The sequence below is a fragment of the Pseudomonas marginalis genome (genome assembly GCF_008692035.1).
Lineage (GTDB): Bacteria > Pseudomonadota > Gammaproteobacteria > Pseudomonadales > Pseudomonadaceae > Aquipseudomonas > Aquipseudomonas marginalis.
Genome location: NZ_VTFG01000001.1, coordinates 919,483 through 1,033,060 on the forward strand (window position 1 = coordinate 919,483; position 113,578 = coordinate 1,033,060).

A 113,578-nucleotide genomic window follows, 5' to 3' on the forward strand; every position below is an offset into this window, starting at 1 on the left:
TTGACGCCCGAGGAGCGCGAAAGCGCAGAAGCCGGAACCTATGGGCATATCACGGATGGCGTTCCCGGTTTCCGCGTCACTCGCGGCATCATTCGCTATGAACCGCCATCTATTATCGAAAACGCCGAGCGTACCAATACAATGGTGCCCGTAACCGGTCTCGCCCATGAGATAAACCAAGCCTACACCTACGCAACCGGTACATCCGAGCATGGGTACACCCGCGAAGAGCCGGGGGAGGAAGGCCTTGTCGAGAACAACAAACGTCAAGTCATCGGTTTACCCTACGTTGAAGAACCTTCTCAGGACGGCACCCCTCCCTCGACATCAGCGCGTGTAACCAATCCGAAACACTTCACTGAGAACGCCCTGAATGCAGAAATGGGCAAACCCTTGAGGCAGTCCTACTTATGGACACCCAGCCCTCAAGGTCGCGGGAACTAATGCAGCGCCGGCAGGCCAGGCATTGATTCGATAAGCGGTAATCCCCATGGCGAGGCAGCTGCTGGCCTCGCCATGTTAAAAACCTGATTTGGCCCCCCCGTACCTAAAGCTCTTCCTCGCCAAGCCGATAGCCCTACGAAGCTCCAAAACAGCCGCGTCGATAATAAACGCTTCGTAAGGACGACCCCCATGCCCCCACTGCGCTCCATCCAAGCTCGCTATACCCTGTTCCTGGTGCTGTTCGTCCTGGTGTTGTTCGTGTTGACGGTCGTCGGCATCGGCCAACTGGTCGCGCCCACGCTGCGCCATACCGAGGAACAGGTGGTGCTCAACCGCATCAGTGAGGTGGCCGAGCAGATCCAGGGCGAACTCAACAAGGTTCAGTCCCAGCAACGCACCATCACCCAGACCATTCCCCTGCTCGACAGCGATGCCATCGACAAGGTCCTGCCCGGCCTGGTCGACCAATATGGTGAGCTGAAGGTCTTCGGCGGCGGTATCTGGCCGCTGCCCAACCAGCGCACGCCGGGGCGCAACAAGCACAGCACCTTCTGGCACCGCGATGCCTCGGGCAAGCTGGCAGTGAACACCTTCTGGAACAGCGATCCTGCCCCCAACTATTACGACCAGAGCTGGTACAAGGGCGGACTCGCGTCGCCACGTGGCCAATGTGCCTGGGCCGCGGCCTACAAGGACGACGCCAGCCAGGAGCCGCGCACCAACTGCGCCATGGCGATCCAGCGTGACGGCGCGGCGTACGGCGTGGCCACCATCGACGTGACCCTGGGTTTCTTCAACGAACTGGTAGCCAGCAAGGAAAAGGACATCGGCGGGCAAATGCTGATCGTCGAAGGCGATGGCAAGATCATCAGCAACAGCACGCGCCTGAGCAGCCCGGTGGTGTTGAAGAACATCAGTGAACTGACCGGGACCTCGGCCTTTGCCGCCCAGGTCAGCAAGGCCCTGGCCCATCGCGACCAGGCCTTGCAGCGCAACGAGTTCGACAACCAGGGCGTGGCCAGTACCTTCTACATGCGCCCCATCGAAGGCACGCCGTGGTTCCTCGCCACCGCCCTGCCCACCTCGCTGATCACCGCCCAGCGCGATGACGTACTCGGCAGCCTGGCCCTGTTGCAGATCCCCATGGTGTTGCTGCTGGTGCTGCTGGCGGTGTATGCGATCCGCCAATTGGTGCAGCGCATGAAAATCCTGAAGACCAACATCGACGCACTGTCCACCGGCGATGCCGACCTGACGCGGCGCATCACCATCCGCGCCGAAGACGAACTGGGCGCCATCGGCCATTCGGTGAACCGCTTTATCGTCTACCTGCAAGACATGATCGGCGAAGTGACCCAGGCCACCGGTGCCATGTCAGCGGGCCTTGAGCAATTGCAGCAAACCTCGGCGCACACCAACAGCATCCTGGTGCGCCACGCCTCGGAGACCGACCAGACCGTTACCGCCATCACCGAGATGAGTTCCACCGCCGATACGGTGGCGCAGAACGCGGCGCAAACCGCTTCGTTCACCCAGCGCGCCAACGAACACGCCGACCGCTCCCGCGTGGTGGTGGGTGAAGCGTCCACCAGCGTCAGTGCGCTGATCGGCGAAGTCGCCAGTGCCACTCACACCGTGGAGAACATGCGCCAGGACGCCGCGCGCATCACCGAAACCCTCGGCGTGATCGGCGCGATTGCCGGCCAGACCAACCTGCTGGCCCTCAACGCCGCGATTGAAGCCGCGCGGGCCGGCGAGCAGGGTCGTGGTTTTGCGGTGGTGGCCGACGAAGTCCGCGCCCTGGCGGCGCGTACCCAGGCCAGCACTTCGCAGATCAATGAAATGCTCGCACGCCTGACCACCGGTGTCAGTTCGTCGGTGGCGGCCATGGAAAACACCCAGGCCAGCTGCCAGTCGGCGGCGGATGCCACGGCACGGGTGAACACCGGGCTCGACGAGATGGCCGGTTCGGTCAGCCATATCAATGACCTCAGCACCCAGATCGCCACCGCTGCCGAGCAGCAAAGCGCGGTGACCGAGGAGATCAACCGCAGCATGGTGCATATCCGACATATGGTCGAAGAGCTGGTGCAAAGCGGCCATGCCACGCAAACCAATACACAAAGCCTGCTGGACGCCAATGGCCGGGTGATTGCGTTGATGGGCCGGTTCAAGGTGCGCTGATAAATGGCTGAAACACTCCCGTGCAATGTGCGGGAGTGGGACTATTCTGACAGTTCACAGCCACACAGGAGGTGTGCCATGCGCGCTGTCGAGCAGTCGGTCCGCTTGGAACGGATCAGTCAGGAACGTTTTATCCAGGCCCCTATCGATGCCGTCTACGACTATGTGACCCAACCGGATCGCTGGCACGAATGGCACCCCACCTCCCTCGGTGCCGACACCGGCACCAGCGGCCCCCTCCCCGCCGGCGCACGTTTTACCGAAATGATCGACCTGCTCGGAGTACGCGTGCCCATGAGCTACCGCGTACAGATCGCCCGGCGTCCCGACGAGTTCAAGACAGTGTTCACCTCACTGGCCGTCGACGGTTCGATCCATTACTTTTTGCAGCCCTTTCGCGACGGCACCCTGTTCAAGCGCGTGCTGACCTATGAAACCGAATTGCAGTTGGCCAGCCTCCATGAACGCATGATCGAGCTGTCGGCGATTGCACTGGACCGGCTCAAGCAACGGATGGAAAACTCGCTCTCCGTATAATTTTGAAACATTAACCCGACGTCCCACGGATAAAAGCAGGGAGAATGCCCGGCTTACTGCCCGTATTGGACGAGACCCCAATGAAAACCCCATTGCGATTGGCCCTGCTTTCAGCGCTGTTCACCACCACCCTGGCCCAGGCCGCCGACCTGATCCCCATCGATGTGCACCGCGACGCCCATTGTGGCTGCTGCAAAAAGTGGATCAGCCACCTGGAAAGCAACGGCTTCAAGGTCAATGACCATGTCGAAGCCGACATGAGCGCGGTCAAGCAGCGGCTGGGCGTGGCCCCGCGCCTGGGCTCGTGCCATACCGCCGTGATCGACGGCAAGTTCGTCGAAGGCCATGTGCCCGCCGAGCAGGTACTGGCCTTGCGCAAGCGCGACGACCTGCAGGGTATCGCCGCACCGGGCATGCCCATGGGTTCGCCCGGCATGGAAATGGACGGCCATGCCGAGGCCTATCAAGTCATCGGCCTGACCCGCGACGGCCAGGATGTGGTGGTGGCGGACTACCCGGCGCACTGATCGGTGCCGATGGGTTACCTGGGGCTGTTTCTCGCCGCATTTGGCGCGGCGACGTTACTGCCCCTGCAATCGGAAGCGGTGCTGGTTGGCCTGTTGATCAGCGGGCATTACAGCCTGTGGCTGCTGCTGGGTATCGCCACCCTGGGCAACGTCCTCGGCTCGCTGGTCAATTGGTGGCTGGGGCGCTGGGTGGAGCACTTCAAGCAGCGTCGCTGGTTTCCGGTCAGCGACAAGCAGCTGGAAAAGGCCCGCCATCATTACCAGCGCTGGGGGCATTGGACGCTGCTGCTCAGTTGGCTGCCGGTCATTGGCGACCCGCTGACGTTGGTGGCCGGGGTGATGCGTGAACCGTTGTGGCGGTTCCTGCTGCTGGTGACTCTGGCCAAGGGCCTGCGATACGCGGTGCTCGCCGCCGTGACCTTGCAGTGGGTGTTAATCCCCCGTTAATCCCCCGCAAACAGCATCCGAGCACCCTGTTCGGAGCCCCGCCCATGCCTCTATCCCGTGCCTTTTGCATCGCCGGCCTGCTGACGGCCAGCATCGCCCCGGCGTTCGCCGCCAGCTATGGCCCTGAGCTGCAAGGCTTCCAATACCCCTATCCCCTCGAACATTTCCAATTCCAATCCCAAGGTAAATCCCTGCAAATGGGCTACATGGACGTGCCGGCCAAGGGGCAACCCAACGGTCGCAGCGTAGTGCTGATGCATGGCAAGAACTTTTGCGGCGCCACCTGGGAAAGCACGATCAAGGCCTTGAGCGACGCCGGTTACCGGGTGATTGCACCGGACCAGATCGGCTTCTGCAGTTCCAGCAAGCCCGACCACTACCAGTACAGCTTCCAGCAATTGGCCCTCAACACCCACCAACTGCTGGAAAAACTCGGCATTCAGAAGGCCACGCTGCTCGGCCATTCCACCGGCGGCATGCTCGCCACCCGTTATGCGCTGATGTACCCCGAGCAGACCGAGCAGCTCGGGCTGGTCAATCCCATCGGCCTGGAAGACTGGAAAGCCCTGGGCGTGCCCACGCTCAGCGTCGACCAATGGTATGCGCGGGAGCAGAAAGTCAGTGCCGAGGGGATTCGCAAGTACCAACTCAATACCTATTACGTCGGACGCTGGAAGCCGGAGTACGAGCGCTGGGTCGACATGTACGCCGGCCTGAGCAATGGCCCAGGGCATACGCTGGTCGCATGGAACTCGGCATTGATTTACGACATGATCTTCACCCAACCGGTGTACTACGAGTTCAAGCATCTGCAGATGCCTACCCTGTTGCTGATCGGGACCGCCGACACCACCGCCATTGGCAAAGACATTGCGCCGCCGGCGGTCAAGGCCAGGATCGGCAACTACGCGGTATTGGGCAAGCAAGTGGCCAAGCTGATTCCCCACGCCACACTGGTGGAGTTTCCAGGCCTGGGCCATGCGCCGCAGATGGAAGAGCCGGCGAAGTTTCACCAGGCGCTGTTGCAGGGCTTGAACGCCCTTTAATCCAACTTTTTTCGAGGCACGCGTGCATGTCGGTACAGATCGCAGTCATTGATGATTGGCAGAATGTCGCCCGTGGCGTGGTGGATTGGTCGCCGCTGGAGGCCGTGGGGCGGGTGCACTTCCTGCACGACTATCCGGCCGATACCGCCACGATGATTGAGCGTTTAAAGGCGTTCACGGTCATTTGCGTCATGCGTGAACGCTCGACCTTCGACCAAGCGCTGTTGCAGGGTTTGCCCAACCTCAAGTTGTTGGTGACCGGCGGCATGCGCAATGCCGCCATCGATATTGCCGCCGCCAAGGCCCTGGGCATCCAGGTGTGCGGCACCGACAGCTACAAGCAGGCGGCGCCGGAGCTGACCTGGGCGCTGATCATGGCGTCTACGCGCAATCTGCTGGCCGAAGCCAACTCATTGCGCGCGGGTGGCTGGCAGGTGGGCCTGGGTGGCGACCTGCACGGTAAGACCCTGGGAGTGCTCGGCCTGGGCAGTATTGGCCAGAGGGTCGCGCAGTTTGCCCAGGTGTTCGGCATGCGGGTGCTGGCCTGGAGTGAAAACCTCACGCCGGAGCGCGCCGTGCAGGCCGGGGCGACCTGGGTCAGCAAGCGCGAGCTGTTTGAGCAGGCCGACATTCTCACGATTCATTTGGTACTCAGCGACCGCAGCCGTGGCCTGGTCGACGCCGAGGCATTGAGTTGGATGAAGCCGACGGCCCGGTTGGTGAACACCGCGCGCGGGCCGATTGTGGATGAGCAGGCGCTGGTGCAGGCATTGACCACTGGTCGCCTGGCGGGCGCGGCGCTGGATGTGTACGCCGAAGAGCCGCTGCCGGTGGATCACCCGTTTCGCCACTTGCCCAACGTACTCGCCACGCCCCATGTGGGCTACGTGAGTGAGCAAAACTACCGGCAGTTCTACGAGCAGATGATTGAAGATATCCAGGCCTGGGCCAAGGGCGCGCCCATTCGGGTGCTTGGCTGACGCACCAATCAGGTGCGACCCGCACTAAGGGTGTGAGCTTAATCTTCGTGGTGAGCAGGCTTGCCCTGCGCTGGGGCGCGAAGCGGCCCTGAAAACCGGCAACGGGGTGGCAGGCCGCCAAATTGTTTGGGAGCGCTTCGCACTCCAGCGCAGGGCAAGCCTGCTCACTACAACCTCTCGCCGTCCTCAATTGCATATGGTTACAAGTTTTTTGTCCTACAAAATTCCCGCACAAACCCTACAGGCTCTGGAATCTGTCCTAGACTGATGACCGATGGGTCCCTTCCAAAACAAAAACCCCGCAAAAAATCTAAACTTTCGAACTCTGCCGTAGGTCCAGTTTTAAGGTAGGGCGAGTGCACGCGGTTCACACCCGATGCCCGTCCATCCAATCTATTTAAGCCGACCGTGCAACTGGCATAAGCCTTGCCAGCTTGTATAGCGCTTGTGCGCCTGGCCGCAGGATGCGGTCTTCGGAGCTAGTGGCAGCGGGCCATTAGCCAACCAACATTGGGAGAGAACTATGATCAGTGCCGCTGTAGATACTCAGGGAGAGCGTTTTAGTAAGGCGGCAGAGGGGCCAACGTCACTGGCCGACCTGCCCAACACTGTGCGGCCGATCGTGAGTAATAATCCCAATCGCAAGAAGGTATTGTTCGTCACCTCCGAGTTCGCCGACCTGGTGAAAACCGGTGGCCTGGGCGACGTGTCCGCGGCCCTGCCCCGCGCCATGGCCCACTTGCATGATGTGCGCGTCCTGATCCCCGGTTACCCGCAGGTGATGGAAAGCGACAACCCGATCCATATCATCGGTGAGCTGGGTGGCCACGCCGCGCTGCCGCCGTGCAAGATCGGGCGCATGGACCTCAAGGACGGCCTGGTCATCTATGTGCTGATCTGCCCCGAGCTCTACGAGCGCGAAGGCACGCCCTACGGCGCCAACAACGGCCGCGACTGGCCGGACAACCATATTCGCTTCGCCCGCCTGGGCCTGGCCGCCGCCGACATGGCCGCCAACCTGGCCCAGATCCACTGGTGCCCGGACCTGGTGCACGCCCATGACTGGCCCGCCGGCCTGGCCCCCGCCTATATGCACTGGCGTGGGTCACGTACACCCACACTGTTCACCATCCATAACCTCGCCTATCAAGGCGTGGTCAGCCTGGCCTCGACGCCGGAGCTGGGTATCCCGCCTCACGCCTTGCAGCAGGAAGGCATGGAGTTCTACGGCAAGATGTCGTTCCTCAAGGCGGGCATGGCGTATTCCAGCCACATCACCACCGTGAGTGCGACCTACGCCCAGGAAATCACCACCCCGGAATTCGGCTGCGGCCTCGACGGTTTCCTCGCCGCCAAGACCCAGCAGGGCCTGCTCAGTGGCATCCCCAACGGTATCGATGAAAGTTGGGAAACCTCCACCGACACGCACCTGACCCACAACTTCAATATCGGTGACTGGGAAGGCAAGGCCATCAACGCCGACCACGTGCGCGAGCTGTTCGGCCTGCATGACTCCACCGGCCCACTGTTCGCGGTGGTCTCGCGCCTGGTCTACCAGAAAGGCCTCGACCTCACCGAAGCGGTGGCGAGCTTTATCGTCGAGAACGGCGGGCAGATCGCCATTATCGGGCGCGGCGAGCCGGAAGAAGAACAGGCCATGCGTGAACTGGCGCTGCGCTTCCCGGGCCAGGTCGGTGTGCGCATCGGCTTCAACGAGACCGACGCGCGGCGCATGTTCGCCGGCAGCGACTTCCTGCTGATGCCATCGCGCTACGAACCCTGCGGCCTGAGCCAGATGTATGCCCAGCGCTTCGGCTCACTGCCCGTGGCTCGCAACACCGGCGGGCTGGCGGACACCATCGAGAATGGCGTCACCGGCTTCCTGTTCAATGAATCCACCGTAGAAAGCTACGAAGAAGCCCTGAGCCGCGCGTTCCGGGTCTTCGCCAATAAAGGCCTGCTCAACGCCATGCGCAGCCGCGCCATGACCCAACCCTTCAACTGGTGCCAGGCGGTGGAACCCTACGCCGAGCTGTATGAACAACTGGTGGCCAAGGCCTTGGGGAAATCGACTAAATAATCAAGGGAGGTCTTCATAGATGCCGTTACGGACTTTGGAAACCTGGCCCCACGGCGCAATCATGCTGGACGCGCAACACACGCGTTTTGCCTTGTGGGCGCCAGACGCGTTTTATGTCAGCGTTGAATTGGAAAACGGTAAATCCATCGCCATGCTGCCCCAGGCAGATGGCTGGTTCGAGACTGAAGTGAAATGCCCGGCGGGCACGCGCTATCGCTACAACATCGATGGGGAAATGGACGTTCCCGACCCCGCGTCCCGGGCCCAGGCCTCGGACGTGCATGGCTGGAGCCTGGTGGTCGACCCGCTCGCCTACACCTGGCGTCACGCCAACTGGCAAGGCCGCCCCTGGCACGAAGCCGTGATCTACGAAGTGCACGTCGGCGCGATGGGGGGCTACGCCGAAGTCGAAAAGCACCTGCCACGCCTGGCCGAGCTGGGCGTCACCGCGATTGAATTGATGCCACTGGCGCAATTTCCCGGTGAGCGCAATTGGGGGTATGACGGCGTACTGCCCTACGCACCGCAGTCTTCCTACGGCTCGCCCGAGCAACTCAAGCACCTGGTCGACAGCGCCCACGAACACGGCCTCGCCGTGATTCTCGACGTGGTCTACAACCACTTCGGCCCTGACGGCAATTACCTGGGCCAGTACGCCAAGGGCTTCTTCCAGGAAGACGTGCACACCCCATGGGGCGCCGGGATCGACTTCGAGCGCCGTGAGGTGCGGAATTTCTTCCTCGATAACGCGCTGATGTGGCTGCTTGAGTACCGCTTCGACGGCCTGCGCCTGGACGCGGTGCACGCCATCGACAACCCCGGTTTCCTCCAGGAACTCGCGCATCGGGTACGCCAGCAGGTGGATACCGGTCGGCAGGTGTGGCTGGTGCTGGAAAACGAGCTGAACCAGGCCAGCCTGCTCAAGGAGGATTTCGACGCGCAATGGAATGATGACTTCCATAACGTGCTGCACGTGTTGCTGACCGGCGAGACCGATGCCTATTACAGCGACTTTGCCCAGGATCCCACCACCAAACTCGCCCGTTGCCTGGGCGAAGGGTTTATCTACCAGGGCCACACCACCCGCCATGGCCACGAGCGCGGCGAACCGAGCGCTGACTTGCCGCCCACGGCCTTCGTCGCGTTCCTGCAGAACCACGACCAGATAGGCAACCGCGCCCTGGGCGAGCGCCTGCACCAGCTCTGCTCGCCCCAGGCGCTCAAGGCAGCAACCGCCCTGCTGCTGTTGTCGCCGATGATTCCGCTGATGTTCATGGGGGACGAGGCGAACGCGAGCGAGCCGTTCCTGTTTTTTACCGACCACCACGGTGAACTGGCTGAAGCGGTACGCGAAGGCCGACGCAATGAATTTGCCGACTTCGCCGCGTTCCATGACCCCGAGCGCCGTGAACGCATCCCGGATCCCAACGCACTGTCGACATTCGCGCAATCGGCCCCGGTGATCGCCGACACCCCACACGCCGAGCTCTACCGCCAACTGCTGGGCCTGCGCCATCGCCATATCGTGCCGCACCTGCCTGGCGCCGTGGCATTGGGCGCGCAGGTGCTGGCCTACGCCGCCGTCAGTGCGCGCTGGCGCCTGGGCAACGGCAGCCTGTTGCAGATCGACCTGAACCTGAGCGCCACGCCGCTGGATCACCCGGCCACCGCGCCGGTCCTGTTCGAAACGCCGGCCCTGCAAGGTGCGCAACTGCCGCCCTTCAGCGCCCGCGTCACCTTATCCCCTGTTGGAGAGCACCCTTGAGCGAAGCGAACCTGGAAATCCTCGCCAGCCGCGCGGGCCTGGCCGTCGATTGGATCGACGCAAACGGCCGCCCGCAACGAGTGACACCCGACGCCCTGCGCGCGGTTCTCAAAGGCCTGGGCCACCCGGCCGACAACGATGCCGACATCAACGCCAGCCTGCTTGAATTGGAGCGGGCGCAACAAGACAAGCACCTGCCGCCCCTGATGACCGTCGACAGCGGCGAAGGCCTCGACCTGGCGCGCTACTTCGAACCCGACACCCTGTGCCGGGTCAACCTCGAAGACGGCGAAAGCCTGGAACTGCGCCTCGACGGCGATGCCGTGCTGCCCGGGGTTATCGCCCTGGGCTACCACCAGGTGCAGATCGACAACCAGAGCTTTACCCTGGCGGTCGCGCCCACCCATTGCTACAGCGTGGCCGAAGCGGTGGACAACCGCCCCGCCCGCGCCTGGGGCCTGAGCGCCCAGCTGTATTCACTGCGCCGCCTGGGCGATGGCGGTTTCGGCGACACCCTGGCCCTGGAACACCTGGTCCGTTCCGCCGCCGAACGCGGCGCCGATGCCCTGGCGATCAGCCCGATGCACGCGATGTTCAGCGCCGATACCGAGCGCTACAGCCCGTACTCGCCGTCCAGCCGCCTGTTCCTCAACAGCCTGTATGCCTCGCCCGCCTGCATTCTCGGCGAACGTGAGGTGCGCAATGCGATTGAAGCCCTTGGCCTGGAAGAAGAGCTGCGCGCGCTGGAACAGCACAGCCTGATCGACTGGCCGGCCGCTGCGCGAGCCAAACAGCGGCTGTTGCGCGTTCTGTATGAAGACTTCCGTCACGGCCATCACCCGCAGCATGCCGACTTCCTGAGCTTTCGCCAGGCCGGTGGCGAGGCGCTGGAAAACCATTGTCGCTTCGAAGCCGTGCAGGCAGTGCGCGCCGCTGCAGGCGAGGACCTTGACTGGCGCCACTGGCCTGAAGAGTGGCGCTCGCCGCAAAGCCCTGCGCTGGTTGCGTTCGCCGAAGAGCACCACGCCGAGATCGGCTTCTACGCCTTTGGCCAATGGCTGATCGCCCGTTGCCTGGAGCGCGCCCAACAAGCCGCCAAAGGCAGCGGCATGGGCGTCGGCTTGATCGCTGACCTGGCCGTCGGTGCCGACGGCGGTGGCAGCCAGGCCTGGAGCCGCCAGGATGAGTTGCTGGCCGACCTGACCGTGGGCGCGCCACCCGACATCCTGAACCGTGCCGGCCAGGGCTGGGGCATTTCCGCGTTCTCGCCCGAAGGTCTCAAGCGCAACGGTTTCCGCGCGTTTATCGAGATGCTGCGGGCCAACTTCGCCCATGCCGGCGGCTTGCGCATCGACCATGTAATGGGCCTGCAACGCCTGTGGGTGATCCCCATGGACGCCTCGCCGCGTGAGGGCGCTTACCTGTATTACCCGGTGGACGACCTGTTGCGCCTGCTGGCGCTGGAATCCCACCGCCACCAGGCGATCGTGCTCGGTGAAGACCTCGGCACAGTGCCCGATGGGCTGCGCGAAAAACTCATCGCCCGCTCGATCCTCGGCATGCGCGTGCTGTTGTTCGAACAGGGCCACGATGGCCAGTTCAAGCCGATCCTCGACTGGCCGGACAACGCCCTGGCCACCACCAGCACCCACGACTTGCCGACCCTCAACGGTTGGTGGCACAGCCGCGATATCGACTGGAACGTCCAATTGGGCCTGATCGATGCGCCCACCGTGGAGCAATGGAGCGAGCACCGCCTGCGTGAACGCCAGGCGCTGCGCCAGGCCTTGAGCCAGGACCCGCAGAATTTCGTCGATGAGATCCGCAATGAAACCGACCATATGATCGACGCCAGCGTGCGCTACCTCGGCCACACCCGTGCGCCGCTGGTGCTGTTGCCGCTGGAAGATGCCCTGGGCCTGGAAGAACAGGCCAACCTGCCCGGCACCACCGACACCCACCCCAATTGGCGCCGCCGTCTGCCGGGCGAGGCCTCCAGCCTGCTCGACAACGCCGGTGCCGCGCGCCGCCTTGAACTGCTGGCCGTCGCGCGCAACCAAGCCTACGAGCGTGACCGATGAAAGCCCTGCCCCTGCGCGCTACCCAGCGCCTGCAATTCCACAAAGGTTTTACCCTGGACGATGCGGTGCCACTGGTGCCGTACTTCGCCCGGCTCGGCATCAGCCATCTATATGCCTCGCCACTGCTGAGTGCCCGCGCCGGCTCGATGCACGGCTACGATGTGGTCGACCCCACCAGCGTTAACCCCGAGCTGGGCGGCGATCCGGCCCTGCGTCGCCTGGTCGCGGCCCTGCGCGAGCACGATATGGGGCTGATCCTCGATATCGTCTCCAATCATATGGCCGTGGGCGGCGCTGACAACCCTTGGTGGCTGGACCTTTTGGAATGGGGCCGGCTGAGTCCCTACAGCGAATTCTTCGATATCCAGTGGCACTCCCCCGACCCGCTGCTCAAGGGCCAATTGCTCATGCCCTTTCTCGGCAGCGACTACGGCGAAGCCTTGCAGAGCGGCACGCTGACGCTGCATTTCGATGCCGCCCACGGCGCGTTTCATGTTGAGCATTACGAACATCGCTTCCCGATCTGCCCACGGGATTACGCGGCGATCCTCGGCACCGACGAGCTGCTCAAACCCCTGGCCGACCGCTTCAGCGCCCTGGCCTATCAGGATGACGCCTACGCCGAAGCCGCCTGGCTCAAGCAGGCATTGGCCGAGCGTGCCACCGAAGTCCTCGAGCTTATCGAACGCCGGCTGACCGAGTTCGACGGACGCACGCCCGAGGGCTTCAAGCGCCTGCACCAGTTGCTCGAGCAACAGGCCTACCGCCTGGCCAGCTGGCGCACGGCGGCGGACGATATCAACTGGCGGCGCTTCTTCGACGTCAACGAACTGGGCGGGCTGCGCGTGGAGCGCACCGCAGTGTTCGAAGCCACCCACGGCAAGATCTTCGAATTGATCAGCGAAGGCCTGGTGGATGGTCTGCGCATCGACCACATCGACGGCCTGGCCGACCCGCGCGGTTACTGCCGCAAGCTGCGCCGTCGGGTGGATACGCTGTCGCCCGAACGGCACTTGCCGATCTTCGTCGAAAAAATCCTCGGCGAGGGGGAAACCCTTCGCGAAGACTGGCAAGTGGACGGCACCACCGGCTACGAATTCATGAACCAACTGTCGCTGCTGCAACACCATCCCGAGGGCTTTGCGCCGCTGGCGGACTTATGGACGCGTCACAGCGAACGTCCCTCGGCGTTTATCGAAGAGGCGCGGCTGGCCCGCCAGCAAATCCTCAACGGCTCCCTGGGCGGCGACTTTGAAAGCGTGGCCCAGGCCCTGTTGCAAGTGGCCCGCGACGACGTGATGACCCGCGACCTGACCCTCGGCGCAATCCGCCGCGCGCTGCAGGAACTGATCGTGCACTTCCCGGTGTACCGCACCTATATCAGTGCTCGCGGTCGCAGCGCAGATGACGACAAGGTGTTCCAGCAGGCCATGGACGGCGCCCGCACGACCCTTGGCGAGGGCGACTGGCCGGTGCTCGAGCATCTGGAAAATTGGCTCGGCGGCCAACCCTGGCGCAATCGCCCGGTGGGCCGCGAGCGCAAGATGCTCAAGCATGCCTGTGTGCGCTTCCAGCAACTGACCTCGCCGGCAGCGGCCAAGGCCGTGGAAGACACCGCGTTCTACCGCTCGGCCGTGCTGCTGTCGCGCAACGATGTGGGCTTCAGTACCGAGCAGTTCAGCGCGCCGTTGGCCGAGTTTCATGCCATCAACCAACAGCGCTTGCAGGCCTTCCCCGACAACCTGCTGGCCACCGCTACCCATGACCATAAGCGCGGCGAAGATACCCGCGCGCGCCTGGCCGTGCTCAGCGAGTGTGCGCCGTGGTACGTCGAGCAGGTGGAGCATTGGCGTACCCTGGCGGCGCCGTTGCGCGACGACGCGGCCACACCGTCGGCCGGCGATGAACTGATCCTGTACCAGGTGTTGCTGGGCAGTTGGCCGCTGGACCAGGCCGAGGACTTCGAAGGCTATCACCAGCGCCTGTGGCAGTGGCAACAAAAAGCCCTGCGCGAAGCCAAGCTGCAGAGCAGCTGGAGTGCGCCCAATGAGGCCTATGAACAGGGTGTCGAGGCTTTTCTCACCCGCCTGCTGCTCACAGAGGAAGGTCGGCCGCTGCGTAGCGCGATCGGCAGCGCCGCTCAGGCCATCGCGCCTGCCGGCGCACTGAATGGGCTGGCGCAAACCTTGCTTCGCCTTACCGTGCCGGGTGTGCCGGACCTGTACCAGGGCGATGAGTTCTGGGACTTCAGCCTGGTGGACCCGGACAACCGTCGTCCGGTGGATTTCACCGCGCGGCAACAGGCACTCAATACCCCGCCGGACATCGGCGAACTGTTGTTCAACTGGCGTGACGGGCGTATCAAGCAAACCTTGATTGCCCAGGTACTGGCCTTGCGCAAGGCCCATCCGCAGGTGTTCCGCAGCGGCAGCTATACAGCGCTGGAAGTGGTCGGCCAACACGCCGGGCGGGTGGTCGCATTCTGCCGCGAACACCAGGGCAAACGCGTGCTGGTAGTGGTGCCACGCTGGTCCCATGAACTGCTTGAAAACGGTGTGCATCCCCAGATCAATGCGCAGGTTTGGGGCGATACACGGGTGAAATTACCGTTCGCCGCACCAACGCAAAACTGGAAGGGACTTTTTCATACAGGCGCAGTCACACCAGACAAGGAGCTGTTGATCAGCACTGCCCTGGGGGATTTCCCGGTCAATGTCTTTATCAATCCTGATGATCAAGAAAGCTGAAAATTTTCTGTGAGGAGCATTGTGATGAGTACTGAAGACAAACGCATACGCGAACTGGCGCATCAGATCTGGGAGTCTGAAGGCAAACCCCACGGGGAAGACGCGCGCCACTGGGAGATGGCGCGCAAGCTGGCCGAAGCCGAAGCGCTGACGCCGAGCAAACCCAAGCCCGCCGCCAAGCCCAAGACCGCCCCCAAGCCTGCGGCGAAAGCCAAGCCAGCCGCGAGCAAGCCGGCGCCGCCGGCGGCCAAGAAGCCCCCCGCGCCGAAAAAGCCCAAGGCTTAACGCGCACGGCGCCATCGACCTTTTGCCGGCGCGGTCGGCAAAAGGTGATTTCACTCTTCTTATCATCCGCTGAAAACTCGTCAGCACGGCCGCGTTCGGCCCGAAAAAACAGCCTTGCAGGAGCAACTCAATGAGCAAACCCCATAAGACCCCTTCGACGCCGGGCAGCGAGCCGTCGCGGATTCGTGAAGGTTTGCCCTTCCCCCTCGGCGCGACCTGGGATGGCCTGGGTGTCAACTTTGCGCTGTTCTCGGCCAACGCCGAGAAAGTCGAACTATGCCTGTTCGACGACACCGGCGAAGTGGAACTCGAGCGCATCGAATTGCCCGAATACACCGACGAAATTTTCCACGGTTACTTGCCCGACGCCCACCCTGGGCTGATCTACGGCTACCGCGTGTACGGGCCGTATGATCCGGCCAATGGTCATCGCTTCAACCACCACAAATTGCTGATCGACCCCTACGCCAAGCAACTGGTGGGCGAACTCAAATGGTCCGAAGCGCTGTTCGGCTACACCATCGGCCACCCGGACGACGACCTCAGTTTCGACGAGCGTGACAGTGCGCCCTTCGTGCCCAAGTGCAAGGTCATCGACCCGGCGCACACCTGGGGCAACGACCAGCCGGTGCGGGTGCCGTGGGACCGTACGATCATCTACGAAACCCACCTGCGCGGCATCAGCATGCGCCACCCTTCGGTGGGCGAAGACGTGCGCGGCACCTGTGCAGGGTTGATGGAAGATGATGTGCTCAAGCACATCCGCCAGTTGGGCATCTCGTCGGTGGAATTGCTGCCGGTGCACGCCTTCGTCAACGACCAGCACCTGCTGGAAAAAGGCATGACCAACTACTGGGGCTACAACAGCATTGCCTTCTTCGCCCCCGACCCGCGCTACCTGGCCAGCGGCAAGATCGCCGAGTTCAAGGAGATGGTCGCGCACCTGCACGAGCAGAAGCTGGAAGTGATCCTCGACGTGGTCTACAACCACACCGCCGAAGGTAACGAACGCGGCCCGACCCTGTCCATGCGCGGCATCGACAACGCCTCGTACTACCGGCTGATGCCCGATGACAAGCGCTTCTACATCAACGACTCCGGCACCGGCAACACCCTGGACCTGAGCCACCCGTGCGTACTGCAGATGGTCACCGACTCCCTGCGTTACTGGGCCAACGAGATGCACGTCGACGGCTTCCGCTTCGACCTGGCGACCATCCTCGGCCGCTACCGCGATGGCTTCGATGAACGCCACAGCTTCCTCGTGGCCTGCCGCCAGGACCCGGTGCTGCGCCAGCTCAAACTGATTGCCGAGCCCTGGGACTGCGGCCCCGGTGGCTACCAGGTGGGCAACTTCCCGCCCGGCTGGGTTGAATGGAACGACCGTTTCCGCGACACCGTTCGCGCGTTCTGGAAAGGCGATGACGGCCAACTGGCGGACTTCGCCGGGCGCATGACCGCCTCGGGCGAGATGTTCAACCACCGTGGCCGCCGCCCGTACAGTTCGGTGAACTTCATCACCGCCCATGACGGTTTCACCCTGCATGACCTGGTGTCGTACAACGACAAGCACAACGAAGCCAACGACGAAAACAACCAGGACGGCAGCAATAACAACCTGTCCTGGAACCACGGCGTCGAGGGCCCCACCGACGACCCGGAAATCAACGCACTGCGCCTGCGCCAGATGCGCAACTTCTTCGCCACGCTGCTGCTGGCCCAGGGCACGCCGATGCTGGTCGCCGGTGACGAGTTCGCGCGCACCCAGCACGGCAACAACAATGCCTACTGCCAGGACAGCGAGATCGGCTGGGTCAACTGGGACCTGGACGAGGACGGCAAGGCGTTGCTCAAGTTCGTCAAGCGCTTGATCAAGCTGCGCCTGGCCTACCCGATCCTGCGTCGTGGGCGCTTCCTGGTGGGCGACTACAACGAGGACATCGGCGTCAAGGACGTCACCTGGCTGTCGCCGGCTGGCGACGAGATGACCACCGAGCAGTGGGAAGACAGCCACGGCCGTTGCCTGGGCATGCTGATGGATGGCCGCGCCCAGGAAACCGGGATTCGCCGCGCCGGTGCCGACGCCACCTTGTTGCTGGTGGTGAACGCCCACCACGACGTGGTCAATTTCCGCCTGCCGCCGGTGCCGGAGGGTGAGTTCTGGACCTGCATGCTCGACACCAACGAGCCGGCGGTACGTGGCCAGGAACGCTTCGAGTTCGACCACGAGTACGGTGTGACCGGTCGCTCGCTGCTGCTGTTCGAACTGCAGCGTGACGACGAGGTGTGACATGGCACTGCATGGATTCCTTCAAGGCTTCCAGGGCTATGCGGACACGCAGGCCCTGGCCAAGGCCTTGAGGGCACTTCAGGAGGAAGGCCTCGATCAGTTGCCGCTGCCTGGCAGCGGCGACACCCTCGGGCGGTTCAGCCGCCTGGCGCAGGTGGCTGGCCATGACCTGCGCTTGTGCAAGCTGTTCGAAGGCCACACCGATGCGTTGGCGATCATTGCCGAGCTGCGCAGCCCGGCGCCGCCTTTGGGCAGTCTGTGGGGCATGTGGGCCGCAGAACCGCCGAATGCCAAGGTGCAGGTGCGCTGCGAGGGCCATCGCCTGCGTCTGGACGGGCGTAAAGCCTGGTGTTCCGGGGCGGCGGTGCTCAGCCATGGTTTGCTGACGGCGTGGGATGAACAAGGCGGCCAGCAATTGGTGGCGGTGCAGATGGACCAACCGGGCATCACGGTCACCCACGACGGTTGGAATGCCGTGGGCATGGCCGCCACCGGCAGCGTCGAGGTCGTCTTTGACGGCGCCCATGGCCTTGCCGTGGGCGGCCCCGGCGACTACCTCGCGCGCCCCGGGTTCTGGCAAGGCGGCATCGGTATCGCCGCCTGCTGGTACGGTGCCGCACAACGCCTGGCCGAAGTGTTGCGCGATCACTGCAGCAGGCGCTCGGAGCCCCACGCCCTCGCCCACCTGGGCGCGGTCGACAGCGCCTTGAACAGCGCGGCCTGTGTGCTGCGGGCCAGCGCTGAACAGATCGATCGCTACCCCAGGGCCAATGCCCGGCACCAGGCCCAGCAGGTGCGCGCGTGCATCGAGGACACCGTCGAGCAGGTCATGCGCCATGTGGGCAGAGCCGTGGGCGCGGGTCCGTACTGCAAGGATCCGCACTTCGCCCAGTTGATGGCGGACCTGCCGGTGTATGTCCGCCAGAGCCATGCCGAACGCGACCTGGCCGGCCTCGGCGAACTGGTCGCCGGCGAACCCACAGGGAGGTGGCAGTTATGAAACCCAACCCGATCGTCGGCCAGGGCACGCCCCTGCAGCGCTGGCAGGACTCGCCGCTGATGGCCGAACTGCCGCAGATCAGCGTCGAACAATTGGTGCCCGAGGGCCACCGCGCGGTGATCATCGCCCCGCACCCGGATGACGAAGTGCTGGGCTGTGGCGGCCTGTTGCAAGGCTTGGCCGAACTGGGCCGGCCCATTCAATTGATTTCGGTCACCGATGGCAGCGCCAGTCACCCCGGCTCCACCCACTGGTCGGTGGAGCGCTTGAGCGTGGTGCGCCCCCAGGAGTCGGCCCAGGCCCTGCATCGCCTGGGTGTGCCGTTGCACAGCCTGAAATGGTTGCGGGCCGGCTTCAGCGACAGCCAGGTCGCGGCGCGGGAAGAGCAGCTCAGCGCCTTTATCCAGCGCCACCTCAAACCCACGGATGTGGTGTTTACCACCTGGCGCGAAGACGGCCATTGCGACCACGAGGCCGTTGGCCGCGCGAGCGCCAAGGCAGCGCACGCGGTGGGTGCGGCCCTCTATGAGCTGCCGGTGTGGACCTGGCACTGGGCGTCTCCCGAGAACAGCCTGGTGCCCTGGCACCGTGCCCGCAAAATCCCCCTGAGCTGTGAAGCCGTCGCGCGCAAGCGCCACGCCATCCATGCGTTCGCCAGCCAGCTGGAGGGTGACCCGCAGATCGGCCTGCCGCCGGTGCTGGCGCCCTATGTGGTGGAACGTCTGCTACAACCTTTTGAAGTGGTATTCGTATGAGTGTGGCGACACCGTATTTCGATCAACTGTTTGCCGGTAACGACGACCCCTGGGCCTTTCGCCAACGCTGGTACGAGCGTCGCAAACGGGCGCTGACCCTGGCACTCCTGACCCGGCCGCGCTATGCCTCGGTGTTCGAACCCGGTTGCGCCAATGGCGAATTGAGCTTCGAGCTGGCTCCGCGCTGTGATCACCTGCTGTGTTGCGACACGGCCTCGGCCGCTGTCGCCCTGGCACGCAGCCGCTTGCTGGGCTTTGCCCATGCCCGAGTGGAGCAGAGCCGCCTGCCCGGGCAATGGCCGACCGGCGAATTCGATCTGATCGTCTTGAGCGAGCTGTGCTACTACCTCGACCGCGATGACCTGTGCCGCTTGATCGATCGCGCCCTCGGCAGCCTCACCGCCAGCGGCCAGGTGTTGGCCTGCCACTGGCGCCCGACGATCGACGGGTGCCCGCAGACCGCCGAACAGGTGCATGCCCTGCTCCATGAGCGGCTGGGGATGCCCCTGGTCGCCACCCACCACGAACCCGACTTTCTACTCGACCTGTGGAGCCGTGACGGCACTTCGGTTGCCACCCTTGAGGGCCTGCGATGATCGGTATTCTGATCCCGGTACATAACGAAGAGGCGCTGCTCGGCGAGTGTCTGGAGGCCGCATTGGTGGCTGCCCGTCATCCAGGCCTGCTGGGTGAAGCGGTGCAGATCCTGGTGCTGCTCGACAGTTGCAGCGACGCCAGTGCGGCGATTGCCGAGGGGTTCCCGGTGCAGCGCCTGGAGGTGCAGGCACGCAATGTGGGCCATGTGCGCGGGGTGGGTGCGCGACACCTGCTCAACCAGGGTGCGCGCTGGATCTCATGCACCGACGCCGACAGCCGCGTGGCCCCCGATTGGCTGGTGGCCCAGTTGGCACTGGGCGCCGACGCGGTGTGCGGCACCGTGACCGTCGACGCCTGGAGCGAAGGGTTCGACCCGGCGGCGCAGATCCGTTACCAGCAGGCGTACCACGCCCGTGACGGCCACCGGCATATCCATGGCGCCAACCTGGGCATCAGTGCCGGGGCCTATGTGCGGGCCGGAGGGTTCGAACCGCTGCCCTGTCACGAAGATGTGCAATTGGTGCGCGACCTCGAGCGCTGCGGGGCGTCCATCGCCTGGAGCCACGCCCCGCAAGTCATCACCAGCGCGCGCCTGGAGGCCCGTGCCCAGGGCGGGTTCGGCGATTATTTGAAGAGCCTGATGTGCGCGTCTTGAAAAAAACGACATTGCAAAATGTAAAAGCGACCAATCCTTGTCTATGCTGATGACGCCTTGCTGGTAATTCAGGGTTGGATTACCACGCGTGCACCACGGCGGAGTCTGTGGTGAATAAATAGAGTCGTCCCGTCAACGGGGCACGACCCAGCATCAATCGACAAGGACGTAACGCCCATGAAGCCTGCCTCCCTCAGTGAAGGCCGTCGCGGCCCCGCGCAAATCTGGAACAGCGCACCGCAGCTGGCGCAAATCCCGCCTATCTCTACCACCTCCCTGGTGCCCGCTGGCGCGCGCGTGGTGATCATCGCGCCCCATCCCGGCGACGAGGTGGTGGCCTGCGGTGGTCTACTGCAATTGCTCAGCACCCTGGAACACCCCCTGCAAATGATCTCCATCACGGACGGCAGTGCCAGCCACCCGGGGTCCCACGTGTGGCCAGCCAGCCGCCTGAGTGTGGTGCGGCCCCAGGAAAGCGCCGAGGCGCTGCGCCGCCTGGGCATGCCCTTGCACAGCCTGAAGTGGATTCGCGGCGGTTTCTGCGACAACGCCCTCGCCGCCCGCGAACCGCAACTGAGCCAATTTATCGCGCGCTACCTGCAACCGGGCGATGTGGTGTTTTCCACATGGCGCAACGACGGCAATGACGACCATGAGGCCGTCGGCCGTGCCAGCGCCAACGCCTGCAGGCTGGTGGGCGCGCAGCTCTATGAACTGCCGATCTGGGCCTGGCACTGCCCCGCCCGCGAGGGTGCGACGATCCCCTGGCAGCGGGCGCGCAAGGTACGCCTGGACACCTGGACCGTGGCGCGCAAACTCCACGCCGTCCATGCGTATGCCAGCCAGTTGGCGGGCGACCCGCAGATCGGCCTGGCGCCGATATTGGCCCAGGTGCTGCTGGAGCGTATGCGCGAGCCTTACGAGATTGTGTTTTCGTAAGACCGGCAGCTCGTCTATACCTGTCAACTCTGACAGTAGCGCCCTGCACGATGTATGGCTAGGGTGCAAACAGCGCTGCACCCGTTGAGGTGCAGTCGAGAAAGCCATGCCAACTCCTTGCATTGGCCGGTGTTTTCGAACAGGTAACCCGCACTCCCTGCTCCGTATCGCGTGTCACGTTGTCATGGTCTGGCCTGCACCGGCCTTTGCCGGTGCCGGGGCAACTTTCCCCTCGCACGAGGATGGATCATGCGCTCACGGACTCCGACCCTGTTGTACCTGATTGCCCTGGCGACACTGCCGAGCGCCTCTTACGGGGCGTGCACCATCAGCAACACCGCCGGCGACGACCTCTCTTCCTGCGACAGCGGCACGGCACCAGGCTTTACCGACAGTGCCGGCAATAACACCCTGAACCTCAGCGCCACGGGGCGGATTACCGGGAATGTCACCTATGGCGCCGGCAACGATCTGGTGGATGTGAACGGGCCCAGTGCCGGGATTGATGGCAACCTCAACCAGGGCGATGGCAGTAATATTTTCCGGCTCAACCTGGGCAACATCACCGGCAGCGTCAGCCAGGGCTCGGGCGCGGATGTGGCGCAGATCAGCGGCGGCCAGGCCGGCGCCGTCAGCCAGGGCGCAGGCGTCGACAGCTACGCCCAGAGCGGCGGCAGGATTGCGTCACTGGCCCAGGGCGATGGGCTGGACGACTTCAACATGAGCGGCGGCATCATCGACGGTGCTTTCGAGGATGGCGACCGGGCCAAGATGAGCGGCGGCCGCATTGGCCGAGTCGACATGAAACTCGACAACAACCTGTTCGATATGTCGGGTGGCAGCATCATCGCCAACCTGGTAACCGGCTTCGGCGACGACACCATCCTGATCTCGGGCACGGCCTTCGTCGGCGGCAATATCAGTGTCAGCGGGGGCAACGATCACGTGGCGGTGTCCGGTGGTGACGTCAACGGCCAGATACTCCTCAGCTTTGGCGACGATCACTTCGAATGGACCGGTGGCAACCTGCATTCGTTCGTACTGCTGGGCGCCGGTGACGACACGGCGGTGCTGCAAAACCTGGTCAATACCCAACTGGCCGCGGCGCAGTTGATCGACGCTGGCCTGGGTGTCGACACGCTCACACTGGACAATACCAAGGCAGGCGATCCGGGCCTGTTTTCCAACTGGGAGAGCATTCGGCTGGACAACCAGTCGCAGCTGATCCTGGGCGGAACGCTGAAACTGGGTGACAGCGACACCGGCACGGGCAGCCTGAGCATCGACGGGACCAGTGAACTGTTGATCGGCACCGGGGTGATCGACCCGTTTACGGCCGGCCAACGGGTGAACGTCACCAACAGCGGCACCCTCAACATGACCACCGGCAACACCCGCACCAGCGACACCTTGACCATCAATGGCAATTACACCGGCGACAATGGACGGCTTTTACTGCAAAGCGCCCTGGGCGCGGATGATTCCCCCAGCGACAAACTGATCATCAACCAGGGCACCCTCGCCGGTACCACCGCCATCAGCGTCACCAACCTCGGCGGCGCGGGCGCGGCCACCCTGCAGGACGGCATCCAGGTGGTGCAGGCCCTCAACGGCGCGTCTGGCAGTGGCAGCGCATTTACACTGGCGGGCCCGGTACCTGCCGGCGCGTTCGACTACTACCTGTTCAAAGGCGGTGTCACGGCCGGTACGGCGGAGAACTACTACCTGCGCTCGACGATCCCCGTGGTGCCGCCTGGCCCGGTGATTATCGTGCCGTTACCCACCCCGGTTCCCGGTGAACCACCGCTGCCGCCCAATCCCGGGACCGAACCGATCCCTATTTATCGTCCGGAAGTGCCGATCTACGCTGCGTTGTTTCCCGCCGCACAGCAACTCGTGCAGGGCATGCTCGGCACCTTTCACCAACGCATGGGCGACCAAAGCCAGCAGTTGCACACCGGCCCGTTCACTTCGGGCTGGGGGCGGACCTACGGCAACAGCACGCGCCAGAGCTTTACCGGGACGGTCAGCCCGTCGCTCGACAGTTCGGTGACCGGCTTCCAGGTGGGTACCGACCTGTACGCCAGCACCTACGACAATGGCCTGACCCAACGCAGCGGGTTCTTCGTCGGCCACAGCACCCTCAAAGGCAACATCAAGGGCTTCAACGGCGGCTGGCAGGACAAGGACGCCGGCAAGACCACCTTGCGCGGGGACAGCCTGGGGGTCTACTGGACGCTGATCGGCGCCAACCAGGCCTACCTCGACCTGGTATTGATGGGCACCCGCTTCGACGGCAATAACGAGTCGGATCGTGGCGTGAAGATGGACACCCGGGGGCACAATGTCACGGCGTCCGCCGAAGTCGGCTGGCCGTTTGCCGGGATGGGTAACTGGGTGGTTGAACCCCAGGCGCAACTGATCGTCGGCAAGACCAGACTGGATAAGCAAAACGACGGGATCTCCGACGTTTCCTATGACGCCGACACTAACGTCACCAGCCGCCTCGGGGTGCGCCTGCGCGGTGACTATCAGGTCCGCAGCATGCCGCTTCAACCCTACGTACGGGCGAATGTCTGGCACACCAGTGCCGGGCAGAACACCGTCACCTTCAACGGTGTGACAGCCATCGACACCGAGCAGAAGTCCACCACCCTGGACCTGAGCGCCGGCGCCACGCTGAAGGTGGCCACGGGCATCAGCCTGTACGGCGAGGTGGGCTACAACCGCAACCTGGACAGCAACACCTTCAACGGCCGCCAGGGCACGGTCGGCCTGAGAATGGAGTTCTAGGGAACCCGTGAATCACCTATGACCGGGATTGACCACACCGGCCGCCTTGAAGCGTGAAAACTGAAAGGCAATGCCCAGCCAGATAAACCAGGCCGGCATCACGTACAGCGCCAGGCGTGTATCCGGCCTCAACGCCAGCAGGCCGAGGACGAAGGCCATGAAGGCCAGGGAAAACCAGGCCATCGGCACACCGCCAGGCATCTTGTAGAGGGATCTGGCGTGCAGGTCCGGGCGTTTTTTGCGGTAGGCAATGTAGGACCCGAGGATGGTCGACCAGGTGAAAATCACCAGGATCGCCGACACCGTCGACACAATCGTGAAGGCGGTCATCACCTCCGGCACCACAAACAGCAACACCAGGCCCAGCAGCATCAGCAAGGTGGTGAAGGCCAGGCTGATAAACGGCACGCTGCTTTTCGACAAGCGTCCAAAGATACCCGGGGCGTCCCCCAGGTCAGCCAGGCCGAACAACATGCGGCTGGCGGAGAACACCCCGCTGTTGGCCGACGAGGCCGCCGAGGTCAGCACCACGAAATTGACGACCCCCGCCGCCGCTGGAAAGCCCGCCACCAGGAACAGTTCCACGAACGGGCTCTTGCTCGGCGACACCTGTTGCCACGAAGTGACCGCGATGATGCACGCCAGGGCCAACACGTAGAACAGGATGATGCGCAGCGGAATCGAGTTGATCGCCTTGGGCAAGGTCCTCTCCGGTGCTCGGGTTTCGGCGGCTGCGGTGCCGATCAGTTCGGTGCCGGCAAAGGAAAAGATCGCCATCTGGAAGCCGGCGAAAAAACCGAACAGGCCATTGGGAAACGCCGCCTGTTTGTCCAGCAAGTGGCTCACGGAGGCCGTGACCCCGGTGGGCGAGACAAACGAGCTGGCAATCAGCACCACGCTCACGCCGATCAGGGTCAGCACCGCGATGATCTTGATGATCGCGAACCAGAACTCCACTTCGCCGAACAGCCTGACCGTCAGCACGTTCAACGCGAACAGCGTCAACAGCATGCCCACCGCCGGCATCCATGCCGGCACATGCGGGAACCAGTACTGGAAAAACCCGCCGACCACCACCGCGTCCCCCACCACCGCCACGCTCCAGCTCAGCCAGTACGACCAGCCGAGAAAGAACGCCGCACGCGGGCCCAGGTACGCGCCGGCAAAGTCGGCGAAGCTCTTGAAGTTGAGGTTGGACAGCAGCAGCTCACCCATGGCGCGCATCACGAAGTACACGAACAGCCCGATGATCATGTAGATCAGGATGATCGAGGTGCCGGACAACGCGATGATCTTGCCGGAGCCCATGAACAGGCCGGTGCCGATCGCACCGCCCATGGCCATCAGCTGGATGTGGCGGTTGCTCAGGGTGCGTTGCAACGCAGGCTTTTCACACAGCCCGGACGTGGTTGTTTTCATCACAAAACCTCTTGTTATGTTTTTGAGTTTTGGCAGAAAAAAAATCGAGCGAGTGTTGTTATCAGGTCAGGCAGTCTTGCTTTCGAAGCCGTGCAGGACGTTGACGGCGTTGATGCCGATCTCGTCGACCATGTAGCCGCCTTCCATCACGAACAGCGTCGGCACGCCGACCCCGGCGATGATCTCGCCCATGCTGAGGAAGTCCTGGCTGTCGAGGAGGAAGTGGCTGATGGGGTCGTCCTTGAAGGTGTCGACGCCGAGGGAGATCACCAGCACCTCGGGGGCGAAGTGTTTGAGTTGCTGACAGGCGTGGTTCAGCGCGGTTTTGTAATGGTCCCACGTGGTGTTTTTCGGCAAGGGGTAGTTCAGGTTGAAGCCCTCCCCCGTACCTGCGCCGCGTTCGCTGTCGGCGCCGGAAAAGTACGGATAGGACACCGACGGGTCGCCGTGCAGGGAAATGAACAGCACATCCGCGCGGTCGTAGAAAATATTCTGCGTGCCGTTACCGTGGTGGAAATCCACATCCAGCACCGCCACGCGCCTGGCACCTTGGGTGATGGCCTGTTGCGCGGCAATCGCGGCATTGTTGAGGTAGCAATAACCGCCCATGTATTCGCGGGCCGCGTGGTGCCCCGGTGGGCGGCACAGGGCGAAGGCGCTGTGATGGCCTTCGTCGATCAGCGCCAGGCCGGTGAGCGCGATGTCCGCGCTGGTCTTGACCGCCTGCCAGGTGGTGGCGGTGATCGGCGAGCCGGCGTCCATGGCAAAGAAGCCCAGTTTGCCGTCGATAAAATCCGGCACCTGCTCATTGGCCAGGTCGCGTACCGGCCACACCAGCGGCAGCGCGTCATGGCGGCGGCCGATGGCGGTCCACTCGGCCCAGGCGGTTTCGAGGAAGCTGACGTAGCGCTCGCTGTGGGCGTTGACGTAGCAGGCGCGCTCGAAGCGGCGCGGCACGATGATATCGCCCAGCCCGACGTGTCGGACGCGGTCACGCACGGTGTCGGCGCGGCTGGGTTGTTCGAATGAGGGCTTGAGCACGCCGTCCTTGAGTTCGGTGCCGTGGTGCAAACGGTGGTCATCACTAAAAACAGTCAGCATTTGGATACATCCGCCAGAAAAAGACAGGGTCTATTTTGTTCTGGCTGCGCAGGGCTTTCTTTGCTTTTACTTCTTACACTGATAGCTTTATCGGGTGTTTTTACCCTGGTTACAGCCAAATATGAAAAATAAAACCAAACAGGTCGTTCTGGACGACACCGATCTCGCCATCCTCGCCCTGCTGCAGGAAGACGCGAGTATTTCCAACGCCCAACTGAGCGAGCGCCTGGCCCTGAGCCTTACCCCCTGCTGGCGTCGGCGCAAACGCCTGGAGGAAGAAGGCGTGATCAAGGACTACCAGGCCAACCTCGATCGCAAGCTGCTCGGCCTGGACATCATGGCGTTTGTGCATGTGCGTTTTGCGATCCACACCGACCACGCGCCGGATGCGTTCGAAGCAGTGGTGAAGGAGCTTCCTCAGGTGCTGGCGTGCCACAAGATCACCGGCGACGCGGATTACCTCTTGCAGGTGCTGGCGGAGGATCTGGACAGCTACAGCGAGTTTGTGGAAAGCGTGCTGCGACGGCAGCTGGGGATTGCGTCGATCCAGTCGAGCCTGGCGCTGCGCGAGGTGAAGGCGACGAGTCGGATGGCGATTCCGAAGCGCGATTGAACACGCAAAAAAAGCACTCGCCGACGGCAGGTAATGGCCAAAAGCCTGCCCTGCAGATGTGAAAAATTCGTTAACTAATTCTCCCCAAAGGCTTTTTCCGACAGGTTTAATCTGCCAAACTAATGCGAATAATTATCAACAGATTTATTATTCGCCAAGGACGGCACTTAGGGGAGAGTCCGTTCCATGTCTGTGCAACAACACGGCGGTAAAGGTTTTACACCCAGTCTGATTGCTTTGGCGGTGTGTCTCGCCACTTCGCACGCGGCCTTCGCCGCCGACGCTGAAACGCCGGCAACCACCTTGGAACTGGGTGCGACCCAGATCTCCGGCGAGCAGCAACTGGGCGAAACCACCGAGGGTACGCAGTCCTACACCACCGGCGCGATGAAAACCGCGACCAAACTGCCCCTCACCCTGCGTGAAACCCCGCAGGCCGTCACCGTCATCACACGCCAGCGCATGGATGACCAGGGGATGACCAGCATCAACGACGTGGTCAATGCCACGCCTGGGCTATTCCTCAATTATTCCAACGGCCCGGGCCGGCAGTCCTACACCTCACGCGGTTTCGACATCGACAACCTGATGTACGACGGCATTCCCAGCGGCTACAACGGCGTTTCCGTAGGCGCCCAGCCGAACCTGGCGATGTTCGACCGTGTCGAGGTCGTGCGTGGCGCCACCGGCCTGGTGACCGGTGCGGGCAACCCGTCGGCGGCCATCAACCTGGTCCGCAAGCGGCCGCTGGACGAACAGAAAGTCACCCTCACCGGCGCCGCCGGCAGCTGGGATGACTACCGTGGCGAGCTCGACGCCTCCAGCCCGCTCAATGACAGCGGCACCTGGCGCGGCCGGGTGGTCACCTCCTACCGCGACGCCAACAGCTTCATCGACAACGCCGAGTCCTATCACGGCCTGTTCTATGCCGTCACCGAGGCCGACCTGAGCGAAGACACCACCCTCACCCTCGGCTTCTCGAACCAGAAGGACAAGACCAACTACTTCTGGGGCTCGTCGATGATCGGCCAGGACGGCCATCACCTGGACCTGCCGCGCTCCTACAATCCCGGTACCGACTGGGAGAACAAGGATCAGGAAATCAACACGGTCTTCGCCGAACTGCGCCAGCGCCTGGCCAATGACTGGAAGCTTCAGGTCAACGCCAACTACGCTGAACAGAACGCGTTGTTTTCCGGCTCCTACCAGTCGCGCTGGGTCAACAACACCCTGGCGCGCACGGTCTACCAGGCCGCCTACGATGAAAACCAGGCCGGCGTCGACGCCTTTGCCAGCGGCCCGTTCCAGGCATTCGGGCGCACCCATGAACTGGTGGTGGGCGCCAGCCGACGCATCTACGACATGACCACCCACAACTACAGCCCCTACAACACCAACTGGCCCCTCACCGCAGGCAAACCGGACTTCGTCCACACCACCAACGATCGCGAGGTCACCACCCAGGACGGTGTCTACGTGACCACGCGCCTGAGCCTGGCGGACCCGTTGAAGCTGATCCTCGGCGGGCGCCTGGACTGGTATGACTACGATGCCCATGGCAGCAACGACGGCGACTATCACGTCACCCGCAACCTCACCCGCTACGCGGGGCTGATCTACGAGCTGGACGATCACCACTCGGTGTACGTCAGCTACAGCGACATCTTCACGCCGCAGAGCGCCAAGGACACCTCCGGCACTCCGGTCAAGCCGATTGTCGGCAAGAACTACGAGGTCGGCATCAAGGGCGAGTACCTGGGTGGCGCGCTGAATGCGAGCGTGGCGCTATTCCGTGTCGACCAGGAAAACCGCGCCACCCAGGTGACCGTGCAAAACTGCCCACAGACGGAGTGCTATGAGGCCTCCGGCGAGATTCGCAGCCAGGGGATCGACTTCGAACTGCAAGGCGCGCTGACCGAGAACTGGCAGGTCGGCGGTGGCTACACCTACGCGCGTACCCACACCATCAAGGATGAAGCCAACCCGCAGAAGGTCAACAAGCAGTACGACACGGACGTTCCGGAGCACCTGTTCAAGCTGACCACCCGCTACAACTTCCAGGGCCCGCTGGAGAAACTGCGCGTGGGCGGCAACATCTCCTGGCAAAGCCGCCTGTACAATGACGTCAAGCTGGCTGACGGCAGCACCTACCGCCTCCAACAGGGCGCCTACGCCGTCACCGACCTGATGGCCGGCTACAAGGTCAACGACCACCTCGACCTGCAGCTCAACGCCAACAACATCTTCGACCGCCGCTACTACTCCACCATCGCCAACTCCGTGAGCTATGGCGGCGACGCCTACGGCACCCCACGCAACATGATGCTGACGGCCAAGTACAGCTTCTGATCCACCTGGCGAACGGGGGTCCTAAATGTGGGAGCGAGCTTGCTCCCTCCCACATTGCACCCCGCTTGCCACCAGGAATGTGTTCTGCCCCCTCCGAACGCGTTCGCGCTTAAAGTCCCCTCCCCCGATGCCGATAAACTTTTTGGTTTCCCTGCACCCGCAAAGTGCCTGAATGCGGGCCTTAGTGGCACGCCGCATGCTTTGATCCTTGCCAGACCACATGGAGTAAGAGTGAATGCCCGCACGCGCACGTTTCCTGGAGCACTACCGCAAGGCCGACCGCATCATGCTGGCGTTGATCTGGCTGATGACGCTGTTCTCCGTCGGGCTCGCGTTCTGGCACGACACCCTGACCCAGGCAATTGTCGTGGGAGGAGGCACCAGCACGGTGCTCACCGCGCTCTACCGCGCCATCGGCGGCACGCGGGTGATGCGTTGTGCACTGGGCGCGGGCTTGATGGTCATGGCGGCGCTGCACATCAACCAGGCCCAGGGCGTGATCGAAGCGCACTTCGGGATTTTCGCGCTGCTGGCGGTACTGACGTTCTATCGAGACTGGCTGCCGATCCTGGTGGCCGCCCTGACGATTGCCGTGCACCACGTGGTGTTCCATGCGTTGCAGCATCAAGGCTTCCCGGTGTTCGTGATGGCGCATCACGGCGGTTGGACCATGGTATTTGTCCACGCCTTCTACGTCGTGATGGAAACCATCGCCCTGCTCTACCTCGCGGTAAACAGCCAGGCCGAGGCGGTGGAAAGCGAGGAAATGCTGGAAAAAATGCTCGCCGTCACCACCCAATTCACCGTGGACAGCGCCAAAGGTGAAGGTAAGGTGCACGTCTCTCTTGCCAAGCGCTTCGACCATTTCCTGCAACAAATCACCCACCTCATCGACGGCGTCGCCCGCGACTCCCACGGTCTCGGCCAACTCGGCCAGGAACTGGCCCACGCCAGCGGCACCCTGGAAAAAGGTGCTCGCCACCAACTGGCCGAAATCGCGCAAATGACCGACTCCATGCAGCGCATGGAAGACGCCATGGGCCACATTACGGTGCACGTCGAAGAAGCGGTTGAGCACGCGGGCGTCGCCAGCCAACAAATCCTGCGTGGCCAGGAAAGCGTCGGCCGCGCCCAACACGAAATCACCCAACTGGCCACACGCCTGGAAGGCACCAACCACACCGTGCAAGGCCTGGCGGTCCAGGCCGAACAAATCGGCTCGGTACTGGAAGTCATCAGCAGCATCGCCAACCAGACCAACCTCCTTGCCCTCAACGCCGCCATCGAAGCCGCCCGCGCCGGCGAACAAGGCCGCGGCTTCGCCGTCGTCGCCGACGAAGTGCGCAGCCTGGCGCAACGCACCGCCGTTTCCACCCAGGAAATCAAAACCATCATCGAGGGCCTGCAGCAAGGCAGCCGCCAGGCCGTGGAAGCCATGCACGACAGCCGCCAGGGCGTGGAACGGTGTGTGGAGGACAGTCAGCTGGCAGTGGAAATGCTGCGAGCGGTGGGCAATGACATTACCCAGATCGATGCGCTGAATGGGCGGATTGTCTCCACCACACGCGAACAGACCTCGGCGAATCAGGAGATTGTCGGGCGCTTGCAATCGGTGCAGAGCATTGCTCAAAACACCGCTGACGACGTGGAGATGTTGGCCAGGAGCAGCGAGCAGTTGCCGCCGATTGCGGTGCGGTTGGATGCGTTGGGGCGGCGGTTTCACCCGTGATAGTTTGGGGCTCGCCATCGGCCGGAAGCCATCACGGGTCTCGTCTTGACGGCCCGGGCCGCCCCTGGTCCTGAGCGTTCGCTTAGTCTTGCTTGACCAGCTCGACCCTGCGGTTTTCAGCTTTGCCTGCCTCGGTGGTGTTGTCGGCCACCGGGTCAGCCTCGCCAAACCCGGCCGCAGATAACCTCGCCGCGTCGATGCCCTTGGCGGTGATGGCGGCCTCGACGGCCTTGGCGCGGCCGTATGACAGTGTCTTGTTGTGCGCGGGGTCACCGGTGTGATCGGTGTAGCCGTTAATGGCCAGTTTCAACGATGTATTTTGCTTGAGTAACAACAACACTTGCTCGATCTGTGGCTGTGAACCCGGAAGGATGCGGGTCTGGTCAGTCGCAAAGTTGATGTGCAATGCCACCTTGCCGGTTTTATCTATCTGCGCTTTCAGTTCACTGGCCGGCAACAGGCTGGCCGTTATTTGCAGCGGTTTGGTTTCGGCAATCAGCAGGCCGCCGCCGAACGCGTAGCTGCACAAATGAATCCAGATATCGCGGTCGGCGCGATGGATAACAAACACCTGCGCGGCGTTATTCCAAATGTCCCCCAGGCCACTGTTGTATTTGAGCGCGAAGTCCCGCGGCCATTCTTTGATCTTCTGGCCGGGGTCTTCCGGAATCCTGCCATCGAAGATCTTGCTGCCGCCCAACGAGGACACGACGGACTCGAGGTTGCGCTGCAATTCCAGGTCGGAGAACGCCTTGCCCTGCGCGGCGTCGATATGGGCTGACCAGACCTTGCCTTCTACTACTGCCAGGCGATCACCGGTCCAGAAGGGTACCTGATCAAAGTCGGAGACATCGGGCGCGGTGGCGATGACATATCCGTCGGGAAGGGCGATGTAGGGAAAGGCGCCCAACGGCACGTTCGACACCTCAAGACTCGCGGCATCGAATACCTTGTTGTCTGCTCCGCTCTCGAATGACGAGGCTTGAATGCTCAGCCCCAGGGTGACGATTAAAACCAGGGTAGTCGCTGCTGTTTTTTTCACTAACGTCATGTTATTCCCGCAAATCCTTAGCACCCAGGGTGATGGTCGAGCGGATAAAGGGTGCTGCTGTAGTTGGCTGCTTATAAAACCGGGGCTATCGAGATAACTCAATAGCACAGCTGCCCTATTGCATCGCGCTTTGGCGCTGGATCACAGTTGTTCGCGCTCTAATAGGTCTTTTCTACGCTATTCGACGCTGCCGATCGTATTGAACAGGGATGCTTTTTTTGAAACCTATAACCACCAGAAAAATTGAAATGAACGCTGCGCTGGCGATGGCCTTGATCTCGCTGTTAACCACCAGCGCTACCTGGACCGAGGCAGCCGTTGGTGCAACGGCCTCCTCGGCACCGTGTACCAATGAAGCGGATTTCCAGGCCGGCACCGTTGTGGAGTCTGAAAGTCGCGACAACACCTCTGCAGTAACCAATCGTAGTAAAACCGAAACGCTGGGCCATGAAGACTTCGCCGGGGCCAACCCGGTGGCGTCATTACACACCACGTTCATAAGCAATTCGCCGGTGTATTTAACGACCACCTTTGCGCAAATCAAGGACGGCCAGTTGATTCGCTATGGTGATCGGCACGGTGCCGGGCCTTCGTTGACCACGACCCTTTACACCCCTCCTCCCACCACGCCGCTGGATTTACAACCCGGGCAGACAGTCGCCGTCAGTTACAAGAACCAGGTCGTCAGCGGCGGCACCACGCTTGAGTTTGAGGTATCAGAAAAGCTGACCTACCATGGCCGCGAGACGATCAAAACAGCACTCGGGACATTCGAGACCTGTCGCTTCACCAATGAAATTTCCACTGGATCAACGTCCGGTCAACAACCGACCCAGAAGGTCGTGGTGCAGAATTGGTTTGCTGCCGAAGGGCCCTACCGTGGGCAATCAATCAGGTCGACCAGTCTCTCCGGAACGAATGGTGGACAGGAGCGGCTCGTTGAAGTGGTCAAGATGCGATATGAGACGCGAGCCAACTAGGTAGCTTTATGCCCAGGCGCTGAGAAGGAGGATAGCACTGCCCTTCCTGGCAACGGGTTCAAGCACGCTGTTTGTGCCGCAGTTGCATCAAGCAAAATGTACTTAATTGCTTAATGGCCTTTAGTAACTAGTACAGGTGTACTAGTTCAGCTGTTCTATATCATAAGTTGCATGAGTCGGACATGATCAAAGCGTGTTTTCATTGATCTGGACGGGTTGTGCTTGCTGATATGAGTTGCCGAATTGTGGTGGCGGACGAACATCCACTTTATCGAGAGGGCATGACAGGATTACTGGAGTGCTTAATACCTGGAGCAAAAATAAAACAGGCAGGAAACCTGGAGGAAGTCTGGGCTCTCCTGAATCGCTGGCAACCTGTCGCCATGCTGTTTATCGAAGTATATTTGCCAGGGCTTTGCTCCTTGAAAGAGCTTGCAAAACTGTGCGAGGAAAGAGGCACTACTGCAGTCGTTGTTGTTTCGACAGTCGATGACAGCGTGGTCATTACCCGAGTGATGGAGGCCGGCGCCAATGGTTTTATTGGCAAGAACATTTCAGCCGAAGAGGTACGTAACGCCATCAACGATATTCGGAACGGCCAAGTAGTGGTCAAATACGAACCGGCCGAATCGCCATCATTTGAGAGTGATCACGCGATGGGCAAACTGACGTCGCGGCAGCGGGAAGTCTGGCATTTGATCGCACAAGGTAAAACCAACAAGGAAATTGCCGCTGAACTGGAAATCTCTCCCTATACCGTGCGTATTCACGTGTCTTCGCTGATACGTGCCTTGAACGTACCCAATAGAGCAGTAGCCGCCGCGCGTTTCGCGGGGCGCTACACCTGCTAGTCCCTTGATGGATCTACGGGTAACTCACACTTCATTGACTTGACCTGTTCAAGCAATACGTTACGCAGTTCCGGCGGTCGCACGGGTTTGGCCAGTACCGAGATATTGAATGCGTGCAGTGATTGACGGATGCGCTCGATTTCGTGCCCGGTGATGACCAATGCCGGTATCTCTTGACCCCGGAACTCGCGTATTGCCGCGATACATTCGGCCCCCGAGACCTTTGTGCCCAGGTCGAAGTCGGCAATTATGATGTCGCAATCGCTGGCCAGGGTATCCGCATCACTGTGGGTCTCGACGACGCAGCCCCATTTCTCCAGCAGGGCCTTGGTGGCCAGCAACACATTGGCGTCGTCTTCAATCAGGCATATCCGTAGTCCGTTCAGGCGCTCATGGGTGCTTTTCATCCGAGGCGCGATGACCTTGGGGGCGGCATGTTTCAATCCGCTGATTGCAACCTGGGTGCCGCGCCCGGGCGTGGAGCGAATATGTACATCGACATTGAGCAACTGGCTGATGCGCTTGACGATGGACAAGCCCAACCCCAGGCCCTCGACATCCTTGTCGCGTGCGTGGCGCACCCGGTAAAACTCTTTGAATACGTCCGGCAGATGTTCGGCGGCGATACCGCAGCCCTTATCGTAAACCACCACGGCCAAGCCCTTTGCCTGGCGTCTGACACCGATCAGCACGGGCTCTCCCGATGCGTACTTGATCGCATTGGACACCAGGTTCTGCACCATGGTGGTCAACAGCCCCGCATTGACATTCACCCAGTGCTCGCAAGGGCGCAGGCGCAGTTCAATCCCGGCCCAGCGCGCGGCCTCGGTGTTCTGTTTGACGACCTCCTGCAACAGCGCGCCCAGGTTCACCGGTTCCGCTCGCGGCTCCAGCTTTCCGTTGTCGAGGGTGTAGATATCCAGGATCGAACGGAACAGTTGAGAGACGGTATGCAGCGAGCGGTCGATGTTGTCTACCAGGCGCAGTTCTTCGCCGCCCAAATTCGCGTCACGCAGGCACGCGGTGAACAGGCCGATGGAGTGGATGGGCTGGCGCAGGTCGTGGCTGGCCTGGGCGAGAAAGCGTGATTTCTCCTGATTGGCGGCGATTGCCTCTTCCGATGCGATACGCGTGCGCTTGAGCAGAATGTGCGCATAGGCCGGTACTACGATGGTGGTCACGATCAGCATCAGGAACATGTAGGGCTGTGCGCGCCAGAAGGGGTTGAACAAGAAAATAACGATAAGGGTGGACAACGCGATCACGGTTGCCAGGGCCAGATAGTGTGAGCCGAAACGCATGCCATTACCCAGGGTTACCCAGAGCAGCGCGGCATAGATAGGCAATGCACCTTCGCCTCCCAGCACCATGGCGAAAGCGATACCGGTGTAGTCATGAAGCATGGAGAGCAAGCGCCGCCAAAAAAAGTGTCCTGGCCAGCGCTTGATCGCCATGCGCAGGAATATCGACACCACGATGAATGTCGAGATATACACGATGATGGGCGTGTAGGCTGCGGTATCGCTGGGGCGCAGCCCGCTCAGTACGATGATGTACAGCAGCGCACAGGCGCTGACGGTCAGGCGTAACGTGGCCTGATTGAGTTCGCTGTTCTTTTCCACGCGTTCAACCTCATGGACCATGGGGGATGCATCGCTGGATGCCGCCCCCTTGAGAACAATAAGGCGTAGGTTGGCGTGTTAAGGCATCAAACGACACAGCGTGTCGTATCAGAAGTGGAACGTGTCAGTAAAGCCTGTAGTAATCCACCACGTCATCCACGAAGTAGATTATCAACCTCGTTCCCTTGGTCTGGCTTTGAGCTTTTTTCGTGCCCGTCACACTGCCGACATCATTGGCGACACCCTGAGCCTTGGACACTTGCGACGAGGCGTCGTACATCTTCAGGCTTGTCTCGGTCGAGACATATTTGTGGGCCAGGGTCATGTACTTTTCCAGGCCCTCCTGGTTTTTATCATAGGTCCAGTTGGACCCATTGCTTCTGCTCGTTGAATCAAGTTCCTCTTCGGCTGGAGCGCCGAACAATTGCGTCACCTGAGTCTTTGTAGTTTTTCCCGGGATGATGGTTTTCTTCAGGTAAGCAACATCGTACTTTTGTGCTCCCGGATTTAAGGAATTCATCAAATCCCCAGTGTTAGCACAGCCTCCCAGGCCTGCGGTCAGTATGCACAGCGTGAATCCGATTCTAAGTAGTTTTCCATATTTCAAGCACATAGACTTACCTTGAGTTGTGATTAATACCATTCCATTTCGACCGGATGCACGGTGAAGTTGACACAACGTAGTGCAACTAATCGAGCCTTTGGATTCACAGGCGGGCAAACACACTGGAACACTTCAACGCTGAAGTTAAAGTGCATTCCGGTGTGCGCTCGGGCTCAAAGCCTTTAAGACTTTTTCGAGCGTGTACAGCTTATGAGGGCGCGTGAGCTGACGCCATAGTACAAGTGTGCTATAGGCGACCAACAGGGACTTGTCTAGCATAGCCAGATGGACATTAATGGCTTGAATCAATGTAATGAATTGCTCGCCAGTTGATGTAATGCCCGATTATTGAAGCCGCATGAATGGAGTCGAAATATGAAATCATGGATCACCGTCTTATCCATTCTGATGCTGTCCGGGTGTGCGGGTTCTCCCTTGAGTAATCTGGTCATGAACCAGCGTTATCAAACGACATCGGACATTACTGCTTCATGGGTAGGTGCATCCGAAGATGAGTTGGTGACGTCATGGGGGGCGCCGAAAAACAGCCATGGCCTCAGTGATGGCAACTCGAAAATCATCGGCTACGACTACGTATGGCTTACAAACGGCAGCCATTCGATGGAATGGGGTTATGTGCCTGATTACGCCCGTTGCGAACAGCGGTTCATGATTGAAAAGGGCGTGGTGACCCGCTGGTATTCATCTGGCGACTGTCCAAAAAGGCCTAAAGGCGCCAAGTTGATCCCCGGTAACACCCCCGTGCCCCAACCCACGCTCTAATGGTCACTGCACCGTCTTGATTCACGTATCGAGCTTGCCCGGCCACCCACTGGCACCGGGAAAGTTACTGAATTGAGCCGCCGCCGCCGCACGGGTGGGCACACCCAGGGATTTAAGCAGAGTGGAAACATGGATGCGTACGGTGAACGGGGAGATACCCAGTTGCTTGGCTATTTCCTTATTGGTCTTGCCCGCCGCAACCAGGCCGAGCACTTGCCGCTGGCGGGCGGTGAGTGAGGCAAGGCTTGGGTCCAGCAGGGGATTTTCGGGGTTGTACTTCACCACGACCTCCCCTTCCCGAATCGCCAGGATGGCTTCGGCAATGCCTGCCGGATCAACGTTTTTGCCGATAAAGCCATCAGCACCTTGGGCGATGACCTGGGAAATAATGTCCAGGTCATCGACCATCGACACCACAATGATCGAGGTGCGCTTGAACTCGTTGCGCAGCTGGCCTATGACCTGCATAGACGTGATACCGGGAAAGCGCAGGTCCAGAATCAACGAATCAACTTCTGCGCCCGCACGCGCCAGCGCCAGTACTTCATCCAGATTGCCCGCCTGCTCTATCATCGCTGTCGGCATAAGCCGTTCTATGGTTCTCAGCATACCTTCGCGAAACAGAGGATGGTCATCTGCCACTATGATTCTGTGCGTCATGTCAAGGTCCATCTCACCTCAGGTCCGGCGCATCGTAACGCAAACTGTAACGCCAGGTTTCAACTTTTAAGCGACTTCTTACCCTGGAGAATCGCAATGAACATGACGGAAAAGAACAGTGAACTGGACCAGGCCACGTTGCGGTTGACGGTCAGCACCTGTGCTTCGCTGTACATCTTTGTGGTGGCCCTCCTTCCTTCAAGTGACTTCGCCACCTATGTACCGATCATGTGGTACATGGCGTTTTTCATCAGCGTGGCAGTCCCCCTGCGCATGGCGATCAAGCGCTGGCCAGGGCACTTTTTCTGGCGCCGATTGTTCGCCATGGCCCATGACTATACCGGCATCGCTTTCGCCATGATCGTGGGTGGAGAAGGCGCGTTGCCGGTTTATGCCGCGTTGCTCTGGGTCACATTGGGCAATGGCATGCGCTTTGGCTCGCGCTACTTGACCGCCGCGACACTCATCGCGCTGAGCATGCTGGTCATGATCTTCATGCTTACCCCCTTCTGGCGCGCACAGCCCTACATGTTCCTGATGCTGATCGTGACCACCATCGTAGTGCCGGCCTATGCGCATATTCTGCTCAAGCGCACTCGCATAGCATCGGAAGAGGCAATCGCCGCCAATCAGGAGAAATCACGCTTTCTCGCCCAGGCCAGCCACGACCTGCGCCAGCCCATCCACTCCATCGGCCTGTTCACCGCGTGCCTGCGGGACGCGAATTTGGGCGGCGAAGAACTGCGCCTGGTAGACAACATCGACCGCTCGCTGCATACCGTCTCTCAACTGTTCCGTTCGATCCTGGATATCTACACCCTCGACAACGGAAAGCTGGAGCCGCAAGCGGAGCCGGTGAACCTGGGCGCGCTGCTGCGGGACGTCGTCAAACAGAACACCGAGGCCGCGCGCTGGGCCGGGGTTCAACTGCGCCTGCGCCCTTGCGAGCACTGGGTGAATGTCAATGCGGGGCTGTTGACCACCATGGTGCAGAACCTGGTGTCAAATACACTCAAATACGCGTCCGGCCAACCGGTCTTGATCGGTGTGCGTCCCAGAGGCAAGGGCTTGGCCATTGTTATCTACGACAAGGGACGCGGCATCGCCGCTGAACATCTGCCGGACGTATTCAAGGAGTTTTACCGGGTGCGCCACGCACGCGACAAGGATGTCGAGGGCCTGGGGTTGGGCTTGTCCATCGTCAAGCGCATCAGCCAGTTGCTCAATCTGGATATCCAGTTGGACTCCCGACTCGGCCAAGGCACCCGCGCCACTATCCAACGCCTGGAAAGCGTCGCGCCGGGCACCGAGACACAACGGCCAGCGCCCACGCAAAGCCGTCTACAGGGTCTGCGGGTATGCCTGGTGGAAGACGATTCCAACGTACTGATGGCGACCTCGGCCTTGCTGGAAAAATGGGGATGCGAGGTAGAAAGTCATAGCGATGGACTGAACGTGACCACGGAATGCGACATCATCATTGCCGACTTCGACCTGGGCCCTAGGATTTCAGGCGCCGAGTGTATCGCCGCGATTCGCGAACAGCGTGGCTGGGAAGTACCGGCCATGATCATGACCGGCCATGAAATCGAGCGTATCCGCAGCACATTGATCCACATGAATATCTCCATCCTGTCCAAGCCCGTGCGTCCGCCTGAATTGCGAACGACCCTGCTCGAACTGACCAAGCATTTCGCCAGGGAAATGAGTTAGCTGGAGGATGTCCATGCCCGGATATATCCGGGTGCGGCGGTGTGTGGAATGCACGCCTATCATTAGCGCGGCTTGCCATTCGCCTGTCGGTTTGCGGCGAGGTAATAGGTCACTTGTCGTATTGATGTCGCTGGCTCCCCGTTATCCAATGCGCCTGAGGAACGTGCTGCGCTGAATCAACGTTGTTTCAGCGCAGGCCGATCCTCCGCTGCCTTGATTCAGATACCGTTCAATTAAGCGTAAGGAGTGTCCCAGCCGAAAGACGGGCGGTTGGTTTTGACAACCGCGCCACCTTGACCGACTCGGGCCACACAGCGATCAAGTGATAGAGGGAGTTTTTATGAAAGACAATATGAAGAAAGTACGTTCGACCATCGCATTAGCATTGGCTCTCTCAGCAGGCCTTGCGTTCAGCGGTACGGCCAGCGCCTTTACTTTTGAACATGGATGGAGTTGCCAGAATAAGTGGTACCAAATGGGACTTATTGAACTGATTGCTTGCGGAGGTGGAGGCGACGGTTGATCTGCCTGGGCCTTTTTCAGGCATATGAAGGAGCGGCAGTTTATTAACGTTTCACACACACAAACAACGCATTGCCGGTCACGCCCGCCCAGGGCGTGATCCGTTCATAGTCATGCTCGAACACCTGCACCTCAAAGTACGGCTGTAACAGCCCCTGCAACTCCGTGAAACTCAGCGCCACCATGGTGTGCTCATCCTGCCAGGCCTGGGTCACACCCGCCGTGGTCTTCTCGATACTCAGGCGCAGCGCCTGCTGCTCCCCTTCTCCGCGGTAATGCCAGCCGGAGCCAAAGGTGAAATGACTGCCTTCAAACTCCACGCTATGGCGTACCAGCAAGCGGTTGTCGATATGCAGTTTGTCCACCGCGTTGAAGCAGAACACGCCCTTGTCGGCGAGTGCGTCGTGCACGCTGGCGAGGCAGGCGCGCAGTTGGGCCAGCCCGGGGTTGTAGTGGGTCGAGTACAGGAAACAGGTGATCAGGTCTTGCGGTTCGTCCACCTGGAAGCCGGCCATGTCCTGGCGGCTGAACCGTGCCTCGGGGCAACGCAGTTGGGCGAGGTCCAGCATCGGTTGGCTGATGTCCAGGCCGGTGCTGCGGTAGCCGAAGTCGAGGAAGTGCCGCACATGGGGCCCGGTGCCGCAGGCAAGGTCCAGATGGCGGCGCCCCTCATTGCCGAACAACTGGTGCAGGCGGCGCACGCTGTGGCTCTGCGCGCGGTAGTCGATGTCGGCGCACATTAGGTCGTAGTAGATGGACAGGTCGGTGTACAGCGCGTTGGAGGACATAAGTGGCCAGAGGGTTCGGCGGGAATTTCGCGCCGGCATGGTAACCCAGTCCTGGGTGTAAACCGCTACACTCGCCCCTCAACCATCCGCCAAGGAGGCAACCATGAGCGTTCGCGGTCAAGACCGACAGATCGACAATATCGAGTTCAACGTGGGCGACATCGCCCGCAGCAAAGCCTTCTACGGCGCGGTGTTCGGCTGGGCATTCGTCGACTACGGCCCCACCTACACCGAGTTCAGCGATGGCAGGCTGACCGGCGGGTTCACGACCGCAAAGCCCGTTCGACCGGGTGGCCCGCTGGTGATCCTGTACGCGGATGATCTCGAAGGCACGCAGCAGCGGCTCAAATCCGCAGGCGCCGTGATCAGCCGCGAGACCTTTTCGTTCCCCGGTGGCAGCAGGTTTCACTTCATTGACCCGGATGGTTATGAACTGGCGGTGTGGACCGCTCAGCCGTAGCTGGCCGCAACACCAGGCGTGGAAGCGCAGTCGCGCTCCCACAGGCCGGCGAGCGCCGCTATTGCAACGGCACATAAATATCGGTCTGCCATTGATCCTGCGGTGTCTCGGGGAAAATGCTCAGGTATTCGAAAAACAACGGCTGGTCCCGAAGCTCCTCGCCGCTGCCAGGCAGCCAGTCGCGGTAGATCGGATAGATCGACTCTGCGATGTGATCCGGCGAACCCACATGACGCACCACCACACAGCGCCCGCCGGGGATGACGCGTTCAGTGACGCCGAACTCATTCGCGGCCAGCGCCTGGTGAATCTCGCCGCAAATGGCAAACCGGAACTCGTCGGCCGGGGTCGTATCAGGATTGTCGAAGGGAATACCGAAGCTGCGACTTGAAGCCACCGGCGACTGCCCGCTGTGCATGCGCCACGCAATGAATGTCTGCACGCTTTCATTCACGCGCCCTGGGGCGCCGCGGTGCTCGAATGCGGCCACCTTGACCGCAGGAAACTCCACAATTCGTACCTGCATGATGATGCTCCTGGAAAAGTAAGGGACGCTGAATACCCCGCGCCAGAGCTGCCAATCCGGTCGTTTCCGGAATGCGCTCGGCGCCATGCCGAACGCTCGCCTGAACGCCCTGGCAAAGGCTTCAGGACTTTCGAAGCCGGCCCCCAGCGCCGCCTCCAGCACCGAATAATCAGCGCGGGAAGACAAGTCATGTGCCGCGCGGCGCAGGCGCATCAGTTGCACATAGCGCGCAACCGGCATGCCCACGAACGCGGTGAATTGCCGATGGAAGTGAAACACCGAAAAATGCGCCACCTCGCTCAGCGCCTTCACCGACAAGTCACCTTCAAGATTCGCGTCGATATAAGCGAGTACGGCGTCGAAGCGCTGTGTGTAGGCGGCGTTGCCTGGCAAGTCAGACACGGGTTGCAAGCTCCGGGATAGGCGTTGGACGATAGGATCGACTATACCGACAGCCTGCGCCTAGCCGTGCTTGCTGAGGTGGATGTGCCAGCACGGATTCACAAAGGAAGCCTGGCAATCACCTTGATCTCGAACTGGTACCCATACAGCCACGTAACCCCCACGCCAGTCAGCGTCGGGTGCGGCGCTTCGTCCCAGAACTCCGGCACCACCTTCCAGATCGTCTCGAACCTGGATTCGGGATCGACGATAAACACCGTCACATCGATCACATCGTCAAAGGTGCAGCCGGCAGCCCCCAGGATCGCATTCAGGTTGTTGAACGCCAGACGGACCTGATCCTCCAGATCGGGCTCGGGCGAGCCGTCTGCATGGCTGCCGACTTGGCGTGCTGTGGTTGCCCAGCTACATGTCGAAAGCCTTCGAGGACCGGGGCGAATTAGTGCCCTTGTTCAAGGACTGGCACCTTGATCCGATGCCGCTTTACGTGGCCTTTCCGCCGAACCGGCATATCAGCCTGAAGCTGCGCGTGTTTATCGAATGGGTGGCTGAGTTGCTGGCCGTGCATGCGCCTGTCAGTGGGCGACAGGATGGGTGCTGATGGACGCGTGTATGGGTTCGCTGATCGACCTGAACAACCAACCTCTACGGCCTTTCAAGGCTTCTCTTCAGTCGGCGCAGATGACTACTGACGATCACTTTATGGGCGAGCCCTACCGGTAACATGTAGATGCGTCCATAGAGGTTATGCGTGACGACCGATGATGTGATGGTGAGCACACGATCTGTTATCGAAAGGCAGATCATGACATCCAGATGCCTGTCACGCTCGGTAAGAACCAGGATATCGGAGGCGCTGTGCTCCACCAGAAAGAAATCCAGGTGTTCGCCTGCGTGTACCGTTTTTCGCGCAACGCCGGAGAACCCGCCGATTCGCCTCACACCGAATAACGAAGAAATTGCGTCCCTTATTCGGAAAGCCAGCCGCATGGCCAGTCCCGGCTCAGCCGTTGTGATGTTCCACGCGTCAAGCATGGTGATTTCAACGGGGAGCTGAACCGACCTAATGTGGTAGTAATCGAGCTCCGACAGTGCACGCAACGTGTGGGCTGGTGATGTGATAGGCAATTTTCATCCCGTCCAGTGGGCCAATTTTCATTCCCGATAACATCCGAGGCTGAGTGTTATGCGGCTATGTTACGTCAATGTACAGCCGCCATGAACGTCCCCTCCCTGTCCCTTCCCCTGTGTATCGCAAGTGGGCGAACATATCCCCGCCATAGTATGGTTGCGGCCCCCAACCCTCACAGGATATGAAGGTTACCCATGCGTTTACTGTTTCCCCTGGCCGTCAGCTTGACGCTGATCGGCTGCGCCACCACCAAGACCGACGTTCGCAACGAAGCACACATCAGCCGATATGACCCGACCACTACCGCGCGTGTCCGCCTGATCACCGGTGACACCACCCACGCCGGCTTTATCAGTGGCCAGACCTGCGAGATGTTCTACAACGAGTCCCTGCTGACCAAAACCCCCGAAGAAGCCGGATGGCAAACAGCCCATGTCGACTCGGCGGGGCTCTACCCTTTCCGGGCGACAGACCGCCAGAACAGCGTGATTGGCATGCCTGCCAGCAAGGCGAGCAAAGCCATCAATCAATCGCCCAAGGTGTTTGACGAACATGTCATCCCGGCCGGTAAACCCTTTATTGCAGGGTTCGCCATGGGGGGATCGCAGCTATCCTGCTTTCCCGCGCCCGTCACGCTTATCTCCGAGCCCGGTAAAGACTATGAAATGGAACTTCAAATGATGAAAATCAGCACGTTCAAGGCCGGCTGCGTGATTGCCGTCCGCCAGCTCTCCACCCAGGCCGACACCACCGTAGAAACGCCGCTGAGACCGCAGGTGTGTGCCAAAACACCGTCGGGCTGGTACACCGTGACCCCAGCGCCCTTGCCTTGATCGCCCCTGGGCAGTTGTTGAACGGCAGTTGCATTTGACTCAATGGTTTTCCTCACACTCATACAGGGACAGACATGGGCATTTTGGATCGATTGTTTGGTGGACGCTTTACCATGCCTCCTCCCGAGGAAACCAACCTCAGCGCTTCAGCGATCATGAAAGAGCTGCGGCCCGAGCGCAGCGACCCCTCCCAGAAAAAAGCCCTCGAAGCCTTTGCCCAGGCGCTGGTGGCGACCACGGCGGAAAAAGAAGGCGCCAGACTTGTCCGCCGCGTTATGCGCAGATACGCGATGGGAGATGACCCCTGCAGTGCCCTCACCGAAGGTTTCCTGAATGACGCCAAGGGGCAAAAACTCGAACACCTTGTACTCCTCAGCGTGGATTGGAGGGGCTATGACGTGTTTGAGTATCTAGCGCCCTTTCTGGTCAGCGCCAGTGGCTTGAAGACGCCCTACGCCTATGTACGGGAAAACGCTACCTCCATGCCACAGGTTCTCGATAACTTTGATCAGTGGCTCGCCCGGTTCGGTAAACGGTTTCTTCACCTGGATTCCGGAGGTGAAAATTACGACGGTTTCATTGTTGACACGGATCGACTCGAAGACGTTATCGAGCTGGCTGGACGAGCGGGAATCCACGTGCGTCTTGAGAGCTTCTGACTCTGCGGCGGGGTGAGGGGCTTCTGCAGAACCTGTTCAATCAAGCCCTCGCCCGATGAATGTCCCTGCCCCGGCCGCTATCCGATCAGGTTTTCCCTTTCCCGATCATTGCGGCCTTGGACCTGGAGCCCTGATCCCCCCTCGGGCGTTCAGCCCGCTGTTTTTGCTCCTGCTTGAATTGCTGCTGCCAGCGCGCCAGCGCCTCAGCCCCGTCCGATGCCTGCACGGCCCATGGCGTCGACGCGATCATGCCGAAAAGCGTCCAGATAAGGAGTTGCTTCATTTCATCTCACCTTGGTTGTTTGAACTGGAATGGATGCGGATATCCGCGTTGGTAATGCTTGAATAGGTGTCGAGCAGCCCGGCTAAATCCTGGTAGCCAGCCGCCAGAGCGTGAGCCCCCAGCCGGGTCAATGATCTCGACGTCCGACGTGCCTGAGCCGCGCTGATCGCGGGAGTGGAGGCATACCGTGAAATACGCCGCTCGCCCCTTTGCGCACATTTGGCGATTGCTGAGTCAGGTTCCAGCTCCCGTGTCTGGCGTTGCAAAGTCAGCAGCCGGCGGCTCAATTGAAGGGACACAGAGCCGGCGCCGCCCGCCGGTTGGTGACCAGCGCCCAAGAGTGCCTGCAAGGCAACCAATCGGTGCTGTTGCCGGGCCTGCCACTTGAGCAGGTCCATGCGGCGCCCGTGCCGGAGTAAGCGCCGGGTGTCCCTGTGCAGCGCCTGGGTCAGGACGTGTACATGGCGGGCGGATTGCCCCGGCAGTAGCTGGAAGGCCAGCAGGCAGATGGCAAGCGCTACCAGCCAGGCGAGCGCTTGATTGGCGAAGTCCGTGAAGTCGTACTGGGCCGTGCCGCCGGTGCCGACGAGGGTGTTGAACGCGATCAGGTAGGCAATGCCCTGCAAGGCGTGGCGCGGCCGGGTGGTGGCATGAATGCCGACGGTCCAGAAGGCGATCAGCACGACGCTGAGCAACGCGAACCCGCTGATGTGCGGCAACACCAGGAACTTGCACGCCGCTGCCGTTACGATGCCGTACAGCGTTCCCTCGAAGAAACGGCCGATGCCTTGAGCGGGCGCCGGGCTGGTGGCCAGCAAGGTGCAGCACGGGCCCAACACTGCCAGCAAGGTTGGCCCCTGGTCCCAGGCGCTCAGGTACCAGACCGCAGCGGTAGCAAGCGTGGCCGCCAGGGCGCGTAGACCGTTGCGCAGCGCGTCGCCGTAATGGCGGTGGAACCCCACGGCGCGGGCCGGCGTCCGGGGCGCGCGCTCAAGGCAGGCAAAGCTCAGCAAGGCGCTGGACAGGTCTGCCAATTGTTCACTCAAGCACTGCTGGCTTTGACGGTTTTCATGGGCCTGGGCGAGGCAGTGCTGCATCTCCCGGACATGCTCGGCTGCCGCGGAAAAACCCGGCTTTGCGTCGGCCAGCTGTTGCAGTTGCGCGCCCATTCGAACGAGGGAAGGCAAGCCACCGTGGTTGAGCGGTGACTCGTCCAGGATCACCCCGTGCACATACGCAAGCCCTGCCTGCAGGGTCGCGAGCCTGGAACGGATCAGGCGGGACTCACCTCGGCCGATCCCGAGAAGCTCGTCCACCTTACTCACCTCGATGGCGAGTTGGCCCTGCGCACTAGCCAGTTGCGCGCCCTGCTCCCCCTCAATTCGCAAGGCCAGCAATTCCAAGGTACGGGCGGCGATGTCCTCAAGCGTCTTGTTCAGTTTGGACTCGACGGTCTTGCGGCTGAACAACGTCGCCACCAGACTCAGGCTCAACACCCCGAGGACCACGGCCGTGCCCCGCGCCACGATATGCTCGAAACCTTGCTGCGGGGCGACAATGGCCGGGCCCAGGGCAAGGCAAACCGTATAGCCTGCGACCACTGCCGCCGTGGCCTGGTAGTGCCGAAGCACGGTCATGGCACCGACACAAAGGCCGAGCCACACCCCGATCCCGAGGATGAACAGCAGCATTTTTTGCGCGAACAGGCCGGTCAGGACCAGGGCGGCGAGCAACCCCACCAGGGTTCCCAGAACGCGATTGAAGCCCTTGCCGACCACCGCGCCCTGCAGCGGATGGATCAGCAGCAACACGGTCGAAGCCGCCGAGAACGGCGCCTCCAGGTGCAATTGGAAGCCCAGCCACAGGGCCAATGTCGCCGCCGCAAGACTGCGCAGCACATACCCCGAGGTCTCGGGCGACCATGCCCCGAGCATTCGCAGTGCACCGGCCATCACATGAAATCCTGCAGCCACTGGGTAAGCCGCCAATGGGGGGCGGCCCCCGCCTCGGCGACCTCGATACTCGCGGTCATCCCCGCCGCCAGCTCCACGCCCGGTGGCACCTTGTCCAGCTCAATCCGAACCGGCACACGCTGGGCCAGGCGTATCCAGCTGAACGTAGGAGCCACCTGGGGCAAGCCGCTGTTACTGCGCAGCTCGTTGCCGTCGGCAATGCCTCTGCCGAGACTCGCCACATGCCCTTCAAGCAGCGGTGCAAAGCCCATGAGCTTGATGGACGCCGCGGCGCCCACGCGAACACCGGGCAGCTTGGTCTCCTCGAAGTAAGCGGTGACCCAGAAGCTATGGCTGTCGACCACAAAGATATTGGTATCGCCCGCCGCCGCGTAGTCACCCGGCTGCAGCCGCAGCTGGGTCACATACCCGTCGACCGGAGAACGAACCGTCGTACGCTGCAGATCCAGCTGCGCGTGGGCCAACTGGCTCTGGGCCGCGTCCAACCGCGCCCTGGCCACCGCCAGGTCCCGGGCCGCATTGTCGGTCTCCTCCCGCGCAATCGCATCGCCGAGTTGCTGGCGACGGCTGAGCTGTGAGCGGCGCTGTTCGAACACACTGCGCGCCTCGGCAAGCTCGGCCGTTCGCTGTTGCCGGGCCAGCAGATAGGCGCTGCGGTCGATCTGATACAACAACGCGCCCTTGGCGACCCACTGGTTGTCCTCGACCAGCAGTTGTTCAACCTGGCCGGACACTTCGGGGGCAATGCGGATGACTTGCGCACTGACCCGCCCGTCCCGTGTCCAGGGGGCCAACTCATAGGCGCGCCACAACTGCGTACACAGCAGCAGTGCGGTCAAGCCGAGCACCAGGGTGACGAGGGTCTTGAGCAGGTGTTTGATCGTCATCGCCCGCGCCTCAAAACTTCAGCACAAGGATCGAGAGAACGATCAACGACATGCAGAAACGCGCCATGCTCGGGTGCCAGGCCCAGTCCAGCCAGGGCCGCATGATCCGCTCCAGCAGTGCGTAAACCACGGCGGTAACGCCCAGGTAGAGCAAGAAAGGCGGCAGGTAGAGGTGGGCAATCGTGATTTCGCTCAGCATCGTTGAATCTCGCAGTCGGCAATGGCCTTGCTGACGATGGTAGGGACTGCAAGGCTGTGCCGATATTGAGTATGCTGCCAAGATATAATCAAATTCAGACAATCGAGGTGGCGCGACGTGGACGAGACACATCTCTACGGGGTGGATCAATTCGAACTGGACAGTTTCGACCAGCCCGCAGTGGCGTTGATGCTGGGGAGTCAGCGAAACGACACCGAATTCCCCGTCCATACCCACCGCAAAGGCCAACTGGTAGTGGCGTATCACGGCGGCATCGTATGCACCGTAGAGGATGGCGTGTGGATGGTGCCGTCGGGGTTCGGCGTATGGATCCCGGGCGGTATTGCCCACAGCAACCGGGTGACCGCCAACGGCAAGATCGGCTATCTGTTCGTCGAGCCCGGTGCGGCCGCGCTACCGCACACATGCTGCACGCTGGTGCTGTCACCGCTGGTCCTGGAATTGATCCTGCACCTGAGCGCCCAAGCCCAGGACTATCCGCCGGCGTCCGCCAATGCACGCGTGGCGAGCGTGCTCCTCGAACAGTTGGAACTGGCCCCCTCGGAACAGCTGTACCTGCCGCTTCCGGCCACAACGCAGCTGCGTTTCATCGCACGGGGGTTGGCCCAGGCCCCGTCAAATCGCTGCACCATGGCCCAATGGGCACGCCAGGTCGCCATGAGCGAGCGCTCCCTGGCGCGCTTGGTTAAAAGCGAAACTGGGCTAACCTTTGGCCAATGGCGCAAGCAATGGCAAATCATCGTGGCCTTGCAGAGCCTGGCCGAGGGCGAATCCGTGCAACGCACCGCCGAAGCCCTCGGGTACGAGTCGGTCAGTTCGTTCATCAGTATGTTTCGCAAGACTCTGGGCTCGCCGCCGGCGCGGTACATGCGGCGTACCGCAACGCGTTAGCAGGGATCCGGCTGGCTGATGAAGCTTTACCCGTCGAACGGTCTAAATTTGCAGAATGACGTGCCGATAGGCTGGATGTAACCCAAGGAGGCGGTTTCCCATGTTCAATACAAAAGCCAAGAACCAGCTTCACGCCCAGGCAGCCGAGCTGTTGGAACTGCGCCAACTGCGCGATGGCCTGAACCGTGAAATGCTGACGTTGAGTATCGACTCGACATTCAAGATCACCGCATGCAACGACAACTTTGCCAAGTCGTTGGGCTACACCCCGGAGCAACTTCGAGGCCGTGCCATGGCCGAGATCGTGCCGCAGTACGTCTCCAAGCTGCCCTGCTTTCATAATTTTCGAGCGGCGGTCGCCGCTGGCAAGTCCATTACCGACGATTACCGCTACCTGCATGCCGACGGCTCATTGATATGGCTGCATGCACATTGGCAGCCGATTACGGATGCGAGCGGCCAGCTGAGTCATGTCACCTGCTATGCAACGAACATTACCGCCCGGGTAGAAAAAGCCTCGGAAAACACCTCTTTCATCCAGGCATTGCTGCGCTCGACGGCGGTGATCGAGTTCGACCTCTCCGGGCATGTCATCACCGCCAATGAACAGTTCCTGCACGCCATGGGCTACAGCCTGGAGCAAGCCAAAGGCAGCCACCACCGGATTTTCTGCAAGCCGGAGGAAACCTCGTCGCAGCACTACAAGGATTTCTGGGCAACCCTGAACAGGGGCGAGTTTGTAGCCGGCCGATTTGAACGCGTTGACAGCCGCGGCCAGACCGTGTGGCTGGAAGCAACCTACAACCCGGTGTACGACACTGAAGGCGCACTGTGCAAGGTGGTCAAGTTCGCCACGGTGGTCTCCGACCAGGTTGCCCGGGAACAGGAAGTCAGTGGCGCGGCGCAAACCGCATTTGAAATTTCCCGGCAGACCGATGTCAGTGCCGAGCGCGGAGCCGTGGTGGTCAACGACACGATGCATACCATGCATAAAATCGCCGCTGATATGCAGGCGGCTGCCGGCGGAGTCGAAGCCCTCGGAAAACAGTCACTGCTGATCAGTTCGATCATTCAGACCATCAGCAGCATTGCCCAGCAAACCAACCTGCTGGCATTGAATGCCGCGATTGAAGCCGCCCGTGCAGGCGAGCAAGGCCGAGGCTTTGCGGTGGTGGCTGATGAAGTGCGGCAACTGGCCGGGCGCACCAGCACGGCGACGGAAGAAATCGCCTCGGTGGTGCTGCAGAACCAGAAACTGGTGGATGAGACCGTCGCCGAAATGGCCAACAGCAAATCCCAGGCAGAGCAAGGTCTTGAACTCGCCACGCAGGCAGGCCAGGTCATTGTGGAAATTCAGGACGGCGCCAAGCGGGTGGTCGACGCGGTGGGCAGGTTTGCGAATCAGGTGGCTTAGCTTGCCCGCAGTGGCGCAGGCGAATTCGATAGCGATGACATAGCAATCAATGGTGGCCACTGTGGGGCTGTCTTTTGAGGGTTGGATGCAAGGGAACTATTTGCTGTACGCCTGCCCCAGATTCAATGCCTGGGATGCCTGCAACAACCAGCGACTAAAGTGGAGCTTTTTTTCGGATCAATGCTTGTTCTCATGGCGCAAGCGTTCCGGTGTTGTCCCGGTCCAGCCGTGAAAGGCGCGAAAGAAAGAGTTGGGGTCGTCGTAACCCAGCAAGAATGAAATCTGCGTGTAAGGCAGCTCTGAATTGCGGATGTAATGGCGGGCCAACTCTTCACGTAGTCCGTGCAGGACTTGCGAAAAGCTTGTTTTCTCCTCGGCGAGTCGTCGTTGCAAGGTGCGCCGACTGACTGCAAGTTTGCGTGCGACCTCATCAGCACCTGTAATCCCACTTGGCACCAGCTCAAGCAGAACACTACGCACTTGGCTGGCTATGGATGAGTCTCTGGTCAGCTCGGCCAGCCGCTCCTGCAGCTTCGGCTCGAACAGTGCCCACATGGCCTGGTTTTCTGTAATAAACGGGCGCTCGGCGTCGGCGCGGGAAAACTCCAGGCCAATGCTGTCACCTAACTCCAGGGTACAACCAAAGAACTCTTCGTATGCCAGTTTCGGTTCGAGCGTCCTGGGGGAAATGACACGCAGCGGCACGACAACCTGTCGCGTCGCCATGCGTGCAATCTGGACGAAATAACCCAGTTCCACAGCGATCAACGCGGTGGCGGGCTGCTCGCTGGTCGCGCCGAAGTGGATGCCCAGGCGCAGCCGCTCCGGGTGTACCTCGATGTCCAGGTGCATTGGACCGATCAGGGGTTTGAATTGCTGAATACGCTGGGATGCGACAATCAGGTTGGGGCTGCAAAATGCCGCGAAAGTCGCCGGGTCGAACATTTCTGCTGAAAAATTACGCAGTATGCGCAGCGGTAACTGCGCATCACCGAGCAATATTGTCAGCGTTTCCCATAGCCGAAAGTAATCCGCGCTCGCCAGGCTGGCATCGCGTCGTTCGAACAGGTCTTTAGGCAGTTGCGCCATAGCCAAGAACTCGCGGACCGGGACGCCCAGGTCTGCGAGCAGTACCTTCCAGCCTGACGAGACGGAGAATCGTTCCATAATGTGATCAACGTGCCTTTATGCGGCCACTTTCTATCAGCTGCGCGAAGAAATCATTCATGGAGTCCTGCATCGGACGATAGCTCACACCCAATATCTCACGGCTGCGACGATTGTCCGCTCGCCATGGCAGGTCAACATTCAGGCTGATCATTTTGCGCGTGAGTCCCTTGTTCATAAGTGGCCCGACCGTCCAGACCAGCCACTTGGGCAGCTTGCGACGAGGGATTGGATAGCGCGCACCATAGCGTTCCAGCAGCGTCTCAGCCATCTTCAGGAAGCTGGTGTTATGCCCTGATACGATGAAGCGCCCTTTGGCCTCTGGGACAAAACCGCCCCGGAAGTGGGCCTCCGCAAGATCCCTGACATCGACGACACCGAAGCCGATGTCAGGCACGCCCATCTTCAGGGTGCCGTCGCCCATCTGACGAATGAGGTTGAAGCTTTCGGAGGTACCGTTGGGGTTCACTCCTGGCCCGATCACCAGCGAAGGGTTGATGGTTACCAGGTGCCAGCGATCCTGTTTCTTTGCAATGGACCAAGCCTCTTTTTCCGCCAGCAGCTTCGAATAGGAATAGGCCTGATGATCGACCGAGGAGCTGGTGTTCCAGATTTCTTCAGTGAACAGCCCTTCTGGGGTCTTGGCCAGGTCGGCATTGTCGCCATAGATGGCGGCGCAGCTGCTAGTCACCACAACGCGCTTTACCGAAGGCGTCCCATTGGCAGACTCCAGAACATTGCGCGTGCCGAGTTGAGCCGGCTCTATCAGTTCTTTGACCGGGTCCTGAATATCCAGGGTGAAGGGCGAGGCGGTATGGAACACGACTTCGCAGCCTTGCATCGCCTTCTGGTAAGAGCCCGGCGCAAGCAGATCTGCCGCGAAGAAGTGGATAGTGCCCGGCATGCTTTCAGCCAGCGCAGCCAGAGGGTGCAGTTTCGATGCATCATCCGGGTCACGGACGGCAGCGTGCACCGTCAAACCTTCTTGCAGCAGGCGGCTGACCAGCCAACCGGCCACATAGCCCGTAGCTCCAGTGACCATTACAGGTTTGGTTTTGTCGATATGCATATCAGGCTCCTGGCTCAGATTTACCCTCAGCTTGCCTGCTCTGCCGGTTCGCAGCACTAGCGGATGGTGCCAAGCGACTCGCATAATGCGCCACATGCGCGTGAGAAGGGTTTTGGGCATGACAAGTAGACGAGCCGCTGAGTCCACTGTTGGTCGAAAGCAACGCGCACATTGTCCAACCACCTCCACTCCCCTTATCCTCGACGGTCCCCGTCCGTCCAAAACCGGAGCCGCCATGGACCTCGCCACCCTCGCCCTGTTCCTCCCCGCCTGCTTCGCCCTGAACATGGCGCCCGGCCCGAACAACCTGCTGTCCGTCAGCAACGCCACGCGCTACGGCTACCGCACCTCGTGCCTGGCCGGTGTCGGTCGCCTGCTGGCCTTTGCCGGGATGATCGCCCTCGCCTCCGCAGGCTTGGCGGTGGTGCTGCAGACGTCGGAGTTGTTGTTCTACGCGATCAAGATTGTGGGCGCGGCGTATCTGTTTTATCTGGCGTTCCAGCTGTGGCGGGCTGATCAGCAGGCTGAGGCGCAATCGGCAGGCGCGAAGGTGGGTTTGTGGGCACTGGCGCGACAGGAGTTCCTGGTGGCGGCAGGCAACCCGAAGGCCATCCTGATCTTCACCGCGTTCCTCCCGCAATTCGTGGTCCACGGCCAACCCATCACCCCGCAATTCGCCGTGCTGGGCGCGCTGTTCCTGGTGTTGGAATGGATCGCCATCAGCCTCTACGCCTATATGGGCCTGCACATGCGCCGCTGGTTTGCCGAGCCGCGTGGCAAGCGGATATTCAATCGCTGCTGTGCGGGGTTGTTGTCGGCGGCGGCGACGGTGTTGTTGACCGCGCGCAGGGCTTGAGGAAAAAACATGACCCGCAACCAACTTGCCGACCTGTACCTCGGCTACATCGACTGCCTCAACCGGCAGGATTGGAACCGCCTGGGCGACTTCGTCCACCCGGACGTGTGCTACAACGCCCAGGTGGTCGGCCTGGAGGGCTACCGCGCCATGCTGGAGCGCGACTTTCGCGAGATCCCCGACCTGGTGTTCCACATCCAGTTGCTGATCGCCGATCCGCCCACCGTCGCCAGCCGGCTGAACTTCAATGTTACGCCCCGGGGCGAGTTTTTCGGGCTGGCGATCAATGGTCGCCAGGTGGCGTTCTCGGAGAACGTTTTCTACACGTTCGTCGACGGCAAAATCGCCCAGGTCTGGTCGGTGATCGACAAGGCGGCGATCGAACGGCAGTTGGCCGTCTAAACTCCATGGACCCATTGTCCGTGGAGACCGATCATGAAACCCAAGAACACCCTCTGCCTCTGGTACAACGGCACCGCCGAGGAGGCTGCGCGCTTCTACGCCAGCACCTTGCCCGACAGCACGGTCGACGCCGTGCACCTGGCCCCCGGTGACTACCCGTCCGGCAAACAGGGCGATGTGCTCACGGTGGAATTCACCGTGATGGGCATCCCGTGCATCGGCCTCAATGGCGGCCCGATATTCCCCCACAGCGAAGCGTTTTCCTTCCAGGTCGCCACCGATGACCAGGCCGAAACCGATCGCTACTGGAACGCCATTATCGACAACGGCGGCCAGGCCAGCGCCTGCGGTTGGTGCAAGGATAAGTGGGGATTGTCGTGGCAGATCACGCCTCGGGTGTTGACCGATGCGGTGGCCAACCCTGACCCGACAATAGCCAAACGTGCTTTCGACGCGATGATGACCATGACCAAAATCGACATTGCGGCGATTGAAGCCGCGATAAAAGGCTGATCCACCTGCACCGGCGCATTCAAGCCACGGGGGAAGTTGACACACCTCGTAATATTCCATGAAGATAGCCCCAGTCTTCATGGGTGTGTCAGCTTATGTCCGCAACCTCAGTGGTTAACCTTTCCGTCATTGGCTTGATTGCCAAGGCGCAAGGTTGCGTGGCGCACGCCCTCAAATCGAAGAAACAGTCGCTCATGTGACCGGGGCGCGCTGTCCCGTCAGATGAGCTGACAGGACATTGAGCGCGGACTCCCTCCCCCTTGCACAATTGCCCATGCCTTTCTGACGGTGACTCAAACGGTCAATCATCAGGAGAAAGTGCATGTCATCGTTTCAAGGTATCTGGGTTCCCGTGGTCACGCCGTTCCAGGACGGCGCCATCGATTTTGTCGGCCTGCACCGCCTGGTCAGCCACCTGCTGGACAAGCACGTGGCCGGGATCATGGTGTGCACCACCACCGGCGAAGCCGCATCTCTCAGCCGCCAGGAACAATTGGCGGTGCTGGATGCGGTATTGCAACAGGTGCCCGCCCACCGTGTGGTGATGGGTCTGGCGGGCAACAACCAGATTGAGCTGCTGCAATTCCAGGCCGAGGTGCTCAAGCGCCCGCTGGCGGGTTTGCTGGTGCCCGCGCCGAGTTACATCCGCCCCTCCCAGGCCGGCCTTGAAGCGTTCTTTCGCACGGTGGCCGATGCGTCCAGCGTGCCGATCATTCTCTACGACATTCCCTACCGTACCGGCGTGACCTTCGAGCAGGCGACCTTGCTGAACATCGTCGCGCACCCGCAGATCGTGGCGATCAAGGACTGCGGCGGCAACCTGGGCAATACCCTGGCGGTGTTGGCCAGCGGTGAGGCCGATGTGTTGTGTGGCGAGGACCTGCAGATCTTCAATGCGCTGTGCCTGGGTGCCAGCGGTGCGATTGCCGCGTCGGCCCATGTGTGCACCGAACAGTTTGTGGCGCTGTGGCAACAGGTAAGGGACAACCAGTTGGCTGAGGCGCGGGCGACGTTCCTTGGCTTGGTGCCGTTGATCAACACACTGTTCATGGAGCCCAACCCGGCGCCGGTGAAAGCCGCACTGGCGCTGGAGGGCTTGATCGAGAGTGAGTTGCGGGCGCCGATGCAGCGGGCAACCGAGGCGGTCATCGCAAAGCTGCAAAGGCTTTCACGCCAGGCCCAATAACCTGTGGTGAGCGAGCTTGCCCGCTCATCACAATAAGCTTGCGCAGGCTCACCCATTGCACCTCCACACCCCACGTGATCTGAGGACTACTCGTAACTTGTGGTGAGCGGGCTTGTCCCGCGCTGGGCTGCGAAGCAGACCCAAAACCAGGCGCTGCGGTTTACCTGACAGAACACAGGAAGCCTGATTGGGGCTGCTGCGCAGCCCGGCGCGGGGCAAGCCCGCTCACCACAACAAGCCCGCTCACCACAGCAAGCCCGCTCATCACAATAAGCTTGCGCAGGCTCACCCATTGCACCTCCACGCCCCACGTGATCTGAGGACTACTCGTAACCTGTGGTGAGCGGGCTTGCCCCGCGTTGGGCTGCGCAGCAGACCCAAAACCAGGCGCTGCGGTTTACCTGACAGAACACAGGGAGCCTGATTGGGGCTGCTGCGCAGCCCGGCGCGGGGCAAGCCCGCTCACCACAACAAGCCCGCTCATCACAACAAGCCCGCTCACCACAGAAGCTCAGGGCATCAGGAAATCTGCCCCCCCACCTGCCGGGCGGTATGCAACCGGTGCAACGTGATCTCGCGCACCGCCTGCTTGCTCAGTTCGATATGCCGCTTCAGCAGGTGCTGCGCCTGGTCAGCCTGGCGTTGCACGATGGCCGCAAGTATTTGCCCATGCTCTTCGTACGTCGCCGCAATGCGGGGCGCCTGGGTAAAGTCGAGCCGCCGGATGATGCGGATCTGCTCCGTGATGGCGTAGTGCATGCGCGCCATTTCACGGTTGCCGGTGGCTTCCACCAACGCGCAATGAAAACGCTCATCCAGCGCCGATACGGCCTGGGCGTCCTCCAGGCGCTCGCCCTCCTGCACCTGCCAGGTGGCCTGCAACGCTTGCAGCATCGGGTTCGGTTCATCCATCGCACATAACCGGCCGACAGCCGCCAGTTCCAACACGATGCGCACGTCGTAGAGCTCTTCGAAGTAGGCGAAATCGAACGGCTTCACCTGCCAGCCGCTGCGAAAATACACCTCCACATACCCTTCCCGTTCCAAGCGATACAGCGCCTGACGCACCGGCGTGCGACTGGCGTGCATGCGTTCGGCCACCTCGCCTTCGCTGAAGCGATCGCCCGGCAGCAGGCGGAAGTCGAAGATATCCGCCTTGAGCTGCGCGTAGACCTGCTCGGCCAGGCTGTCGGGGCGTGTCTTGGCCCCCATGCTCAGCCCCGGCTCGCAATAAAGGCGCGCCAGCCACCGAACTCGGTGATATCGAGGGCGTCGGCCAGTGCCCAGGGCTCGCAGATGAAGCCTTTGACGCTGCGCCCATCCGCCAGCAGCAGGTTGCCGATCCCCAGCGGTGCGGGGATCTCGGCGACGAACTCGCCAAAGCGTGCGAGGGGCATGTCCCACAGCTCGACAATGATCGCCCGACCGCTGTCCGCCTTGGCCAGCCCTGGCTTGGGCGGCACCGTGCCCGGCAGCGCGTACAGGCGGTAAGTGTCGGCCGTCAGGGTTTGCTCCACCAGCACCGCGTTACGCGTCGTCAGTTGGACATTCAGTGGCATGCCGGTGAGGTGCGCGCCCACCACCGCCACGCGCACGCAGCCGGGGGCTTGGGCGGGTGCGGACGGTGACGGCAGATAACGCTGGGTGGCGCCCAAAAGCAGCTCCAGGCTGGCTTGCCAGCGCTTGCCCAGGTGCGCCAGCGCCGTGTCATGCCAGGCCGGTGCGAGCAAGGTAATGCCGCTGGGCAAGCCATCGGCGCGGATACCGGCCGGCAGCGCCAGGGCCGAGAGGTCGGCCAGGTTGGTGAAGTTGGTGTAGTAGCCGAACTGCGAGTTGTAGCGCACCGGCTCTTCCGCCATCTCGGCCATGGTGCGCAGGGTTGGCGAAGTCGGCACCAGCAAGGCATCGAAACCGGCCAGGCTGTCGTTGATGCGGCGGCTCAGTTCGGCCCGCAGGTATTCGGCTTTGAAGGCGTCGCAGGCGCTGTACTGGCGGCCATTCTCGACAATGCCGCGCACCACCGGGTTGATTGCCTCGGGCTGGTTTTCCAGCATGCTTTCCAGGGCCACGGTGCGTTCGGCGACCCAGGGGCCGAAGTACAGCTGGTCCGCCAGTTCCTTGAACGCAGTGAAATCCACCGGGGTGATCACCGCGCCCAGCGCCTTGAAGTGTTCGACCGCGTGTTCGAACACGGCCTGGTTCTGGGTATCGCCGAAAAACTCCAGGGCCGCCGGGATGGCCAGCTTGATCGAAGCGCCCACCGCCACTGGCGCCGTGTTGGGGTTGGCGCGGGAATAGGCATCGCTGGCGTCGTATCCCGCCGCAACGTGCGCCACGGTCTCGGCATCTTCCACGGTCAAGGCAAACACCGAGACGCAATCCACCGTGCGGCAAGCCGGCACCAGGCCAGTATTGGACAAACGCCCCTTGGTCGGCTTCAACCCGACGATATTGTTGAACCCCGCTGGTACGCGCCCGGAGCCCGCCGTGTCGGTGCCCAGGGAAAACGCCACCAGCCCACGGGCGACCACCGACGCAGAGCCGGAGCTGGAGCCGCCGCTGACGTAATCGCCATTGAAACTGTTGCCCACCGCGCCATACGGCGAACGGGTGCCCACCAGGCCGGTGGCGAACTGATCGAGGTTGGTCTTGCCCATCAGGATCGCGCCGGCGGCGCGCAGCTTCTGCACGACCGAGGCATCCCGGGTCGCGCGGTAGGCAAATTCTGGGCAGGCGGCAGTGGTGTCCCAGCCGGCCGCGTCGATGTTGTCCTTGATCGCAAACGGCACGCCATACAACGGCAGCTGGGTCATATCACCGCCCAGCGCTGCCAGCCGTTCGCTCAACTGTGCCAACTGCTCGGCCAATGACGACGGCTGGGCGCGGGCGATCCAGGCGCTGTCCTCGGGGGGGTATTGCGCGGCCAGGGTGAGCAAAATGTCCGGCGTGATCGCGCCGCTGCGGTAAGCAGCCTGCCATTCACCGAGGGTCCAGCCAAAAACGTTGTGCATGGGAAACTCCATCTTGTATCCAAGTTTGGATTTCTCTAAAGCAAAGCCCACGCCAGGTCACTCTGCCAGTGATTACGCAGGTATCGCCGCACAACGTGCGCTTAGATAGCGCACCCGGGCATCGTCCATGCGCCAAAAAAAGACATTCAATCGACCCCTCGGTTGCGACCGACCCGATACCGACCTACTGTTCCAGACCATGCTCTGCCATTTGCTGTCCCCCACCCTAAGCCTTCAGGTGACGACATGCCCACGCTCCCCCGCCCTGCCGTACTCGAGCTGATCGGCAACACGCCGCTGGTTCGGGTCAGCCGTTTCGATACCGGCCCCTGCACGCTGTTCCTCAAGCTTGAATCCCAAAACCCCGGCGGTTCCATCAAGGACCGCATCGGCCTGGCCATGATCGACGCCGCCGAACGCGACGGCCGCCTGCGCCCCGGCGGCACCATCATTGAAGCCACCGCCGGCAACACCGGCCTGGGCCTGGCGCTGGTGGGCCGGGCGAAAGGTTATCGGGTGGTGCTGGTGGTGCCCGACAAGATGTCCACGGAAAAAGTGCTGCACCTCAAGGCCATGGGCGCCGAGGTGCATATCACCCGCTCCGATGTGGGCAAGGGCCATCCCGAGTATTACCAGGACATGGCCGCGCGGCTGGCCAAGGAAATTGACGGCTGTTTCTTCGCCGACCAATTCAACAACCCGGCCAACCCCCTGGCCCACGAGACCAGCACCGCGCCGGAGATCTGGGCACAGACCCAACACGATGTGGACGCGATCGTGGTGGGTGTCGGCTCGGCCGGCACCCTCACCGGCCTGACGCGCTTCTTCAAACGGGTGCAGCCCGAGCTGGAAATGGTCCTCGCCGACCCGGTGGGTTCGGTGATGGCCGAATACAGCCGCAGCGGAAAGCTGGAAACACCTGGCTCGTGGGCGGTGGAAGGCATCGGCGAGGACTTCATCCCGTCGATTGCCGACCTGTCCAGCGTGCGCCACGCCTACTCCATCAGCGATGAAGACAGCTTCGATCACGCCCGCCAGCTGCTCAAGGCCGAGGGCATTCTCGGCGGTTCCTCCACCGGCACCCTGTTCGCGGCCGCGCTGCGTTATTGCCGCGAGCAGACCGTGCCCAAGCGCGTGGTCACCTTCGTTTGCGACACCGGTACCCGCTACCTGTCGAAGGTCTACAACGACCAATGGATGACCGATGCGGGCCTGCTGCACTACAAGCACTACGGCGACCTGCGCGACTTGATCGCGCGGCGCTTCGAAGATGGCCGCGTGATCAGCGTAAGCCCCGACGACACCCTGCTCACCGCCTTCCAGCGCATGCGCCTGGCGGACGTGTCGCAACTGCCGGTGCTGGTGGACGGCCGCGAACTGGTGGGGGTGATCGATGAGTCCGACATCCTGCTGGGCCTGCACCATGACGCGGCGGACTTCTCCATGATGGTCGCCAGCGCCATGAGCGACAAAGTCCACACCCTGGCCCCTGGCGCCAGCCTGGCCGAATTGCAGGCCGAACTGGACCGCGGCCTGGTCGCCATCATTGCCGACGCGGCGGGCTTTCACGGCCTGATCACCCGCGTCGACCTGCTCAACCACCTGCGGAGATCCCTTGCATGAGCCAGCCCGATAAAAGCGCGTTTGCCACCCGTGTGATCCACGCCGGGCAGTCACCCGACCCGACCACGGGCGCGCTGATGCCGCCGATCTACGCCAACTCCACCTACCTGCAGGACAGCCCCGGCGTGCACAAGGGCTTCGACTACGGCCGCTCCCACAACCCCACGCGGTTTGCCCTGGAGCGCTGCGTGGCCGACCTCGAAGGCGGCAGCCAGGCGTTTGCCTTCGCGTCCGGGCTGGCGGCAATCTCCACGGTGCTGGAGTTGCTGGATGCCGGCGCCCATATCGTGTCCGGCAACGACCTCTACGGCGGCACCTTCCGCCTGTTCGACAAGGTGCGCCAGCGCAGTGCCGGGCACCGTTTCAGCTTTGTCGACCTGAGTGATGTGACGGCGTTCGAAGCGTCCTTGCAGGACGACACGCGGATGGTCTGGGTCGAAACCCCAAGCAACCCGCTGCTGAGCCTCACCGACCTCGCCGCCATCGCCCGGATCTGCCGCAGCCGCGGCATTCTCTGCGTGGCCGACAATACCTTCGCCAGCCCGTGGATCCAGCGCCCGCTGGAGTTGGGTGTCGACATCGTGGTGCACTCCAGCACCAAGTACCTCAATGGTCACTCCGATGTGATCGGCGGCATCGCCATCGTCGGTGACAACCCCGAGTTGGCCGAGCGCGTGGGCTTTTTGCAAAACTCGGTTGGGGCCATCGCCGGCCCGTTCGACGCCTTCCTCACCCTGCGCGGCGTGAAAACCCTGGCCCTGCGCATGGAGCGCCATTGCAGCAACGCCCTCGACCTGGCGACCTGGCTGGAGCAGCAACCGCAGGTATCACGGGTCTATTACCCAGGCCTGGCGTCCCACCCGCAGCACGAACTGGCGCGCAGGCAGATGCGCGGGTTTGGCGGGATGATCTCGGTGGACTTGAACAGCGACCTGAACGGCGCCACGCGCTTCCTGGAAACCGTCAAGCTCTTCGCCCTGGCCGAGAGCCTGGGCGGCGTGGAAAGCCTGATCGAACACCCGGCGATCATGACCCACGCCAGCATCCCGGCGGCGACCCGCGCGCAGTTGGGGATTGGCGACGGGCTGGTGCGGTTGTCGGTGGGGGTTGAGGACGTGGAGGATCTACGGGCAGACCTCGCCCAGGCCTTGGCCCGGATATAAATCCCCCCAGAAAACAAAGATCAACTGTGGGAGGGGGCTTGCTCCCTCCCACATTGGGTATGCGTCACCCCTGGACGATGTTGGCACGCGCCGAATGCAGCTTCTTGTAGCTCTCGATCAAGCGCAAATGCCGGTCCAGCCCTTCCAGCTTCATGCTGGTCGGCGTCAACCCATGGAAGCGCACACTGCCGTTGACCGAACCGATCACCGCGTCCATCCGCTCATTGCCGAACATGCGGCGGAAGTTGGCTTCGTAGTCCGCCAGTTCCAGGTCGTCGTCCAGTTCCATCTCCAGCACCGCATTCAACGCCTGGTAGAACAGGCCACGCTCGGCGGTGTTGTCGTTGTACTGCAGGAACATCTCCACGCACTCCTTGGCCTCTTCGTACTGTTGCAAGGCGAGGAAGATCAGCAGCTTCAATTCGAGGATGGTCAGTTGGCCCCAGGCCGTGTTGTCGTCGAACTCGATGCCGATCAGGGTGGTGATGTCGGTGTAGTCGTCCAGCTCGCTTTCGATCAGGCGCTCGACCAACCCCTGCAATTCCGCTTCGTCCAGGCGGTGCAGGTTGAGGATGTCCTCGCGGAAGAACAGCGCCTTGTTGGTGTTGTCCCAGATCAGGTCGTCCACCGGGTAGATTTCCGAGTAATCCGGCACCAGGATGCGGCAGGCGGTTGCGCCGAGGTGTTCGTATACCGCCATATAGGCTTCCTTGCCCATGCCTTCGAGGATGCCGAACAAGGTCGCGGCCTCTTGGGCGTTGGAGTCTTCACCTTCGCCTGAGAAGTCCCACTCGACAAATTCGTAGTCCGATTGGGCGCTGAAGAAGCGCCACGACACCACACCGCTGGAGTCGATAAAGTGCTCGACGAAGTTGTTCGGCTCGGTCACCGCCTGGGCTTCGAAGGTCGGCTGCGGCAGGTCGTTCAAGCCTTCGAAGCTGCGGCCTTGCAGCAGTTCGGTAAGGCTGCGTTCCAGCGCCACTTCCAGGCTCGGGTGGGCACCGAACGAGGCGAACACGCCGCCGGTGCGCGGGTTCATCAAGGTCACGCACATCACCGGGAATTCGCCGCCCAGGGACGCGTCCTTGACCAGCACCGGGAAACCCTGGGCTTCCAGGCCTGCAATACCCGCCAGGATGCCCGGGTACTTAGCGAGCACGTCAGCCGGCACGTCCGGCAGGGCAAATTCGCCCTCGATAATTTCGCGCTTCACCGCACGCTCGAAAATCTCCGACAGGCACTGCACCTGGGCCTCGGCCAGGGTGTTGCCCGCGCTCATGCCGTTGCTGAGGTAGAGGTTCTCGATCAGGTTGGACGGGAAATACACCACCTCGCCATCCGACTGGCGCACGAACGGCAGCGAAACGATGCCGCGCGCTTCGTTGCCGGAGTTGGTGTCGAACAGGTGCGAGCCGCGCAACTCGCCGTCGCGGTTGTAGACCTTCAGGCAGTAGGCATCGAGGATTTCGCCGGGCAGCTCGTCATTCGGGCCCGGCTGGAACCAGCGCTCGTCCGGGTAATGCACGAACGGCGCGTTGGCCAGTTCCTCACCCCAGAACTGGTCGTTGTAGAAGAAGTTGCAGTTGAGCCGCTCGATGAACTCGCCCAACGCCGACGCCAGGGCGCCCTCCTTGGTCGCGCCCTTGCCGTTGGTAAAGCACATCGGTGAATGGGCGTCGCGGATATGCAGCGACCACACGTTTGGCACGATATTGCGCCACGAGGCAATCTCGATCTTCATGCCCAGGCCGGCAAGGATCCCGGACATGTTGGCGATGGTCTGCTCCAGCGGCAGGTCCTTGCCGGCAATATAAGTGCCCGCCTCGCTGCCCGCGCCCGGCATCAACAGGGCCTGGGCATCGGCGTCGAGGTTGTCCACTTCTTCGATCACGAATTGCGGCCCGGCCTGCACCACTTTCTTCACGGTGCAACGGTCGATGGAACGCAGGATGCCCTGGCGGTCCTTATCGGAAATATCGGCCGGCAACTCGACCTGGATCTTGAAGATCTGGTTATAGCGGTTTTCCGGATCGACAATATTGTTCTGCGACAGGCGAATATTGTCCGTGGGGATGTTGCGCGTGCTGCAGTACAACTTGACGAAGTACGCCGCGCACAACGCCGACGAGGCCAGGAAATAATCGAACGGCCCCGGTGCCGAGCCATCGCCTTTATAGCGAATAGGCTGGTCGGCAATCACCGTGAAGTCATCGAACTTGGCTTCAAGCCGGAGGTTGTCGAGAAAGTTGACCTTGATTTCCATGGGGGCACACCAGAATAACGGGCTAAACAAAATGGCCGCCATTATGAGGTTTTTCATCGGGAAGTTTCAGGCTTTTCAATCATGCGGGGTGATGGATAGCGGTTCTGCCGGCGCGATTCCCCACCGGACGTGCTGAATAACAAGTGAATATTTCATGCATCAATGCCCCGCAAATTTTATCTCATAGCATTTGAAAAGCCGCTGGAACGGTGCCAGCATGGCTATGTGCCACTATTTAATTTCAGCGCTTCAGGTGAGGGTCAATATGGAATATCAACTCCCTGCAACAAAGGCGATGAGATGGCTGACAAATGCAGACGCGCCGTATGACACACGTATACGCAGCGAACTTATAGCCGGGCCTTTTTCTTCGAAGGGGGTGCTGTGGGTCGGCTGGTTTAACAGCCTGGTGATATGCACAGTCGTGGTTACACTGCGCCCGAGCCAATTCTTCATTGCCTGGCTCATCATTGATTCGATGATCTGGGTCTCACGGTTAGCACTGCTGTATTGGATCAATACATACGGCGGCCAAAAATATCCTTATGTCATTGATCTATCGTTATTACTGGGCCTGGTCTGGGCGGCGGAGCTGGGCCTGGGTACCGCTGGTTGCCTGATCAGCGGCGATGCGATTCTTCAAGTTCTCGGGTGCACGTCAATGGTCAGCGTGAATGCCGCGATCGCCATGCGCAACCAAGGCGTACCGCGCTACGCATTCACTCAAATATTGCTGACGGATGTGCCCATGAAGCTCGCCACCTTGTTTCAGCCGGAGCCGCTGCTCAGGATATTCCTGCTCCAGGCCCCGCTGTACTTGACGGGCATGTGGCTACTGCTCAACACGTTGAACGATAACCTGGTGCGCGCGTTACTGGCCGAGGCCAAAAACCAAATCCGCGCGACCCATGACCCCCTCACGGGCCTGTACAACCGTATGGGGATACTCGAACTGATTGAAAACACCCTGGCCCGCAGCCGGCATGCCGATAAACACTTTGCGGTGCTCTACATAGATCTGGATGGTTTCAAGGGCATCAACGATAACCACGGACATGCTGAAGGTGACAAGGCGTTAGCCGAATTTGGCGCAACACTTAAATCGATTGTCAGGCTAAACCAGGATTGTGCCGGCCGCTTGGGCGGAGACGAATTTATTCTGCTGATGAATAATTCCGGCATGACCTCTGCCACCCTTGCAGCGCAACGAATTATAGACACATTGCGACAGGCCTCTGAGCGTTGCGCTCTTCCCTATGCCTTGCAAGCCAGCATCGGCATTGCCCTCTTTGAAGGCGCCGACAGTACGTCACATACCTGTGCACAAACAGTGATTGCCCATGCGGATGGTGCGTTATATGAAGCCAAGCGCGCAGGCAAAAACTGTTTTCGTATCGCACCAGGACAATTCGCCATTTAGGCCCTCCTGAACGCCATTCGTCACGTCTCGGTTTATATCAAACAATCGCCATCAACTTATTCCGTGTGATGCCGATGAACTTATGGCAATTCAGGGAGTAGTCGGAATGCGCAACAACCAGCCTGTAACACAGCGCGAGATTTCACTCGCGCCTTCGCAAAAACTCATCTCCGCCACCGATGTTCAAGGGATGATCACTTACTGCAACGACGCCTTCGTCGATATCAGCGGTTTTGAACGCGCCGACCTGATCGGCGCGCCCCAGAACATCGTGCGTCACCCCGACGTGCCACCCGCCGTTTTCGCCCACATGTGGAGCGCGCTCAAGCAAGGCCTGCCTTGGATGGGCATCGTCAAGAACCGCTCGAAAAACGGCGACCACTATTGGGTCAATGCCTACGTCACGCCGATCTTCGACGGCAGCCGTGTCGTTGGCTTCGAGTCGGTGCGGGTCAAGCCCACGACCGATGAAATCCGCCGCGCCCAGGCCCTCTACCGGCGTCTGAGCCAAGGCAAGCCGGGCGTGCCGCGCCAGGATGCCTGGCTGCCGGCGGCAGTGAGTTGCGTGCCGTACATGGCCACCGGTGTGGCGGGCAGCGTCGCCGGGCTGTTCCTCAGTGCACCGGCGGCCGTCGCAGTGGCCGTGGCGGTCGCGCTGCCGGTGGGCCTGCTGTGCTCGCGCTGGCGCCAGGGCAGTACCCTGCGTCTATTGGAGGGGGTCGAACCCTCGACGTCGGATGCCTTGATCGCGCAGATGTACAGTGACGCACGCGGCCCACAGTCGCGTTTGGAAACCGCGTTCCTCAGCCAGACCGCGCGCCTGAAAACCTGCCTCACCCGCCTGCAGGACAGCGCCGAACAACTGAGTACCCTGGCGGGGCAATCCGATCAGTTGGCTGCCGCCAGTGCCAAAGGCCTGAACCGCCAGCGCGTGGAAACCGAACAGGTCTCGGCGGCCGTCAACCAGATGGCCGCGACCACCCAGGAAGTCGCCAGCCATGTACAACGCACCGCCGACGCCACCCAACAGGCCAACGTGCTGACCGGGCGCGGCCGCGAAGTGGCGCGCGATACCCGTGAAGCCATCGAGCGTCTGTCCACCATGGTCGGCGAGACCGGGGTGACCGTGGCGCAACTGGCCAGGGACAGCGACGAAATCGGCAGCGTGGTGGATGTGATCAAAGGCATCGCCGACCAAACCAACCTGCTCGCCCTCAACGCCGCAATCGAAGCGGCACGGGCCGGCGAGCAAGGCCGAGGCTTTGCCGTGGTAGCCGACGAAGTGCGCCAACTGGCCCAGCGCACGTCACAATCGACCACCCAGATCCATGGGCTGATCACCAAGCTCCAGGCATCCTCCAGCAACGCGGTGCAAAGCATGGAAAACGGCCAGCGCCAGGCCCAGGAAGGCGTGGCCTGGGTGCTGGAAGCGGACCAGGCCCTGGTGGGGATCAGCGAAGCGGTGTCGCATATCACCGACATGACCACCCAGATCGCCGCCGCCACCGAAGAACAAAGCGCCGTCGCCGAGGAGATCAGCCGCAACATCACCACCATCGCCGAACTGGCCGACCAGACCTCGATACAAGCCCATCAATCCACGGACCTGAGCAAGGAACTGACCAATACCGCGTCCACCCAATACGCGCTGGTTGAACGCTTCAACCGCTGAAGGCAGACAAGCCCGCTCACCACAACAAGCCCGGTCACCATAGTAAACCTGCTCACCACAACAAGCCCGCTCGCCACAAGATAACCACTCATGCCAAGCTTGGGTTAACGCCCACTCATCCCTCTGCATGAAGCCCGCTCATGTCCATCGCCGACAACCTCATCGCCTTCACCTTCGCCGCCACTCTGCTGACCCTCACGCCGGGGCTCGACACCGCCCTGGTCCTGCGCACCGCCACGGTGGAAGGCAAGCGCCAGGCGCTGCAGGCCACGCTGGGCATCAACGCGGGTTGCCTGGTGTGGGGCGCCGCGGTTACGTTTGGCCTGGGCGCGTTGATCGCGGTGTCGGAGATGGCGTTCAACCTGCTCAAGTACTGCGGCGCGGCTTACCTGGCCTGGCTGGGGCTGAACATGCTGGTGCGTCCGCGTCGCTCACTGGCACCGGCCGCAGACGACCGCAAGCCCGGCGGCAACTGGTTTATCAAGGGCATGCTGGGCAATGTGCTGAACCCCAAGGTGGGGATTTTCTACGTGTCGTTCCTGCCGCAATTTATCCCCCAAGGGCATTCGCTGATTGCCTGGACCTTCGGCCTGGTGAGCATCCATGTGCTGCTCGGGCTGCTGTGGTCGCTGGTATTGATCGGCGCCACGCAGTCGCTGTCCGGGTTCCTGCGCCGCGAAAAGGTCATCCAGTGGATGGATCGCACCACCGGTGTGATCTTCTTGCTGTTTGCCGCAAAACTCGCGCTCAGCAGGCGCTGAGTTTTTTTCCAGACCAAATCCCTCCTTGCTCCCTCGGCGCAAACACGCTACAAATCACCCCGTCGCGAAGTTGTACGACAACCTAAAAATAAATCGCCATCCCCGACGATGGCGCCAACCGCCCGAGCCCCAGCATGACTCCGCCTGCCCCGACGCAAACTGCCCCCGCCCTGTTCTCCCGCCCCATTGCCGTGTTGATTCTGCTCTGCATGGGCTGTGCCTTCGCCGGCAATCACATCGCCGCTCGGGTCGCCTTCGATGATGGTGCCGGTGTGCTGTTGGCCATTCTGCTGCGCTCGGGTGGCACCTTGCTGGTGCTGGCGGTGCTGGTACTGTGGCAACGCCAAAGCCTGCGCCTGCCCGCAGGTGCATGGCGCTGGCAAGTGCTGCTGGGCCTGCTTATCGCTACCCAGAGCCTGTGCCTCTACTCCGCCGTCGCCCGTGTGCCGGTGGCGCTGGCGCTGCTGGTGGGCAACGTGTTCCCGATTCTGCTCGCCCTGCTCAACTGGGCATTCGGCGGCCCACGTCCGACGGCGCGCACCGCCTTGCTGATGGGGTTGATTCTGGTGGGCCTGGTGTTTGTGCTGGACGTACCCGGCCGCCTCTCAGGCCATGCCGATATCGGCCCGCACTGGCTGCTCGGCGTCGGCCTGGCCCTCTGCGCCGCGTTCGTGTTCGCCTGCGCGCTGTGGATCACCGACCACAAGTTGTCCCAGGTGCGCGGCTCCGTGCGCAGCCTGCTGACCATCTTCATCGTATTCAGCAGTGTCAACCTCGCCGGCCTCAGCGGCGCCCTCCCCGGCGGCCTGAACCCGCCGGCCACGGGTACCGGCTGGCTGGCACTCGCAACGTTGGTGGTGCTGTACGGCACCGGTTTTATCGTGCTGTTCATGTCGGTCCCGCGCCTGGACATGCCGCGCAATGCGCCGGTCATGAACATTGAGCCGCTGGCCACGCTGTTGATGGGCTGGGTCGTGCTCGATCAAATGCTCAGCGCCGGCCAGATAGTCGGCGGCGTCATCGTGGTGACCGGGATTGTGCTGCTGACCTATCGCACGTCTGCCCGGTAACGATAAATCCCCGCCTGACCTGGCCCAATTCCTGCCTCCCTCATCCCACCCGGTCGCTACTGACTACGCGGACGACTCTTTTGAGCCCGGCCGCCCAACACCCTCCCCGGATAATCCAGCATCTCCGACCCCCTTCCGAGGCCTTCCCCATGACGAGCCCCTCCACCGAACAGGTAAGCCCCCAAACCCTGCGCAAGGTCATCATCGCCGCCGGCATCGGTAACTTCGTCGAATGGTTTGACTTCGCCGTGTACGGTTTCCTCGCTACCACCATCGCCCAACAGTTCTTCCCCAGCGGCGATGCCAGCGCGGCCTTGCTCAAAACCTTCGCGGTGTTCGCCGTCGCCTTCGCCTTCCGGCCCCTGGGCGGGATTTTCTTCGGCATGCTCGGCGACCGTATCGGGCGCAAGCGCACCCTGGCCATGACCATCCTGCTGATGGCCGGCGCCACCACCTTGATCGGCCTGCTGCCCACCTACGCCGCCATCGGCGTCACGGCGCCGATCCTGTTATCGCTGATCCGCTGCGCCCAGGGCTTCTCCGCCGGCGGCGAATACGCCGGCGCCTGTGCCTACCTGATGGAGCACGCGCCCCGGGACAAACGCGCCTGGTACGGCAGCTTCGTGCCGGTGTCGACGTTCTCTGCCTTCGCCGCCGCCGCCGTGGTGGCGTACGCACTCGAAGCGTCGTTGTCCGCCGAGGCGATGGGCAGTTGGGGCTGGCGCCTGCCGTTCCTGATCGCCGCGCCGCTGGGCCTGGTGGGCCTTTACCTGCGCTGGAAGCTGGATGAGACGCCCGCCTTCCAGGCCGTGAAGCAGGAGCACGCGGTGGCCCACTCACCACTCAAGGAAACCTTGCGCAACCATGGTGCGGCGATCTGCTGCCTGGGCGCTTTTGTGTCACTGACGGCGCTGTCGTTTTATATGTTCACCACCTACTTCGCCACGTACCTGCAAGTGGCCGGTGGGCTGAGTCGGGCGATGGCGTTGCTGGTGTCGCTGATCGCGTTGATCTTCGCCGCGGCGATTTGCCCGCTGGCGGGGCTGTATTCGGATCGCGTGGGGCGTCGGGTCACGGTGATGACGGCGTGCGTGTTGTTGATGGTGGTGGTGTATCCGTCGTTCCTGATGGCCAGTTCCGGTTCGTTCACGGCGTCCATTGTCGGGGTGATGTTGCTGGCGGTCGGCGCAGTATTGTGTGGTGTGGTGACGGCGGCGTTGCTGTCGGAGACCTTTCCGACCCGCACGCGCTATACCGCCTCGGCGATTACCTACAACATGGCGTATACGATCTTCGGCGGCACCGCGCCGCTGATGGCCACGTGGTTGATCAGCACCACCGGCAGCAACCTGTCACCGGCGTTCTACCTGATAGCCGTGGCATTGCTGGCGTTGGCGGGCGGACTGGCATTGCCGGAGACGTCGAGGATTTCCCTGCACGACGTGGGCGCAGAGGACAAAAGCCCGGCGCCGCTGCTCTCGCGTTAAGCACCCACACCGTCCAAACCGTAGCAGCGGCCGACGCATGAGCAGCGCTTTTTGAGGGGGCCGCTATGAACACAGCGCTATGCATCGTTGCACCGGTTTGGGATGCCAAGCCTTGAGCGGGCACTCAGCCCGCCGCCAACAGCCCGACCAACTGCCACGGCGTCATCTTCGTCACCATGATCATCACGATCACAAACATCCCCAGGAAGCCGAAGACGCCCAGCCAGAACCATTGCCGGTACACACCACGGTATCCATCATCCAGCTCCGTGTCGGTCTCGACCGCCCGCGAGGCCATCTGCTGCATGCGCTTCTGCAGTACCAGCACCGGCAGCCACAGCGAGCCCACGCCGAGGAAGATGATCAACGCGGTCAGTACCCATTCCGTGGTCACAGGCAGCCCGGCAAGCTGGATCAGCAGCAAGCCCGTGATGATCTGAATGACGCCCGCCGGCGTGGTAATCCAGGTATCAAACCGCACGACCATGCGCGCCACTTGGGCGATCACTTGCGGGTTGGCCGTGCGACTGGCGGCGATCAGGTAGAGGTACGAGCCCATGCCGAAGCCGAACAGGAAAATCGCCGCGATGATGTGCAGGTACTTCAGGCACAGGTAGAGCATCGGTCAGGCCTTCCCGTCAGAGAAGCGCACCGCCAGGCTGAGCTTCGTCGGTTCGTTGATGGCGGCCATGTATTCGTCGACGCTGATTTCACCTACGCACGGGCGGGCACCGGGTTCGGGCACGTAACCGTGGGCCATTTTGATGGCAAGGGCGACGGCCGCGCAGCTGGGGATTTCCGGTCCCTTGTCGTCCAGGGCCGTGAGTTGCACCGCCAGGGACAGCGGCTGGCCTTGCATGCCCAGACCCTGCACGTCGATGTACATCGCGCTTTTGCCATCGCCAAATCGTTCGAACCAGGTGCCCAGGCGATGCAGTCTGGCGGCCCATGCAAGGTGGTCGCGCACAATGCCCATGCGTAGCGCTTGCGCCAGCAGATAATTGGCGACACCGCCCAGCTTGAGCCCCGCACCGGCCTTGAAGCGCAGGGTATGGGCGCCATAACGGCCAGCGAATATATCCATGTCGGGCACGTCCACATTGGCCAGCACCCGCGTGCCGAGCTGGGGCATCCTGCGCAGGGTCAGGTCCTGCCAGCCCAGCACTTCGTGCACCTGGCCCTGCTTGAGTTGCTTGATCGGTTTGCCCGCGTAGGCAAGCACGCCTTCGATGGTCGACAGCCCCGGCATCTTCGCCGAAGAAGAAATGCCATGCTCGATGGTGTCGATGCGCATGAAGCGATAGCGGTACTGATCGATGAGGGCGGACGACAACGTCGGCACAGAGCTGCAACCGCTGAGGACGGCCACGCCCGCCTGCCGGGCTTTCGCATCCAGCACGCCGACGCCATTGACGAAGGTCCGGCAATCCGACAGGTCGCAGTAGTTCACGCCCGCGTCGATGCAGTGCTGGGCGACGGCATAGGACTGCCCCTGGAACGGGCCGCCGGTGTGGATCACCAACTGGATGTCCATCGACTGCAAGACGCCAGCGAACCCGGCCGCCATGGCATCGCCGCACCAGCTTTCGCACTCGCGGCCCGAGGACGTTTTCAACCCGTCGACTTTGCCCTGCAACTTGTGTGAGTTGCGGCCCGAGACCACCAGTTCAATGCCCGGCGCGCCCGCCAGGTGCCGGCAAATGATGCTGCCAAAGTTGCCGTAGCCGCCGATCACCATCACCCTGAGTGCCATTGCCTGCTTCCTTGATCAATCAATTGTGCGCCGAGCCTGAAGCGGCCGGCGGTTGAAGATACCCGATGTGTCTAACCGCCTGATCCAGGATCGACACTCAGGCGGCATTACTCCCCGGTTTCAGGGCTGCTTACGATAAAACCCGGTCAGGTAGTCCTGGCTGTCCGGCGCCGAGTTGTGCTCGATCACGGCAAAGCCCTTCACCAGTTGGATGTGATACGGCCCGGCCCGAGGGGGCGCCTGGGGTGTGCGCACGATGATCAGGTTTGCGGTTTCCATCGGCACGCGTTGGTGCGTAGTGATGATGATCTTGTCGGTGCCGGTGTCTTTGAGCGTCACGTTGAGTTCCGCCACTTCCCGGCCCTGGGCGTCGCGTTCGGGAAGGATTTTCAGGTCCAGGTCACCGTCGCGGCCGAGGAAGTCATCGCGCATCTGGTAATGGCCATCGCGCTGGTCGCGGGCCACGTCGCCGAGTTTGTCGTACTCAGGCGCCCGGTCCTGCCTGTGCAGTTGAATCTGCAGCTCGGGCTGGTCGCCCTTGGCGCCACGGACCCAGGTGCCCGCGTAGGCATAAGGTTCGACGGTTTCCCGCGTGATGCGCCAGATGCCGGTTTGACGGCCATCATCGGCGTATTCGTGCAGGTAGATAAACGACTGGTCGCCGTATTCACCCTGATCCCCCACCAGTTTGATCGGCTTGCCGCTGCCGCTTTTGGTGTAGCGCACCTCACCGATCAGCACCGCGCCCTGTTGCTGGTACCAGAGCTGCACCGGGATCTTGCCGTTGAGGGTGCCGGCCAGGAACTCGGGGTCTTCGTTGACCGGTCCTTCCAGCCTGGGCGTTTCCAGCCACTGGCCGTCCTTCCACTCACCGGTGGTGCGCAGCATGTAGCCGCTGGGCATGCTGTTGTTGGCGTCATCGTCCGTCGCCGGCACTTCCGCCTGGGTGTACGCGCTGAGTCGCACCAGTTTGCCGTCGCGCATCTGATAGCGGCTGGCGCGGGTCCAGCAGCAACCCCGGTCGGTCTGCGAATGGATAATGCCGTCCTTGGGATTGATCGAAAACATCCCGCCGGAGGTCTCGTTGGCCAGGTCGGTCAAGGGGCCATTCAGCACCCAGTGGGACGTGTGCGGGTCTTGCAGATACACGTCGTAACTGGACTGGAAGTCCTTGTCCGCCCCGGTGCCATTGCGGATCGCCAGGTCCTGGCGGCCATCCTGGTTGATATCGGCGAAGTACACCACGCCGTTCTCCCCCATCAGGCGCCAGTCTACGGTTCTGCCTTGCTGGTCCAGCGGCACCTGGGCATCCGGGGTCTGCAATTGCTGAAGGATTTCGAGGGAGCGTTTGTCGCGCAGGGTGATGAGCGCCGGCGCCAAGTGCTGCAAGTCCTGCGGCACGTCCGGGAACAAAACCTCGACCAGGTATTGACCGCTGGGGTCATTGACCGAGAACGAACGGGGGTCGGCCATGACGGGAGCGGCCAGGGCCAGGGAGAGGAGTACACCGCTGAGTCGCGTACGCATCCAACGCATCCTTGCTGAAATTCCGGGGGCGGCAGTGTAAAGGCAAATGGCAAAGGCATCGAACAAATCGCTGTTTAGGCCCATTCAATGGCTGCTATGTTTTGTGCCTCACGAGCCAAAGGACGTGCCATGGAACCGTTAGCCATAAACGCCGCACTGGTGATCATCGACATGCAGCAGGGCATGAATGACCCGAAGCTCGGGCGCCGCAACAACCCGCAGGCCGAGCAACAGTTGCAGCAATTGCTCGGCGCCTGGCGGCAGTCGGGGCGGCCTGTGGTGCACGTCAGGCACATCTCCCGTACCCCCGGCTCGGTATTCTGGCCGGGCCAGCCGGGCTGCGAATTTCAGCCTGCGCTGCAACCACTGGCCCACGAACACGTGGTGGAAAAGAACGTACCCTGTGCCTTTATCGCCACCGGGCTGGAACGCTGGCTGCACGCGCGTTCGATCAAGCAACTGGTGATCGCCGGGGTGATCACCAACAACTCCGTCGAAGCAACCGCACGCACAGGCGGCAACCTCGGCTTTGACGTGCTCGTCGCCGCAGACGCCTGCTACACCTTCGATCAAACCGATGGGTCCGGGCGCCTGTGGCCAGCGGAGGACGTGCACGCGCTGTCGCTGAGCAACCTGGCCATGGACTACGCCAGGGTGGTCGAGACGGCCGGGATTCTCGGCGCTATGCGCTGAACACACCGGCTTGCACCAGCATGTCAACCAGCGCTTCAGGCCAGACCGTTTCCTCGGTGGCACGCAACGCCTGAGCCGACCACCAATGATGGTCCGCCATCACCTGGGTCTCTTCCAGGGTCCATGCGGCCCTGGACAGTTCGGTGCTGGCGGTGTGCACTACAAAGTAATGCTCGACGGCCGACACCGTTTCACCGCTGGGCAGCATCAGCGCAAACCGGCGCTCGGCGATAGGCGCGGCAACGGCCTGCACCTGGATACCGGTTTCCTCGCGCAGCTCGCGGATGGCAGCGGCCTCGAAAGTCTCCCCCGGTTCGACACCGCCGCCAGGGGTAGCCCAGTAATTTTGACCGGCCAGTGCGCCGTCTTTATGGATGAACCTGAAGAGCAGTACTTCGTGCGCGGGGTTGATCACCAGCAGTCGTGCAGCCTTTCGTTCACGCATGGGTCTTCCTTGGGGTCGGGGGTTGATGAGCCTGCAGATACGCCCTCAGCATCAAGGTGGTTTGCTGCTCCAGCGCAGCCTCGAACGCAGGCGCGGCGTTCCCCTCAAGCAGGGTGCGCACCGGGCCGACGATGGCACTCAGCGAGATCGCCGCGACCAGGCCAGGGTCGTCAAAGTGGGCGTCGGACGCCGTTGCCAGCATGGCTGCAATCGCGCCCACCATGCGCAGGTTGATACGTGCGACCAACTCCGGCCCGCCGCGTTCGGCTGCGATCGCATAGAGCGCCTTGGATACCGCCTGTTCGCGCAATTTTGCGGTGAGTAATGCCTTGACCAGGCCGCCCGCCATCTCCGCAACCGACGCGCCCTGAAGCCCGGAGCACGCCAGCTCGACGCTATCGGCCACGCGCACCAGGTGTTTTTCCAGAATGGCGGCGAGCAACGCATCGCGATTTGGGTAGTACTGGTAGAGACTGCCCACCGACATTCCCGCGCGCTCCGCCACCCGCGTAGTGGTGCAGCGCACCAGGCCCTGCTGGGTCAAAACCTGAAGGGTTGCCTCATGCAATGCTTCGACGGTTGCCGCAGAGCGTGCTTGAACCGCTGATTTTCTTGGCTTCAATGACGCTTTGACGGTGCTCATGGAATGCGAATTCCAAAATCTGAAGGATCCTTCATATTAGGGCCTTATTCAGTTCAAGCAAGAGCAGCAGTCATGAGCAACCTGGCAAGCAGCGGCACCTTCACCCTTGGCGACCATAAGGTCAACCGCATCGGCTACGGCACAATGCAACTGGCTGGGCCGGGTGTATTCGGCCCGCCCAAGGACCGGGATGCGGCCCTGGCGGTACTACGTGAGGCCGTCGCAGCCGGTGTGAACCATATCGATACCAGCGATTTCTACGGACCGCACGTCACCAACCAAATTATCCGAGAGGCGCTGCATCCTTACCGGGACGACCTCACGATCGTCACCAAGATCGGCGCCCGTCGCGACGATCAAGGTGGATGGCATGGCGCAGCATCGAAGGCGGAACTGACCCAGGCCGTGCATGACAACTTGCGTAACCTGGGCCTGGACGTGCTGGATGTGGTCAATTTCCGTTGCACCCACAACCTGATGGGCACGGCAGAAGGCTCGATCGCAGCGCCCCTGGCCGCACTTGCCGAACTGCAACAGCAGGGCCTGGTACGCCATATCGGCATCAGCAACGTCACGCCGACGCAAGTGGCCGAAGCCCGTGGCCTGATTGAGTTCGTCTGCGTGCAGAACCTGTACAACATCGCCCACCAACACGACAACGCCTTGATCGATGAGCTGGCCAGGGACGGCATCGCCTATGTACCGTTCTTCCCCCTAGGCGGATTTACCCCGGTCCAATCATCGACACTGACTAACGTTGCCCTGCGCCTGGGCGTAACGCCAAAGCAACTGGCCCTGGCGTGGTTGCTGCGTCGCTCAGCGAATATCCTGCTGATTCCGGGGACCTCATCGGTCGCTCATTTGCGAGAAAACCTCGCCGTAGCCGAACTGGACCTGACGGACGACGTGCTGGCAGAACTGAACGACATCGCAGGGTAAACGCATCAGCCTGCCAGTAATTGCGCGATAGCCTTACGCAACTCCCCATGCACGTCTTCCGCGTACGGCAACGCATTTTTCCAGTCATAAAACCAAACGGGCATCTTGCGCTTGTCATCCGGTTCCGAGGCGTAGCGCGGGAAAATATGGCAATGCAACTCCGGCTCCGAATTGCCCAGGATCTCGTAGTTCATCCGCAATGCACCGCTGGCTTGCAGCACCGCGTCGCCGATGCGCGCCATGTCGAGTAGGTAGATCGCGCGGGCGTCGGCATCCAGGTCGTTCAGGCTGGCGACCACCGGGTCGGGCAATAGCAGGCAGTAGCCAGGCAGGAATTGCACATCGCCCATCACTGCCCAGCCTGAGGGCATGCGGCAGATGACTTTGTCGTTAGTGCCGTTGCGGGCCTGTTCTACGCGTTCCATGATCAGCGGCATACCCTGTCCTTGCGTTAGGTGAGTGCGGGCTGCATCTTAACCATCGTCGACATTTTCAGCACTGGAAACAGCCCATGCGCATCGCCTGCCTTCATACCGCAGCCAGCAATATCAGCGTGTTTGAAACCGCCGCGAAAGCACTGGGTATCGGCGCTGATGTGCTACGCCATGAAGTGCGCGCCGACCTGTTGGCTGCTGCCGAAAACGCCGGTCATCTGAGCGCCGACATCTGCGCATCCACCGCATCAGCCCTGCTTGCACTGGCTGAACAGGCCGACGCCGTGGTGCTCACCTGCTCGACCCTGGGTCCGGTCGTTGAAGGTATCTCCAGCAGTGTCCCGATCCTGAGGACAGACGAAGCGCTGGCCGCCTCGGCGGTGCAGGCGGGCGGAAAAATTGCGGTGCTGTGCGCGGTGGAAACCACCCTCGAACCGACCGCGCGGCTGTTTCACAAGGCCGCGCTGCAATCGAACGCGGTCGTCGAAGTGCGGCTGGTTCCGGGGGCATGGCGCTTGTTCAAGGCGGGTGACATCGACGGCTACCTGGCGACAATCGCCAAAGCTGCCGATGCCGCCTATAGGGATGGAATGACACGGGTTGCGCTGGGCCAGGCGTCGATGAGCGCGGCCGCCGTGCAGGTAACGGCCGGCCCGCTGCCCCTCACCAGCGCAGCGGCCGGGCTGGCGGCCGCTATGCGGGCCGTTGCCCTCAGTGCGGTTGTGCAACCATTGCACGCCAGGCCTGAACGCTAGGTCGCTCGTTGACCCTGGCCTGCCAGGCGCGCAGGGCTTCACACGTCTGCGGCACCGGCAATTGCACCAGGTCCGCGAAGATCATGCCGCCGAGTAACGCGATATCGGCCATTGAGAAGGCATCGCCTGCCACAAAGGCGCGGGTCTTGAGCACGTTATCGAAATAGTGCATCCCCCTGACCGCCTTGTCCCGCATGCGCATGCCCCATTCGGCGTTCTGATAAAGCTCGACCTCAGGCCCAAGCCCAGGGGTGGCATGATGGAAATACACGCTGACCGCATCCATCAATTCAATCTCTGCGCGCTTGGTCATCATGTGGATCAGGCCTTGCTCGGTCGGCGTCCTGCCGGTGAGGGTCGGGTTGCCATCGAGCGTGTCCAGGTACTGGGTGATAGCCGTGCATTCAGCGATGAACGTGCCGTCGTGCAGTTGCAGCACTGGCAGGGTGCCGGAGTAGTTGAGGGCCAGGAACTCAGGTTGTTTGTGCTCCCCTTTCCATAGGTTGACCGACACGAACTCAACGCGCGGCAACAGATCTTTCTCGGCCAGCGCTATACGAACGCGCGCTGGATAGGGGCCGTTGTACCAATCATAAATTTTCATCAACGGAGGTTGGGATACGTCGGGTTGTGGTTGTTGGAACGTCATGATCTGCTCGCCTACCTGTCAAATGGTAGGTAGAGATTGAAGGTATTATTTCAGGCCGTCAAGCATTACCTACCAGTTGGCAGGTAAAACCTTATCAGCGTAGAATTCGCCCCTACCCACATTTAAGAGCAATCCACCCGTGAGTGAAAATGCCCGCGAAGCGATTCTGGAAGCCGCCAGACTCGCCGCTCAGCACTACGGCTACAGTGGCATCAACTTCCGCAGCATCGGCGAAACGGTGGGGATCAAGAACGCCAGTATCTATTACCACTTCCCGAGCAAAGCCGATCTCGGCGCAGCCGTTGCCAGGCGCTATTGGGAAGACGCCGCCAGCGCCCTCGCGGCGATACGCAGCGAGAACCCGGAGCCGCTGCAATGCCTGCGTGCTTATCCGAGCATCTTTCGAAAATCACTCGAAGACGGCAACCGCTTGTGCCTGTCCAGTTTTATGGCGGCCGAATATCAGGACCTGCCGGAGCCGGTGAAGGAAGAGATACTGACGTTTGCCAATATCAACGTAGCCTGGCTGGGGGCGTTGCTTGCCGAGATCGAACCCGGCAATACAGAGGCATGCGAGCGTCGCGCGCGTGCCATCTACACCGCCATTGCCGGCGCGCAGTTGATTGCCCGCACCCGGGCCGATCTCGGTTTGTACGACGAACTGGTCCAGAGTTATCGGGACGCGGGGCTTATCCCGGCGTGACAAGCTGGAGCCCTGCCGGCGACAGGTAGCGCTCCAGCAATGGCCCCATCGCTGTTGGCCCAACAACACTGCTTGGACAGCTTGTGCTGAATCAACACACGCCTCCTCCCCAAAAAATCCACATATCCCATTGAAATAAAAGCATTTAATCCTCTGGCATGACGCGTGCAATCGCCTTCGCATACTGACGAAGGATACCCCCATGCCCCAGACACTGCCCCAAGCGCTGTTGCGCCAAGCCCACACCCGAGGGTCGGCGATTGCCTTGCGCTTCAAGCGCCTGGGTATCTGGCATGAGCGCAGCTGGAGCGAGGTGGCGCACGAGGTCAGCCAGCTCGCTGCCGCCTTGCATCAGCGCCGCTTCGGGCCTGACGATAACCTGTTGATCCTCAGCCAGGCGCGCCCCGAAGCGTTGCTGCTGGCGCTGGCCGCGCAATGGCTGGGCGCCAGCGTCACGCTGCTGGACCCGGACCGCGACAACCGGGCGCTGCTGGCCGGGCTGCGACCGCGCTTCGTGCTCGTGCAAGACCTGGAAGCGCTGCAACAACTCGGTGAACGCGGGGTGGTGGTGTTTCTTGACGGGCGTGGCCTGAGCCAGTTCGCAGACACCGATTTGATCGACTATGCCGAGCTGCGTGCCGATGCACCGCCACCCGCCCACGCCCCGCAGCCGAGCGACACCGCCTTCGTCTTTCATGCCGACACCTCCCTGCACTTGACCCACGGGCAACTGCTCGCGGGCGCGCGGACGCTGATCGACCGCGAACACCTCGGCGCCGACGACGAAGCCCTCGCCGCACGGGTGTTTGCCGCCAGCGGGCAGGCACGCTACCTGCTCGCGCCCTGGCTGCACGCCGGCTTTCGGCTGAACTTCCCCGAGGCCCTGGCCACCCGCGACACCGACCGCCGCGAGCTGGGCCCGACCCTGGTGCTGGGCACCCGCGAATCCTATGGGCGCCTGGAGCAATGGGTGCGTGAACGCCTGCCACTGCCGGGCAGCTTCAGCCATCGTTTATACGACTGGGCCATGCAGCCGCCCCCCTCCCCCGTGCGCCGCTGGCTGGGCCATTGGCTGGTGCGGCGGCCTTTGCTGGATGTACTGGGCATGAGCCGCCTGCGCGTGCCCTTGCTGGTCGGACCGCCACTGCATCCGGAAAGTGCCGCCTTCTTTGCGGCCCTGGGCATTCGTCCCGGCCATTGGCAAGAGCCGTCCACCCGCCACGAACCCAGTGACCACTTGCTGCCTCAATCTGCCTGACGAGCCTTCCATGCCCACACCCACTGAAGCGGTATTACTGCGGCTCGATGACATCTCCCTGTCGTTCAAGGGCATCAAGGCCATCACCTCCATCAGTTTCGAGGTCAAGGCCGGTGACATCTGCGGCCTGATCGGCCCCAACGGCGCGGGTAAAAGCTCGCTGCTCAACGTGATCAACGGGGTCTACCACCCCCAGGGCGGCAGCATCCGCTACGCCGGCCAGACCCGGCGGCGCATGCGTGCGCACCAGGCGGCCGAAGGCGGGATTGCGCGGACCTTCCAGAATATCGCGCTGTTCAAGGGCATGAGCGTGCTCGACAACGTGCTTACCGGGCGCAACCTCAAGCGCCGCAGCAGTTGGCTGGAGCAGATGCTGCGCGTGGGCCGTGCGCCACGGGAGGACGACGCCCACCGCCTGCACGCGGAAAAGGTGATTGCCTTCCTGCAGATCCATCCCTGGCGCCACGTGCTGGTCGGCACCCTGCCCTATGGCCTGCAAAAACGTGTCGAACTGGCCCGCGCCCTGGCCGCCGAACCGACCCTGCTGTTGCTGGATGAACCCATGGCCGGCATGAACGCCCAGGAGAAAGCCCAGATGAGCCAGTTCATCCGCGACATCAACCGCGAGTTCGGCACCACCGTGGTGTTGATCGAGCACGACATCGGCGTGGTCATGGGCTTGTGCGACCACGTGGTGGTCCTCGACTACGGTCGCAAGATCGGCGACGGCACCCCGCAACAGGTGCGCGCCAACCCCCATGTCATCGCCGCCTACCTGGGGACCTGAGCATGGAATTTTTCTTCGAAGTGCTGATCGGCGGCCTGCTGGCGGGCGTGATGTATGCCCTGGTAGCGATTGGTTTTGTACTGATCTACAAGGCCTCCGGCGTGTTCAATTTTGCCCAGGGCGCCATGGTGCTGTTCGCCGCGCTGACGTTTGTCAGCCTGTTGGAGCGCGGCTTCCCGTTTGCCTGGGCGTTCCTGATCACCCTGGCGAGCATGGTGGTGCTGGCGCTGCTGATCGAAAAAGTGGTGCTGCGGCCCTTGGTCAATCGCCCACCGATCATCCTCTTCATGGCCACCCTCGGGCTGTCCTACCTGATCGAAGGTTTCGCGCAGTTCCTGTGGGGTGCGCAGGTGCACGGGCTGGACCTGGGCATCGCCGACGAACCGCTGGAAATCCGCGGCATGCTGCTTTCGCAATTCGACCTGTTTGCCGCCGGCACCGCCGCCGCCCTGGTGATCGTGCTGTCGCTGCTGTTCAACAAGACCCGGGTGGGCCTGTCGTTGCGTGCGGTGGCCGATGACCCGCTGGCGTCCATGGCCATCGGTATTCGCCTGCCGCGCATCTGGGCGTTGGTGTGGGCGGTGGCCGGGTTCGTCGGGCTGGTGGCCGGGTTGCTCTGGGGCGCACGCCTGGGAGTGCAGTTCTCGCTCTCGCTGGTGGTGCTCAAGGCGCTGCCGGTGCTGATCATCGGCGGGTTCTCGTCCATCGGCGGGGCGATTGTCGGCGGCCTGATCATCGGGGCGGCGGAGAAAGTCGCCGAGATCTACCTCGGCCCGATCATCGGCAGCGGCATCGAGAACTGGGTGCCCTACGTCCTCGCGTTGCTGTTCCTGCTGGTGCGGCCTGCCGGGTTGTTCGGCGAGCGCGCCATCGAACGGGTTTGATTGTCCTTGGGGAAATGCCTGCATGTTGTATCAAGAAGTCGGTCAAATCAGCACCTCCTACGCGGCCGAGCGCCGCACCTTTCGCCTGCGCCAGGACCGCGTCGCGCTGTGGCTGCTGCTGGGCGTGGCGTTCTTTGCGGTGCCCTGGCTGGGTAATGACTACTGGTTCAGCGCGATCCTGGTGCCGCTGCTGGTGCTGTCGCTGGCCGGGCTTGGGCTCAACCTGCTGACGGGCTACGCCGGGCAACTTTCACTCGGCTCGGCGGCGTTCATGGCGGTGGGCGCGTTTGCCGCCTACAACCTGCAACTGCGCGTGCCGGGCTTGCCGCTGTTGGTGAGCTTTGCCCTGGGTGGCGTGATCGCCGCCGCGGTGGCGGTGTTCTTCGGCTTGCCGAGCCTGCGCATCAAGGGCTTTTACCTGCTGGTGGCGACCCTGGCCGCGCAGTTCGTGGTGGAGTGGGTGCTCACCCGCTTCAGCTGGTTTACCAACGACAACGCCTCGGGCGTGATCACCTCACCGCCGCTGCTGATTGCCGGGCTGGATTTCAGCTCACCGCGCGGCCGCTACGTGCTGACGCTGGCCGTAGTGGTGACGCTGTTCTGGCTGGGCAAGAACCTGGTGCGCAGCGAACTGGGCCGCAACTGGATGGCGGTGCGCGACATGGACACCGCCGCTGCGGTCATCGGCATTCGCCTGTTGAAGGCCAAGCTGCTGGCGTTTGCCATCAGCGGCTTCTACCTGGGCATCGCTGGTTCACTGTGGGCGTTCGCCTACCTGGGCACGGTCGAGCCCCACGGCTTTGACCTGAGCCGCTCGTTCCAGGTGCTGTTCATCATCATTATCGGCGGCCTGGGCAGCGTGCTCGGCAACGTCCTTGGCGCGGCATTCATCGTGTTGTTCCCGATTCTGCTGGCCAATCTCTTCGCGCTGTTGCCCGCTGGACTGATGGATGCCGGACAGCTGGAAAACATCCAGAAGATGCTGTTTGGCGCGCTGATCATCGCGTTTTTGATCAAGGAACCGGAGGGGCTGGCCCGTCTGTGGCAGCGCTTTCGTCAACGGGCCAGGGTCTGGCCGCTGCGTTACTGAACTCAATAACCCCCCAGGAATCACCTCCATGACACATCGCTTATCGCTGCGCCGCCTGGCCTTGGGCCTGGCCCTGATCACCGCCGGGCTCACGGCCGGCGCCCAGGCTGCCAACGAACAATACTTCCCGTTGCAGAGCTACCGGGTCGGCCCGTACGCGGCCGGTGGCACCGGTTTTTTCGGGGGCTTTATCGACTACCTGCAATACATCAATGCCAAGGGCGGGGTGAACGGCGTCAAGCTGACCTGGAGCGAATGCGAGACCGAGTACGTGGTGGAAAAAGGCGTTGAATGCTATGAGCGCCTCAAGGGTGGGCTCAACGGTGCGCCGGCCGCCGCCACCAACCCGCTGTCAGTCGGCATCGCCTATGCCACCCTGGACCGCTCCACCGCCGACAAACTGCCGCTGATCACCATCAACCATGGCCGCACCGATTCCACCGACGGCAGCGTGTTCCCCTACGTGTTCCCGCTGCAGCTCAACCCGTATTCGGAAGTCTCGGCGATCATCAACTACATCGGCCAACGCGAAGGCGGCGCCGACAAGCTCAAGGGCAAGAAAATCGCCGTGCTCTACCACGGCTCGCCCTACGGCAAGGAAACCAATGGCGTGCTCGAAACCCTGGCGAAAAACGCCGGCTTCGAACTGACCCTGCTGGAAGTGCCGCACCCCGGCAACGAGCAGCAATCGCAGTGGCTGAACATCCGGCGCCTCAAGCCCGACTGGGTGATCCTGCGCGGCTGGGGCGTGATGAACCCGGTGGCGCTCAAGTCCGCGCAGAAAGTCGGCTACCCGGCCGATCACATCATCGGCAATATCTGGAGCAACTCCGAAGAAGACGTGGTACCGGCCGGCGCCGCCGCCAAAGGCTTTATCTCGATCACCACCCACCCGTCGGGCACCGACTTCCCGGTGCTGCAAGGCATCCAGCAAAGCGTGGTAGACGCCGGCAAGGGCAACCTGGCCGACCCCAAGCGTTTCGGCACCGTGTATTACAACCTGGGCGTGGTCAACGGCATTCTCAACGTCGAAGCCCTGCGCCTGGCCCAGGAAAAATACGGGCAAAAACCACTGACCGGCGAGCAGGTACGCTGGGGCTTCGAACACCTGAACCTCGACGACGCACGCCTGCAGGCCCTGGGCGCCAAGGGCCTGGTGCAACCGCTGAAACTGTCCTGCGCCGACCACGAAGGCGGCGGCGCCGTGCGCTTCCAGCAATGGGATGGCCAACGCTGGAACCTGATCAGCGACTGGGTACAGGCCGACCGCGCCCTGCTGCGGCCGATCATCGAAGCCTCGGCGGCGCAGTACGCCAAGGAGAAAGGCATCACGCCGCGGGATTGCAGCAAAGAGCAGTAAGCCCGAAATAGACCGTTGTTGAGCGCTCACCCGGAGTGGGTAGTACCGCCCAGGCGCTCAGCAACCCAATCGGCAATCCAGGCGCCGGCGTTCGAGGTGTTGTCCAGGCTGCTGTGGTGGATACCGCCTTCACGCGGGGTGAACACCTTCAATTCGCGATCCGGGCTGTTGGTGAGTTGGTCATAGGACTGATGCGCGTACGCCAGCGGAATCTGTCGGTCGGCCTCGCCATGACTCACCAGAAACGGCACCTTGATACGCTCCATTACCCCGTTGAGGTGCACCTGCTCGGCGAGCGTCATGAACGCCTCCATGCTGCTCGCACCCCACACCCAGCACACGTGCTCCCAGTAGTGCGGCACCGGTCGTTCACCTTCGCGGGCCAGGCGGCGCTTCTGCATTTCGCCCCAGTTATGGTTCGCCCCCCACACTGCGCCCAGGGCGAAGCGCGGTTCGAACGCTACAGCGCGCGGGCAGTAATACCCACCCAGGGACACCCCCAGCAAGCCGATACGCAGCGGGTCGATTTCGCGGCGGGTTTGCAGGTAGTCCATCAGCGGGCTGGCCCACAGTTCGGTGTTGACGACTGCGGTCATGCCATGCAGGCGCAGGGCTTCGCCGGTGCCGGGCTGGTCGATGAACAGGCTGGAGATGCCGCGTTTGGCAAGCAATTGCGGGAACAGCCCGGCGCGATGGACCATCTCCTTGGTGCTGTCCAGGCCATTGATCACCACCAGACACGGCGCCGCGTCAGTTACGCCCTCAGCCGGGGTGAACAGCCCGGCGAGATGGGCACCGTCGTAGGGAATTTCAAACCGCCGGGTATTTTCGCCAGACAGTTCGACGCCTTCGGCGAAGGTGCGCAGAAACTTGGCGTACAACGCTTTGCGAGGCGCATGACCGTGAGCCTGCATACGCTCGGCAGTGATGAAATACACCGCCGCGCGGTTCAACTTGTCACCGGCGCTGAGCCACCTGCCGGCCGCCTTGTCTTCCTGCGCCAAGGCCACCAGGTTGTCGCCTCCAGCCTCCCAGGCGGCCATAAACGCCTGGGTGCCCGCATCGTCACCCTGGCGGGCTACCTCCAGCAGCGGCCGGCACATGGTGTCGATCTCGCCGATCTTGCCGCCCATCTCGATGGCTGCCGCAACTGCCAGGCTCCACACATAATTGGTTTCGAAATACTGGAACATGCTCATGGGTCAATCCTTGTGAAAATCAGCGGCGCATAGCCGGGAATTCGCCCTGGTAAAAGGTCACGTCCCAGGGAATGTCGTCCTGCATGAACGCAGGCGGGTTGCCCATCCACTGGGCCGTGCCGAAGCGAAACTCCCATTCGCGCGGTACCCAACTGTCGTCGAGGTAATCGGTGTCGGCGCCGTACTCGGCCTCACCACCGGTGGGTGAGTTGAAGTAGCAGAAGATTGCCGAAGCGATGCGGTGGCGGCCGGTACCGAGAAAGCCATGCTGCCAACCGCGTCGGGTCATGTAATTGGAGCCGACCATCACCTCGTCGAAGTCCTCGACCCCGAAGCAGGTGTGATGAAAACGCGGCACCCCGCCCGCCCCCGGTGCCTTGTTATTGAGCAGGAAGGTGTTGTGGTGCTCATTGGCACCGTCGGCGCGCAGGTAGGTACCCACGCCTTTCTGATGGTCGGACAGGCGAAAGTTCAGACGGTCGCGAAAGAACGCAAAGCTCTGCCAATAGTCATCCACGGCAAACACCACGTGGTTGATGGTTTTAGGTCGAGCCCGCGTGCGCCATTTGCGGTGCTGGTTGAGACGGTTGACGTTGCCGGCAGCGTTGACCGGGTCGGGGGCGTAAGTGACTTTCCTGCGGTTGAACACGCGAAGCCCCAAGGCCTGGCCGCAATCGCTGAGAAAGTGCCAGGCATCATCATCGCCCAGGAGAACCTCACGGTCGCTGGACAAGTCGGCGACCAGCCGCGCCAGGTTTTCAGCGTTGTCCACGCCCCAGATGGTCTCCTTCACACCGAAGCCTTCGTAGCGCGACGCCGGAATAGAGGGGTGATGCATTTCGCGCACGATAATGGTCGAGCCTTCCTCCAGTCGATACAGGCTTTCCTGATCGTTGGCACTGAGGCGCACCAGGCCGAAATCATCAAAGAAGCGCGAGGCCAGGGCCAGGTCCTCGACGCCATACAACAGGGTGTCGATGCCGATGATCGCCATCTCAGGTCTCCTGGAAAGTGAAATTGCGCTGCATGGTTGTGTCCTCGTCAAACAGGGGTCTAAGGCCAGAGTAAGAAGCCCGGCCCATGCCGACTAATCGTTTGTCGACATGGGTTCTATCCATGGCGTGGATGGCTTCAGGCGCCCGCCATGGAGTGCGGCGAATCAGTGACGGCTGTTCAAACCCAGCATCTCGTCGAATTGCACATGCAACAGCAGCCCGGCGGCATAACCATCGCGCGGGTTGACGCCGGTGTAGGGGTTCAACCAACTGCTGGCTCCCCACGTACGCAGCACGAAGGGGCTGAGGACGATGCTGTCGGTGAGGATGAAGTTGGCGTCCAGCGCGACCGCATACTCGTTGCGCCCGGGGCGGTAACTGCCACCGCCCGATGCCGCGTGGGCCTCTTCAAGGAAGCGTTGCTCGCGACTGGTCAGTTGTGCCCAGTTGACGTTCACCGAATAGCTGTCGAACGGTCGGCTGCGAAAGGGTGCGGAAAGAATCAGCCCTGCGTTGCCTTGGGTGCCGACGCCATTGGTGGTGCCTTCATCAAGTGTGTGGGTCAAGCTGGCATAGGCCGCTACCGCCGTTGGGTTGAGGTCTTGGGTGGCGCCGCCGTCCTGGCGCCAGACGGTTTTCTTGGCGCCCAGGTAGAAACCTGTCACGCCCTTGCGGGTATCGGCAGCGGCAGTTGTGTCAGTGACTTTCGAGGTGCCGTTGACCGTGAAATAGGGGTCGGTCTGTTGCCCGTTATTGTGAAAGCCCAGCACCTCGAACGTTTGCGGGTAGGCTTGCATGCGGTAGTCGGTGCGATAGGCCAGGTTCGCCAGGTACACCGTACTCAAGGTGCCGCCACTTTCGCCGACGCCGCGCTCCCAGCCATTGGTGAAGGGATAGGCATTGTTGCTGCGCCACGCACCGACCTGCGCGCGCACGGCGGGGCTGAAATCGTAGCCGACGCGCGCGCCCCAGTTGGCGTAGGGCGGCGGGTTGATACCGGCCGTGTCCTGCAGGATCGCGTTCACGCATCCCAGCGGCACGTTGCACAGCGGCAGCGCAAAGTAGTTGCCGGCGTTGCTCTTGCCCGCTTCGATGGACAGCTTGTCGTCGAGCAATTTCTGCTCGTAGGTGAACAGGCTCAGGTGGCTGACATTCGGAATGTAAGGGCCCGGTTTACCGGCAATCACATCACCCACCTGCCGACCGTAGTCCAGGTTGCTGGTCCAGGGCACGTACAGCTGCTCGAAGTGGATCGTCCCACCGGGCAGGCCAATGAGCTTGTCGAGGTTGAAGTCGGCGCCGATGGCAAAGATGGTCAGTGACTCGTGGTTACCGGTGTACAGGCCGGCGCTGGGGTTGCGCAGGTAAATCTCAGTCATCGACAGGTGCGGGCTCACACCATGGTCGTTGAGCCACTTGCCCTGCGCCTCAAGAAGCTTGCCACTTTTGGGTGGCACATTGGGCTCCACATTCAATACGCGCGGACCGACTTTTTCATTCGGGTACTCGTCGCTCGGCGCGTCGGCAGCCAGGGCGGGGCCTGCCGTCACGATGATCAATGCACAACCAACCACCATTCGAATCGTCATGTTCAGTCTCTTTTGTTGTTTTTATGAGATAAGGGGGCCTGCTCCGGTACCAGGGCACCGGAGTGTTCGGTCATTCCAGGGTCAGGCGTCTTCGAGATTGACGCCGGTCAGGCGCAGGTTGCGTGCCGCCCGGCACTTCACCAGGCTGGCGCCGAGTGCCAGCAGTACCACCGGCAGGCAGAGCCAGCCGGCCCAGCCAATGGTGGTGGCCAGGCTTCCGCTGACCTTGCCAACGGCCACGACCAGGATCGGACTGAAAAACATGCCCAGGCAGTAGCTGCCGTACCACATGCCAGTGCCCAACCCGCGGCGCTGCCACGGCAGTTCACGCATGTTCCAGATGGCCAGGGTGGGCAACATCAGGCCGCAGCCCAGGCCGTTGATTAGTGCAACAACCATGATTGCCTGCCAGGTGTGCATCGCCGGAATCAACAGAAAGCTGGTAGCGATCAGGCCAAAGGCCAGGGCCAGGCAATGGGGGGTACGCAGGCCCAGGCGAGTCAGCAGGTGCACGCTAAGAGTACCCAGCACGATCATCACGCTGCACGCCGACGCGACGAGGCCGGCGGTCTGCGGGGACGGTTCGCCGATGTCCCCGAGCAGGTAGGCCATCTGGATCTGCAGGATCATGAACATGACCGCGCCGATGAAGGTCACCACACAAATCCCCAGCATCAGCAACGGCCGAAAGCTCACGTTGTTGCGCGCCTGCTCTTCGTCCGACGCCATGCTGGCTGCGCGCGGTTCCCACAGCATGACCTTGCTCAATAGCGCCAGTGCCAGGGGCACCGCGTAGACTACATAGGGCATGCGCCAGCCAAGTTCACCCAAGGCGCCGCCTACCATGAAGAACAGGATCGCCGACGACGACGCAAAGGTGGTTTGCAGCGCCAGGTACTTCTGGCGTTGCGCACCGCTGTAGTAGTCGCCGATCAGCATGGTGCTGATGGTCACCACCACCGCCTCCACGCAGCCCAGGGCGATACGACTGACGATGATTGCGTAGAGCGAGTCGAGGAACATCGGCATCAGGCCGAACACGCCGTAGCCGACAATCGACGCCACCAGCAATTGCTTGCGCCCATACCGATCGGCCAACACGCCCACCAGCGGGCTGAGCAACGCCACCAGCAAGCCGGGAATAGTCAGTGCCACCGGGATCAGGAACTCGACGTTAGGCACGTCGGAAAAATGCGCCTGCATCTGTGGCAGGCTCGGCGCTACCACGATGGCCGCCATCGGTGACAGACAGTTGATCAACAACAACAGGTACGTAGCGAGGGTCGCCTTTGACTGGGTGACGCGGGTAGGAGCGTTCATGGCCTCTCCGGATTGTTATTATTAAAGGGTGAAACGCACGCTTGGGTATTACAACTGCAGGGTTCGCTCGATCAGTTGCTCGATGCCTCCATCATGGCGCAAGCCCAGGGCTTCGGATGCCTCGGCATGCAAGGGCGGATAGCGGCCGAAATTCGCCTCCAGGTGTTCATCAGGCTGGTACTCCACCTGTGCACGGCGGTCTTCGCCGAAACGCCTGCACAGCCCGTCGACCAACTGCGCCATACTCAGGTGCAACACCGGCAGCGCAAACACTCGCCGCGCCACCAGTCGCTCGGGCGCCAGCGTAGCGGCGTGCAGCAGGTTATCGACACAGCGTGCCGCCGACATCCACCAGGCCTGCGCCTGCGGCGATACCGGGCACTCGAAACGCGTGCCCGCCGCCAGCGCCCAGAACACCTCGCTCATGAACGCCGACAACAACCCGGAAGGTTGCGGCGGGCGGGCCACAATGCCCGGTAAGCGCAGGCTGATGCCATCGATCCAGCCACGGCGGCTGAAATCATCGATCAGCAACTCACCCATCAATTTCTGGGTGGCGTAACTCAATTGCGGGTGCAGGGGCGTGTGGTCGTCTACCGCGGTCGCCAAGGGCGAGCCATACACCGCGATGGTGCTGGCGAACACTACCCGCGCCGGGTTGGGTTGATCCTTGAGCCCTTCCAGCAACGCCAGCGTGGCGTCCAGGTTGACTCGACGGCCCAGGCTGTAGTCGCGCTCGGCGGCCCCACCGGGGATGCTCGCCAAATGGAAGGCGATATCGACCGGCGTTTCCAGGGCATCGGCCAGCAACCGCAGGTCGGCGATACTGCCGGTAAGGCAGCGCACGCGGGGGTCCGGCGGTATCTGAGGAAACGCCAGGTCCAGCAGGGTCAAACGTGTCCAGCCCGGCAGTGCATAGGGATCGGCCAGTAAGCGACGTACCAGGGTGGCGCCCACAAAACCATTGGCGCCGGTGATCAATACATGCATGTCAGTGCTCCTGCACGGGGGCTGGAACAAACCGGTGATCGATGGCGCCGAACAGGCTTTGCCCGTCCAGGCCAAAGATTTCAAAGCGCAAACGGTCGCCGAATTTCAGGAAAGGCGTGTTCGCCTCACCCTGCTCGATCACTTCTATTGCACGTCGCTCGGCCAGGCAGGCCGAGCCTTTGGCGGTGTAGTCACGGTTGGAGAAGGTGCCCGAGCCCAGCACCGTACCGGCGCGCAAGTTGCGGGTACGAGCCAGGTGCATTACCAGTTCCGGGAAGCTGAAGTCCATTTCATCGCCGTTGGGTTCGCCGAAACGCTGGCCGTTGCACTGCACATGCAGCGGCAGCTTGACGCGGCCGTCGTGCCAGGCTTCGCCCAGTTCATCCGGGGTGACCGCCACCGGCGCAAACACCGTACTGGGTTTGGCCCGCAGTGGACCGAAACCGATACTCACCTCCTTGAACAGATGCGCGCGCAGGCTCACGTCGTTGAGCAGCATCAGCAACTTGATATGCGCCGCCGCTGCCGTTGGCTGAACGCCCATGGGCACATCATCAAGCACCACTGCCACCTCGCCCTCGAAATCGATCTGGTGGTCCTCGCCGGGCACCGGGTAATCGTCGCAGGCACCGAAGAAATCGTCCCCGGCGCCCTGGTAGATGATAGGCACGCCGGGATCTTTCTTGATGTCCAGATTGTACGCACGCTCCATCAGGCTGCCGTGGTTGAGGAACGACGAGGCATCGGCCCATTGGTAGGCACGGGGCAGCGGTGCCATGGCCGCGCGCGGGTCAAAATCGAACGCCTGGGGTGCCCGGCCTGCGTTAAGTGCGGCGGACAACTGCTGCAATGCCGGTTCGCAGCGGGGCCATTCTTCCAGCGCAGCCTGCAGGGTGCCGGCGATTCCACTGGCCAGCACCGCGCGGCCCAGGTCGCGACTGACAACCACCAAGCGCCCATCGCGGGTGTGATCCTTCAGGGTTGCAAGTTTCATCGGTGTGCTCCTGGCCCGGACCACAGGGCCGGGCATTCAATGAGTTCCAGCAGATTGCCGCTGTTGTCGCGCACAAAGCCCATGGGGCTGCCTTCGATGACCGTCTCAAAAACGATGTCGGCACCTTTGCCGCGCAACGCGTGGAAGGCAGTCGCGGCATCCTGCACGGCAAAGCACAAGTGCTTGTGGCCGTGGGTCTTGAGGTCCAGGTGCGGCTCGCGACGGTCACTCGGTAACGGGTGCGCTTGGTCCAGCTGGAACAGCTCGATGCGGTAGTCGCCGCAGCGGATAAAGGCGATATGCGCCGGGATCCGGTCAATGTAGGCGCGGCTTTCCAGCTCGAAACCGAGCATCCGCCGGTACCAGCCGATGGACGCCTCCAGGTCGGGGACGCTGATCCCGCCGTGATGGGGTTTGATCGCAAACATGGCAGCCTTCCTCAGTTCAGTGCCCGACCGCCATCCACTGGGATGACCGCGCCGGTGGTAAATGTCAGGTGGCAGGCCAGGGCCAACACCGCCTGGGCGACCTCTTCGGGCAAGGCCAGGCGACCCAACGGGGTACGTGCGGCTTGCTCGTCACGCCAGCCCTGGGCCAGGCCCTGGACGAACTCCGTATCGGCCAACCCCGGCGCCACCGACACCACCCTTACCTGAGGCGCCAGGGCACGGGCCAGGGACCGGGTCAGGTTGTCCACCGCCGCCTTGCTCGCGCAGTAGGCAATATTGCTGCCCATCGCCGTACGCGCGGCAATCGAGCTGATGTTCACCACCAGCCCATCGCCGCCGGCCTTGAGCAGCGGTGCCAAGGCCCGGATACAGGCGATCGGACCGCGCACGTTGATGGCCAGGATATTGTCGATCAGCCCGTCATCCAGACCCTCAAGGTCGGCATGTTCGACAAACCGCGTCGTGCCGGCGCAATTGACCAGAATGTCGCAACGCCCAAAGTGCCTCTGTACCTGAGTGGCCAGTCGCTCGAGCATGGCGCTGTCGGTGACAGGTGCCGCCACGGCGAGGTGGCCACCGGCAACAGTCGGCAGGTCAGTCACCAGGGTATGGGCGGCATCGCTGGAGCGGTTGTACCCCGCCACTACGCTGGCACCCGCGCGGGCCAGGGCATGGCAGATCACCACCCCCAACCCGCCGGTGGCTCCGGTAACGACGGCGACCTTGCCTTCCAGGCGGCCCATCAGGAGGCCTTCTTCAGGCGACGCACACGGATATCCGCCTGTTCCTTGTGGCCGGAGAAATGCTCCAGTGCACACAACCGCGAGCAGACTTCACCGATGGCCACGCTGGCTTCGTCTGTGAGCACCCGCTGGTAGGTATGAGTCTTGATGAACTTGCCCACCCAGAGCCCGCCGGTGTAACGCCCGGCGCCCATGGTCGGCAGCGTGTGATTGGTGCCGATCACTTTGTCGCCGTAGGACACATTGGTGCGATGCCCCAGGAACAGGCCGCCATAGTGAGTCATGCGCGCCAGGAACCAGTCCGGGTCGCGGGTCATCACCTGCACGTGTTCAGAGCAGATGCGCTCGGATTCGGCGAGCATCTCTTCGTCGCTGTCACACAAGATGATCTCGCCATAGTCGCGCCAGGCCACACTGGCCACCGGAGCGGTGTCCAGGCGTGCGAGCACCTGCTCGATGGCCGCCGGCAATTCTTCGGCAATACGGCGGCTGGTGGTCACGCAAAACGCCGGTGAAGTCGGCCCATGTTCGGCCTGGCCCAGCAGGTCGACCGCCACCAGTTCGGCATCCACCGTGTCATCGCAGATGACCATGGTTTCCGTAGGCCCGGCGAACAGGTCAATACCGACGCGACCGTACAGTTGACGCTTGGCTTCGGCCACGTAGGCATTGCCCGGACCGACGATCATGTCGACCTTCTCGATGTGTTCGGTGCCCAGGGCCATGGCAGCGACACCTTGCACGCCACCCATCACATAGATTTCATCAGCCCCCGCCATGGCCATCGCGGCGATGATCTCCGGCGACGGCTGGCCATCGAATGGCGGTGCACAGGCGATCACGCGTTTCACACCGGCCACTTTGGCGGTAAGCACGCTCATGTGCGCCGAGGCCAGCAGCGGGTACTTGCCGCCAGGGATGTAACAGCCTACCGAACTCACCGGGATGTGCTTGTGCCCGAGCACCACGCCCGGCAGGGTTTCGACCTCCACGTCGCGCATCGACAGCAACTGGATTTGGGCGAAGCGACGGATCTGGGCCTGGGCGAAGGTGATGTCCTCAATGGCCTGGGGCGACAGGCTGTCTATGCACGCCTGGATCTGCTCCTGGCTCAGCCGCAGGCTCGGCGGGTTCCAGCCATCGAACTGTTGCGAGTAATCCCGCACAGCCGCTTCACCACGCTGATCGATCGCATGGATAATCTGTTCGACCGTGTCGCGCACCTGGGCGTTGAGTGCCGCCTTGTGCTCCGCCGGTTTGCCTTTTTTCAGATAACGAATCATGAGCCGGTTCCTGTCTTGTTATTCGGTATTCAGCGCCAGTGGATCAGCGGTTGGCCCGCCAGTGGCGCCCGGAAAAACGGAATGCGTGTGCCCTGCAGACTGCCCAGGTACACGGTTTTCAAATCGGGCCCGCCAAACGTCAGGCTGGCCATCCAAGGTGCCAGTGTGCCGTGGGCAGCCTGCATGATCTGCGGGGTGAGGGTTTTGGCGCGGTAGTGCTGGTTCAGCAACGCTGTGGCGACCGGGTTACCGTCATCAAGCAGGTTGAGTACTTCGCCATCGGGGGTCAGGGCAATCAGCTTGTCGCTCATCACCAAGGTCACCCACAGGTTGCCGAAGCTGTCGAAGGCAAAACCGTCGGGAAAGCCCTCCAGCTCCGCCGGGCCAAACACTTCACGTTCCCCTAGCGAGCCGTCGGCCTGCTGGCGCAGGCGGGAGATTCGCCGCACATTGCTTTCCACCACGTACAACCATTCTTCGTTGTCGTCGAAGCGGATTTCGTTGGTGCCGCCAAACCCTTCGGCGACGATGCGAATGCCCTGGGCGTCGATCACGCCGATGTAGCCATCCAGCACGCCGGAATTGATCGAGTCGGTCCACGGTTGCATCGTGGTCGTCACCGTGAACCAGATACGCCCCTTGCTATCCCGTAGAGGGAAGTTGGTCTTGCCCAGGGGCTTGCCGTCGAGCTGGTCAAACAGCACCTGGACATGGCCCTGGCGGTCGAGCTTCTCGATACGGTCCAGGCCCCAGTTGCAGATGATGAAGTCGCCCTGCTCCGTCAGCGCCAGGCCATTGGGCAGCGACGCGCCCTGGGACTGCACATAGCGCGATTCGAAGGACGCCGCCTGCGCCTCCACCTGCGTGGGCGCCAACAAGGTCTGCTCGCCATTGGCGGTAATATGCATCACCCCGCCACGTGCGTCGGCGGACCACAGGCTGCCGTCGGGCTGGGCGATGATGCATTCGGGGCGTTGCAGATCGTGGCCGACGAAACCGATAGCGTCGCGGTCGACCTGCCAGCCTTTGAGCGGATTACGTTGCATGAGCATGTCCTTGGGTCAGATAGGCTGGGCGACCACATCGATCATCTGTTTCATCAAACCGGCGAAGTTGGCATCCGGTGTCGGCCGCTGCTCCCACTCGCCGATCTGCACGGACCCTTGGTTGATGAATTTGCAACGCTCGTAGCGACGCTGCATGAAACCTTCGAGCACCTCGGCCAGACTCAGCTCGGCGCCACACAGTTCACCCAGCACCACGGCATCCTCCACCGCCTGCGCGGCGCCCTGGCCCATGTGCGGCGTGGTGGCGTGCGCGGCATCGCCAATCAACAACACGCGCCCGCGGTACCAGGGGGCCGGCATCAACAGGGCTTCCAGCGGGCGATAGACCACTTGGGTGTTGTCGGTGATCTGGGCGCTCAGCTCCGGCACCAGGCCGCCGTAGCCTTCAAGGCGTCGGCGGAACTCGGCGGCAAGCGTGTCCGGGTCGAAGAACGGGTTGCCGGGTTCTTCGAACACCGACAGGATGTACAGGCTGTCTTCGGTCAATGGCGTGTAGCCAGCCTTGCCGCCCGGCTTGCCCTCAAACATGTGCGACCAGAGCAGGTCCTTGGGCCGTGGCAGGTTGTAGCGCCACACGCCCTGCCCCGTGAATTGCGGCGTGTACTGCTCGCCGAATACCGTCGTACGCACTTTGGAGTACACACCGTCGGCCCCCACCACCAGGTCATAATCACCCCGACTGCCGTCGGTGAACCCCACGCTGACGCCGTGTTCATGTTGAGAAATATCACTGAAGGTCAGGCCCAGACGCAGGTTGGCGCCACTGGCGGCCACCGCATCAAGCAATACCTGATGCAACGCCGGACGGGTCAGTCCGAGGTTCGCGGGATACTGCTCGCCGGCCAGCCGTGCACCACTGAGTTCGGCTTTTACCTCCCCCTGCTGGTTGCAGATGCGCAGGCCCTTGTAAGGGAAACCCGCGGCCACGGCCGCGTCGGCAATACCCAGTTGCGCCATGGCGCGAATGCAGTTGGCCTGGACCACGATACCCACGTGATACACCTTGGCCTGGGGGCTGATTTCGACAATATCGACCACTACGCCGGACTTGCGCAGGGCGATGGCGGCGCTGAGGCCGCCAATGCCACCGCCGACGATCAGCACATGCTTGATGGCGCTCATCAACGCACTCCTCTTGGATGCAGAGTGAAGTGGGCACACAGGCTTGGAAGCGTGAGGTGGGACACAGGACTGCTCTCCATATTTATTGTTGTTATGGCCGGCCTCACAGGGGGCTGGCTGAACATGGGCCAACCTTACTCACCCCTCAGGTATGCCGGAAATTGTTTGTTCGGATAGGTCCCATCCATCAGATGGATAGCCCAACAGCCACCGCTATTTGCGTTTCAAATCCTTTGCCAGGCAGGTATAACAAGCCTGGATGCCCGTAAGCACAATCATAAAAAACGGAGTAAAGCCATGCGCTTTCACGGTCTGGATTTGAACCTCCTCGTGGTGCTGGACATGCTGCTGGCGGAGCAGAACATCACCCGTACCGGTGAGCGCCTGCACCTCAGCCAGCCGGCCACCAGTGCGGCGTTGTCACGCCTGCGCGACTATTTCGAAGATGATTTACTGGTACAGGTCGGTCGCAGGATGGTCCGTACACCGATGGCCGAAACCCTGGCCCAGCCGATTCGTGATTTGCTGATCCAGATGCGCTCCACCTTGGAAAACCGCAGCCGATTCCAGCCGGACCTGGCACGCCGAAACTTCACGCTGATGGCGTCGGATTATGTGGGCATGGTGCTGCTGCCCGAGGTCAGTCGCAGGCTGAACACCCTGGCACCGTCATGCTCCATCGAACAGTTCCTGCCCACGGATGAGGCCGCCCTTGAGATCGAGCGTGGGCACGTGGACTTCCTGGTGCTGCCGGACAAGAACATCCTCAAGGAACACCCCTGTGTGGCGCTGTTCAGCGATGAATACGTGTGCGTGATGTGCAAGGACCATCCGGCGGCCAATGGGCCTTTGTCCATGGATGACTACAAGGCGCTGGGGCACGTGCTGGTGCGCTGGGGCGGCGAACATCGCGCCCCGATGGCTGATGAGTGGTTTGCGCGCAGTTTCGGGTTCACACGCCGGGTGGAAGTGACCACCAACACCTTCAACAGTGTGCCGCCGTTTCTGATCGGTACCCTGCGGGTCGCCACCATGCACCGTCGCCTGGCGGAGAGATGGGCACAATACTTGCCGCTGCGGATCGTGTCCGCCCCCTGGACCGCGCCGCCGCTGACCATGTCCATGCAGTGGAACAAATACCAGCAGCTCGACCCCGGGCTGGCCTGGTTGCGCAACCTGATCATCGAGACCGCCGCCTCGATGGATCCCGATCAGGCATCGTAGGCCTGGCGGGCGGCCTCGATGACCGGGGCCTGTTGTTCGAGCCACACCAGCAGCGCCTCAAACTGGGTGACTAATGAAACGCCCAATGGCTTGAGGCTGTATTCCACCTGCGGCGGAATGGTAGCGATCACACGACGTTCGAGCATGCCGTCACGTTCCAGCGCACGCAGCTTGAGGGTGAGAATGCGCTGCGACAAGCTACCCTCCGCCATATCGTTGACCTGCCGTTGCAGTTCGGTAAAACGCAGCGTACCGGTGTGCAGCACCAGCAACAGCAACGGGGTCCAGCGGTCGCCAAGCCGAGCCAGGGATTCACGCACAGGCCCATGGGGATCATTGCCGCCGCGCAGCACCCGCGCTTTCAGATCATCCAGCGCCTGGCGCTGAATCTTGTCGACCACATGCATCGAGCCTTCACCTTTGTGCATCCCTCTCTCCCTGCCAGCCCCTGGGGGGTACGTACATTCAGGTAACCGACCTACATTAAAGTGCCGTCTTCCGCCTGCCGGCCCGCTGCCCCAGTATCCGGCACAGCGGCGCCCTGCCCCCGGGCAGTACGCCGACAACAAAAACAACAGAAGCGGAAGATCCTATGAATCATTACGATATCGTCGCCATCGGCGGCGGGCACAATGGCCTCGTGGCCGCAGCCTATCTGGCCAAGGCCGGCAAAAAAGTCCTCGTGCTGGAACGCAAGGACTATGTGGGCGGTGGCGTGACAACGCGCCAGCTTAACACTCCAGGCTTCTGGCATGACGAGCACTCCAGCGTGCATATCATGATCCAGGGCAACCCCATGATCACCCGCGACGAGCTCGGTCTGTTCAGCCGGTTCGGCCTCAAGTACAACTACTCCGATGTGCCCCATGCGACCGTCTTCGAAGACGGCAGCGCACTGATCACCTACCGCGACCTGGACAAGGCCTGCGAATCCATCGCCAGCGTGTCGCCTCGCGACGCAGAGACCTATCGCAAGCTGGCGACCAAGGCCGCCGGACTGCTGCCGATGTTCCTCTCCGGTTTCTATTCGCCCCCGCCGCCCATGGGGGCCATGGTCGCCATGCTTGACCAGAGCCAGGAAGGCCGCGAGATGTTCGACGCCATGCAGCGCAGTACCCTGGACATCGTCGACAACCTGTTTGAGCACGACAAGGTCAAGATCCACCTGTTGCGGGTGATCGCCGAAAACCTGCAAGCCCCGGACGAGTTGGGTACAGGTATGGGTGTGTATGTGTTCGTCGGCATCATGCACACCTACGGCGTGTCGCAACCGGTGGGTGGCAGTGGCAAGCTTTCAGAAGCCCTGGTGCGCTGCATCGAGCACCACGGCGGCGAGATCCGTTGTAACAGCGAAGTGCGCAAGGTGATCGTCGAAGGCGGGCGCGCCAACGGTGTGGAGCTGGCCGACGGTGAGCGAATTCTGGCCCGAGACGCGGTGGTCGGCGCCTTGCACCCCCATGTCATCAAACGCTTCGTCGACGGGCTTGATCCTGGGGTGACCGCACGCGCCGAACGCGCCACGCTGGCCCCATTCAGCCTGTTCGTCAGCCACTACGACTTGCACCGGCAGGCCGAGTTTCATGCCGGCGCTGATGTCGGTCGCGCCACGATGCTGACCATGATGAGCTGCGACCGCCTGAGCGACATGCTCGACGACTTCGACGAGTTGCGCCGTGGGCGGGTGTCCAGGCGCAGGCTGGTGGCCGGTGGCGACGAGAGCATCAACGACCCGACCCGCGTGCCGCCAGGCAAGGGCATGTTCCACGGTATGACGTTCGCACCCTATGACCTCGCCGAAGGCGGTGCCGCACGCTGGGACGAGTACAAGGAGGAATTCGGCGATCTGAGCCTCCAGGCGTACCGCAAGTTCGTCAAGAACCTTACGCCGGATAACATCATCGCCCGCAAGGTGTGCTCGCCGCTGGACCTGGAACGCAGTTCGCCCAACTCCATGGTCAAGGGCGATGTACACGGCGTCGCCCCCTACTTCTACCAGAGTTTCGCCCACCGCCCTACGCCCGACCTCGGCCGCTTGAGCGTACCCGGGCTGGACAACCTGTACCTGGTGGGTCCTTTCATGCACCCGGGCGGCGGCGTATTCGGCGCCGGCCGGGGCACCGCAATCAAAATATTCGATGACCTGGGCATCGATTTCGACCGTGTGACAAGGAACTGATCATGAAAATATTCGGCAGCGACAACAGCGAGCTGATGACCGTGAGCGCCATAGAGCGCAGCGGTGACGACCTAGTACTCAAGGGTAAGATCTTCGGCGCCATGCCCATGCTGGCCAGGGTGCGACCGGAAGAAGCACGTGCAGCCTTGCGCCTGCTTGATATCAAGACGGCTGTGTTCCTCTTGAGCCTGCTGTTCAGGCCGGCCAGCCGCAAAGCCGGCAAGTAGGCGCCAGGGTGCTGCAGGAGAGCGGCTTGGCCACTCACCTGCAGCGCTGCATCAGTCCACTCCCAACTCCACCACCCCACCGCTCAGCCGCACTGGCCATACCCGCAAACGCTGGTGCGGTGCCTCCAGGCACTGGCCGTCTTCCAAACGGTAATGCTGCTTGTAGATCGGCGCGGCCACCACCAGGTCGCCCTTGATGCTGCCGACCAGCCCGCGTCCGATCACATTCGCGCCGGATTCCGGGTCGTGGTTGTCGATGGCGTACAGCGTCTGGTCCCGGGCGCCGGGCAGGTAGAACAGCGCGACTTGGGCGCCGTCCAGCCACACCACGACGCCGGAATTACTCACCAGGTCGGTCTCGTTGCACACGCTTTTCCAGGTGGCAAGGTTGCGCTGCGTGTTGGACTGGCTCATCAGGCAAGCTCCTCGGTGACGGCAATCAGGTTGAGTTCGGCGGCCATGATCGGCCGACGCTGGCCGCGTTCCTGGACAAAGTGGATGTCCGGGTCGGGGCGTTTGTCGTTGACGAAGGTGCGGAAGCGCTTGAGTTTTTCCGGGTCCTTGAGGGCGTTGGCCCACTCGCATTCATAGCGGTCGACCACCAGTTGCATCTGCGCTTCGAGCTCGGCGCCCAGGCCCAGGCTGTCGTGCAGGATCACGTCCTTGAGGAAATCCAGGCCGCCTTCCAGGCTTTCGCGCCAGACCGAGGTGCGTTGCAATTTGTCGGCGGTGCGGATGTAGAACATCAGGAAGCGGTCGATGTACTGGATCAGCGTGGCGTCATCCAGGTCGGTGGCGAACAGTTCGGCGTGGCGTGGGCGCATGCCGCCGTTGCCGGCGATGTAGAGGTTCCAGCCCTTCTCGGTGGCGATCACGCCCACGTCCTTGCTCTGCGCCTCGGCGCATTCGCGGGTGCAGCCGGATACCGCGAACTTGAGCTTGTGCGGCGAACGCAGGCCCTTGTAGCGGTCCTCGATCAGCAGCGCCATTTTCACGCTGTCCTGCACACCGTAGCGGCACCAGGTGCTGCCCACGCAGGACTTCACCGTGCGCGTGGACTTGCCATAGGCGTGGCCGGTTTCAAACCCGGCCGCGATCAGCTCGGCCCAGATGTCCGGCAACTCGTGCAGTTGCGCGCCAAACAGGTCGATGCGCTGGCCGCCGGTGATCTTGGTGTAGAGGTCGTATTTCTTCGCCACTTCGCCAATCACGATCAGCTTGTCGGCGGTGATCTCACCGCCCGGAATACGCGGCACTACCGAGTAGGTGCCGTTCTTCTGCATGTTGGCCATGAAGGTGTCGTTGGTGTCCTGCAACGGCACCAGGGACGCGTCCATGATCGGCTGGTTCCAGCACGAGGCCAGGATCGACCCCACCGCCGGTTTGCACACATCGCAGCCGGTGTGGCCACGGCCGTGCCTGGCCAGCAGTTCTTCGAAGGTGGTCACCCCTTCCACGCGCACCAGGGCATACAACTCCTGGCGGGTATAGGCAAAGTGTTCGCACAGGCTCTTGTCGACGCTGACGCCACGGGCAATCAGCTCGTGCTCAAACACCTGCTTGAGCAACCCGGCACACCCACCGCAACCGGTGCAGGCCTTGGTCTGCGACTTGAGCAGGCCAAGGTCGCTGCAACCGCCGTCGATGGCCGAGCAGATCGCGCCCTTGTTGACGTTATGGCACGAGCACACCGTGGCAGAGTCCGGCAAGGCGCCTGGGCCGAGGGTCGGTGCGCCGCTGGACGATGGCAGGATCAGGCTGGCCGGTTCGGCCGGCAGCGCGATGCTGTTCTGCATGTATTGCAGCAAGGTGTCGTAGTAGCTGTTGTCGCCGACCAGCACCGCGCCGATCACGTGTTTGCCGCTCGCATCCACCACCAGGCGCCGATAGCTGGCGGTCGCCTCGTCGATGAACTGGTAGCTGCGCGCACCCGGCGTATGGGCGTGGGCGTCGCCGATGGAGCCCACGTCCACGCCCAGCAACTTGAGCTTGGTGGACATGTCGGCGCCGACAAACGGCTCGGCGCTGTGCTCGCACAACAGCGCGGCGACGCCACGGGCCATTTGGTAACCCGGCGCAACCAGGCCGAACAGGCTGCCGTTCCAGGAAGCGCATTCGCCAATCGCATAGATGTTGGGGTCGCAGCTCAAGCACTCGTCGTTGATCACCACGCCGCCGCGCGGGCCAATGTCCAGGCCGGCCTGGCGAGCCAGGGCGTCCTGGGCGCGGATCCCGGCGGAGAACACAATCAGGTCAGTCTCAAGGAACTCGTCATTGGCAAAGTTCATGCGATAGCGGTACCGCTCGCCGGCGCTGATCGACTGGGTGGCGCGGGACAGATGCACACCGACGCCCAGCCGCTCGATCTGGGCCTTGAGGGCCAGGCCGCCAAAATCATCCAGCTGTACCGGCATCAAGCGCGGCGCGAATTCCACCACATGGGCTTCCAGGCCCAGGCTTTTCAGGGCGTTGGCGGCTTCCAGGCCGAGCAGGCCACCGCCCACCACCACACCACGGCGGGCATTGGCGGCTGCGGCACGGATGGCGTCGAGGTCTTCGAGGGTGCGATACACCAGGCGCGAGTCGCCTTCGGCGCCCTCGATCGGCGGTACGAACGGATAGGAACCGGTGGCCAGCACCAGCTTGTCGTAGCCCACGCAGCCCTGGGCGGTGATCACTTCACAGCGTTCGCGATCGATCTCCAGCACCGGTACACCCAGGTGCAGGGTGACACCCGGCGTCTGGTACAACGCGGCGTCCGACAACGCCAGGGACTCGGCATCGCGGCCGGTGAAATACTCGGAAAGGTGCACGCGGTCATAGGCACGCATCGGCTCTTCGCTGAACACGTGCAACCGGTAGTGATCCAGCGCGCCGCGTTCGATCAATTGCTCCACGCAATGGTGGCCGACCATGCCATTGCCGACGACGATCAGGGTTTTCATCTGTTTGTTCATAGCAAGCACCCGACAACGTTCATCACGGTTTAAAAAGCAAAAAAAAACGCCTGAAACCTTGCGGTTCCAGGCGCCTTTGCCTGTTCTTATGCGGGATCGGATCGGCGACTGCGCCGGATCTACCGCTTTATACCCCTGTTGTCGATCGTCGTTGACCGAGGTGGGTTGAGGGGGGAGCTTGCAGGGTCTGTGCCAATTGGTCGCGAGCCTTACTGCGACGCCTTCTGGCGGTACTCATCGAGTCTGAATGCACACTTCAGCGCCTCCAACTGGTGCATCCCGCGACAAAAAAGTGCATTCCCGGATAAAAATCAAAGGGTCACAGAAGAGCGGGCTTGCTGTGGTGAGCGGGCTTGCCCCGCGCTGGGCTGCGCAGCAGCCCTAAACCCAGGCACCTCAGTCCTTACAGGAAGTAAGCAGCGGCAGTGATGGGGCGGCTTCGCCACCCAGCGCGGGGCAAGCCCGCTCACCACAGCAAGCCCGCTCACCACAGTAATCCCGCTCACCACAACAAGCTGGCTTGCCACAATTTGCCTGTGCTTAAGAAATTGGCGCGTGACTTGCTAGGAACACACACAGAGCAGTCAACGCTGATTGCCCATTCACGACAAAGGCGCCGTGCAATCCCCGTTTCCAACGGAGGGTTGCAGGGCGCTTTTTTGTTGGCGGGCAGAAAAAGTTTCGAGGGTGACGGATGGCAAACCAAAGCGTACGCAGTGTGTGTCCCTATTGTGGTGTGGGCTGCGGCATCATCATGCAGGTCGAGCACAATAAGGTGGTCAAGGTCATCGGTGATAAGGCCCACCCCACCAACTTCGGCCGCCTGTGCACCAAAGGCACCACCTGCGGGCAGGCCATCGCCGAGTCCGGGCGGATGGAAAACGCCTACCTGCGCGAGAAGCGTGACCACGACCCGGTGCGCATCGCCATGGACACCGCCATCAGCGAAACCGCCGGGCGCCTGCGCGGCATCCTCGACAGTCACGGGCCGGATGCCCTGTCCTTTTACGTCTCCGGGCAAATGTCCCTGGAGGCCCAGTACCTGATCAATAAGCTGGCCAAGGGCTTTGTGCGCACCAACAACGTCGAGTCCAACTCGCGCCTGTGCATGGCCAGCGCCGGCAGCGGCTACAAGCTGTCCCTGGGCTCCGACGGGCCGCCGGGCTCCTATGAAGACTTCGACCGCGCCGACCTGTTCTTCGTGATCGGCGCCAATATGGCCGACTGTCACCCGATCCTGTTCCTGCGCATGATGGACCGGATCAAGGCCGGGGCGAAGCTGATCGTGGTCGACCCACGGCGCAGCGCCACGGCGGACAAGGCCGGCCTGTACCTGCCGATCAAACCCGGCACCGACCTCGCCCTGCTCAATGGCCTGTTGCACCTGCTGGTCAAGAACGGCCACACCGACCCCGCGTTCATTGCCGCGTTCACCGAGGGCTGGGAGGCCATGCCCGGCTTTCTCGAGGACTACCCGCCGCACACGGTCGCCGAGATCACCGGCCTGGCGGAAGCGGATATCCGCCAGGCCGCCGACTGGATAGGCGCCGCCGCCGAGTGGATGAGCTGCTGGACCATGGGCCTCAACCAAAGCACCCACGGCACCTGGAACACCAACGCGCTGTGCAACCTGCACCTGGCCACCGGCGCCATCTGCCGCCCCGGCAGCGGGCCGTTTTCCCTCACCGGCCAACCCAATGCCATGGGCGGCCGTGAGATGGGCTACATGGGCCCGGGCCTGCCGGGGCAGCGCTCGGTGCTGGTGGAAGCCGACCGCGCATTTATCGAAGACCTCTGGCAGATCCCCCCAGGCAGCCTGCCGCGCCAGGTCGGCGGCGGCACCGTGGCGCTGTTCGAGCAGATGAGCGCCGGGCAGATCAAGGCCTGCTGGATCATCTGCACCAACCCGGTGGCCAGCGCGCCCAATCGCCGCAAGGTCATCGAAGGCCTGCAAGCCGCCGAACTGGTGATCACCCAGGACGCCTTCCTCGACACCGAAACCAACCGCTACGCCGACATCCTGCTGCCCGGTGCGCTGTGGGCCGAGGCCGATGGGGTGATGATCAACTCCGAGCGCAACCTGACCCTGATGCAAAAAGCCGTCGAACCACCGGGCCAGACCTTGCCCGACTGGCAGATCATCGCCAGGGTCGCTTGCGAGATGGGCTTTGCCGAAGCCTTCACCTATGCCAGCGCCGCCGAGGTCTTCGACGAGATCAAGCGCGCCTGGAACCCCAAGACCGGCTATGACATTCGCGGCGCCAGCCATCAACGGCTGCGCGCGCAACCGCTGCAATGGCCCTGCGCTTCAGACGCCGGCGCGGACCGCAACCCGATCCGCTACCTGAATACAGGCACGCTCAGATTCGCCACCGAGAACGGCAAGGGCCAGTTCCTGGCGCGCCCGCATATGCCGCCGGCGGAGATGCCGGATGAGGCCTTCCCTTTCGTGCTCAACACCGGGCGTTTGCAGCACCAGTGGCACACCCTGACCAAGACCGGCAAGGTCGCCACCCTGAACAAACTCAACCCCGGCCCCTTCGTCGAACTGCACCCCGAAGACGCCGCCAGCCTGGGCATCCAGGACAAGGACCGCGTGGAGGTGCGCTCCTGCCGCGGGCGTGCCGTACTGCCTGCGGTGGTCACCGACCGCGTGCGGCCGGGCAACTGTTTTGCGCCTTTCCACTGGAACGATGTATTTGGCGAAAACCTGGCGATCAACGCGGTGACCAACGACGCGGTCGATCCGATTTCCCTGCAACCCGAGTTCAAGTTCTGTGCCGTCGCCCTGGCCCGGGTCGAGTTGATCGATCACCAGTTTCTCGATGGGCCGGTCTCGCAAGACTTGCCCCCCTTAGTAGAGGACCTCACCCTGTCGCGCCTCGACGCCTTCGCCGATATTGCCGGCCTCCGTAACGTGCCGGCGCCGACACTGAGCGACAGCGAGCGTACTTACCTGGCAGGTTTCCTCAGCGGTCTGCGCTCCGAGGCCGGGCGCCTGGCAGCGGGTGTGCCGGTGATGCCAACCCATGCGCCGCTGACCAAGGATTCCCGACTGTGGCTGGACGGTTTGCTCGGCGGATTGTTCAGCCGCGCAGACGTCAGCGCCATCGCCGCAACGCCCTCCCCGGCCGTCACCCTGTTATGGGCCTCCCAGACCGGCAACGCCGAAGCCCTCGCCGAGCGATTCGCCAAGCGCCTGCGCGACGCCGGTATCAGCGTCGAGCTCAGCGCGATGGCGGATTTCCCGGCCAGCAAACTGGCGAGCACACAAAACCTGGCGCTGATCAGCAGTACCTTCGGCGACGGCGACCCGCCGGACAATGGCGAAGGCTTCTGGCACAGCCTCAGCACCGCCGAGATGCGCCTGGAATCGCTGCGCTTTGCGGTACTGGCCCTGGGCGATCCGAATTACGACCAGTTCTGCAAGCACGGCAAACGCCTTGACCAGCGCCTGCTGGAGCTGGGCGCGACCCGCCTGCTGGAGCGCGTGGATTGCGACACCGAATTCGAAGAGCGCGCCGATGCGTGGCTGGCCCAATTCCAACAGACCCTCCACCCGGCAAAGCCCGTAGCCCCGGTAACACCCGCCACACCGGCCGGCAAAACCAAGCTGCATGGCTCACGGCTGCTGCTCAACCGGCACCTGAACCCGCAGAGCACCCACAAGGAAACCCGCCAGTTCGCCCTGGACCTGACCGACTCCGGGCTGAGCTATGAAGCCGGTGATGCCCTGGGAGTGATGCCGCGCAACTGCCCGGAACTGGTCAACGAACTGCTCGACCTGACGCGCCTGGATGCCAGTGCCTGCGTGAACATCGACACCTTCGGCGATGTACCGCTGCACCAGGCATTGACCCAGCGTTTCGAAATCGCCCGCCCCAGCAGCGACACCCTCGCCTTTATCGCCGAGCGCAGTGCCAACCCAGGCCTTAAGCGCCTGCTGAGCCCCGAGCACAAGACCGAACTGCAGGCTTGGCTGTGGGGCCGGCAACTGGTGGATGTGCTGCACGAGTACCCCATCGATTGCTCGGCGGACGAACTGCTCGGCACCCTCAAGCGCCTGCAACCACGTTTGTATTCAATCGCCTCCAGCGCCAAGGCCTACCCACAGGAAGTGCACCTCACCGTGGCCGCCGTGCGTTATGGCAAGCGCAAGGGCGTGTCCTCGACCTTCCTCGCCGACCGCGCCGCAGACAGCGAGGTGCCGTTGTTCGTGCAGCCGTCCAAGCACTTCCGCACACCGGCCGACGGCGACGTACCGATGATCATGATCGGCCCCGGCACCGGTGTGGCGCCGTTCCGCGCGTTTTTGCAGGAACGTCGGGCCCAGGGGCACCAGGGCCGCAACTGGCTGTTCTTCGGCGAGCAGCACGCGGCCAGCGACTTCTATTACCAGGATGAACTGCAAGGCATGCAGCGCGACGGCCTGCTCACCCACCTGAGCCTGGCGTTCTCCCGCGACCAGGCGCAAAAGATCTACGTACAGGACCGCATCCACGAACAGGGTGCCGAGCTGTGGCGCTGGTTGCAGGACGGCGCCAGGCTGTATATCTGCGGGGATGCCAGCCATATGGCCAAGGATGTCGACCAGGCGCTGCGCCAGGTCGCGCAAACCCACGGCGGGCTTGGCGTTGAGGGCGCAGTGGAGTACTGGCGCCAGTTGAGCGAACAGAAGCGTTACCTGCGTGATGTCTACTGATTGGATACAGAACAATAAGCACTTTGTATTGTGTACAAAAAACCCTAAAGATTTACCGGCACCGGGCCGAAACAGCAGTGATAGCAAATCGCCGCGCTGTTTTTCCTGAGCGGACGATTTGACCACCCTCTGCGCTGATGGTCGTCTCGATGAAAATAAAAAATAAGCTGGTGCTGGCATTTGTCTCTGTGGCGTTTATTCCGGTAAGCCTGGTGGCCGTGATCTCCGTGATGAACACACGGACCCAGGCGGTGGATCAGTTCATCGATGGCAGCACCCGGGAAATCCGCCAGATCGACGGCAATATCCGCCAGTTCTTCGACGGCACACTGCAGAACGTCGATCAAATGGCCACCGATCCTGTATACACCGCCGTGGACTCTCTGAAGAATTACCAGCCTGCCGATGCAGCCAGCCAACCGACGCCGGCGGCGGCGCAGGATGTGATCAAGCGCTTTGCACGCTTCGGCGCCACGCACCCGGCCGCCGCGATCCTGTCCATCGGCCTGGAAGACGGTACCTACGCCAAATGGCCGGATGACCCACAGTTGGCCAAGTACGATCCACGCACGCGCCCCTGGTACAAGGCCGCGATGGCCAGCCCCGGCAAGACCGTGCGCACGCCGGCTTACTACTACGACAAAGACGACGTGGCGCTGGTGGGCACTGCCCGGGCGCTGCTGGATAACGCCGGCAAGGCCAAGGGCGTGTTCGTGGTCAGCGTGTCGCTGAAGAACCTCACCGAACTGGTCAAGAGCATCAAGCTCGGCGAAAGCGGCTACGTGATGCTGATCGAAGACGGCGTGGTGCTGGTCGACCCGCGCGACGCCGCCCACAGTTTCAAGCCGCTCAAGGACCTGGGCGCCGCCTATGCGCACCTGGCCGAGACGTCCCAGGGTTCTACCGAGGTGGAAATCGACGGCGTGCGCTACATGGCCAACGTGTGGACCTCTCCCGGCCTGGGCTGGCGCTATATCGGCCTGATCGAGCACCGCGAAGTGATGGCCGAAGCCACGCGCATGACCTACCTCACAGCAGTCATCGTCGGCGTGCTGGTGCTGATCTTCGGCGTGCTTGCGGCGGCGTTTTCCAAGGTGATCGTCAAGCCCATCGGCCAGGTCAGCAGCGGCTTGCAGTCGATTGCCGAGGGTGAAGGCGACCTGCGCCACGCACTGCAGGTGCAGGGCAAGGATGAAACCGCCGAACTGGCCGGCTGGTTCAACAAGTTCCTCGCCGCGATTCGCCAATTGATCCAGCACATCGGCGCGGCGTCGGCCAATTTGCACAACGCCTCCAAGGTCAACAGCGAAGTCGCACATAACATGAACGAAGCCGCCGGGCGCCAGCGCGAGGCGGTGGAACTGGTGTCCACCGCGTTCAACGAAATGGTCGCCACCGCCAACGAAGTCGCCCGCTCCTGCAGCAGTGCGGCAGAGTCGGCGGAGAACGGCCATCGCCGCGTGGCCGAGGGCAAGCAGCAGATCGAAGTCACCACCGATAACGTCAACCGCCTGGGCCGCCGCCTGACCGAATCGTCCGACGCCATGGTCGAACTCGAAGCCGGCAGCCGCAGCATCAACCAAATCATCGGCACCATCCGTGCGATTGCCGAACAGACCAACCTGCTGGCCCTCAACGCCGCCATCGAAGCTGCCCGTGCCGGTGACCAGGGCCGTGGTTTTGCCGTGGTCGCCGACGAGGTGCGCGCGTTGGCCAAGCGCACCTCCGACTCCACCGGCGAGATCGAGCACCTGCTCGGCACCCTGGAAAACAAGACCCAGGAAGTCACGCAAAAAATGGGCAGTTGCCTGGACCTGTCACGGGCCAGTGTGTCGTCCATCGAAAGCGCGCGGGACAGCTTTGAAGGCATCCAGCTGTCGGTCAACGAAATCCGCGACCAGAACCTGCAAATCTCCGCAGCCGCGGAGGAACAACACAGCGTGGCCGAAGAGATCAACCGGCATATCCAGCAGATCTACGACGAGGCACGCCTGGTGGAAAGCCTGGCCAACTCGGCGCAGGACGACTCGGGGCGCCTGTCGAACCTGTCGGATGAGTTGAATGGCCTGGTGGGGCGCTTCAAGTCCTGATGAATGCCGCGATCTGTTGCCACATGGCCTGCGGGTTGGAATACATCGGGAAGTGCCCGCACGTCGCAATGGGCGCCAGGCGCACACCGTTAGCCTGGATGTGCGGCAGGTAGGACAGCCCGGCGTTCTGCGCGCCGTACATGAACAGCTTCGGGCATGGCAGGCCGAGGAACTTGTCCATCAGGTCGGCGTTATCGGAAAGCGTCACCATCGATTGGAAAATCCCGCGCACCGCGCCGGCGCGGACCTTGTGGCGCAGGCTCGCTGAATACAGGGCGCTGGCATACGCCGGCGCCTGGCGGGTGCGTTCGATGAAGGCGCTGAAGAACACCTCCGGGTCATCCGCCGGGTAGTCGACGATCTGGCGACTGAGAAAGCAGTCTTGCGCGGCGATATTGCCTTCGATATCGGTGAAACTCAGGACACGGCCAGGGAAACGGTGCGCCAGCAGCAAGGCCGTCAACCCGCCCATGGAGTGGCCGACCAGGTGGAAACGTTCGATCTGGAAGTGCTCCAGCACCTGCAAGGCGGTTTCGAGCAGGAACGGGATGCTGATTGCCCCCAGGTCGGCGCATTCACTTTCGCCACAGCCGGGCGCGTCATACGCAACAAAGGGATACCCGTCGAAAGCCGGGTGCAGGACGATATCGGCGTAGTCTTCCTTGGTGGAGCCAAAGCCGTGCAGGAACAGGATCGGCGCGTGCTCACCGGAGCGATGCAGGGCGGCGATATCCAGCGATACGCCATCTACCGTCAGCGGCAGACGGGTGTGAGTGAACGACATGGCGAGGGCTCCTTGAACACAAAGGCGGCCAATTTCAAGGGTTTCCCTGCGCGTGTAAATGACCGATTGCAGAACGTTTTCATACGCCAATCGTATGAGCCTGGAATTGCGCGACCAGTTCTGTGACTAACGGGTTTGGCCTTTGCGAGTTCCAGGCGACCGCCGTCGTCACGACGTTGAGCTTCTGGGTCAAGGCCCGCAGCACCACGTTATCCGGGGCGAGTTTTTTCAACGAGGCCGGCACCAGCGCGATGCCCTGGCCGCAGCTGACAAAGGCAATCTGCGAGGCCACCGAACGCACCTCATGCAGCACCCGCGGCGAGAACCCGCTGGCGCGGCACGTGGCGATCAGGTTGTCGAAGTACACCGGGCTGACCTTGCGCGAAAACATCACCAAAGGCTCGCTGGCCAGGCTCGACAGGCTGATGCGCGTGCGCGACGCCAGCGGGTGATCGCCGGGCAGCGCCACCATCAGGCGGTCCTCGCGCAACGGCAAGGACTGGATCGCCGGGCCGAGGTCGCCGTCCAATCGCGCAAACGCCAGGTCGATATCCCCCGCCTCCAGCGCCGGTACCGCCTCCACGCTGTCGATCTCGCGCACCGATACGGTGAGCTGGGGGTATCGCTGCTTGAGCAGGTCGATCAAGCCAGGCAACACATCAAACATCGCCGTGGAAATCGCGCCAATGGTGAGCATGCCCGACTGCCCCGCCACCGCCTCCTCCACCGCCAGCTCCAGGCGCTCCAACTGTTCGGCGAACTTGCGCACCGCCGGCAGGATCGCCGCACCCACCGGCGTCAACTTGGCGCCCCGCCGCGAACGCTCGAACAACGTGACCTTGAGCGCCTGCTCCAGCACCTGGATCTGCTCGCTCAACGGCGGCTGCGACATACCCAGGCGCTTGGCGGCACGGCCGAAGTTCTGTTCTTCGGCCACGGCGAGGAACAGCCAGAGGTGGCGAATAAGGCGGAAGTTGATCATGAGAGTTCCATAGGCTTGACGTATGAAAGGTCAGGTTTAACGCTAATAAACCTATCATCTTTGGATAAGCCTTATGGCGCAAGCACAGCCCCACATTTTTAATCCGCTACGTACGTAGGAAGGACGGTGGGTGAATCCATCCAATCCAGAAAAGCCCGAAGCCGCGCGGTGAAGTTTTCCATCGTGGCGCCAGGGTTCCTGGCCTCAAAGAGAAAGAACGCAAGGTGAGTGACCCGCTGCGGATACCCCCGGACGAACATCGCCACATGCTCTTCGAGGGTGAGGGGCCATGTCGACGCATCTTCCGAAAGCAATACATGGGTGGACCTGATCAGCTTGCGTGAAGCCTCGCGCTGCAAGCGAAGTCGCTGCACCTCGGTGTCGGCGCACGCGATGCGCGTGAGGTACGTGCTCAATACGGCGTGAAAATCACCATTTACCGCCAGCGCGATGTCACGGGATGGCCGAAACCGTTCGAAATGCACTGACAGATCATTGCCCCACAGGCAGCGGCACTGGTGTTTGAGCCAGAAGCCCCACCTGTTGCGGTTTTCCGCCGCCAGTACTTGCGCGCGGTGGCCGATATCGAAATCCACCTTGGTGACAAGGGGGTGCCGCTGCTCCAGCGCACGCCGGACTGCCTCCAGCCGGGCCAATAGCTCCGCGGTTGCCGGCTCGTGCAGCACCAAGGTGAGGTCGAGGTCGGAAACGCCGGGAATGGCGTCGCCCCTTGCGACACTGCCGTAGAGATAGAGGCCGTCCAGGCCCAGGTCGTCCCTCGAGAGCGACGCGCAGACATCCGCCAGCAACGGCTGGTATTCAAGCTGCACGGCGGTGTCGGGGACGGTGAGGATAAAACCGTCCGCGTCGATGCCCGCAGAAGGCGGACTCATGGGCGATGCACCTCGATCACCAGCCCTTCCGCCTCACTCGGCACGCAGAAATGCCGGGTGATCAGGTCGAACTCGGCATCCGTTGCCGCGAAATCATGATCGCCCCGGGCATTGCGCGCATGCAGCCTTGCGCGGCAGGTGGCGTCGTCCAGCTCGAGGTAATGCAGGCGGTGCGGCACCTTGGCGGCCTGCGCCAACCCCAGCAGCCATTCGCGATTGGCCAGGGTATTGGCGGGAAAATCCAGCACCACGTTGACGCCGGATTCAAGCAGGTTGATCACCAGCGGGCCCAACACCCCGCGAATACGCTGGGCACAGCGCAGGTAGTCGGCGATCGAGAGGATTTCACCGGGGTACAACTGGGCGAGCCAGGTGTCTTCGCTGAGCAGGATGGCGGCGTGTTCGGCCACCAGGGTCTTGGCCAGTGTCGACTTGCCCGAGGCGATCTTGCCGCACAGCAGGTGCAGGGTTGGCATGGGTACGGCTCCTTATGTGAAGCCTTGAGCATGCCAGCTTTCCGGCTGGTTCTTAATATTTCGACACGAATTATGCTGAACTATCTGACAGGTAAGGCGTTCATTTCCTATGCGCAGCCCCGACCAGGGGCGTTGTACAACAAGGAGCCGCCTTACCATGACAACCCTTCCCGCCTACCGATACATGCCGGGGCCGCTGCATGCGACCTTGCTGGCCGGCACCGTGCCGCTGTTTCTCGGGGCCTTGCTCAGCGACATTGCCTACACCCAGACCTACCAGATTCAATGGGCCAACTTTGCGTCCTGGTTGATTGCCGGTGCTCTGGTGTTCTGTGGGTTCGCGTTCCTGTTTGCGCTGGTCAACCTGCTTCGCGCCGAGCGCAAGGCGGGGCAACCCACGCGGTATGTCCTGCTGCTGTTAGCCACCTGGGTATTAGGGCTGGTCAATGCCTTTCAACATGCCAAGGATGCCTACGCCTCAATGCCTGCCGGGCTGATCATGTCGGCCGTCGTCTTGCTGCTGACACTGGCGGCCACCTGGACCGGCCTGCGCTCGGGAGGTGCCAAATGAAAACGCCCCACACACTGAGCGTATTGAGCGCCGCGCTGTTGCTGAGCGCCTGCGGCGGCGAAGGTGACAAGACCCAGGCCCGTGGCCCCGACCCCACGTTGCCGGAGCAACAAAGCAGCCTGTTGCCGAGCATGAAGATCGCCGAGCCTACCCCATGGGGCGATCAGAAACCCAAGGTCCCCGACGGCTACAGCGTCACGGCCATCGCCACCGACCTGGCCATCCCGCGCCAGACGTTGGTGCTGCCCAACGGTGACATCCTGATCGCCGAAGGCCGTGGCGGCAGTGCGGCCAAGCTCAAGCCCAAGGATGTGATCGCCAGCGTGATCAAGGCCCAGGGCAACACCAAGGTAAAAGGCGGCAACCGCCTGACGCTGCTGCGCGATGCCGACGGTGACGGCACCTATGAGTTGAAGACGGTGTTCGCCGACAACCTCAACGCGCCCTACGGCCTGGCGTTTGCCGATGGCAAGCTCTACGTGGCCAACCAGGATGCGCTGGTGCGCTTCGACTACACCGATGGCCAGACCAAGGCCAGCGGCGCA

Annotated in this window: 101 protein-coding genes and 6 pseudogenes (2 of these 107 running past the window's edge); 63 read left to right on the top strand and 44 right to left on the bottom strand. The window is 62.1% G+C overall.

Going from position 1 to position 113,578, the window contains the following annotated elements; all coding sequences use genetic code 11:
- The 19 genes from FX984_RS03950 to FX984_RS04040 form a co-directional block, all read left to right on the top strand.
- On the top strand, window positions 1-444 hold the final stretch of the coding sequence (locus FX984_RS03950; protein ID WP_092357071.1) for a M91 family zinc metallopeptidase. The gene continues 1,119 nt to the left of window position 1, outside the view; only the last 444 of its 1,563 coding nucleotides appear in the window; the start codon falls outside the window, past its left edge; the stop codon is at window positions 442-444.
- Between the two features lie 189 nt (window positions 445-633).
- Window positions 634-2,628: a methyl-accepting chemotaxis protein gene (locus FX984_RS03955; RefSeq protein ID WP_092357067.1), complete on the top strand. Its 1,995-nt coding sequence runs from the start codon at window positions 634-636 to the stop codon at window positions 2,626-2,628.
- 78 nt (window positions 2,629-2,706) lie between these two features.
- Complete coding sequence (locus tag FX984_RS03960) at window positions 2,707-3,165, top strand: SRPBCC family protein (RefSeq protein WP_027606734.1); 459 nt, start codon at window positions 2,707-2,709, stop codon at window positions 3,163-3,165.
- A gap of 80 nt (window positions 3,166-3,245) precedes the next feature.
- Window positions 3,246-3,692 (top strand): DUF411 domain-containing protein, encoded by a 447-nt coding sequence (locus tag FX984_RS03965; protein WP_027606735.1) that lies wholly within the window; start codon window positions 3,246-3,248, stop codon window positions 3,690-3,692.
- 9 nt (window positions 3,693-3,701) lie between these two features.
- Complete coding sequence (locus FX984_RS03970) at window positions 3,702-4,139, top strand: YqaA family protein (RefSeq protein ID WP_027606736.1); 438 nt, start codon at window positions 3,702-3,704, stop codon at window positions 4,137-4,139.
- A gap of 44 nt (window positions 4,140-4,183) precedes the next feature.
- Window positions 4,184-5,185: an alpha/beta fold hydrolase gene (locus tag FX984_RS03975; protein WP_027606737.1), complete on the top strand. Its 1,002-nt coding sequence runs from the start codon at window positions 4,184-4,186 to the stop codon at window positions 5,183-5,185.
- A 26-nt stretch (window positions 5,186-5,211) separates the two neighbouring features.
- On the top strand, window positions 5,212-6,165 hold the full coding sequence (locus FX984_RS03980) for a D-2-hydroxyacid dehydrogenase family protein (protein WP_146476199.1): 954 nt from the start codon (window positions 5,212-5,214) through the stop codon (window positions 6,163-6,165).
- A gap of 523 nt (window positions 6,166-6,688) precedes the next feature.
- Window positions 6,689-8,245 carry a glycogen synthase GlgA gene (gene glgA, locus FX984_RS03985; RefSeq protein ID WP_074846904.1) on the top strand — a complete coding sequence of 519 codons (1,557 nt, stop codon included), beginning with the start codon at window positions 6,689-6,691 and terminating at the stop codon, window positions 8,243-8,245.
- Window positions 8,246-8,264: 19 nt separating this feature from the next.
- The gene (gene treZ / locus FX984_RS03990) at window positions 8,265-10,010 is read left to right on the top strand and encodes a malto-oligosyltrehalose trehalohydrolase (RefSeq protein ID WP_027606740.1); all 1,746 of its coding nucleotides are present in this window, start codon (window positions 8,265-8,267) and stop codon (window positions 10,008-10,010) included.
- Window positions 10,007-12,091: a 4-alpha-glucanotransferase gene (gene malQ / locus FX984_RS03995; protein ID WP_146476197.1), complete on the top strand. Its 2,085-nt coding sequence runs from the start codon at window positions 10,007-10,009 to the stop codon at window positions 12,089-12,091. Before treZ ends, malQ begins: the two co-directional genes overlap by 4 nt.
- A complete protein-coding gene (locus tag FX984_RS04000; protein WP_146476195.1) occupies window positions 12,088-14,838 on the top strand; it encodes a malto-oligosyltrehalose synthase in 2,751 nt (916 codons plus the stop codon). The genes malQ and FX984_RS04000 overlap by 4 nt, the downstream gene beginning before the upstream one ends.
- 24 nt (window positions 14,839-14,862) lie before the next feature.
- Window positions 14,863-15,123, top strand: a complete 261-nt coding sequence (locus FX984_RS04005; protein ID WP_027606743.1) for a DUF2934 domain-containing protein — start codon at window positions 14,863-14,865, stop codon at window positions 15,121-15,123.
- Window positions 15,124-15,253: 130 nt separating this feature from the next.
- Complete coding sequence (glgX, locus tag FX984_RS04010) at window positions 15,254-17,413, top strand: glycogen debranching protein GlgX (protein ID WP_146476192.1); 2,160 nt, start codon at window positions 15,254-15,256, stop codon at window positions 17,411-17,413.
- A 1-nt stretch (window position 17,414) separates the two neighbouring features.
- Window positions 17,415-18,413: an acyl-CoA dehydrogenase family protein gene (locus FX984_RS04015; RefSeq protein ID WP_146476190.1), complete on the top strand. Its 999-nt coding sequence runs from the start codon at window positions 17,415-17,417 to the stop codon at window positions 18,411-18,413.
- Window positions 18,410-19,168 carry a PIG-L deacetylase family protein gene (locus FX984_RS04020; protein ID WP_146476188.1) on the top strand — a complete coding sequence of 253 codons (759 nt, stop codon included), beginning with the start codon at window positions 18,410-18,412 and terminating at the stop codon, window positions 19,166-19,168. Before FX984_RS04015 ends, FX984_RS04020 begins: the two co-directional genes overlap by 4 nt.
- Window positions 19,165-19,764, top strand: coding sequence for an SAM-dependent methyltransferase (locus FX984_RS04025; RefSeq protein ID WP_027606747.1), 600 nt, complete (start codon window positions 19,165-19,167; stop codon window positions 19,762-19,764). The genes FX984_RS04020 and FX984_RS04025 overlap by 4 nt, the downstream gene beginning before the upstream one ends.
- On the top strand, window positions 19,761-20,420 hold the full coding sequence (locus tag FX984_RS04030; protein WP_027606748.1) for a glycosyltransferase family 2 protein: 660 nt from the start codon (window positions 19,761-19,763) through the stop codon (window positions 20,418-20,420). Before FX984_RS04025 ends, FX984_RS04030 begins: the two co-directional genes overlap by 4 nt.
- 177 nt (window positions 20,421-20,597) lie before the next feature.
- Window positions 20,598-21,359 carry a PIG-L deacetylase family protein gene (locus FX984_RS04035; protein WP_027606749.1) on the top strand — a complete coding sequence of 254 codons (762 nt, stop codon included), beginning with the start codon at window positions 20,598-20,600 and terminating at the stop codon, window positions 21,357-21,359.
- Window positions 21,360-21,608: 249 nt separating this feature from the next.
- The gene (locus FX984_RS04040) at window positions 21,609-24,152 is read left to right on the top strand and encodes an autotransporter family protein (protein ID WP_108572986.1); all 2,544 of its coding nucleotides are present in this window, start codon (window positions 21,609-21,611) and stop codon (window positions 24,150-24,152) included.
- A 12-nt stretch (window positions 24,153-24,164) separates the two neighbouring features.
- Here the strand turns inward: FX984_RS04040 and FX984_RS04045 are convergent, their stop codons facing one another.
- Complete coding sequence (locus FX984_RS04045; RefSeq protein ID WP_092357041.1) at window positions 24,165-25,571, bottom strand: amino acid permease; 1,407 nt, start codon at window positions 25,569-25,571, stop codon at window positions 24,165-24,167.
- Between the two features lie 66 nt (window positions 25,572-25,637).
- Window positions 25,638-26,672, bottom strand: a complete 1,035-nt coding sequence (locus FX984_RS04050; protein WP_027606752.1) for a histone deacetylase family protein — start codon at window positions 26,670-26,672, stop codon at window positions 25,638-25,640.
- A gap of 121 nt (window positions 26,673-26,793) precedes the next feature.
- Between FX984_RS04050 and FX984_RS04055 the strand changes: the two genes are divergently transcribed.
- From FX984_RS04055 to FX984_RS33120, 3 genes are all read left to right on the top strand, one after another.
- A complete protein-coding gene (locus tag FX984_RS04055) occupies window positions 26,794-27,285 on the top strand; it encodes an Lrp/AsnC family transcriptional regulator (RefSeq protein WP_027606753.1) in 492 nt (163 codons plus the stop codon).
- A gap of 186 nt (window positions 27,286-27,471) precedes the next feature.
- Entirely contained in the window at window positions 27,472-29,634 is a 2,163-nt protein-coding gene (locus FX984_RS04060) for a TonB-dependent siderophore receptor (RefSeq protein WP_092357038.1), read from the top strand.
- A 1,036-nt stretch (window positions 29,635-30,670) separates the two neighbouring features.
- Window positions 30,671-31,363: a methyl-accepting chemotaxis protein gene (locus FX984_RS33120; protein ID WP_256098205.1), complete on the top strand. Its 693-nt coding sequence runs from the start codon at window positions 30,671-30,673 to the stop codon at window positions 31,361-31,363.
- Between the two features lie 82 nt (window positions 31,364-31,445).
- Here the strand turns inward: FX984_RS33120 and FX984_RS04070 are convergent, their stop codons facing one another.
- Window positions 31,446-32,414, bottom strand: a complete 969-nt coding sequence (locus FX984_RS04070) for an OmpA family protein (RefSeq protein WP_098479380.1) — start codon at window positions 32,412-32,414, stop codon at window positions 31,446-31,448.
- Between the two features lie 266 nt (window positions 32,415-32,680).
- Here FX984_RS04070 and FX984_RS04075 point away from each other — a divergent pair, with 266 nt between their 5' ends.
- Window positions 32,681-33,394, top strand: coding sequence for a DUF3108 domain-containing protein (locus FX984_RS04075; protein WP_027606757.1), 714 nt, complete (start codon window positions 32,681-32,683; stop codon window positions 33,392-33,394).
- 230 nt (window positions 33,395-33,624) lie between these two features.
- Window positions 33,625-34,245 carry a response regulator transcription factor gene (locus tag FX984_RS04080; protein ID WP_027606758.1) on the top strand — a complete coding sequence of 207 codons (621 nt, stop codon included), beginning with the start codon at window positions 33,625-33,627 and terminating at the stop codon, window positions 34,243-34,245.
- Here FX984_RS04080 and FX984_RS04085 read toward each other — a convergent pair.
- Both FX984_RS04085 and FX984_RS04090 read right to left on the bottom strand, forming a co-directional pair.
- On the bottom strand, window positions 34,242-35,888 hold the full coding sequence (locus tag FX984_RS04085) for an ATP-binding response regulator (RefSeq protein WP_166655289.1): 1,647 nt from the start codon (window positions 35,886-35,888) through the stop codon (window positions 34,242-34,244). The two genes, FX984_RS04080 and FX984_RS04085, sit on opposite strands and share 4 nt — an antisense overlap.
- 103 nt (window positions 35,889-35,991) lie before the next feature.
- Entirely contained in the window at window positions 35,992-36,387 is a 396-nt protein-coding gene (locus tag FX984_RS04090; protein WP_027608113.1) for a hypothetical protein, read from the bottom strand.
- A gap of 459 nt (window positions 36,388-36,846) precedes the next feature.
- Here FX984_RS04090 and FX984_RS04095 point away from each other — a divergent pair, with 459 nt between their 5' ends.
- Window positions 36,847-37,254, top strand: a complete 408-nt coding sequence (locus FX984_RS04095) for a hypothetical protein (RefSeq protein WP_027608114.1) — start codon at window positions 36,847-36,849, stop codon at window positions 37,252-37,254.
- Window positions 37,255-37,275: 21 nt separating this feature from the next.
- On the opposite strand, the gene FX984_RS04100 is transcribed toward FX984_RS04095, so the two are convergent.
- Entirely contained in the window at window positions 37,276-37,914 is a 639-nt protein-coding gene (locus tag FX984_RS04100) for a response regulator (protein ID WP_027608115.1), read from the bottom strand.
- Window positions 37,915-38,010: 96 nt separating this feature from the next.
- Here FX984_RS04100 and FX984_RS04105 point away from each other — a divergent pair, with 96 nt between their 5' ends.
- Window positions 38,011-39,627: an ATP-binding response regulator gene (locus tag FX984_RS04105; RefSeq protein WP_371921645.1), complete on the top strand. Its 1,617-nt coding sequence runs from the start codon at window positions 38,011-38,013 to the stop codon at window positions 39,625-39,627.
- Between the two features lie 340 nt (window positions 39,628-39,967).
- Window positions 39,968-40,150 (top strand): hypothetical protein, encoded by a 183-nt coding sequence (locus FX984_RS04110; RefSeq protein WP_081744500.1) that lies wholly within the window; start codon window positions 39,968-39,970, stop codon window positions 40,148-40,150.
- A 43-nt stretch (window positions 40,151-40,193) separates the two neighbouring features.
- Here FX984_RS04110 and FX984_RS04115 read toward each other — a convergent pair whose 3' ends face one another.
- Window positions 40,194-40,937 carry a class I SAM-dependent DNA methyltransferase gene (locus tag FX984_RS04115; RefSeq protein WP_186511833.1) on the bottom strand — a complete coding sequence of 248 codons (744 nt, stop codon included), beginning with the start codon at window positions 40,935-40,937 and terminating at the stop codon, window positions 40,194-40,196.
- A gap of 103 nt (window positions 40,938-41,040) precedes the next feature.
- Between FX984_RS04115 and FX984_RS04120 the strand changes: the two genes are divergently transcribed.
- Window positions 41,041-41,397 carry a VOC family protein gene (locus FX984_RS04120; protein ID WP_146476184.1) on the top strand — a complete coding sequence of 119 codons (357 nt, stop codon included), beginning with the start codon at window positions 41,041-41,043 and terminating at the stop codon, window positions 41,395-41,397.
- A gap of 58 nt (window positions 41,398-41,455) precedes the next feature.
- Here FX984_RS04120 and FX984_RS04125 read toward each other — a convergent pair whose 3' ends face one another.
- Together FX984_RS04125 and FX984_RS04130 are read right to left on the bottom strand one after the other, a co-directional pair.
- Window positions 41,456-42,325, bottom strand: a complete 870-nt coding sequence (locus tag FX984_RS04125; protein ID WP_092357029.1) for an AraC family transcriptional regulator — start codon at window positions 42,323-42,325, stop codon at window positions 41,456-41,458.
- A 98-nt stretch (window positions 42,326-42,423) separates the two neighbouring features.
- Window positions 42,424-42,711 (bottom strand): annotated as a pseudogene (locus FX984_RS04130) (Rid family hydrolase); the annotation flags it as partial.
- On the opposite strand from FX984_RS04130, the pseudogene FX984_RS04135 reads away from it, so the two are divergent.
- A pseudogene (locus FX984_RS04135) lies at window positions 42,708-42,926 on the top strand (LysR substrate-binding domain-containing protein); the annotation flags it as partial. The pseudogenes FX984_RS04130 and FX984_RS04135 sit on opposite strands and share 4 nt — an antisense overlap.
- A 44-nt stretch (window positions 42,927-42,970) precedes the next feature.
- Here FX984_RS04135 and FX984_RS04140 read toward each other — a convergent pair.
- On the bottom strand, window positions 42,971-43,453 hold the full coding sequence (locus tag FX984_RS04140) for a DUF2867 domain-containing protein (RefSeq protein ID WP_146476182.1): 483 nt from the start codon (window positions 43,451-43,453) through the stop codon (window positions 42,971-42,973).
- A 198-nt stretch (window positions 43,454-43,651) separates the two neighbouring features.
- On the opposite strand from FX984_RS04140, the gene FX984_RS04145 reads away from it, so the two are divergent.
- On the top strand, window positions 43,652-44,290 hold the full coding sequence (locus tag FX984_RS04145; RefSeq protein ID WP_146476180.1) for a hypothetical protein: 639 nt from the start codon (window positions 43,652-43,654) through the stop codon (window positions 44,288-44,290).
- 74 nt (window positions 44,291-44,364) lie between these two features.
- Window positions 44,365-44,949 (top strand): DUF6630 family protein, encoded by a 585-nt coding sequence (locus tag FX984_RS04150; RefSeq protein ID WP_027608436.1) that lies wholly within the window; start codon window positions 44,365-44,367, stop codon window positions 44,947-44,949.
- Between the two features lie 85 nt (window positions 44,950-45,034).
- Here FX984_RS04150 and FX984_RS04155 read toward each other — a convergent pair whose 3' ends face one another.
- From FX984_RS04155 to FX984_RS04170, 4 genes are read right to left on the bottom strand one after another with little or no spacing between them, the layout of a single operon-like run.
- Window positions 45,035-45,232: a hypothetical protein gene (locus FX984_RS04155; protein WP_027608437.1), complete on the bottom strand. Its 198-nt coding sequence runs from the start codon at window positions 45,230-45,232 to the stop codon at window positions 45,035-45,037.
- Entirely contained in the window at window positions 45,229-47,184 is a 1,956-nt protein-coding gene (locus tag FX984_RS04160; RefSeq protein WP_146476178.1) for an FUSC family protein, read from the bottom strand. Before FX984_RS04160 ends, FX984_RS04155 begins: the two co-directional genes overlap by 4 nt.
- On the bottom strand, window positions 47,184-48,092 hold the full coding sequence (locus FX984_RS04165) for an efflux RND transporter periplasmic adaptor subunit (protein ID WP_146476176.1): 909 nt from the start codon (window positions 48,090-48,092) through the stop codon (window positions 47,184-47,186). Before FX984_RS04165 ends, FX984_RS04160 begins: the two co-directional genes overlap by 1 nt.
- A 10-nt stretch (window positions 48,093-48,102) precedes the next feature.
- Window positions 48,103-48,291: a DUF1656 domain-containing protein gene (locus FX984_RS04170; RefSeq protein ID WP_027608439.1), complete on the bottom strand. Its 189-nt coding sequence runs from the start codon at window positions 48,289-48,291 to the stop codon at window positions 48,103-48,105.
- A 117-nt stretch (window positions 48,292-48,408) separates the two neighbouring features.
- Between FX984_RS04170 and FX984_RS04175 the strand changes: the two genes are divergently transcribed.
- The 3 genes and pseudogenes from FX984_RS04175 to FX984_RS33130 all read left to right on the top strand — a co-directional run.
- A complete protein-coding gene (locus tag FX984_RS04175; protein ID WP_146476174.1) occupies window positions 48,409-49,203 on the top strand; it encodes an AraC family transcriptional regulator in 795 nt (264 codons plus the stop codon).
- 190 nt (window positions 49,204-49,393) lie between these two features.
- Window positions 49,394-50,077: pseudogene (locus FX984_RS33125) on the top strand (PAS domain-containing protein); the annotation flags it as partial.
- 105 nt (window positions 50,078-50,182) lie between these two features.
- A pseudogene (locus tag FX984_RS33130) lies at window positions 50,183-50,617 on the top strand (methyl-accepting chemotaxis protein); the annotation flags it as partial.
- 177 nt (window positions 50,618-50,794) lie between these two features.
- Here FX984_RS33130 and FX984_RS04185 read toward each other — a convergent pair.
- Both FX984_RS04185 and FX984_RS04190 read right to left on the bottom strand, forming a co-directional pair.
- The gene (locus tag FX984_RS04185; RefSeq protein ID WP_027608442.1) at window positions 50,795-51,784 is read right to left on the bottom strand and encodes a helix-turn-helix domain-containing protein; all 990 of its coding nucleotides are present in this window, start codon (window positions 51,782-51,784) and stop codon (window positions 50,795-50,797) included.
- 7 nt (window positions 51,785-51,791) lie between these two features.
- Window positions 51,792-52,853: an NAD-dependent epimerase/dehydratase family protein gene (locus FX984_RS04190; RefSeq protein ID WP_027608443.1), complete on the bottom strand. Its 1,062-nt coding sequence runs from the start codon at window positions 52,851-52,853 to the stop codon at window positions 51,792-51,794.
- 235 nt (window positions 52,854-53,088) lie between these two features.
- Between FX984_RS04190 and FX984_RS04195 the strand changes: the two genes are divergently transcribed.
- From FX984_RS04195 to dapA, 4 genes are all read left to right on the top strand, one after another.
- Window positions 53,089-53,709 (top strand): LysE family translocator, encoded by a 621-nt coding sequence (locus FX984_RS04195; RefSeq protein ID WP_154905338.1) that lies wholly within the window; start codon window positions 53,089-53,091, stop codon window positions 53,707-53,709.
- Window positions 53,710-53,718: 9 nt separating this feature from the next.
- On the top strand, window positions 53,719-54,111 hold the full coding sequence (locus FX984_RS04200; RefSeq protein ID WP_146476172.1) for an ester cyclase: 393 nt from the start codon (window positions 53,719-53,721) through the stop codon (window positions 54,109-54,111).
- Window positions 54,112-54,144: 33 nt separating this feature from the next.
- Entirely contained in the window at window positions 54,145-54,624 is a 480-nt protein-coding gene (locus tag FX984_RS04205) for a VOC family protein (protein WP_146476170.1), read from the top strand.
- A 322-nt stretch (window positions 54,625-54,946) separates the two neighbouring features.
- On the top strand, window positions 54,947-55,810 hold the full coding sequence (dapA, locus tag FX984_RS04210; RefSeq protein WP_027608447.1) for a 4-hydroxy-tetrahydrodipicolinate synthase: 864 nt from the start codon (window positions 54,947-54,949) through the stop codon (window positions 55,808-55,810).
- 519 nt (window positions 55,811-56,329) lie between these two features.
- Here dapA and FX984_RS04215 read toward each other — a convergent pair.
- Together FX984_RS04215 and atzF are read right to left on the bottom strand one after the other, a co-directional pair.
- Window positions 56,330-57,022 carry a GntR family transcriptional regulator gene (locus FX984_RS04215; RefSeq protein ID WP_043293882.1) on the bottom strand — a complete coding sequence of 231 codons (693 nt, stop codon included), beginning with the start codon at window positions 57,020-57,022 and terminating at the stop codon, window positions 56,330-56,332.
- 2 nt (window positions 57,023-57,024) lie between these two features.
- Complete coding sequence (gene atzF / locus FX984_RS04220) at window positions 57,025-58,821, bottom strand: allophanate hydrolase (RefSeq protein WP_146476167.1); 1,797 nt, start codon at window positions 58,819-58,821, stop codon at window positions 57,025-57,027.
- 246 nt (window positions 58,822-59,067) lie between these two features.
- Here atzF and FX984_RS04225 point away from each other — a divergent pair, with 246 nt between their 5' ends.
- Both FX984_RS04225 and FX984_RS04230 read left to right on the top strand, forming a co-directional pair.
- A complete protein-coding gene (locus FX984_RS04225) occupies window positions 59,068-60,444 on the top strand; it encodes a pyridoxal-phosphate dependent enzyme (protein WP_027608450.1) in 1,377 nt (458 codons plus the stop codon).
- A complete protein-coding gene (locus FX984_RS04230) occupies window positions 60,441-61,607 on the top strand; it encodes a cystathionine gamma-synthase (RefSeq protein WP_146476165.1) in 1,167 nt (388 codons plus the stop codon). Before FX984_RS04225 ends, FX984_RS04230 begins: the two co-directional genes overlap by 4 nt.
- A 64-nt stretch (window positions 61,608-61,671) precedes the next feature.
- On the opposite strand, the gene FX984_RS04235 is transcribed toward FX984_RS04230, so the two are convergent.
- Window positions 61,672-63,870 carry an OsmC domain/YcaO domain-containing protein gene (locus FX984_RS04235; protein WP_027608452.1) on the bottom strand — a complete coding sequence of 733 codons (2,199 nt, stop codon included), beginning with the start codon at window positions 63,868-63,870 and terminating at the stop codon, window positions 61,672-61,674.
- A gap of 265 nt (window positions 63,871-64,135) precedes the next feature.
- On the opposite strand from FX984_RS04235, the gene FX984_RS04240 reads away from it, so the two are divergent.
- The 6 genes and pseudogenes from FX984_RS04240 (at window position 64,136) to FX984_RS04260 (ending at window position 70,280) form a co-directional block, all read left to right on the top strand.
- Window positions 64,136-65,290: a GGDEF domain-containing protein gene (locus tag FX984_RS04240; protein WP_043293903.1), complete on the top strand. Its 1,155-nt coding sequence runs from the start codon at window positions 64,136-64,138 to the stop codon at window positions 65,288-65,290.
- 190 nt (window positions 65,291-65,480) lie between these two features.
- Window positions 65,481-65,669 (top strand): annotated as a pseudogene (locus FX984_RS33135) (PAS domain-containing protein); the annotation flags it as partial.
- Window positions 65,670-65,864: 195 nt separating this feature from the next.
- Window positions 65,865-66,962, top strand: coding sequence for a methyl-accepting chemotaxis protein (locus FX984_RS04245; RefSeq protein WP_419480793.1), 1,098 nt, complete (start codon window positions 65,865-65,867; stop codon window positions 66,960-66,962).
- A gap of 140 nt (window positions 66,963-67,102) precedes the next feature.
- A complete protein-coding gene (locus FX984_RS04250; RefSeq protein WP_146476161.1) occupies window positions 67,103-67,723 on the top strand; it encodes a LysE family translocator in 621 nt (206 codons plus the stop codon).
- Window positions 67,724-67,857: 134 nt separating this feature from the next.
- Window positions 67,858-68,793 (top strand): EamA family transporter, encoded by a 936-nt coding sequence (locus FX984_RS04255; protein ID WP_098479363.1) that lies wholly within the window; start codon window positions 67,858-67,860, stop codon window positions 68,791-68,793.
- Between the two features lie 149 nt (window positions 68,794-68,942).
- Window positions 68,943-70,280: an MFS transporter gene (locus tag FX984_RS04260; protein WP_092356996.1), complete on the top strand. Its 1,338-nt coding sequence runs from the start codon at window positions 68,943-68,945 to the stop codon at window positions 70,278-70,280.
- A gap of 124 nt (window positions 70,281-70,404) precedes the next feature.
- On the opposite strand, the gene FX984_RS04265 is transcribed toward FX984_RS04260, so the two are convergent.
- The 3 genes from FX984_RS04265 to FX984_RS04275 form a co-directional block, all read right to left on the bottom strand.
- Entirely contained in the window at window positions 70,405-70,902 is a 498-nt protein-coding gene (locus FX984_RS04265; protein WP_146476159.1) for a DUF2269 family protein, read from the bottom strand.
- Between the two features lie 3 nt (window positions 70,903-70,905).
- The gene (locus tag FX984_RS04270; protein WP_146476157.1) at window positions 70,906-72,033 is read right to left on the bottom strand and encodes a saccharopine dehydrogenase family protein; all 1,128 of its coding nucleotides are present in this window, start codon (window positions 72,031-72,033) and stop codon (window positions 70,906-70,908) included.
- A 120-nt stretch (window positions 72,034-72,153) separates the two neighbouring features.
- On the bottom strand, window positions 72,154-73,560 hold the full coding sequence (locus FX984_RS04275; protein WP_146476155.1) for an XAC2610-related protein: 1,407 nt from the start codon (window positions 73,558-73,560) through the stop codon (window positions 72,154-72,156).
- A gap of 129 nt (window positions 73,561-73,689) precedes the next feature.
- On the opposite strand from FX984_RS04275, the gene FX984_RS04280 reads away from it, so the two are divergent.
- Entirely contained in the window at window positions 73,690-74,253 is a 564-nt protein-coding gene (locus FX984_RS04280; RefSeq protein ID WP_146476153.1) for a cysteine hydrolase family protein, read from the top strand.
- Here the strand turns inward: FX984_RS04280 and FX984_RS04285 are convergent.
- Complete coding sequence (locus FX984_RS04285) at window positions 74,243-74,698, bottom strand: NUDIX hydrolase (protein ID WP_146476151.1); 456 nt, start codon at window positions 74,696-74,698, stop codon at window positions 74,243-74,245. The genes FX984_RS04280 and FX984_RS04285 overlap by 11 nt on opposite strands.
- A complete protein-coding gene (locus FX984_RS04290) occupies window positions 74,691-75,341 on the bottom strand; it encodes a TetR/AcrR family transcriptional regulator (protein WP_065942112.1) in 651 nt (216 codons plus the stop codon). Before FX984_RS04290 ends, FX984_RS04285 begins: the two co-directional genes overlap by 8 nt.
- Window positions 75,342-75,413: 72 nt before the next feature.
- Between FX984_RS04290 and FX984_RS04295 the strand changes: the two genes are divergently transcribed.
- Window positions 75,414-76,280, top strand: coding sequence for an aldo/keto reductase family oxidoreductase (locus FX984_RS04295; protein WP_146476148.1), 867 nt, complete (start codon window positions 75,414-75,416; stop codon window positions 76,278-76,280).
- Window positions 76,281-76,285: 5 nt separating this feature from the next.
- On the opposite strand, the gene FX984_RS04300 is transcribed toward FX984_RS04295, so the two are convergent.
- Window positions 76,286-76,717: an HIT family protein gene (locus tag FX984_RS04300; protein ID WP_146476146.1), complete on the bottom strand. Its 432-nt coding sequence runs from the start codon at window positions 76,715-76,717 to the stop codon at window positions 76,286-76,288.
- A 74-nt stretch (window positions 76,718-76,791) separates the two neighbouring features.
- Here FX984_RS04300 and FX984_RS04305 point away from each other — a divergent pair, with 74 nt between their 5' ends.
- Window positions 76,792-77,469 (top strand): aspartate/glutamate racemase family protein, encoded by a 678-nt coding sequence (locus FX984_RS04305; protein ID WP_027608462.1) that lies wholly within the window; start codon window positions 76,792-76,794, stop codon window positions 77,467-77,469.
- On the opposite strand, the gene FX984_RS04310 is transcribed toward FX984_RS04305, so the two are convergent.
- A complete protein-coding gene (locus tag FX984_RS04310; protein WP_146476143.1) occupies window positions 77,426-78,118 on the bottom strand; it encodes a glutathione S-transferase in 693 nt (230 codons plus the stop codon). The two genes, FX984_RS04305 and FX984_RS04310, sit on opposite strands and share 44 nt — an antisense overlap.
- A gap of 139 nt (window positions 78,119-78,257) precedes the next feature.
- On the opposite strand from FX984_RS04310, the gene FX984_RS04315 reads away from it, so the two are divergent.
- From FX984_RS04315 to FX984_RS04340, 6 genes are all read left to right on the top strand, one after another.
- On the top strand, window positions 78,258-78,821 hold the full coding sequence (locus FX984_RS04315; protein ID WP_027608464.1) for a TetR/AcrR family transcriptional regulator: 564 nt from the start codon (window positions 78,258-78,260) through the stop codon (window positions 78,819-78,821).
- A gap of 202 nt (window positions 78,822-79,023) precedes the next feature.
- Entirely contained in the window at window positions 79,024-80,079 is a 1,056-nt protein-coding gene (locus tag FX984_RS04320) for an AMP-binding protein (RefSeq protein WP_146476141.1), read from the top strand.
- Window positions 80,080-80,089: 10 nt separating this feature from the next.
- On the top strand, window positions 80,090-80,866 hold the full coding sequence (locus FX984_RS04325; RefSeq protein WP_027608466.1) for an ABC transporter ATP-binding protein: 777 nt from the start codon (window positions 80,090-80,092) through the stop codon (window positions 80,864-80,866).
- A 2-nt stretch (window positions 80,867-80,868) separates the two neighbouring features.
- Entirely contained in the window at window positions 80,869-81,750 is an 882-nt protein-coding gene (locus tag FX984_RS04330; protein WP_027608467.1) for a branched-chain amino acid ABC transporter permease, read from the top strand.
- 22 nt (window positions 81,751-81,772) lie between these two features.
- Window positions 81,773-82,840, top strand: a complete 1,068-nt coding sequence (locus FX984_RS04335; RefSeq protein WP_027608468.1) for a branched-chain amino acid ABC transporter permease — start codon at window positions 81,773-81,775, stop codon at window positions 82,838-82,840.
- Between the two features lie 28 nt (window positions 82,841-82,868).
- Window positions 82,869-84,200: an ABC transporter substrate-binding protein gene (locus tag FX984_RS04340; protein WP_092485010.1), complete on the top strand. Its 1,332-nt coding sequence runs from the start codon at window positions 82,869-82,871 to the stop codon at window positions 84,198-84,200.
- A gap of 26 nt (window positions 84,201-84,226) precedes the next feature.
- Here FX984_RS04340 and FX984_RS04345 read toward each other — a convergent pair whose 3' ends face one another.
- The 11 genes from FX984_RS04345 to FX984_RS04395 all read right to left on the bottom strand — a co-directional run bounded on the left by FX984_RS04345 (window position 84,227) and on the right by FX984_RS04395 (window position 95,951).
- Window positions 84,227-85,393, bottom strand: a complete 1,167-nt coding sequence (locus tag FX984_RS04345; RefSeq protein ID WP_027608470.1) for an alpha/beta hydrolase family protein — start codon at window positions 85,391-85,393, stop codon at window positions 84,227-84,229.
- Between the two features lie 25 nt (window positions 85,394-85,418).
- Window positions 85,419-86,393 carry a VOC family protein gene (locus tag FX984_RS04350; protein WP_027608471.1) on the bottom strand — a complete coding sequence of 325 codons (975 nt, stop codon included), beginning with the start codon at window positions 86,391-86,393 and terminating at the stop codon, window positions 85,419-85,421.
- A gap of 165 nt (window positions 86,394-86,558) precedes the next feature.
- Window positions 86,559-87,983, bottom strand: a complete 1,425-nt coding sequence (locus tag FX984_RS04355; RefSeq protein ID WP_146476138.1) for a carbohydrate porin — start codon at window positions 87,981-87,983, stop codon at window positions 86,559-86,561.
- A gap of 81 nt (window positions 87,984-88,064) precedes the next feature.
- Window positions 88,065-89,303 (bottom strand): MFS transporter, encoded by a 1,239-nt coding sequence (locus FX984_RS04360; RefSeq protein ID WP_027608473.1) that lies wholly within the window; start codon window positions 89,301-89,303, stop codon window positions 88,065-88,067.
- A gap of 48 nt (window positions 89,304-89,351) precedes the next feature.
- The gene (locus tag FX984_RS04365; protein ID WP_146476136.1) at window positions 89,352-90,293 is read right to left on the bottom strand and encodes an NAD-dependent epimerase/dehydratase family protein; all 942 of its coding nucleotides are present in this window, start codon (window positions 90,291-90,293) and stop codon (window positions 89,352-89,354) included.
- 1 nt (window position 90,294) lies between these two features.
- Window positions 90,295-91,287, bottom strand: coding sequence for a fumarylacetoacetate hydrolase family protein (locus FX984_RS04370; protein ID WP_146476133.1), 993 nt, complete (start codon window positions 91,285-91,287; stop codon window positions 90,295-90,297).
- Window positions 91,284-91,715 (bottom strand): VOC family protein, encoded by a 432-nt coding sequence (locus tag FX984_RS04375; RefSeq protein WP_027608476.1) that lies wholly within the window; start codon window positions 91,713-91,715, stop codon window positions 91,284-91,286. The genes FX984_RS04370 and FX984_RS04375 overlap by 4 nt, the downstream gene beginning before the upstream one ends.
- 11 nt (window positions 91,716-91,726) lie before the next feature.
- A complete protein-coding gene (locus FX984_RS04380) occupies window positions 91,727-92,479 on the bottom strand; it encodes an SDR family NAD(P)-dependent oxidoreductase (RefSeq protein ID WP_092356973.1) in 753 nt (250 codons plus the stop codon).
- Window positions 92,479-93,762 (bottom strand): histidinol dehydrogenase, encoded by a 1,284-nt coding sequence (gene hisD, locus FX984_RS04385; protein ID WP_146476131.1) that lies wholly within the window; start codon window positions 93,760-93,762, stop codon window positions 92,479-92,481. The genes FX984_RS04380 and hisD overlap by 1 nt, the downstream gene beginning before the upstream one ends.
- Window positions 93,763-93,791: 29 nt before the next feature.
- Window positions 93,792-94,808 carry an SMP-30/gluconolactonase/LRE family protein gene (locus FX984_RS04390; protein ID WP_146476128.1) on the bottom strand — a complete coding sequence of 339 codons (1,017 nt, stop codon included), beginning with the start codon at window positions 94,806-94,808 and terminating at the stop codon, window positions 93,792-93,794.
- 15 nt (window positions 94,809-94,823) lie between these two features.
- Window positions 94,824-95,951 carry an FAD-dependent oxidoreductase gene (locus FX984_RS04395; RefSeq protein WP_027608480.1) on the bottom strand — a complete coding sequence of 376 codons (1,128 nt, stop codon included), beginning with the start codon at window positions 95,949-95,951 and terminating at the stop codon, window positions 94,824-94,826.
- A gap of 297 nt (window positions 95,952-96,248) precedes the next feature.
- Here FX984_RS04395 and FX984_RS04400 point away from each other — a divergent pair, with 297 nt between their 5' ends.
- Window positions 96,249-97,175 carry a LysR family transcriptional regulator gene (locus tag FX984_RS04400; protein ID WP_027608481.1) on the top strand — a complete coding sequence of 309 codons (927 nt, stop codon included), beginning with the start codon at window positions 96,249-96,251 and terminating at the stop codon, window positions 97,173-97,175.
- Here FX984_RS04400 and FX984_RS04405 read toward each other — a convergent pair.
- A complete protein-coding gene (locus FX984_RS04405) occupies window positions 97,163-97,603 on the bottom strand; it encodes a winged helix-turn-helix transcriptional regulator (RefSeq protein ID WP_027608482.1) in 441 nt (146 codons plus the stop codon). The two genes, FX984_RS04400 and FX984_RS04405, sit on opposite strands and share 13 nt — an antisense overlap.
- Window positions 97,604-97,767: 164 nt before the next feature.
- Between FX984_RS04405 and FX984_RS04410 the strand changes: the two genes are divergently transcribed.
- Both FX984_RS04410 and FX984_RS04415 read left to right on the top strand, forming a co-directional pair.
- Window positions 97,768-99,351, top strand: a complete 1,584-nt coding sequence (locus FX984_RS04410; RefSeq protein ID WP_027608483.1) for a phytoene desaturase family protein — start codon at window positions 97,768-97,770, stop codon at window positions 99,349-99,351.
- Between the two features lie 2 nt (window positions 99,352-99,353).
- Entirely contained in the window at window positions 99,354-99,578 is a 225-nt protein-coding gene (locus FX984_RS04415; RefSeq protein WP_027608484.1) for a hypothetical protein, read from the top strand.
- Between the two features lie 51 nt (window positions 99,579-99,629).
- On the opposite strand, the gene nirD is transcribed toward FX984_RS04415, so the two are convergent.
- The gene (nirD, locus tag FX984_RS04420; protein WP_027608485.1) at window positions 99,630-99,992 is read right to left on the bottom strand and encodes a nitrite reductase small subunit NirD; all 363 of its coding nucleotides are present in this window, start codon (window positions 99,990-99,992) and stop codon (window positions 99,630-99,632) included.
- Window positions 99,992-102,535, bottom strand: coding sequence for a nitrite reductase large subunit NirB (nirB, locus tag FX984_RS04425; protein ID WP_027608486.1), 2,544 nt, complete (start codon window positions 102,533-102,535; stop codon window positions 99,992-99,994). The genes nirD and nirB overlap by 1 nt, the downstream gene beginning before the upstream one ends.
- A gap of 694 nt (window positions 102,536-103,229) precedes the next feature.
- On the opposite strand from nirB, the gene FX984_RS04430 reads away from it, so the two are divergent.
- From FX984_RS04430 to FX984_RS33145, 3 genes and pseudogenes are all read left to right on the top strand, one after another.
- Window positions 103,230-107,237 (top strand): bifunctional nitrate reductase/sulfite reductase flavoprotein subunit alpha, encoded by a 4,008-nt coding sequence (locus FX984_RS04430; protein ID WP_146476126.1) that lies wholly within the window; start codon window positions 103,230-103,232, stop codon window positions 107,235-107,237.
- Window positions 107,238-107,467: 230 nt separating this feature from the next.
- A pseudogene (locus FX984_RS33140) lies at window positions 107,468-108,472 on the top strand (cache domain-containing protein); the annotation flags it as partial.
- Between the two features lie 87 nt (window positions 108,473-108,559).
- Window positions 108,560-109,327, top strand: coding sequence for a methyl-accepting chemotaxis protein (locus FX984_RS33145; protein WP_370737674.1), 768 nt, complete (start codon window positions 108,560-108,562; stop codon window positions 109,325-109,327).
- Here the strand turns inward: FX984_RS33145 and FX984_RS04440 are convergent.
- The 4 genes from FX984_RS04440 to FX984_RS04455 form a co-directional block, all read right to left on the bottom strand.
- Window positions 109,317-110,111, bottom strand: coding sequence for an alpha/beta fold hydrolase (locus FX984_RS04440; protein WP_146476123.1), 795 nt, complete (start codon window positions 110,109-110,111; stop codon window positions 109,317-109,319). The two genes, FX984_RS33145 and FX984_RS04440, sit on opposite strands and share 11 nt — an antisense overlap.
- 79 nt (window positions 110,112-110,190) lie before the next feature.
- Window positions 110,191-111,093, bottom strand: coding sequence for a LysR family transcriptional regulator (locus FX984_RS04445; RefSeq protein WP_027608490.1), 903 nt, complete (start codon window positions 111,091-111,093; stop codon window positions 110,191-110,193).
- A gap of 98 nt (window positions 111,094-111,191) precedes the next feature.
- Window positions 111,192-111,986 (bottom strand): nucleotidyltransferase domain-containing protein, encoded by a 795-nt coding sequence (locus FX984_RS04450; protein ID WP_108572940.1) that lies wholly within the window; start codon window positions 111,984-111,986, stop codon window positions 111,192-111,194.
- Complete coding sequence (locus tag FX984_RS04455) at window positions 111,983-112,462, bottom strand: P-loop nucleotide/nucleoside kinase family protein (protein ID WP_027608492.1); 480 nt, start codon at window positions 112,460-112,462, stop codon at window positions 111,983-111,985. The genes FX984_RS04450 and FX984_RS04455 overlap by 4 nt, the downstream gene beginning before the upstream one ends.
- Before the next feature lie 157 nt (window positions 112,463-112,619).
- Between FX984_RS04455 and FX984_RS04460 the strand changes: the two genes are divergently transcribed.
- Together FX984_RS04460 and FX984_RS04465 are read left to right on the top strand one after the other, a co-directional pair.
- Complete coding sequence (locus FX984_RS04460) at window positions 112,620-113,033, top strand: DUF2231 domain-containing protein (RefSeq protein ID WP_092356949.1); 414 nt, start codon at window positions 112,620-112,622, stop codon at window positions 113,031-113,033.
- On the top strand, window positions 113,030-113,578 hold the start of the coding sequence (locus FX984_RS04465) for a PQQ-dependent sugar dehydrogenase (RefSeq protein WP_146476120.1). The gene runs 744 nt beyond the window's last position; 549 of the gene's 1,293 nt are visible here — the first part of the coding sequence; its start codon is at window positions 113,030-113,032; its stop codon lies beyond the right edge, outside the window. The genes FX984_RS04460 and FX984_RS04465 overlap by 4 nt, the downstream gene beginning before the upstream one ends.

What these genes read in the sequence shown, in the direction of transcription:
- FX984_RS03955 (WP_092357067.1), top strand. Translation starts at nt 634, where the DNA reads ATGCCCCCACTGCGCTCCATCCAAGCTCGCTATACCCTGTTCCTGGTG.
- FX984_RS03960 (WP_027606734.1), top strand. Translation starts at nt 2,707, where the DNA reads ATGCGCGCTGTCGAGCAGTCGGTCCGCTTGGAACGGATCAGTCAGGAA.
- FX984_RS03965 (WP_027606735.1), top strand. Translation starts at nt 3,246, where the DNA reads ATGAAAACCCCATTGCGATTGGCCCTGCTTTCAGCGCTGTTCACCACC.
- FX984_RS03970 (WP_027606736.1), top strand. Translation starts at nt 3,702, where the DNA reads ATGGGTTACCTGGGGCTGTTTCTCGCCGCATTTGGCGCGGCGACGTTA.
- FX984_RS03975 (WP_027606737.1), top strand. Translation starts at nt 4,184, where the DNA reads ATGCCTCTATCCCGTGCCTTTTGCATCGCCGGCCTGCTGACGGCCAGC.
- FX984_RS03980 (WP_146476199.1), top strand. Translation starts at nt 5,212, where the DNA reads ATGTCGGTACAGATCGCAGTCATTGATGATTGGCAGAATGTCGCCCGT.
- glgA (WP_074846904.1), top strand. Translation starts at nt 6,689, where the DNA reads ATGATCAGTGCCGCTGTAGATACTCAGGGAGAGCGTTTTAGTAAGGCG.
- treZ (WP_027606740.1), top strand. Translation starts at nt 8,265, where the DNA reads ATGCCGTTACGGACTTTGGAAACCTGGCCCCACGGCGCAATCATGCTG.
- FX984_RS04000 (WP_146476195.1), top strand. Translation starts at nt 12,088, where the DNA reads ATGAAAGCCCTGCCCCTGCGCGCTACCCAGCGCCTGCAATTCCACAAA.
- FX984_RS04005 (WP_027606743.1), top strand. Translation starts at nt 14,863, where the DNA reads ATGAGTACTGAAGACAAACGCATACGCGAACTGGCGCATCAGATCTGG.
- glgX (WP_146476192.1), top strand. Translation starts at nt 15,254, where the DNA reads ATGAGCAAACCCCATAAGACCCCTTCGACGCCGGGCAGCGAGCCGTCG.
- FX984_RS04015 (WP_146476190.1), top strand. Translation starts at nt 17,415, where the DNA reads ATGGCACTGCATGGATTCCTTCAAGGCTTCCAGGGCTATGCGGACACG.
- FX984_RS04020 (WP_146476188.1), top strand. Translation starts at nt 18,410, where the DNA reads ATGAAACCCAACCCGATCGTCGGCCAGGGCACGCCCCTGCAGCGCTGG.
- FX984_RS04025 (WP_027606747.1), top strand. Translation starts at nt 19,165, where the DNA reads ATGAGTGTGGCGACACCGTATTTCGATCAACTGTTTGCCGGTAACGAC.
- FX984_RS04030 (WP_027606748.1), top strand. Translation starts at nt 19,761, where the DNA reads ATGATCGGTATTCTGATCCCGGTACATAACGAAGAGGCGCTGCTCGGC.
- FX984_RS04035 (WP_027606749.1), top strand. Translation starts at nt 20,598, where the DNA reads ATGAAGCCTGCCTCCCTCAGTGAAGGCCGTCGCGGCCCCGCGCAAATC.
- FX984_RS04040 (WP_108572986.1), top strand. Translation starts at nt 21,609, where the DNA reads ATGCGCTCACGGACTCCGACCCTGTTGTACCTGATTGCCCTGGCGACA.
- FX984_RS04045 (WP_092357041.1), bottom strand. Translation starts at nt 25,571, where the DNA reads ATGAAAACAACCACGTCCGGGCTGTGTGAAAAGCCTGCGTTGCAACGC.
- FX984_RS04050 (WP_027606752.1), bottom strand. Translation starts at nt 26,672, where the DNA reads ATGCTGACTGTTTTTAGTGATGACCACCGTTTGCACCACGGCACCGAA.
- FX984_RS04055 (WP_027606753.1), top strand. Translation starts at nt 26,794, where the DNA reads ATGAAAAATAAAACCAAACAGGTCGTTCTGGACGACACCGATCTCGCC.
- FX984_RS04060 (WP_092357038.1), top strand. Translation starts at nt 27,472, where the DNA reads ATGTCTGTGCAACAACACGGCGGTAAAGGTTTTACACCCAGTCTGATT.
- FX984_RS33120 (WP_256098205.1), top strand. Translation starts at nt 30,671, where the DNA reads ATGGGCCACATTACGGTGCACGTCGAAGAAGCGGTTGAGCACGCGGGC.
- FX984_RS04070 (WP_098479380.1), bottom strand. Translation starts at nt 32,414, where the DNA reads ATGACGTTAGTGAAAAAAACAGCAGCGACTACCCTGGTTTTAATCGTC.
- FX984_RS04075 (WP_027606757.1), top strand. Translation starts at nt 32,681, where the DNA reads ATGGCCTTGATCTCGCTGTTAACCACCAGCGCTACCTGGACCGAGGCA.
- FX984_RS04080 (WP_027606758.1), top strand. Translation starts at nt 33,625, where the DNA reads ATGAGTTGCCGAATTGTGGTGGCGGACGAACATCCACTTTATCGAGAG.
- FX984_RS04085 (WP_166655289.1), bottom strand. Translation starts at nt 35,888, where the DNA reads ATGGTCCATGAGGTTGAACGCGTGGAAAAGAACAGCGAACTCAATCAG.
- FX984_RS04090 (WP_027608113.1), bottom strand. Translation starts at nt 36,387, where the DNA reads ATGAATTCCTTAAATCCGGGAGCACAAAAGTACGATGTTGCTTACCTG.
- FX984_RS04095 (WP_027608114.1), top strand. Translation starts at nt 36,847, where the DNA reads ATGAAATCATGGATCACCGTCTTATCCATTCTGATGCTGTCCGGGTGT.
- FX984_RS04100 (WP_027608115.1), bottom strand. Translation starts at nt 37,914, where the DNA reads ATGACGCACAGAATCATAGTGGCAGATGACCATCCTCTGTTTCGCGAA.
- FX984_RS04105 (WP_371921645.1), top strand. Translation starts at nt 38,011, where the DNA reads ATGAACATGACGGAAAAGAACAGTGAACTGGACCAGGCCACGTTGCGG.
- FX984_RS04110 (WP_081744500.1), top strand. Translation starts at nt 39,968, where the DNA reads ATGAAAGACAATATGAAGAAAGTACGTTCGACCATCGCATTAGCATTG.
- FX984_RS04115 (WP_186511833.1), bottom strand. Translation starts at nt 40,937, where the DNA reads ATGTCCTCCAACGCGCTGTACACCGACCTGTCCATCTACTACGACCTA.
- FX984_RS04120 (WP_146476184.1), top strand. Translation starts at nt 41,041, where the DNA reads ATGAGCGTTCGCGGTCAAGACCGACAGATCGACAATATCGAGTTCAAC.
- FX984_RS04145 (WP_146476180.1), top strand. Translation starts at nt 43,652, where the DNA reads ATGCGTTTACTGTTTCCCCTGGCCGTCAGCTTGACGCTGATCGGCTGC.
- FX984_RS04150 (WP_027608436.1), top strand. Translation starts at nt 44,365, where the DNA reads ATGGGCATTTTGGATCGATTGTTTGGTGGACGCTTTACCATGCCTCCT.
- FX984_RS04155 (WP_027608437.1), bottom strand. Translation starts at nt 45,232, where the DNA reads ATGAAGCAACTCCTTATCTGGACGCTTTTCGGCATGATCGCGTCGACG.
- FX984_RS04160 (WP_146476178.1), bottom strand. Translation starts at nt 47,184, where the DNA reads ATGGCCGGTGCACTGCGAATGCTCGGGGCATGGTCGCCCGAGACCTCG.
- FX984_RS04165 (WP_146476176.1), bottom strand. Translation starts at nt 48,092, where the DNA reads ATGACGATCAAACACCTGCTCAAGACCCTCGTCACCCTGGTGCTCGGC.
- FX984_RS04170 (WP_027608439.1), bottom strand. Translation starts at nt 48,291, where the DNA reads ATGCTGAGCGAAATCACGATTGCCCACCTCTACCTGCCGCCTTTCTTG.
- FX984_RS04185 (WP_027608442.1), bottom strand. Translation starts at nt 51,784, where the DNA reads ATGGAACGATTCTCCGTCTCGTCAGGCTGGAAGGTACTGCTCGCAGAC.
- FX984_RS04190 (WP_027608443.1), bottom strand. Translation starts at nt 52,853, where the DNA reads ATGCATATCGACAAAACCAAACCTGTAATGGTCACTGGAGCTACGGGC.
- FX984_RS04195 (WP_154905338.1), top strand. Translation starts at nt 53,089, where the DNA reads ATGGACCTCGCCACCCTCGCCCTGTTCCTCCCCGCCTGCTTCGCCCTG.
- FX984_RS04200 (WP_146476172.1), top strand. Translation starts at nt 53,719, where the DNA reads ATGACCCGCAACCAACTTGCCGACCTGTACCTCGGCTACATCGACTGC.
- FX984_RS04205 (WP_146476170.1), top strand. Translation starts at nt 54,145, where the DNA reads ATGAAACCCAAGAACACCCTCTGCCTCTGGTACAACGGCACCGCCGAG.
- dapA (WP_027608447.1), top strand. Translation starts at nt 54,947, where the DNA reads ATGTCATCGTTTCAAGGTATCTGGGTTCCCGTGGTCACGCCGTTCCAG.
- FX984_RS04215 (WP_043293882.1), bottom strand. Translation starts at nt 57,022, where the DNA reads ATGGGGGCCAAGACACGCCCCGACAGCCTGGCCGAGCAGGTCTACGCG.
- atzF (WP_146476167.1), bottom strand. Translation starts at nt 58,821, where the DNA reads ATGCACAACGTTTTTGGCTGGACCCTCGGTGAATGGCAGGCTGCTTAC.
- FX984_RS04225 (WP_027608450.1), top strand. Translation starts at nt 59,068, where the DNA reads ATGCCCACGCTCCCCCGCCCTGCCGTACTCGAGCTGATCGGCAACACG.
- FX984_RS04230 (WP_146476165.1), top strand. Translation starts at nt 60,441, where the DNA reads ATGAGCCAGCCCGATAAAAGCGCGTTTGCCACCCGTGTGATCCACGCC.
- FX984_RS04235 (WP_027608452.1), bottom strand. Translation starts at nt 63,870, where the DNA reads ATGGAAATCAAGGTCAACTTTCTCGACAACCTCCGGCTTGAAGCCAAG.
- FX984_RS04240 (WP_043293903.1), top strand. Translation starts at nt 64,136, where the DNA reads ATGGAATATCAACTCCCTGCAACAAAGGCGATGAGATGGCTGACAAAT.
- FX984_RS04245 (WP_419480793.1), top strand. Translation starts at nt 65,865, where the DNA reads ATGGCCACCGGTGTGGCGGGCAGCGTCGCCGGGCTGTTCCTCAGTGCA.
- FX984_RS04250 (WP_146476161.1), top strand. Translation starts at nt 67,103, where the DNA reads ATGTCCATCGCCGACAACCTCATCGCCTTCACCTTCGCCGCCACTCTG.
- FX984_RS04255 (WP_098479363.1), top strand. Translation starts at nt 67,858, where the DNA reads ATGACTCCGCCTGCCCCGACGCAAACTGCCCCCGCCCTGTTCTCCCGC.
- FX984_RS04260 (WP_092356996.1), top strand. Translation starts at nt 68,943, where the DNA reads ATGACGAGCCCCTCCACCGAACAGGTAAGCCCCCAAACCCTGCGCAAG.
- FX984_RS04265 (WP_146476159.1), bottom strand. Translation starts at nt 70,902, where the DNA reads ATGCTCTACCTGTGCCTGAAGTACCTGCACATCATCGCGGCGATTTTC.
- FX984_RS04270 (WP_146476157.1), bottom strand. Translation starts at nt 72,033, where the DNA reads ATGGCACTCAGGGTGATGGTGATCGGCGGCTACGGCAACTTTGGCAGC.
- FX984_RS04275 (WP_146476155.1), bottom strand. Translation starts at nt 73,560, where the DNA reads ATGCGTACGCGACTCAGCGGTGTACTCCTCTCCCTGGCCCTGGCCGCT.
- FX984_RS04280 (WP_146476153.1), top strand. Translation starts at nt 73,690, where the DNA reads ATGGAACCGTTAGCCATAAACGCCGCACTGGTGATCATCGACATGCAG.
- FX984_RS04285 (WP_146476151.1), bottom strand. Translation starts at nt 74,698, where the DNA reads ATGCGTGAACGAAAGGCTGCACGACTGCTGGTGATCAACCCCGCGCAC.
- FX984_RS04290 (WP_065942112.1), bottom strand. Translation starts at nt 75,341, where the DNA reads ATGAGCACCGTCAAAGCGTCATTGAAGCCAAGAAAATCAGCGGTTCAA.
- FX984_RS04295 (WP_146476148.1), top strand. Translation starts at nt 75,414, where the DNA reads ATGAGCAACCTGGCAAGCAGCGGCACCTTCACCCTTGGCGACCATAAG.
- FX984_RS04300 (WP_146476146.1), bottom strand. Translation starts at nt 76,717, where the DNA reads ATGCCGCTGATCATGGAACGCGTAGAACAGGCCCGCAACGGCACTAAC.
- FX984_RS04305 (WP_027608462.1), top strand. Translation starts at nt 76,792, where the DNA reads ATGCGCATCGCCTGCCTTCATACCGCAGCCAGCAATATCAGCGTGTTT.
- FX984_RS04310 (WP_146476143.1), bottom strand. Translation starts at nt 78,118, where the DNA reads ATGACGTTCCAACAACCACAACCCGACGTATCCCAACCTCCGTTGATG.
- FX984_RS04320 (WP_146476141.1), top strand. Translation starts at nt 79,024, where the DNA reads ATGCCCCAGACACTGCCCCAAGCGCTGTTGCGCCAAGCCCACACCCGA.
- FX984_RS04325 (WP_027608466.1), top strand. Translation starts at nt 80,090, where the DNA reads ATGCCCACACCCACTGAAGCGGTATTACTGCGGCTCGATGACATCTCC.
- FX984_RS04330 (WP_027608467.1), top strand. Translation starts at nt 80,869, where the DNA reads ATGGAATTTTTCTTCGAAGTGCTGATCGGCGGCCTGCTGGCGGGCGTG.
- FX984_RS04335 (WP_027608468.1), top strand. Translation starts at nt 81,773, where the DNA reads ATGTTGTATCAAGAAGTCGGTCAAATCAGCACCTCCTACGCGGCCGAG.
- FX984_RS04340 (WP_092485010.1), top strand. Translation starts at nt 82,869, where the DNA reads ATGACACATCGCTTATCGCTGCGCCGCCTGGCCTTGGGCCTGGCCCTG.
- FX984_RS04345 (WP_027608470.1), bottom strand. Translation starts at nt 85,393, where the DNA reads ATGTTCCAGTATTTCGAAACCAATTATGTGTGGAGCCTGGCAGTTGCG.
- FX984_RS04350 (WP_027608471.1), bottom strand. Translation starts at nt 86,393, where the DNA reads ATGGCGATCATCGGCATCGACACCCTGTTGTATGGCGTCGAGGACCTG.
- FX984_RS04355 (WP_146476138.1), bottom strand. Translation starts at nt 87,983, where the DNA reads ATGACGATTCGAATGGTGGTTGGTTGTGCATTGATCATCGTGACGGCA.
- FX984_RS04360 (WP_027608473.1), bottom strand. Translation starts at nt 89,303, where the DNA reads ATGAACGCTCCTACCCGCGTCACCCAGTCAAAGGCGACCCTCGCTACG.
- FX984_RS04365 (WP_146476136.1), bottom strand. Translation starts at nt 90,293, where the DNA reads ATGCATGTATTGATCACCGGCGCCAATGGTTTTGTGGGCGCCACCCTG.
- FX984_RS04370 (WP_146476133.1), bottom strand. Translation starts at nt 91,287, where the DNA reads ATGAAACTTGCAACCCTGAAGGATCACACCCGCGATGGGCGCTTGGTG.
- FX984_RS04375 (WP_027608476.1), bottom strand. Translation starts at nt 91,715, where the DNA reads ATGTTTGCGATCAAACCCCATCACGGCGGGATCAGCGTCCCCGACCTG.
- FX984_RS04380 (WP_092356973.1), bottom strand. Translation starts at nt 92,479, where the DNA reads ATGGGCCGCCTGGAAGGCAAGGTCGCCGTCGTTACCGGAGCCACCGGC.
- hisD (WP_146476131.1), bottom strand. Translation starts at nt 93,762, where the DNA reads ATGATTCGTTATCTGAAAAAAGGCAAACCGGCGGAGCACAAGGCGGCA.
- FX984_RS04390 (WP_146476128.1), bottom strand. Translation starts at nt 94,808, where the DNA reads ATGCAACGTAATCCGCTCAAAGGCTGGCAGGTCGACCGCGACGCTATC.
- FX984_RS04395 (WP_027608480.1), bottom strand. Translation starts at nt 95,951, where the DNA reads ATGAGCGCCATCAAGCATGTGCTGATCGTCGGCGGTGGCATTGGCGGC.
- FX984_RS04400 (WP_027608481.1), top strand. Translation starts at nt 96,249, where the DNA reads ATGCGCTTTCACGGTCTGGATTTGAACCTCCTCGTGGTGCTGGACATG.
- FX984_RS04405 (WP_027608482.1), bottom strand. Translation starts at nt 97,603, where the DNA reads ATGCACAAAGGTGAAGGCTCGATGCATGTGGTCGACAAGATTCAGCGC.
- FX984_RS04410 (WP_027608483.1), top strand. Translation starts at nt 97,768, where the DNA reads ATGAATCATTACGATATCGTCGCCATCGGCGGCGGGCACAATGGCCTC.
- FX984_RS04415 (WP_027608484.1), top strand. Translation starts at nt 99,354, where the DNA reads ATGAAAATATTCGGCAGCGACAACAGCGAGCTGATGACCGTGAGCGCC.
- nirD (WP_027608485.1), bottom strand. Translation starts at nt 99,992, where the DNA reads ATGAGCCAGTCCAACACGCAGCGCAACCTTGCCACCTGGAAAAGCGTG.
- nirB (WP_027608486.1), bottom strand. Translation starts at nt 102,535, where the DNA reads ATGAACAAACAGATGAAAACCCTGATCGTCGTCGGCAATGGCATGGTC.
- FX984_RS04430 (WP_146476126.1), top strand. Translation starts at nt 103,230, where the DNA reads ATGGCAAACCAAAGCGTACGCAGTGTGTGTCCCTATTGTGGTGTGGGC.
- FX984_RS33145 (WP_370737674.1), top strand. Translation starts at nt 108,560, where the DNA reads ATGAACGAAGCCGCCGGGCGCCAGCGCGAGGCGGTGGAACTGGTGTCC.
- FX984_RS04440 (WP_146476123.1), bottom strand. Translation starts at nt 110,111, where the DNA reads ATGTCGTTCACTCACACCCGTCTGCCGCTGACGGTAGATGGCGTATCG.
- FX984_RS04445 (WP_027608490.1), bottom strand. Translation starts at nt 111,093, where the DNA reads ATGATCAACTTCCGCCTTATTCGCCACCTCTGGCTGTTCCTCGCCGTG.
- FX984_RS04450 (WP_108572940.1), bottom strand. Translation starts at nt 111,986, where the DNA reads ATGAGTCCGCCTTCTGCGGGCATCGACGCGGACGGTTTTATCCTCACC.
- FX984_RS04455 (WP_027608492.1), bottom strand. Translation starts at nt 112,462, where the DNA reads ATGCCAACCCTGCACCTGCTGTGCGGCAAGATCGCCTCGGGCAAGTCG.
- FX984_RS04460 (WP_092356949.1), top strand. Translation starts at nt 112,620, where the DNA reads ATGACAACCCTTCCCGCCTACCGATACATGCCGGGGCCGCTGCATGCG.